The following is a 114,149-nucleotide window of genomic DNA, read 5'->3' on the forward strand; positions in this document are numbered from 1 at the left end:
CGCCGTCGGCGCCCTGAGCCTGGGCCTGGCGGCCAGCGCCCCCCTAGTCCTGCTCTCGGCGGGCGCGCTCGGCGCGGGCCAGGCCGTCATGCAGCCCGCGCTCGCGACGATGATCGTCGAGTGCTCCACGCCGGACACCCGCACGCGCGCGTTCGCCACTCAGTTCTTCCTGCAGAACCTGGGCCTCGGCGTCGGCGGCCTCATCGGCGGCCAGCTGGTCAAGAACGAGCGGCCCAGCGACTTCACGCTGCTCTTCGCCATCGAGACCGTGATCTTCCTGGTGCTCGTCGGCGTCATGCTGACCACGCGCCTGCCCCGCTCGCCCCGGATCGCGGACGCCGCGCCGCAGGCCCGGGGCAGCATGAAGGACGTCTTCCGCAACCCCGTGATGCTCCAGCTGTGCGTCCTGGGCTTCGTGCTGTTCTTCGCCTGCTACGGCCAGTTCGAGTCCGGTCTGTCCGCGTACGGCGTGGAGGCCGCCGGGATCTCGCCGTCGACGCTCGGCATCGCGCTCGCCGCCAACACCGGCGCGATCGTGGTCGCCCAGTTCGCCGTCCTGCGGTTCGTCGAGCGCCGCAGGCGTTCGCAGGTGATCGCGGCCGTGGGCCTCATCTGGGCCGTGGCGTGGATCGCCGCCGGCTACGCGGGCCTCGGCCACGGCAGCCAGGCCATGGCCACCGCCGCCTTCATCTCGACGTACGCGCTCTTCGGGATCGGCGAGACCATGCTCGCTCCGACCGTGGCGCCGCTGGTCGCCGATCTGGCTCCGGAGTCGATGGTCGGCCGGTACAACTCGGCCTTCGCCCTCGTCAAGCAGCTGGCCCTGGCGGTCGGCCCGGCCGTGGGCGGGCCCATGGGCGCCACGCTGCACGCTCCGTACGTCGTGACGTTCCTGCTCTTCTCGCTGGGCATCACGGTGCTCGCGCTGCGGCTCGGCAAGCACCTCACGCCGGCGCAGAACCACCCGTACGCCCAGAAGAGCCGGGTCGTCGCCCAGAGCGCCCCGGAGGCCGTGACCGCCCACTCCTGAGGGGCCGGTCGGGCACATCGTCAGCTACGCGCGCGTGGGCATCGCCCACGCGCGCGTCGTCGTATCGGGGCCTACGCGCGCGGCAGCGCGAACTCGCACCACACGGCCTTGCCGCCGCCGGGCGTCCGGCGCGAGCCCCAGTTCGAGGCGATCGTGGCGACGATCGCGATGCCCCGGCCCGCCTCGTCCGCGGGCTCGGCGCGGCGGCGCCTGGGCAGGTGGTCGTCGCCGTCGGTGACCTCGATGATCAGCCGGCGGTCGGTGCGGCGAAGGCGCAGGCGCATCGGCGGGGTGCCGTGCTGCAGGGAGTTCGCGACGAGCTCGCTGGTGGCCAGGACGCCCAGGTCGAGCAGCTCCGGCGGGAACCGCCAGCTGGCGAGGACGCCGGTGGCGAAGGCACGCGCGCGTGGGGCCGCCTCCACGCCGCCGAGCAGCTCCAGGGCCGCGTTGCGGAACAGCTCCGCGTCGGCGCCGGTGCGGGCGGGCTGCTGGAGGACGAGGACCGCGACGTCGTCGTCGTGGTCGGCGGTGACCCCCAGGGCCCGGATCAGGCGGTCGCAGACCACCTGGGGCGTGCCGGTGGCGCCGCCCAGGGCCCGCTCCAGGGACGCCACGCCCTCGTCGATGTCCTCGCTGCGGCGCTCCACGAGGCCGTCCGTGTACAGCACGGCGGTGGAGCCGGGGCCGAGCGGCACGGAGCCGGAGGCGTGCAGCCAGCCGCCGGTGCCGAGCGGCGGGCCCGTGGGCTCGTCCGCGCGGTGGATCGTGCCGTTCTCGTCGCGGACGAGGATCGGCAGGTGGCCCGCCGACGCGTACGACAGGCTGCCCTCGTTCGGGTCGTGGACGGCGTACACGCACGTGGCGATCTGGCTGGCGTCGATCTCCGCGGCGAGGCCGTCGAGGAGCTGCAGGACCTCGTGCGGCGGCAGGTCCAGGCGGGCGTAGGCGCGCACGGCCGTGCGGAGCTGGCCCATGACGGCCGCCGCGCGGACCCCGCGCCCCATGACGTCGCCGATCACCAGGGCGGTGCGGCCGCCGCCGAGCGTGATCACGTCGTACCAGTCGCCGCCGACGGCGGCCTCGGTGCCGCCGGGCTGGTACGTGGCGGCGATGCGCAGGTCGTCGGGCTGCTCCAACTCCTGGGGCAGCAACGAGCGTTGCAGCGTCACCGCGGTCTCGCGCTGGCTGCGCTCGCTGGCGCGCAGGCGCTCGGCGGCGTCGGCGTGGTCGGTGACGTCGGCGGCGAAGACCAGCACCCCGCCGTCCTGGGCATCCGTGGCGGGCCCGCCCAGGGGCAGCGACACGGGGGTGCACGTGAACGTGTACGAACGGCCGCCGGGCACCTTGCGGGACTTGACCGTGCGCGGCTTGGAGCTGCGCAGCACCTGGTCCAGGAGCGGCAGGAGCCCGACCTCCTCCAGCTCGGGCAGCGCTTCGCGCGCGGGGGCGCCGGTGGGGCGGGGGCCGAACGCCGTGGCGTACGCGTCGTTGACGTACGCGATGCGGTGGTCGGGGCCGTGCACGAGGGCCACGAGGGCCGGGATGCTGTCGAGGACCTCGCGGGCGGGGAGCCCGTCGACGCCTTCGGGGGCGTCGAGGCCTTCGGCGGGGTGCTCCGCGACGCGCTCGGCGCGGGCCGCGGGGACGGAGCTCTCGCCTCGCTGTGCCGGGGAGCCGCCGGTCTCGGTGCGCGCCGCGGCGCGGCGCTGTGTTCCGGGGAGCCGGGCGCTCCAGCGCGTGAAGTTCACTGCGGTAGGCCTCGTGGTGTCGCTTCTGGATCGGGCGGGGGTGTACGGCCGGGCGTTCGGCCGGTGGCGGTGCGGCGTGCGGCGCCGCCTCCCGGGAAGACACAGCATGGCGTGGAGCGGGCCCCTGCTTCTCAGGTGCCCTCTTGCGGGCCCGCTCATGGTCACACGTCCAGTCTGGCCGACCGGACTGACATCCGTCAGACGCCGGTCCTGCTCGGGCAGTTCCGGCCGGAGGTCATCAGGACTCCTTCGGGCGCTCGCCCCCGGCCGCGAGTTCGAATTCCGCGCGCGGGTGTTCCAGTGAGCCCAGGGAGACGATCTCGCGCTTGAACAGGCCGGACAGCGTCCATTCGGCGAGTACGCGGGACTTGCGGTTGACGGTGGGCACCCGGCTGAGGTGGTAGACGCGGTGCATGAACCAGGCAGGGTAGCCCTTCAGCTTGCGTCCGTAGACGTGGGCGACGCCCTTGTGCAGTCCCAGGGAGGCCACGGAGCCCACGTACTTGTGCCGGTACTCCTGGAGGGGCTTCTCGCGCAGTGCGGCGGCGATGTTGTCGCCGAGGACCTTGGCCTGGCGCACGGCGTGCTGGGCGTTGGGCGCGCACTCGGTGCCCGGCTGCTCGGCGGTGACGTCGGGGACGGCGGCCGCGTCGCCCGCTCCCCACGCGTGCGGGGCGCCGTCGACGGACAGCTCGGCGGTGCACTTCAGGCGGCCGCGTTCGGTCAGCGGCAGGTCCGTGGCGGCGAGCAGCGGATGCGGCTTGACGCCCGCTGTCCACACGACCGTACGGGTGGGGAAGCGGGCGCCGTCGCTGAGGACGGCGACGCGGTCCTCGCAGGAGTCGAGCCGGGTCTCCAGGCGTACGTCGATGTTGCGCCGGCGCAGCTCGCGGACCGTGTACTTGCCCATCTCCTCGCCGACCTCGGGCAGGATGCGCCCGGAGGCCTCGACGAGGATCCACTTCATGTCCTCGGCCTTGACGTTGTGGTAGTACCGCGCGGCGTAGCGGGCCATGTCCTCCAGCTCGCCGAGCGCCTCCACGCCCGCGTAGCCGCCGCCCACGAAGACGAACGTCAGGGCGGCGTCGCGGACGGCCGGGTCGCGCGTCGAGGAGGCGATGTCCATCTGCTCAATGACGTGGTTGCGCAGTCCGATGGCCTCTTCGACGGTCTTGAAGCCGATGCCGTAGTCGGCGAGGCCGGGCACGGGCAGGGTGCGCGAGATGGAGCCGGGGGCGAGCACGAGCTCGTCGTACGTGAGGGCGAGGGGGCCGGTGCCCTCCTCACGGGTGGCGAGCGTCGTGAAGGACGCGGTGCGCTTGGCGTGGTCGACCGACGTGACCTCGCCGACGACCACGCGGCACCGGTCGAGGACACGGCGCAGCGGCACGACGACGTGGCGCGGGGAGATCGAGCCGGCCGCGGCTTCGGGCAGGAAGGGCTGGTACGTCATATACGGATCGGGCGAGATCACGACGATCTCCGTCTCGCCCCGCCGCAGCTCCTGCTTGAGTTTCCGCTGGAGGTGCAGCGCGGTGTACATCCCGACGTAGCCACCGCCGACAACGAGAATGCGCACAGGTTCCGTCACCATCCCATGACGCACCCGCACTTCGCGTTTGTCCACAGGCTCAGCAATTTGTATGACTGGAAGCCTTGGTTGGCGGCAGCCGCTCCACTTGGCAGACCGGGTGGAATGTGCGCAGGTCAGAGGGTGGTGGCAGGGTGGTGGTGCAGGGTGCAATCGGGTGGGAAACGGTGCGTACTCCGATCGGGGGGCACCCCGTGCGGAACCCACCCCTTCTGAATTGACTCTGGCTCAACTATGTTCGTGTGACGTCGGGGTGTCGGGGGATGCGCTCGTCGAGTCCGGTTTGCCGGGTTCGTGCGCAGCTCGCTCCTCACACGCCGGTCATCACATGGCGGGGAGTGTCTCCGGGGGGAGACGTCATTACCGGGGGAACACATATGCACATTCAGGACTCTCACTGGACTTCCGCGACAGCGTCGGCACCCGCCGTCGCCTCGGGCGGAAACGGACGGGAAGTGGGGGACGTAGCGCGTACGACGCCGCTGCGCGTGGACGCGCAGCGGAATCTCGAGCACGTCCTGCGCGCGGCGCGCGAAGTCTTCGGCGAGCTGGGGTACGGCGCGCCGATGGAGGACGTGGCACGGCGGGCCCGCGTCGGTGTCGGCACGGTCTACCGCCGCTTCCCGAGCAAGGACGTACTGGTGCGACGGATAGCCGAGGAGGAGACCTCCCGGCTGACCGAGCAGGCCCGCGCGGCACTCGGGCAGGAGGACGAACCGTGGTCGGCGCTCTCGCGCTTCCTGCGCACGTCCGTGGCCTCGGGCGCGGGGCGGCTCCTTCCGCCCCAGGTGCTGCGCGTGAGCGTGGACGAGGGCGAGGGAGCCGACGGCGCGGACGCGGTGGACGGGACCAGGGTGGCGGACGCCGCCGAGGTCCGGGTGCCGCAGCAGCGCCAGGTGCCTCCGGCGCTCTCGCCGGAGCTGCGGCTGGTGGAGCAGCGGTCCGCTCCGGCCCGGGAGAGCGACGACGCGGGTGCCGCGGCGCTGCTCGACGTGGTCGGGCGGCTCGTGGAGCGGGCGCGGGCGGCGGGTGAGCTGCGCGCGGACGTGACCGTGTCCGACGTGCTGCTCGTGATAGCGACGGCGGCGCCTTCGCTGCCGGACGCGGCACAGCAGGCCGCGGCCTCGTCCCGGCTCCTCGACATCCTCCTCGAGGGGCTGCGGTCGCGGCCTTCGTAAACACCCGTTCGGGCCTCCACGGCCTCGGAATGCTCAACTCCACGTACACGCACAGGAGTTGAGCATTCCCCGAATGAGTGAACGGTAGCGCTCGGTTGCGGTAACTCGCCCCGGACGGGTGGTTGCTTGTCGTCCCTATTCGACGGGGCGCGGCCGTGTGGCACTCTTTCCCGGTGTCCGGGTCTGAGTGTGCGTGCGGGGGCTTTCCGCGATGAGTGTTGACGGACGGGACGAGCCCGGCTCCACCGGTGGTGAGTCGGGCGGGCTGCCCTCCCGGCAGGTGCCGAACCAGGGCGGTCCCGGCGGCAGCGGTGGCGGCGGGAGCACGAGCGGCTCCGCGTCCGGCGCCGCCGCCGGTTCCGGCGTGCCCGGCCCCGACCCGAGCGTGCCGCCCCAGCGCGGCGGCGGCTCGTCCTGCACGGAGGCCGGGCTGCCCGGCGCTCGTGGCGGTGACGTTTCGCCACCCCCCGACGCCGATCTGATCGCCCGGATGCGGGCGGGCGAGGACTCCGCGTACGAGGAGCTGTACCGCAGGCACGCCGACGCGGTGCGCCGCTATGCCCGCACCTGCTGCCGGGACGCCCACACCGCGGACGACCTCACCGCCGAGGTGTTCGCGCGAATGCTCCAGGCCGTGCGGTCCGGCTCGGGGCCCGAGCACGCGGTGCGCGCCTATCTGCTGACCACGGTGCGGCGCGTCGCCGCCGGGTGGACGAAGTCGGCGAAGCGGGAGCAGCTCGTCGACGACTTCGCGGTCTTCGCCGCCCAGGCCGCCCGGGGCTCGGAGGTGTCCGACGACGAAACGTTGGACCTGGGCGCCGACGTGCGGGCCATGCACGAGGCCGAGCAGTCGCTCGCCATGCAGGCCTTCCGCAGCCTGCCCGAGCGCTGGCAGGCCGTGCTGTGGCACACGGAGGTCGAGGACGAGTCGCCGAGCGACGTCGCCACGCTCTTCGGCCTGGACGCCAACGGCACGCGCGTGCTCGCGAGCCGCGCCCGCGAAGGCCTGAAGCAGGCCTATCTCCAGGCCCATGTGAGCGCCACGCTCACCGAGAGCGAGGAGTGCGCGCGCTACGCCGACCGGCTCGGCGCCTATGCCCGCGGCGGCCTGCGCACCCGCGCCGAGCGGGGCCTGCGCAAGCACCTGGAGGAGTGCGCCAACTGCCGTCTCGCCGCGGGCCAGATCAAGGAAGTCGCCAGCGGCATCCCCGCCGTCGTGCCGGTGGCCGTCATCGGCTGGTTCGGTGCCGCCGGATACGGCAAGGTGGCCGCCCTCATCGGGGGCGGCGTCGCGGGCGCGGGCGCGGCGGGTGCCGCGGGCGCGGCCGCGGGCAGCGGCTCGGGCGGCGCCGGAGCGGCCGGTGGCGGCGCGGCCGCCGAGGGCCTCGGCACCCCGGCGAAGGTCGGGATCGTGGCGGGTGTCGTCGCGGTCGGGGTGGCCGTGGCGGTCGCGCTCGCCGGGGGCCCGGACAAGAAGGACCCGCCGGCGGCGAAGCCACAGCCGACCTCCGCCCAGCCGCCCGTGATCCCGCGCAATCCGCCGCCCTCGAAGCCGTTGCCGAAGCCGGAGCCGCCGCCCCCGCCGCGGCCGAAGCCCGCGCCGCCCGCGAAGGCCGAGCCCAAGCCGAAGCCGCCGCCGAAGCCCGCTCCCAAGCCGACGCCGAAGCCGCCACCGCCGAAACCCAAGCCGAAGCCGCCACCGCCGCCCGCACCCCGGCCGACGCCGCCCCGGCCCACGCCCACGCCGACCCCCTCGCCGACGCCGCCCCCCGCACCGGTCGTCTACCAGTGGAACGAGCTGGAGTACGGCCTCACCGGCGACGGCACGAAGCCCGAGATGCGGCTCGGCGAGAGCAGCTGGGTGTGGCAGCGCTGGGGCATGTCCATCGGCGACAAGCGCTACGGCCACGGCGTGACCGTGCACGGCTCCTCCTCCGTGACCATCGACCTCAACCGCTCGTGCTCCTCGTACGAGGCCCTCGTCGGCGTCGACGACATGACGATGCGCCTCGGCCAGGTGCGGTTCTCCGTCTACGCGGACGGGGTGCGCCTGTGGCAGTCGCAGCTGGTCAAGGGCGGCGACCCGGCCGTGCCCGTACGTGTCGGTCTGACCGGCCGCAAAACGATCCGTCTTGTCGTCGAGCCGCATGCGCACGGCGACTCGGTGGCCCTCGCGGACTGGGCGCAGTCCCGCCTCCGCTGCACCTGAGCGCTCAGCGCGGCGGGGCCAGCTCCGCCAGGACCTCGTCGACGGTCAGCGCGGCGCCCGCCGCCCGCTCCCGTTCGTAGGCCCCCGGCCCCAGGGCCTGCCTGGCCTCGGTCTCGACCCGCTCGGCCAGGGCCCGCTCCGGCACGGAGCGCTCGTGGCCGCCCCGCCAGCGCGTGGCCCGGGCAAGCAGACGGGTCGCGCGGGCGTGGTCGTGAAGGCGCAGGAACAGCGCGGCGCCCACGTCCACCAGGCTGGCCGTGACCGGCTCCGAGCAGTGGTGGTGCAGGGCGTCGCGCAGCACGTCGGCGAGCAGGGCGAGCCCGGCCTCGGGGCCCGACTCGGCGGCGGTGACCCGGGCCTCCACATTGCCGAGGCCCGCCCCGAACTGCGGCGGCAGCGTGCCGCGCTCGCCCTCCTTGCGGGCCGCGTCGCACAGGGCGCGCGCCCGCACCGCGTCACCGTCGTCGATGGCCAGGGAGGCGCGCATCAGGCAGACGAAGGCGCGGGCGTCCGGGACGCCGAACCGGTCGGCCTCGGCGCTCGCCTCGTCCAGGCCCTTGGCGGCCAGTTCGCGGTCGCCCTCGCGGTAGGCGATCTCGGCGAGGCGGGCGAGCAGGAACGTGGTCTCGGCGTGCGCCCCCACCTCGTGCGCGAGGTGCAGCGCCTCTTCGTACTCCCGGCGCGCGTCCGCGTGGTGGCCGCGGGACATCGCCGCCTCCCCCGCCGCGCTGCTGACCTGCGCGCGCAGCCAGCGGTCGCCCACGCGTCCGCTCAGCGTGCGCAGCTCCCTGAGGTCCTCGTCGACCCCGGCGAGCAGACCGGGCCGGTCGATGACGGTGTGCACCCGGAACATCAGGGTGACCGCGATCTCCCAGTCGCCGCCGAAGCTCCGGCAGTTGGCGACCGCCGTGTCCAGGGACGGCACCACGTTGTGGGGCTCGTCGAGGAAGTACATCGTGAACGGCCAGAGCAGCCCCGGGAAGTGGCCGCTCGCGGGCACGGGCCGGGCCAGGGTGTCCCGGACGCGGCGGATGTACCGCCGGGCGTCGCCGTCGGCGAGCACGCCCGCGGGCCGCGCCTCCACCGTCAGGAACAGGTGCAGCATCCGCAGGGCCATCCGGGGCCAGTACGTCGGGCTGTCCTCGTCGGCGAGGTCGGCGTCGAGCCCGGCGGCTCCGGGGGCGAGCGGAGAGGCGGCGAGGGGCGACGGCTCGGCCGCGGCCTCCGGGGGCTCGGGCCGCGCGATGGCGCTCAGGACGCGGCCGACCCAGTCCGAGCCCTCCGTCGGGTAGTTGCGCAGCCACCAGAACCAGCCCATGCCGAGGGCGAGGGCGGTGGCCCGCTCCTCGTCCCGGCGCTCGACGGCGCGGTGCAGGGCCGCGCGGATGTTGTCGAGCTCGGCCTCCAGGCGGCGGATCCACGGCAGTTGCCCGGCGGAGCGCAGCAGCGGCTCGGCGCGCTCCACGAGGGCGCGCACATACGCGCCGTGGCGGTCCTCGGCGGCGGCGCGCGCGGCGGGGGTCTCGGCGGCGCGCTCGGTCGCGTACTCGTGGATGGTCTCCAGCATGCGGTAGCGCATGTCGGGGTCCTCGGGTCCGGCGCCGGGGGTCGCGACGACGAGGGACTTGTCGACGAGGGCGCCGATGAGGTCGGCGGCAGGGCCGGTGCACACGGCCTCGGCGGCCTCCAGGTCCCAGCCGCCCGCGAAGACGGAGACCTCGCGCAGGACCGTGCGCTCGGCCTCGTCCAGGAGGTCCCAGGACCAGTCGACGACGGCCCGCAGGGTCTGCTGGCGCGGCAGGGCCGTGCGGGAGCCGCTGGTGAGCAGGCGGAAGCGATCGTCGAGGCGGTCGGCGATCTGCCTGGGGGTGAGCAGCCGCAGCCGGGCGGCGGCCAGCTCGATGGCCAGGGGCAGGCCGTCGAGACGGCGGCAGATCTCGTCGACGGCCGCGGCGTCCGCGGTGGCGTCGAAGCCGGGGCTCGCGGCCGCGGCCCGCTCGGTGAACAGGCGGTGCGCCGGGTCGGGCGGCAGCGGCTCCACGGGGCGCACGGACTCGCCCGGCACGCCCAGCGGTTCCCGGCTGGTCGCGAGGATGGTGAGGTCCGGGCAGCGGGTGAGGAGGGTCTCGGCGAGTTCGGCGGCGGCGCCGATGACGTGTTCGCAGTTGTCAAGGAGCAGGAGCAGGCTGCGCGGGGCGCAGTACTCGACGAGCAGGGCGACGGGGTCGTCCTGAGGAGCGGTCAGCTCGCTCGTGATCAGCACGGTCTCGCGCAGGTCGAGCGCGCTGACGACCGCGCCGGGCACCGCCTCCGGCCGGTCGAGCGGGGCGAGCTCGGCCAGCCATGCGCCGGGATGCCCGGCGGCGGCTTCCTCGGCGAGGCGGGTCTTGCCGGAGCCGCCCGGTCCGGTCAGCGTGACCAGTCGGGCCCTCCGCATGTCCGAACGGATGGCGGCGAGTTCGGGTTCCCGGCCGACGAAAGAGGTCAGACGGGGGCGGATGTTCCCCTTCCGCTCAGGGGGCCGGCCGGGGGCCCGCCGGGCAGCGCGCCCGGGAGCGCGCCCGGAGTGGGCAGGCGCCCGCTCGGAGTGGGCAGGCGCCCGCTCGGAGTGGGCAAGTGCCCGCTCGGAGTGGGCAAGTGCCCGCTCGGAGTGAGCCGGTGTCTGTTCAGGGTGGGCAAGTGCCCATTCAGCGCGGTCGGCCCGTGCCCGTACGTCGGCGCCTCCCCCGGCGGCCGCCCGCGAGGCACCGCCCCCTGTCGGAGGCCCGCCCTCCGGTGGCATCGGCTCCGCCAGCAACTCCGCGTGCAGCGCCCGCAGTTCCCGGCCCGGGTCGGCGCCGAGCCCGTCGGCGAGGGTGCGGCGCGCGTGCTCGTACGCGGCGAGCGCGTCCGCGCCCCGGCCCGCGGCGCGCAGCGCCCGGATCAACAGGGCGTGCAGCGCCTCGTCGTAGGGCTGGGTGGCGGTCAGCTCCCGCAGCTCGGGTACGACGTCCGCGGCCCGGCCGAGCAGCAGGTCCGCCTCGATCCGCGCGCGGGCGGCCTCCGCGCGCCGGGCCTCCGGGCGGGTGGCGGCCGTGCGGTCGGGCAGGTCGGCGAGCGCGGGGCCGTGCCACAGGGCGAGGGCCTCGCGCAGGGTGCGGGCGGCCGCGTCGGGTTCGCCCCGGTCCAGGGCGGCGGTCCCCTCGCGGGCCAGGCGTTCGAAGCGGTGGAGGTCGACGTCGTCGGGGGCGGCGGTGAGGCGGTAGCCGCCGGGCTCCGACGCGATGGCGTCCTTGCCGAGGGCCCTGCGGAGGCGCCCCACGAGGGCCTGGAGCGCGGCCGGGGCGTCCGCGGGCGGGGCGTCCGCCCAGACGTCGTCGACGAGGGTGCCGACGGGGGTGGTGCGGCCCGCGCGGGCGGCCAGGGCCGCGAGGAGGGCGCGCAGGCGGGGGCCGCCCACCGGGACGGGGGCTCCCTCATCGTCGTACGCCTCGGTGGCGCCCAGGACTCGATACCGCACGGGGTCATTCTGGCTCGTCGGGGGCGGGGGTGCCGTCGCGTTTCCCGCGTGCCCTCGCGGGGCGCCCCAGACCCGCCCCTTCCCGGACAAGGTGGCTCCCCCCCCTTGGACCCCCGTTTATCGGCGCTCCGCGCCTCGTCCTCAAACGCCGGACGGGCTGGGTGGTGCCGCTGCGGGCCCGTCCCGAACGCCGCCGCACCCGGGGGGCTGGAAGGTCTCTGGTGCGGCCCGCCCCGAACGCCGCCGCTAGTGCGGCAGCGAGTGCGGTGTCCTGGCCGCCCCCAGGGTGCCCTGTTGCGGGACCACCGTCCCCGTGGGGACGGCCCGTTGGCGTGCCGGTGTGCCGGTCCAGCAGGTGCCGCGCCGGGACAGCAGGCGTCGCAGCCACACCTCCGTGGCGACGAGGTCGGCGAGGCCGTCGAGCGGTACCCGCTCGCCTTCGGCCGCGGCGCGCAGCGCCTTGCGGACGACGCGGGCCTCGACGAGGCCCGCCTGCGCGAGCAGGGGCGTGTCGAAGAGGGCGAGCAGGCCGTCCACCGCCGCGCGCAGGCCGGTGCGGGCCGCCGCCGCGTTCGAGGCGTGGGACGGCGCGCCCCAGCCGGGCGGGAGTTCGCTGACCCCGGCGCCTTCGAGGACCGTGCGCAGGATCTGGGCGCGCGCCCCTGGACGTACCCGTACGGACTCCGGGAGCGCCCGGCAGGCGCGGACGACCTGGTTGTCCAGGAAGGGCGCGTGCAGGCGCTGGAAGCGGACCTCCGCGGCCTGCTCCAGGACGCGCAGGTCTGCCGCGTGCCGGAAGAGGGCGGCCCGCGCGCGGAACTCGCCGGGGCGCTGTCCGGGACCGGGCCCGGGGCGGGTCGTCGTCTCCTGAAGGCGAACCGATACTTCTGCGAGGGCCTCACCGGTCAGCCAGCGCGCGGCGGGACCCGGTCTGGCCCACGCGAGGGCGGCCAGCGAGGCCCCCACCGCGCCGCCCGGCTCCTCGAAGCGGCGGTGCAGGAGACGGTCGGCGAGGGTCTCGACGCCCGCGCGGTGCGCCGTGCGGGCGAGGCGGCGCGCGGCGCCGTACACGCGCGCGGGGACCATGACGGAGCCCTCGGCCTTGGCCAGGGCGGTGACCGGCCGCACCAGGTGGCGTCGCTTGCGGTCCATCAGGAGGTCGGCCAGGCGCGCCGGGTGGGCGTCCAGGACCTGCCGGGCGCCGTAGCCGGTGAAGTGGTCCGCGCTGCCCGAGGCGAGGCGGGCGCGGTGGCGCTGGGCGGCGACGAGCACGCCGCTGGGCTCGTCGGTCAGGGGTCCTTCCAGGTCGGCGTACGGGAGGCTCTCCTCGCCCCCGGCGACGACGACGTGGTGCAGCCGGGGGTTGGCGGCGATGGTGCCCGCGCGCTCCAGCTCGGCCTCGCGGCCGCCCGTGGCGAGGTCGTTGAAGGTGACGGCGAGGAGCCGCTCGCCCGCGCCGGTGCCGTGGCCGAGGACCGTGCCGGGCATCCCGGGCAGGCCCGCCGCGAGCAGGGCGAGGGTGCCGGAGGCGGGGCCGCCGGAGAGGTCGGCGCCGATGCCGGGCACCGGCATGCCGCGGGCCGCGCGCCGCTCGGCGGGGCCCATGCCGGGGACGGGGCCGGGGTCGATGTCGGTGCCCGGGACGTGCCGCGGGGCCCGCAGACGCGCGCGTACGGCTTCGACGAGGGCGTCCCGGACGCCCTCCACCGCGCTGGCCTCGTCGGTCGGCGGGGCCGCGACGGCGAGGGACGCGACGGGTTCGTACCCGGCGACTTCGCGCGCGCCCGCGCGGAGGATCAGCGCATGCCCCGGGGGCACGCGCCGCACGCCCTGGTACGGCGTCGAGTCGTGCAGCGCCTCCGGGACGTCGGGGGCGGCGAGCAGCGCCGCGAGGTGGCCGATGTCCAGGTGCGCCTCGATGAGGTCGGCCAGCGGCAGGGCGGCCGTCGCGTACGCCGTGCCGCCCGCCCACGGGGTGTGGAACACGGGCCGGGCGCCCGCCAGGTCGCCCGCGACCATCACGCGGCGGCCGACCTGGACGACCGCGGTGTAGCTGCCGGGCCAGGCGGTCAGGTGCCGCAGCGCGCCGCCGCGGGCGGCGAACAGGCTGGCCCGCAGCTCCTCGTCGCTCGCCCCGCAGATGCCGAGCACGGCGATGCGGGTCTCGTCGTCGGCCTTGACGGTGCGCACCTCGTCGGGGCGCCAGTCACCGACCGCCCACAGGGGGTCGGGGTCGCCCCACAGGAGCTGGGAGCCCACGGGGTGGACGGTCTCGCCGTCGTCCCCGGAGGCGCCCGCCGTGCCGAGGGCGGCCGAAGGCCTCGCGGTGGTACTGCTCCACCCCACCAACCACCGCATCGCCGCCTCCACAGCCTGTGGACAAACCAGTGACCCTCCGGAATCGAGGGACTGGGGACCCATGCTGCCACGAAGGAGGCGTGCGAGAGGGTCTACGACGGCGCTCGTACCGGCGCGAACGCGCCCCGGGGGATCTATGGTTGAGGACGCAACGACGTCAACACCGGGACGTAGGGCGGCCGGAGCGCGGGCAGGCGGGGTCGATTTTCGGCCAATTCAGCCATGGCCGAACACGCCCCCCAGGGCCGGGACGGCCAACGCACAGCCCGGGAGGCGGTGTTCGCCTCCCGGACCGGTCCGCCGCCCGCGGGGATGGAGGCGGCGGTGTCCCCCAGCCCGCTGACTCCAGCGCAGCGGGCCGACCCACGCGTCATCCATGGAAACGCTCTCCCGGTGGCCGTAGAAGAGCGCACACACGGGCGCACGGCCACACACCCGGAGCACGCTCCGACGGTGCCGCACGCCCGTACGGACAACAATCTCGCCATACGGAACTACGCCTCTTAACGCTTGGGATTCACCGAACTACGCTGGGTGTGCTGTTGTTTTCGCGGAGGCATATACCTGGGGGCTCGGCCACGTGCTCTTGCGGCCGGGGATCGGGAAACGGCGCGCGACACGCCGTTCGCACCGGTGACCCCCGGTAGCCGCCCCCGGGGGGAAGGCAGCACGAATGCCGCGCGGTCACGCCACTGCCCGGCAGCCGTCTGTGTCCGAGGGGTGGCGCATGTCCAGGGAGCAACGCGGGCCGAACGAAAAGCTCGGCACCGTTCTCGCCCTCGCGGGAATCAGCAACGCGGGACTCGCGCGCAGGGTCAACGACCTCGGTGCTCAACGCGGGTTGACGCTCAGGTACGACAAGACCTCGGTGGCCCGGTGGGTGTCCAAGGGGATGGTGCCGCAGGGCGCCGCGCCGCACCTCATCGCCGCCGCCATCGGCCAGAAGCTCGGGCGCCCCGTGCCCCTGCACGAGATCGGCCTCGCCGACGCGGACCCGGCGCCCGAAGTGGGCCTCGCCTTCCCGCGCGACGTCGGCGCCGCGGTCAAGTCGGCGACCGAGCTGTACCGCCTCGACCTCGCGGGCCGCCGCGCGGGCGGCGGCGGCATCTGGCAGTCCCTGGCAGGCTCCTTCGCCGTCAGCGCGTACGCCACGCCCGCGTCCCGCTGGCTCATAACCCCGGCCGACAGCTCGGTCGCCCGCGACGTCAGCCGCGACGGGCCGCGCGACGTGGCCAAGGCCGACGAGGGCGGCGCGCCGATGAAGGTCGGCCACAGCGACGTACTGAAACTGCGGGAGGCCGCCGAGGACGCGCGGCGCTGGGACTCCAAGTACGGCGGCGGCGACTGGCGCTCGTCGATGGTCCCGGAGTGCCTGCGCGTCGAGGCGGCGCCGCTGCTCCTCGGCTCGTACTCGGACGAGGTGGGCCGCGCCCTGTTCGGCGCCACCGCCGAGCTGACCCGGCTCGCCGGCTGGATGGCCTTCGACACCGGCCAGCAGGAGGCCGCCCAGCGGTACTACATCCAGGCGCTCCGCCTGGCCCGCGCGGCCGCCGACGTGCCCCTGGGGGGGTACGTCCTGGCGTCGATGTCCCTCCAGGCGACCTACCGGGGCTTCGGCGACGAGGGCGTCGACCTCGCCCAGGCCGCCCTGGAGCGCAACAGGGGGCTCGCGACCGCGAGGACCATGAGCTTCTTCCGGCTCGTCGAGGCGCGCGCGCACGCGCGTGCCCACGACGCCCAGGCCGCGGGCGCGGCCCTGCGGGCCGCCGAGGGCTGGCTGGAGCGGTCCCGCGACGGCGACCACGACCCGTCCTGGCTCGGCTTCTACGGCTACGACCGCTTCGCCGCGGACGCCGCCGAGTGCTACCGCGACCTGAAGGCGCCCCGCCAGGTCCGGCGCTTCACGGAGCAGGCGCTGTCCCGGCCCACCGAGGAGTTCGTCCGCTCCCACGGCCTGCGGCTCGTCGTCTCCGCCGTCGCCGAGCTGGAGTCCGGGAACCTGGACGCGGCCTGCGAGCAGGGCGTGCGGGCGGTGGAGGTCGCCGGACGCATCTCCTCCGCACGCACCACGGAGTACGTGAAGGACCTGCTGCACCGCCTGGAGCCCTACGGGGACGAGCCCCGGGTGGTGGAGCTGCGGGAGCGGGCCCGCCCCCTGCTCGTCGCCCCGGCGTGAGCGGCGACACGGGCCTTCGCGGCCCCGGGTGCCCAGGACCACGTTTAACGGCGTTGTCAGTGGTGCAGGGCACTATCGGGGTGGGAGGTGCAGAGCGATGGGTCGGGGTTCCGTGGCGTATGACTGTGACGTGCTCGTCGTCGGGGGCGGCATCGTCGGGCTTTCGGTCGCGCATGCCCTCACCCGGGCGGCGCCCGGCACCCGGGTGACCGTCCTGGAGAAGGAGGCGGGCCCGGCCCGCCACCAGACCGGGCGGAACAGCGGAGTGATCCACAGCGGGATCTACTACCGCCCGGGCTCCCTGAAGGCGCGCTTCGCCGTGGGCGGCGCCGCCGAGATGGTCAAGTTCTGCGCCGAGTACGGCATCGCGCACCAGGTCACCGGCAAGCTCATCGTCGCCACCGACCGCGCCGAGCTGCCCCGGCTGCACGCCCTCGTCCAGCGCGGCCGGGAGAACGGCATCCCGGTCCGCGAGCTCGGCCCCGCCCAGATAGCGGAGTACGAGCCGGACGTGCGCGGCATCGCCGCCATCCACGTCGGCACCACCGGCATCTGCGACTACGGCGCGGTCGCCGAGCAGCTCGCCCACGCCTCCGGCGCGGAGGTGCGCTACGGCGCCCAGGTCGTCCACGTCGACCGCCGCCCCGACCGCGGCGTCGCCGTGCGCACCGCGCGCGGGGACGTGCTGCGCGCCAAGGTCCTCGTCAACTGCGCGGGGCTGCACTGCGACCGGATCGCCCGCCTGACCGGCGACGAGCCGGACATGCGGATCGTGCCCTTCCGGGGGGAGTACTTCACGCTCGCCCGGCCCGAGCTCGTGCGCGGGCTCGTGTATCCCGTGCCCGACCCGGCCTTCCCCTTCCTCGGCGTGCACCTCACGCGCGGCGTCGACGGCGGCGTCCACGTCGGGCCGAACGCGGTGCCCGCGCTGGCCCGCGAGGGGTACGACTGGTCGGTGGTGCGGCCCCGCGAGCTCGCCGGGACGCTCGCCTGGCCGGGCTCCTGGCAGATCGCCCGGCGCCACTGGCGGTACGGGGCGGGAGAGCTGCGCAGATCCCTGTCCAAGGAGGCGTTCACCCAGGCCGTGCGGCGGCTGCTGCCCGGCGTGCGGGCCGAGGACCTGGTGCCCGCGGCCGCGGGCGTGCGGGCGCAGGCCGTGCTGCGGGACGGCACCCTCGTCGACGACTTCCTGATCCAGGAGGGGGCCCGCGCCGTGCACGTGCTGAACGCGCCCTCGCCCGCGGCCACCGCCTCGCTGCCCATCGGCCGGGAGGTGGCCCGCCGGGTCCTCGCCGCGCTGCGCTGACCCGACCGGCGGCTCGGGGCGCCCCCGTCCGGTCCCGCCGCACTAAAATCGACGGCACTGTGTCTGAGAACTCCCGCCCGAAGGGCGCCCCCCGTTTCCCCGAAGGTCCCGTGCCCGACCCCTCCGGCGGCCGGTTCGAGCGGCGGATCCGCAGCTTCACGCCGCGCCGCAGCCGGGTCACCACCGCGCAGGGCGACGCCCTGCAGCGGCTGTGGCCCAAGTGGGGCTTCGACATCGACGGCGCGAAGGTGCTCGACCTCCAGGAGCTGTTCGGCTCCGAGGCGCCCGTCGTCCTGGAGATCGGCTTCGGCATGGGCGAGGCCACCGCGCAGATGGCGGCCGCGGACCCGGACACGAACATCCTCGCCGTGGACGTGCACACCCCCGGCCAGGGCAACCTGCTGAATCTCGCGGAGCGGAACGGCCTGTCCAACATCCGGGTCGCCAACGGCGACGCCGTGATCCTGCTCCGGGAGATGCTCGCCCCGGAGGGCCTGGACGGCGCCCGCGTGTACTTCCCCGACCCCTGGCCCAAGGCCCGCCACAACAAGCGGCGCCTGATCCAGCCGGACTTCCTGACGCTGCTCGCGCCCCGGCTCAAGCCCGGCGCGGTGCTGCACTGCGCCACGGACTGGGAGCCGTACGCGGAGCACATGCTGGAGGTGCTCGGCGCGCACCCCGACTTCGAGAACACCCAGGCGGACGGCGGGTACGCGCCGCGGCCCGACTTCCGGCCGCAGACCCGCTTCGAGGGCCAGGGCCTGCGGAAGGGACACGTCGTGAACGACCTGCTGTTCCGCCGCGCCGCCACGCTCACCCAGGGCTGAGGCGCTCCGCGGGCCGCCGGGGCCGGACCACCGCCGACTCCGCGGCCCGCCACCGCCGAGACACCGTCGGGTCCGCGGCCCGCCACCGCCGAGACACCGCCGACTCCGCCGCCCGCCGTCGCCGAGGCACCGTCGCGGCCCGCCGCAACCCTCGTTAGGGTCGATCCGTGGCCACCAGCCCCGCACTCCCGAGCCACCCGACGCCGCCCGGCGGGCCCGACGGGTCCGACGCGTCCGCCGGGGCACCCGGGCCCCGGCATCCGCGCTGGTGGCAGCGCGGGGCCATCCGGGCGACGGGCCTCGTCATCCTGCTCGCCCTCTCCGGCCTGGTGATCCTCGCCCTGGTGCGCGAGCAGACCGGCACCGAGGGCTTCCTGGTGGGGCTCGGCCTCGCCACGCTCCCCGTGCCGCTGCTGATCGCCGCGTTCCGCTGGCTGGACCGGGTGGCGCCGGGGCCCTGGCGGAACCTGCTGTTCGCCTTCTCCTGGGGCGCCTGCGCGGCCGCGCTGATAGCGATCATGGCGAACAGCTTCGCGACCCGCTGGATAGCCACCGCGACGGCCGACCCGACCAGCGCGGACACCCTGGGCGCGACCGTCATAGCGCCCGTCGTCGAGGAGACGGCGAAGGCGGCGGCCGTCCTGCTCGTCTTCCTGTTCCGCAGAGCCGACTTCACCGGGGTCGTCGACGGGTTCGTGATAGCGGGCGTCACCGCCACCGGCTTCGCGTTCACCGAGAACATCCTCTACCTCGGCAACGCCTTCGGCACCGACCAGCTCAGCGGCGAGAGCGGCCTCGCCTCGGTGACCGCCGCGACCTTCTTCGTCCGCGTTGTCATGTCACCGTTCGCGCATCCGCTCTTCACCGTGCTCACCGGCATCGGCTTCGGCACCGCCGCCGTGACCGCCGAGCACCACACCGCCCGCCGCAGGCTGCTGCCGTGCGCCGGGCTGCTCCTCGCGATGGGCCTGCACGCCTTCTGGAACGGCTCCGCGGGCTTCGGCGAGTACGGCTTCTTCGTCGTGTACGCGACCTTCATGCTGCCGGTCTTCGGGCTGCTCACCTGGCTGGCCGTCTGGCTGCGCCGGCGCGAGCTGCGCCTCGTGCGCGACGAGCTGCCCGTGTACGTGGCCGCGGGCTGGTTCACCGCGCCCGAGCCCTACGCGCTGGGCTCCCTGCCGGCCCGCACGCTCGCCCGTGACTACGCGGCCTTCCACCTGGGCAAGCCCGCGGGCCGCACCGTCGTCGAGTACGAGACGTGCGCGACGGCCCTCGCGCTCCTGCGCCACCGCGCCCGGCACGGCAGGGGGGGCGCCGACTTCGTCGCGCGGGAGCGGGAGCTCCTCCAGGCCCTGTGGGAGCGCAGGGCCGTGGCCGCGCCCGCGCTCGGGTACGCGGCGCGGGCGACGGCCCCGGTCCTGGTGCCGCTGCCGCACGCCGCGTACGGGCCCGTCGGGGCGTACGGCCCGGTGCTTCCCCCGTGCCACAACCCCTATCGGCCCTGACGTCAGGCGGAGGCCGCCGTGAGGGCCGCGAGCTCGGCCCCGGTCAGCTCCAGGTCGCCCACCGCGAGGAGCGCCGGAAGCTGCTCCAGGGTGCGGGCCGATGCGATCGGCGCCGCCACGGTCGGCTGCGCGGCGAGCCAGGCGAGGGCGACGGTGGCGACCTGCGCGTCGTGGGCCTCGGCCACCTCGTCGAGGGCCGTGAGGACGCGGCGGCCGCGCTCGGTGGCCAGATACTCGCCCGCCTTCTCGGCCCGGGCGCTGTCGACCTCCGTGCCCGGGCGGTACTTGCCGGTCAGGAAGCCCGCGGCGAGGCCGAAGTACGGGACGGCGGCGAGCCCGGAGCGCGAGGCGATCTCCTGGAGCGGGCCCTCGTAGGTGTCGCGCGAGACGAGGTTGTAGTGCGGCTGGAGCGCCACGTACCGCACCAGGCCCTCGCGGTCGGAGAAGTCGAGGGACTCCTGGAGGCGCTCGGGGGTGATGTTCGACGCGGCGATCGCGCGCACCTTGCCGGACCGCACCAGCTCGTCGAGGGCGGTGATGAACTCCTCGACGGGCACGGACGGGTCGTCGTAGTGCGTGTAGTACAGGTCGATGTAGTCGGTGCCGAGGCGGCGCAGCGACTCCTCGGCGGCGGCCTTGATGGTGCTCGCGGACAGGCCCTTGTACTCGGGCAGCGCGCCGACCTTGGTGGCGACCACGACGTCGTCGCGGTTGCCGCGCTCGGCCATCCACCGCCCGAGGACGGTCTCGGACTCGCCGCCCTTGTTGCCGGGCACCCAGAACGTGTAGGCGTCCGCGGTGTCTATGAAGTTGCCGCCCGCGGCGGCGTAGGCGTCGAGGACGGCGAAGGACTGGTCCTGGTCGGCGGTCCAGCCGAAGACGTTGCCGCCGAGGGCGAGCGGGAAGACTTCGAGGTCGGACGATCCCAGAGGGCGAAGAGTGGTCATACCGGCGCCAACATCCTTGCGAAGTCGGGAATTCCGGTGAGGGACGGCGGATTCCAGACAACGGATTCCAGGATGCGGAACCCGGTCGGGGAGGCCGCGGGACGCGGGAACCGGCGGCCCTGGCGTCGGGGGGTCGTCGCCAGGGCCGCCGGAGTCTGAGGACCCTTCGCGGTCAGCCGCCAGCCGTCGGCTCGCGGCCGTCGGGAGTCAGCGGCCGGGGGTCAGCGGCTAGCGGCCGTCGGAGGCCAGCGGCCGGAGGCCAGCCGTCGGCTCGCGGCCGTCGGCGGGGCGCGCGGCCACGGGGCTTCGCGGCGGGCGGGATCAGGGCGTCAGGCCCTTGCCGCGCAGCCAGGACAGCGGGTCGATGGCCGCGCCGCCGCCCGTCCTGACCTCCAGGTGGAGGTGGACCCCGGTGACGTTGCCCGTGCCGCCCATGCGGCCGATGACGTCGCCGGTGCTGACCTTCTGGCCCACGCTGACGGAGAGCGAGGACTGGTGGCAGTACCAGATCTCGGTGCCGTCATCGAGCTTCAGGACCGTGCGGTAGCCGTACGCGCCCGCCCAGCCGGCCTCCGTGATGGTGCCGGAGTGGACGGCCTTGAGCGGGGAGCCGTTGGGGCCCGCGAAGTCCAGGCCGGTGTGCCGCCCGGAGGACCACATGGAGCCGGAGTCGCCGAAGTGGGAGGTGAGGACGTACGAGGAGGCGGGGAGCGTGAAGCTCTTGGCGAGCTTCGCGAGGCGCTCGGCCTCGCGCTTCTTGCGGGCCGCCTCCTCCTTCTTCCGCTTCTCCTCCGCGGCCTTCGCCTTGACCTCGGCCGCCGCCTTGCCCTGCTGGGCCGTGGCGGTCGCGGCGGCCCTGGCCACGGCCGCGTCCTCGGCCTGCCTGCGCTGCGCGTCGTCCGCCTGGTGGTGCTGGTTCTCGGCCTGCTGGAGGATGCGGGCCCGCAGGGCCTCCCCCGCGTCCGTGGTGCCCCGCTCGGCGTCGGCGCCGGTGACGCCCGCGGAGCTGAGGGGCGCCGCGGCCGCGGCGGTGGCCGGGGCGGCGGTGTCGTCGCCGTCGACCAGGGCGCCGACGCCCGGCAGCGAGTCCGCGACGGACGCCAGGTCCGGCAGGGCGATGGAGACGGGCGGCTTGCCGCCCTGCGCGGTGGCGATGCCGCCCGCGCCGACGGCGGCGATGACGCCGACGCCGAGGACGGTGGAGCTGCGGGCGAGGCCGCCGCCGCCCTTCTTGTGGATGCGGTGCTTGCCGCGCACGGGGCGGACGGTCTCCGCGGTGGGGTTCCACTCCTCCCAGGAGGCCGGGGGCTCCTGGGCGGCGTAACCGGCATACCCGGCGGGCGCGGAGGCCTCGGCGTGGTCGGCGTGCCCGGTGTGTCCCCCGGGTCCTTCGCCGCCGTCGGCACCCTCGATGAGGCTGCCGTGGGGTATGTAGAGCGCTTCTGGGGCAGGCCGGTTGGACGCCACGGGGGCGCACTCCTTTCCTTCCTTCTCGCCTACCGGGTTAGCTGACGGGTTCGGAGCAGGAAGGTCTCCTACGGCCGCTGCTCGTGCACGGCGGATACGGGTCCGCGTGCGCGAGAGGCGTCCGATTCACCCCAAGATGGTGGTTCCCCGGCTCCCTTGCGGGATTAGGCGCGTGCGCGCGGAGCCGCCGGGTGTGACGGCTGGGACGACCGCGCTGCGTTATCGAACGTTAATAGACAGCGGGTCGGTATTCCAAGCTGTTCGGGTTGATCGTTAACGCTTACGCCACGAACACAACGGGACATCAAGGCCGGGAATAGGGCGAGTTGAGCGCGTGCCATGACGCTGCGCAGTGGAATCGATCTTCAGGTATGGATGACGGGTCGTCAGTTGCGCTGCGCTGGGGCTCCGTTCAGTCACGGGGTGTGACGGGCCGTCGTACGGCGAGGAGGGCCATGTCGTCGGTGGCGCCGCCGCCGGTGTGGTCGAGGACCTCGGCGACGAGCGTGGACAGGAGCGCGTCGGGGGCGTCCGCGCCCGAGAAGACGCGGCCGCCGAGCCGGGCCGCGGGGTCGTAGAAGACACCCCGCGCGTCCCGGGCCTCGCTGAGCCCGTCGGTGTGCAGCAGCAGCGTGGATCCGGGCGGGAAGTCGGTCTCGTCCGCGCGGTCGGGCCAGACGCCGAGGTCGCCCATGCCGAGCGGCAGCGCGGGTTCGGCGGGCGAGAGCACGCGCAGGCGCCCGTCGGCGCGCAGCAGCAGCGGCTCGGGGTGGCCGCGGTTGACCAGGCGCACGCTGCCGCCGCCGCGCGGGATCTCCGCGAGGACCGCCGTGGTGAACCCTTCGAAGGCGTCGAGCCCGTCGCGCCGCGTGCCCTCGCGCGCCAGGGCACGCTCCAGGCGCTGCGCCACGGCTTCCAGGGTGGCCTCCTGCTCGGCCGCCTCGCGGAAGGCGCCGATGACGACGGCGACGGCGGCCACCGCGCCCATGCCCTTGCCGCGTACGTCGCCGACGATGAGGCGGACGCCGTGCGGGGTGTCCTGCACCGCGTACAGGTCGCCGCCGATGAAGGCGTCGGCCTGCGCGGCCTCGTACCGGGCGGCGACGTCCAGGCCGCCGATGCGCGGGTCCGGCTGCGGCAGGACGGCCCGCTGCGCGGCCTCGGCGATGGAGCGGGCGGAGGCGAGGCGGGCGTCGCCGCGGCGGACGACGCGGTTGATCACGACGGCGAGGGCGCCGACGGTGAGCATGGTGACGAAGGAGGTGACGACCTCGACGTCCACGCCCGCGTGGTTGTCGATGCGCAGGGCGAGCACGGCGGCGCAGGACACGGCGGCCGTCGCCACGGTGGTGCCGAGCGAGAAGAACGGGGCCGCGATCAGGGGCGCGGCGGCGAACAGCGGGGACGCGGTGAACTGGGGCGGCGTGAGCGCGTCGAAGGCGACCCCGACGAGGATCAGGAGCGGGGGCAGCACGCGGGTGAGGGCCCGCTCGCGACGCGGTGCCCGGCCCTCAGCGCCCATGGCGCGCCCCCGGCCCGGCACCGGTACGGAGGTCCCCACCGCCCAAAGCAACCACCGCTCGACTCCCGCCGCAGACCCGCCGCATCGGCCCAAGGCTTCCCGCGTTGGGGCCCGGGGGCGACCCGGCGTGCTCCGAGTGGGTGATCCGGCGGGCAGCGTGCGCCCTGGCGCGGGGCGGTGGCGCGCCGACCCGCGCGGACGGCGTGCGCCCCGCCCGGCGGCGGCCTCTGGCACCGGCCCCTGACGGCGGCCCTGGCGGCGCCCCGTGCTCGCGGCGCTCCGGAGCCCCGGCGCCGCCCCGGGCCACCGGAACGCCGAAGGCCCGGAATCCCTGAGGATTCCGGGCCTTCGGCTCTTGAGTAGCGGGGACAGGATTTGAACCTGCGACCTCTGGGTTATGAGCCCAGCGAGCTACCGAGCTGCTCCACCCCGCGTCGGTGAACCCAACAGTACGCCATCAGGGGCACAGAACGCGAACTGGTACCCGAGGTGCCCTCCGCGCCTCAGGTGTTCTCCGCGTGCGTCAGCGTCTCCCAGGCCACGAACAGGTCGTCGGTGCCTTCCGGGCGCCGCTCCAGGGTGAGCTTCCGGGTGTTCGGCAGGTCCATGCCGAGGCGGCCGCGCAGATGGTTCAGGCCGACCTCCGTGTCGGGCCCGAGGTCGCGCTGGAGCCTGCCGCCGCACAGCCAGCCGGGTGCGGTGGCGCCGAGCTGGTAGCCGGAGTGGAACTCGAAGGCGGCCCGCAGCCGGTCCTTGACCTCGGCGTACAGGTCGACGCCCTGGTGCCAGGCCGTCTCGGCGATGTGGGCGGTGGCGGCCAGGGAGTACCCGGCGTGCTTGAAGTTGCGGCAGGTCTCCTGCGCGAGCCCGTCGGCGAACTTCTTCTGTCCGAACCAGTAGCGGCTCAGCTCTGCCGCCGTGTCGAGGTCGCTGCCCCGGGGCGCCACGGGCAGCGGTCCGTCGGACTTCAGATAGAAGTACGCGGGCACGCGGCCACGGAAGTGGCGCACCGCCTCCTCGAAGGCCGCGTGGTCGTCGAGGAACACCGCCATGCCGATGACGGCGTCGGCCATGACGAGGTCCCAGTTGCCGTTGGACTCGACCGAACCGGCCACGACCTGGGGCAGATAGGCGTTGCGGAGCATCCGCTCGAAGCGCAGCAGGTCGCCGTCGGCCCAGCCGTCGTAGGTGTAGCGCACGGCCTCGGCCGCGCGCGCCCAGGAGCTGGCGGCCCAGGCGGTCTGCAGGCCCGCGTTGGCCTCCGTGTGCCGGGTGACGACCCGGGCCCAGGCGTCCATGATCGCGATGGCCTTCTCGGCGTGGGCGCGGTCGCCGGTGACGTTGTAGAGCAGTGCCTGGGTGTACGCGGCCAGGGCGTCCTCGCGCTCCTCCACGCAGCCCTGGCCCGGCTCGTTGCCGGGCGGGCAGGCGACCACGGCGTACGGCTTCGGGCGGTAGTCGGCGGCCGCGTACTTGCTGGCGCGCAGCTGCTCGTACGCCGTGCGCCAGGGCTGCTCGCGGGCCGCGACGTGGGCGCGCACCCGGTCGAACTGGGCCTTGCTGACGAGGACACCCGGATGGCTGAAGGGCAGGTCGGCGCGGCGGGCGGGGGCGGTGGCCGCGTCGCCGGGCCCGTCGGAGCCGCCGCAGGCCGGGGCGGCGAGGGCGAGGAGCAGGGCGAGGGCCGCCCCGCGGATCCGGCGGCCGCGTATGCCCCCGCGGGGCCCGCGGGACCGGGCCCCTGGTTGTGCCTGAGCCGCCATGCCGCACCTCCGGATCACGTTCCACTGGCAGCGTGCCGCGGCGGCGCCGGGGGCGCAGGATTTGTTGGGCCGGTCGTGGGGCGCCCCGCCGCCGACGCGGGCGGCGAACCCGCGGGCAGGGCGGGCGGCGAACCCGCGGGCGCCGCGGGCCGCGTCCGGCCTGTGACCGTCGTCACCTGGATCTTTCGTCTTCCGTGTCATCCGGACGCGGGTCGGCGGGCGTATGCACGGTGAGACCAAGGAGATCCGGGAGCAATCTGTTGACCGTCGAGGAGTTCGAGGAGTTCTACGCGCACGCGGCCGCACGACTGACGGGGCAGCTGTACGTGATGCTCGGTGACCTGCACGAAGCGCAGGACGTCGTGCAGGAGGCGTTCGTCAAGGGCTGGAGCCGCCGGGGGCGGCTCGACCGCGACGGCCGCCCCGAGGCGTGGATCCGCACCGTCGCCTGGCGGCTCGCGGTGAGCCGCTGGCGCGGCGTGCGCCGCTCGGCGTCGGCCTGGCAGCGCAGCGGCGCCCCGCCGCACACCGAGGGCCCTGGCCCCGAATCGGTCGCCCTGGTCGAGGCGTTGCGCGAACTGCCGCCGCAGCAGCGGCGGACGCTCGCCCTGCACTACATGTGCGACCTCTCCGTCGAGCAGATCGCCGGGGAGACCGGCCTGTCCCCCGGCACGGTCAAGACCCATCTCTCCCGCGGCCGTGCCGCGCTCGCCCTCCGTCTGACAGACCCGCGTACCGAGGAGGCCCCCGGTGTCTGAACCGCACGACCCCCTGCGCTCGCTGTTCCAGGAGGCCGCCGACGCCGGCCGCGTCCGTGCCGGTGTGCCGCCCGTCTCCGTCGTCGTCCGGCGCGGCCGCCGGGCCCACCGGGTCTTCGTCACGGCCGTCGCCGTCGCCGCGACCCTGTTCGTCGCGGGCGCGGGCGCCCTGGCGCTGACGTACAGCTCCGAGCCGACGCCGCCCGCCACCGTCCCTTCGGGCCCCCAGTCGCCGACCGTGCCGCGCTCGCCCTCTCCCTCCCCTTCGCCCTCACCGACCACGGACGACCAGTCGCCGCCCCCGCCGAGCACGAGCTTTCCGCCGCCGGAGACCTCGGGCACGGCGCCGCAGCTCGGCGACCCGGAGAGCAGCGCGCCGCCGCGCACCCCCACGTATCCGCCGGAGAGCGGGGAGGCGCTCGGTACGGCGCTGGGGGCCGCGGGCTCCGACACGGGCTCCGACACGGGCTCCGACACGGGCTCCGACACGGGCTCCGACACGGGCTCCGGCACGGGCTCCGGCACGGGGGCGCCGCGGGGCTGATGCGCGGGGGCTCTTGAGCGCGGGGCCGCGCCTCGGCAGCAGCACCCCGCACCTACCCGCCGCACCGCCGCACGGACGCACGGCACCCCCGCACGCCCCAAAACACCCCAACCCACCCACGGAGGCACCGTCTTGTCCGTTTCCTCCCCGCCCCGGCCCCGGTCGCGGGCGGCCGCCTCCGTCCAGGTCCCCCGACGGCGCGGCGCCCCGCGGCGCGGCCGGTGGCGGCTGCTCGGCAAGGAGGACACGGACGTCCTCTTCCTCTACGTGGTCACGCGCGCGGGCCTGTGGACGACGGCGTACGGCGCCACCTGGCTGTTCCCGCCCGACTCCCGCACCCGCCACGCCGCGTCGCCGCTGTCCGCCTGGCAGCAGTGGGACTGGTGGCACTACCTGCGCATAGCCCAGGAGGGCTACTTCCCCGGTGACCTCCGCCCCGGGATGGAGGGCTGGGACAACCGGGAGGCCTTCTTCCCGGGCTTCCCGTTCACACTGCGCGCCGTCCACGCCGTCGTACCGGACTGGGCGGCGGCGGGGCTGCTCGTCTCCTTCGCCGCCGGGGCGGTGGCGGTCCTGGCCCTCGCCCGCATCGCCCGCGACCACGTGCCCCACCCGGACGCGGGCCGCAGGGCCGTCCTGTTCTTCCTCCTGTCGCCGTGCGCGGTCTTCCTCGCGGCGGGCTACACCGAGGCGCTGTTCCTCGCCTTCGCCCTGCCCGCGTGGCTGGCGGCGCGGCGGCGCGCCTGGCCGCTCGCGGCGGTGCTCGCCGCGCTCGCGACCACGGTCCGGGTGAGCGGCCTGTTCCTGGCCGCCGCGCTCGCGGTCCACTTCCTCACCACGGTCCGCGCCCACCGGGACGGCCGCGCCCTGCCCTGGCTGCTGCTGCCCGCGCTGCCGCCGCTGGCGTACAGCTGGTACCTCAAGTCCCGTACCGGCGACTGGATGGCGTGGAAGCACGCCGAGGAGCGCGGCTGGTACCGCGACTTCCACGCGCCGTGGGAGGCCTGGCGCAACACCTGGGAGGCGGCCTTCGGCCACACCACGTCCACCGGCTACGCCGTGGAGTTCCAGGCCGAGCTCCTCACGATGGTCCTCGGCCTGGCCCTGACCGGCTTCCTCCTGTACCGCCGCCGCTGGCCGGAGGCGACGTACACGGGCCTGGCCCTCGTCGCCCTCGGCACGTCGTACTGGTACATGTCACTGCCGCGCGCCACCCTCCTGTGGTGGCCGCTGTGGGTCTCCCTGGCCGCCTGGAGCCTGCGCGCGCCGCGCATCCGCACGGCCTACGTCTGTCTGGTCGCGCCCCTCATGACCCTCTGCGCCCTCACGTTCCTGACGGGCCGGTGGGCGGGCTAGTTCCCCTGGGAAGCCTGAGAGGATGCGAGCAGCCCGACGGGGCCCGACCAAGGGGGAGCGCATGCTCGTACTGCTCATCGTGGTGCTCGTACTGACGCTCGCCGGCTTCGGCGCGGTCGTCTGGACGGTCCGCGGCAACGCCCCGCGCGGCATCCGCGCCGCGGCCCGCCTGACGTCCGCCGCGGGCGAGGCCGCGAGCCGCTACCAGAAGTCCCAGAAGCACCACCGCGGCGACGACAACCAGGGCCTCCAGTAAGCAGACCGAGGGCCCGGCGGATCTCCTCCACCGGGCCCTCGCCCACACCACCGGGAGCGCCCCTGCGGCCGCTCCCTCCGGTAGACCGTGTGGGACTCGAACCCACAACCAATGGATTAAAAGTCCACTGCTCTGCCAATTGAGCTAACGGTCCTCGCCGACGTGATGTCGGCGCACCCATGAGCATAGCCCGCCGGGCCCCGCAGTCCGATCGGGTATCGGCGGCACGGCCGTGGCGGTTGGTCGAACCGCGGAGCGAACCGCCTGCGGTGGACCGGGGTTGTGCAGGGACGGCGTACGCGTGAAGGCGGGCACATCCGGAGATGTGCCCGCCTTCATCAGTCATCGGCTGTGTGCCGGACCGGCGTGTCAGCCGTTGCGCTTCCAGCGCGGCTTGTCGTCGCGGCGGCCGAAGGAGCCGCCGGAGCGGTGGTCGTCACGGCGGTTGTACGACGGACGGTCGTGGCCGCCGGAGCGGTAGCCGCCGCCGGCCGGGCGGTCGTCGCGGCGGTCGCGGTTGAACGGACGGTCGCTGCCACGGTGGCCGGACGGGCGGTCGTCGCGGCGGAAGCCGCCACGGTCGCCGCGGTCGTCGCGGCGCTCGAAGGGACGGCCACCGCGGTCGTCACGGCGCTGGAAGCCACCGCGGTCGCCGCGGTCGTCACGACGCTGGAAACCGCCACGGTCACCGCGGTCGTCACGACGCGGGAAGCCACCGCGGTCGCCGCGGTCGTCACGACGCTGGAAACCGCCACGGTCACCGCGGTCATCGCGACGCTGGAAACCGCCACGGTCGTCACGACGGTCACGGTCGAAGGAACGGCCGCCCCGGTCGTCACGACGGTCGTCACGGCGCTGGAAGCCACCGCGGTCACCGCGGTCGTCACGGCGCTGGAAGTTGCCACGGTCGTCACGACGGTCACGGTCGAAGGAACGGCCGCCCCGGTCGTCACGACGGTCGTCACGGCGCTGGAAGCCACCGCGGTCACCGCGGTCGAAGCCCTCGGCGCGCTCGGCCTGCGGCTGGTCCGTCTGCTCCGGCACGGCGACCGGCGCGGCCTCGGCCACGGCGGCGTCGGCGGTCTCGGCGGCGGCAGCGGCGATCGCCTCGGCCGGGTCCTCGCCCCGCTCGCGCGCGGCCCGCGCGGTGAGGCGGTCGGCCTCCTCGCGCAGCTCGGCGGCGCGGCGCTGGGCGCGCTCCAGCTCCTTGGTCAGGCCCTGCACATCGCGCTCGGCCTGGCTCGCGGCCTGGCTGGCGGAGTCGGCCTGCACCTCGGTCATGGAGCGGGCGCCGGTGATCTCGGCGACCTCCGGGTCGAAGGCGCCGCCGCCGTTGATGACGTGGCGGGAGGCGTCGACGCCCGCGTCCTCCATGAGGCGGAAGATCTGGCGGCGCTGGTGCGGCAGGGAGAGGGACACGACCGTGCCGGAGCGGCCCGCGCGGGCGGTGCGGCCGGAGCGGTGCAGGTAGTCCTTGTGGTCGCCGGCCGGGTCCACGTTCAGGACCAGGTCGATGCCGTCGACGTGGATGCCGCGGGCGGCGACGTCGGTGGCGACGAGCGCGTTGACGTAGCCGTCCTTGAAGTCCGCGAGGGTCCGCGTACGCGCGCCCTGCGTCATGCCGCCGTGCAGCGCGTCGGCCTTCACACCGGCGTCGCGCAGCTGCTCGGCGATGCGGTCGGCGCCCAGCTGGGTGCGGACGAAGATGATGGTGCGGCCCTTGCGCGCGGCGATCGCGGCGGTGACCGGCGCCTTGTCGCGGGGCTTCACGATCAGGATGTGGTGCGTCATGGTCGTGACGGCGCCCTGGGCGGCGTCGACCTCGTGGCTGACCGGGTTGACCAGGTAGCGCTTGACCAGCGTGGAGATCTCGTTCTCCATCGTGGCCGAGAACAGCATGCGCTGGCCGCCGGCCGGGACCTGGTCGAGCAGCTCGGTGACCTCGGGCAGGAAGCCCAGGTCGGACATCTGGTCGGCCTCGTCGAGGACGGCGACCTCGACGTTCTCCAGGGAGCAGGCGCCGCGGTTGATGATGTCGCGCAGGCGGCCCGGGGTGGCGACGAGGATGTCGACGCCGCGCTCCAGGGCGTAGATCTGGTTGCCCATGGACGTACCGCCGCAGACGACCTTCATCTTCAGGCCGAGGACGTCGCCGTAGGGCTGGAGGGCGTCGGCGACCTGCATCGCCAGCTCGCGGGTCGGGGTCAGGATGACCGCGCGGGGCTTCTTCTTCTCGGTGTGGCCCTCGGCGAGGCGCGCCAGGGTCGGCAGACCGAAGGAGAGGGTCTTGCCGGAGCCGGTGCGGCCGCGGCCGAGGATGTCCTTGCCGGCCAGGGCGTCCGGGATGGTCGCGGCCTGGATCGGGAAGGGGGTGTGCACGCCGTTGCGCGCGAGCTTGCGGACGACACCGTCGGGCAGACCGAGGTCGCCGAAGGTGATCTCGGGCTCGGCGTCGGCGTCAGCCTCGGTGTCGGCGGCCTCAAGGGCCTCGGTGTCGGCGGCCTCAGGGGCCTCGGCCTCGACGACCTGCTCCGCGGGCTCTACGGCCTCGGGCTCCACGGCCTCGACGGTCGCGGCGGCCTCGACGACGGCCTCGGCCATGTCGAGGGCGGACTCGTTCTCGGGCAGGACGGCGTGGTCAGAACTGGAAATGGACATGCGAAATGCGAAACCTTCCGGAGTCTCGGCACGCGCCCGTCAACTCCGTGATTTCGCAATGGACCGCCTCTATGCGGTCAGCCACGGCAAGGGAGAGTACGCGCCACGCGGCGCTCTTCTGTGTCGGCGCCGGGCAAATGGGATCAAACGATCTACCACCATACGCACCTACCACCCACATTGGCAAATGCGCACCACAGGAGCCGGATGTCGAGGGCGACGACGCGGCGGAGAACCAAGCCCGCCGAAGCCCGCCCAGAGCCCGTCCGAAGCCGCCCGAAGCCCGTCCGGCGCTTGAGGACGAGGCCGAAGGCCGATGGCCCGCGCCCCACCCGCCCCCGGGCTACGCCGGGCCCGCCTCCGGCGACGGCTCCCCCTGCTCCTTGACCGGCCCCTCCGCCTCCCCGTGCGCCGACGACGAGGGCTCCGGGGTCGTGGGGTCCGGCGACGGCGTGGGCGGCTCGGGCGTCGGGTCCGGGGTGGGGGTGGTCCGCGTGGGGCGGGGCCCCGGCTTCGTGCGCGTCGGCGTCGGCCGCCCGTTCTTCGTCGGCTCGACCGACGCGGCGGCGGTGCCGGACCCGGCCCGCGACGGCTTGCTGCCCGGCTTGTCGTCGCCGTCGGCCTCCGGCGACGCCTCGCCCTTGTCGCCGCGCTTGCCCTTGCCCTTCTTCCCCTTGCCGTCGCCGCCCCCGCGGCCCCCGTCGTCGTCGCGCCCGCGCTCGTCGCCGGGCAGCACCGTGCCGCCGTCGGGCGCGGCGGCGCCCCCGCGCTCCTTGACCGACTTCCCGGGCACGGGCGCGCCGCTCCCGTCGTCGCCGATGCTCATACAGCCCGCGGTCGCCGCGACGGCCACCACGGTCGCGGCCCACCGGACGGAAACGTAGAACTGGCGCACGGCCGAGCACCTCCGAGGCGCAGGGGGAGAGAGACGACCTGCCCAACTCCCGCGCCCGGCAAGAGGACACGCGCGGCACCGCCCCAAGAAGGACCCGCGCCCGGCCCGGCGACCCGGCCGATCAGGGACGGCAGGGCCCTGCCCGGGGCCGCCGCTCGGCCGATCGGGGACGGCCCGGTCCGGCCGGGGCCGCTCAGCCGTACCCGAGCGCGTGCAGCCGCTCGTCGTCGATCCCGAAGTGGTGCGCCACCTCGTGCACGACGGTGATCTCCGTCTCCGCCACGACGTCCTCGCGCGACGCGCACATCCGCAGCGTCGGCCCCCGGTAGATGGTGATCCGGTCCGGCAGCACCCCGGCGTACCACTCGCCCCGGTCGGTCAGCGGCGTGCCCTCGTAGAGCCCGAGCAGCTCGGGGTCGTCGCTGGGCGGCTCGTCCTCGACGAACACCGCCACGTTGTCCATGAGCCGTGTCAGCTCGGGCGGGATCCGGTCGAGCGCCTCGGCCACCAGTTCCTCGAACTCCTCACGCGTCATCTCCAGCACGGGCCCATTGTCGACCGTCGATCACCGGCAGGCATAGCCACCTCTCCGCGCGGGCATACGCGCCCAATGGGGCGCGACGTCACGGTCGTTCTGCGGTACCTGCGCAGCCTGCGCGGTGCCCCCACCACTCTCGTCGACCGCGTCCGCGCCTTCCGGCGCGGACCCCGCAGCAGCCGCGAATGCGCACGTCAGGGGCGTGCCCTGGCCGAGCTCGGCAGGAGCCCGCGCCCTTTCGCGCGCTCCCTGGGCCTGGTCACCGTCGTGGTGCTCGGCGCCTGGCTCGGCCTGCTGATCGTCGGCAGCGTCCGTACGTCCGTGGGGCCGATGGACACCCGAATGGCGCTGCGGCCCTCGCTCACCGGCGGCACGAAGATCGACGTGTCGCCCCTGGGCTCCCTGGAGCTGCGCTCGCACACCGCGCCGATCCGCCTCGACGTCGACGTGGACCGCCTCGACCCGGTGCGCTCCGAGGCCCTGGTCGACCACCCCGAGCGGATCTCGGGGCTCCAGGAGGAGGTGGCCTCCGACGTGGCGAACGGCACGCTGAACCTCGCGGTGCGCTCCTGCGCCGCGGTCGTCGCCGGGGCGACCGCGCTCGGCCTCGCCGTCTACCGCCGCCCCCGGCGCGCGCTCGCCGCGGGCGGCCTGGCCCTGACCCTGCTCGCCGCGTCCGGCGTGGCCGCGTTCGCCACCTGGAACCCCCGGTCGGTCCTGGAGCCGAGGTTCTCGGGGCTCCTCAGCAGCGCGCCCTCCGTGGTCGGCAACGCCCGCAACATCGTCAGCGAATTCGACGTCTACCAGAACGAGTTGGCGCGCCTGGTGACGAACGTGACCAAGCTGTACGACGTGACGTCGACGCTGCCCGCGTACGAGCCGGACCCCTCCACGATCCGCCTCCTGCACGTCTCCGACATCCACCTCAACCCGGCGAGCTGGAAGATCATCAACTCTCTGGTCGAGCAGTACGACATCGACGTCATCGTCGACTCCGGCGACACCATGGACCACGGGACCTCCGCCGAGAACGCCTTCCTCGACCCCGTGGAGGACCTCGACGCGCCGTACGTGTGGGTGCGCGGCAACCACGACTCCACGACCACGCAGCGCTATCTGAAGCGGCTCAAGAACGCGCACGTCCTGGACGGCGGCAAGCCCGTCGACGTCGCGGGCCTGCGCTTCGCGGGCATCGGCGACCCCCAGTTCACGCCCGACCGGTCCACCAAGGCGGAGGGCGACCCGGCGGAGGAGGTGGCGGGCATCACGCTCGCCTCGTCCCTGCGCGCCCAGGCCGCCGCGCGCACCCCGGTCGACGTGGCGGTCGCGCACAACCCGGTGGCCGCGCGCGAGACCGACGGGACGGTGCCGCTGGTGCTCGCGGGGCATCTGCACCACCAGGACATGGAGGTCATGGACAAGGGCACCCGGCTGCGGACCGAGGGCTCCACCGGGGGCAGCGGGCTGCGCGCCGTCGAGGGCGAACACCCGGACCCCGTGGAGACCTCCGTGCTCTATCTGGACCGCGCGACCAAGCGGCTCCAGGCCTGGGACGAGATCAAGCTCGGCGGGCTCGGCCTCACGAAGGCCGAGGTCAGCCGCCATCTCCCCAAGGAGAACCAGCCCGGGGCCGAGCCCTCGACACCCCCGCCGGGCCCTCCTTCGTAAACCGTTTTGGCGATAGGTCCCCGCATCCCATATGCTTCTCACGTCCCCGACGCGCTGCGAAGCGCCCAGGCGGGTCGATAGCCCTCATCGTCTAGCGGCCTAGGACGCCGCCCTTTCAAGGCGGTAGCACGGGTTCGAATCCCGTTGGGGGCACGCACCACCCTGTGCGAGACTAGTGCTCGCACAACGCAAGGTCCTGTGGAGCAGTTTGGAGTGCTCGCCACCCTGTCAAGGTGGAGGCCGCGGGTTCAAATCCCGTCAGGACCGCTTGCAGATCACCTCGGTGAGCTGCGTGGCTGGGTAGCTCAGTTGGTACGAGCGATCGCCTGAAAAGCGATAGGTCGCCGGTTCGATCCCGGCCCCAGCCACCATCACGAAGCCCCCGTCTCCGGACGGGGGCTTCGTCGTTTCCCGGCTCTACGAGAGGCCCCGTGGAGCCCCCTCCCCCGGCGGAGCTTCCCCCTTCCCGGCGGATGTTTCACGTGAAACACCTTGGGCCGCAGGCCAGTTGGCCTGCGGCCCAAGGCGGGCACGGTCCCGGGCGGGCCCGGGAGCGGGGGCTACTCCGCGTCCGGTGTCGCCCGCGGCTCCGCGCGACGGCCGCGGAGGGCCGCCGCGAGGGCCACCACGGCCGCTACGGCGACCAGGCCGACGAGGACCGCCCAGTCCGGCACCGCGTCGCCGATGCGGCTCGCCTTCTCCTGAACCGTGTACGAGTCGTCCACGTCGAGCAGACCGGGCAGCGCGGCGGCACCGTCATAGGCCAGGAACAGCGCGCCCAGCAGCACGAAGAACAGGCCCGAGAGCAGGGACGTGGTGTGCAGCTCCAGACGGCCGACGCGGAAGGCACGGCCGCGCAGCCACCGCCGCCGCCCCAGGTCGAACCGCTCCCACAGCGCGGCGAGCACGAACAGCGGCACCGCCATCCCCAGCGCGTACACGGCGAGCAGCGCGCCCCCGTACACCGGGCTGCCGCTCACCGCGGCGACCGTGAGGACGCTGCCGAGGATCGGGCCCGCGCAGAACCCCGCGAGCCCGTAGACGGCACCGAGCGCGTACACCGACACCGCCGTGGTGGGCCGGATGCGCCCGGACAGCTCGGCGAGGCGGCGGGAGGCGAAGCCGAACCCCACCACCTGCGCGATCCCGAGCGCGATGATCGTCCAGCCCGCCCAGAACACCAGCTCCTCCCGGTGCCCGAAGAAGAACCGCCCGGCCGTGGACCCGGCGGCCCCGAGCGGCACGAGGGTCGTGGCGAGCCCGGCGTAGAAGATCCCCGTCCGGGCGAGCAGCCGCGACGTGGAGTCGATCGAGTACGCGAAGAACGCCGGAAGCAGCAGGGCGCTGCACGGGCTGACCAGGGCGAGGAGACCGGCGAGGAAGGCGGCGAAGTATCCGACGTCGGCCGTCACTTGCCGGACCCTGCCTTGCCGCCCTTGGCGCGGCTCGCCGCCGCCTTCTCGATCGCCTCCTCGAAGACGGACTGGGGCTGCGCGCCCGCGATGGGCCGCCCGTTGATCAGGAACGACGGCGTGGACGTGGCGCCGAGCTTGTAGCCCTCGTCCTGGTCCTTCTTCACCGCCGCCTTGGCCGCGTCGCTCCCGGCGTCCCGCAGGAAGCGCGGGACGTCCTTGACCCCGGCCTCGCGCGCCAGCTCCTTGAGCCGGCCGTCACCGAAGCCCTTCTCCTTGGCCCCGTCCGCGTAGGCGGCCTCGTGGAACTGCCAGAACCGGCCCTGCTTGCCCGCGGCCCAGGCGCCGCGCGCCGCCCGCTCGGAGTCCTCACCGAAGATCGGGAAGTTGCGCCACTCGATGCGCAGAGTGCCGTTCTCGACGTACTTCTTCACCAGGTCGGGCTCGGTGTCACGGGCGAACTTGCCGCAGAAGCCGCACTTGAAGTCCGCGAACTCGATCATGACGACAGGGGCGTCGGCCTTGCCCTGGGCGAGCGGGTCCTTGGCCTCGCGGCGCGCGAGCCCCTCCAGCTCGGGGAAGACGCCCGCCTCCGGGGCGGCGGAGTCCGAGCCCTTCTTGGCGGACGCGGAGGACCCCGTGGACGCGGAGTCGTCCGGCTTGGTGGCCGTGTAGGAGGCGAGGCCGAGCGCCCCGGCGGCGACGACGACCGCGGCGACGACGGCGATGTTCTTCTTCTTGCGGGCAGTGGACATGGTGATGCGCTTCTCCTGTTGCGTGCGTAGGCGTGCGTAGCTGAAGGGGCCCCTGAGACAGGGGCCTCCTACACGCGCAGGACGGAGAGATCCACCGGTGAGGGCGGCGTGAGCGGCGGCGGCGCGCGCAGCGACGCGACGGCCCGCACGGCCGGCTCGCTTCCCCAGGAGTCGTAGTCGACGACACGGGCCGCGTACGCCGACGGCGGCAGCTCGTACCCGGGGCCCTGCCGCGGCGGCACCGCGGGCCGCTGCCCCAGGTCGGAGGCGTCGCTGCGGCCGCAGCCGGGCACGCCCCGCCCGTCGGCGTCCTGGACGAAGACGTGTGCCGCCCGCTCGACGGGCGGCGCGGGCCGGTCCGCGAAGGCGGGCCCGCAGAACGCCCCGAGCACCACGAGCAGCACCGCCACCAGGGGGCACCACGGCGTACGCACACGGGACAACATGCCCGGAATGGTACGTGCCGCGGCGCGCGCCCCGGGAAATCGGTTGGCCACCTGTGAGCACCGGGTGAGATCCTGGGACGCGTATGTCTACGCAGCCCGCCCTCACCCTCGACGCCCTCGCCCCCCGCCTCTCGGAGCTGTCGCTGCGCGACGCGCACCGCATCGGCCGGCGGCTCGAAGGTGCGCGCCGGATCCGCAAGCCCGAGGCCCGGGCCACCGTCCTCGCCGAGATCGCGACGGACATCGACCAGGCCGCCACCAGGATGGCGGGCCGCGCCGACGGCGTGCCCGCGATCACCTATCCCGAGCAGCTGCCGGTCAGCCAGAAGAAGGACGCGATCCTGGAGGCGATCCGCGACCACCAGGTCGTGATCGTCGCCGGTGAGACGGGCTCCGGCAAGACCACCCAGATCCCGAAGATCTGTCTGGAGCTCGGCCGCGGCGTGCGCGGCCTCATCGGTCATACGCAGCCGCGCCGCATCGCGGCCCGCACGGTCGCCGAGCGCGTCGCCGACGAGCTGAACACACCGCTCGGCGAGGCCGTCGGCTGGAAGGTCCGCTTCACCGACCAGGTCAGCGGCAACACGTACGTGAAGCTGATGACGGACGGCATCCTGCTGGCCGAGATCCAGACGGACCGCGAGCTGCGCGCGTACGACACGATCATCATCGACGAGGCCCACGAGCGCAGCCTCAACATCGACTTCCTGCTCGGCTACCTCGCCCAGCTGCTGCCGAAGCGCCCGGACCTGAAGGTGGTCATCACCTCCGCGACCATCGACCCCGAGCGGTTCTCGCGGCACTTCGGTGACGCCCCGATCGTCGAGGTCAGCGGCCGTACGTATCCGGTGGAGGTCCGTTACCGCCCGCTCCTGGAAGAGGAGGGCGACGACCCGGACCGCGACCAGATCACCGCGATCACGGACGCGGTCGAGGAGCTCCAGGCCGAGGGCAAGGGCGACATCCTGGTCTTCCTCTCCGGCGAGCGCGAGATCCGCGACACGGCGGACGCCCTGGAGAAGAAGAAGTACAAGTTCACCGAGGTGCTGCCGCTGTACGCGCGGCTCTCGCACGCCGAGCAGCACCGCGTGTTCCAGCAGCACACGGGTCGAAGAATCGTCCTGGCGACCAACGTCGCCGAGACGTCCCTGACCGTCCCGGGCATCAAGTACGTCATCGACCCGGGCACGGCCCGCATCTCGCGCTACAGCCACCGCACGAAGGTGCAGCGCCTGCCCATCGAGGCGATCAGCCAGGCCAGCGCCAACCAGCGCAAGGGCCGCTGCGGCCGCACCAGCGACGGCATCTGCATCCGCCTGTACTCCGAGGACGACTTCACCGCCCGGCCGGAGTTCACGGACGCGGAGATCCTCCGGACGAACCTGGCGTCGGTCATCCTCCAGATGACCGCGGCGGGCCTCGGCGACATCGAGAAGTTCCCCTTCATCGACCCGCCGGACCACCGCAACATCCGCGACGGCGTGCAGCTCCTCCAGGAGCTGGGCGCGCTCGACCCGGCGCAGAAGGACCCGCGCAAGCGCCTCACCCAGCAGGGCCGCAAGCTGGCGCAGCTGCCGGTGGACCCGCGGCTGGCCCGCATGGTCCTGGAGGCCGACAAGAACGGCTGCGTCCGCGAGGTCATGGTGATCGCCGCCGCCCTGTCGATCCAGGACCCGCGCGAGCGCCCCGCCGACAAGCAGACGCAGGCCGACCAGCAGCACGCCCGCTTCAAGGACGAGACGTCGGACTTCCTGGCGTACCTCAACCTGTGGCGGTACGTGCGCGAGCAGCAGAAGGAGCTCGGCTCCTCCGCGTTCCGCCGCATGTGCAAGCGGGAGTTCCTGAACTTCCTGCGCATCCGCGAGTGGCAGGACATCTACACGCAGCTGCGCACGGTCGCCAAGCAGATGGGCATCCAGCTGAACGACAGCGACGCCCCCGAGAAGCAGGTGCACATCTCCCTGCTCGCCGGGTTGCTGAGCCACATCGGCATGAAGGACGTCAAGGACGGCGCGAAGAACGAGTACCTGGGGGCGCGGAGCGCGAAGTTCGCGATCTTCCCGGGATCCGCGCTGTTCAAGAAGCCGCCGCGCTTCGTGATGTCCGCCGAGCTCGTCGAAACGTCACGCCTGTGGGCCCGGGTGAACGCGCGCGTCGAGCCGGAGTGGGTCGAGCCGCTCGCCCAGCACCTGCTCAAGCGCACGTACAGCGAGCCGCACTGGGAGAAGGACCAGGCGGCCGTGATGGCGTACGAGAAGGTGACGCTGTACGGCGTCCCGCTCGTCACCGACCGCAAGGTGAACTACGGGCGGATCGACCCCGAGGTCTCGCGCGACCTGTTCATCCGCAACGCGCTCGTCGAGGGCGACTGGCGCACGCACCACAAGTTCTTCGCCGACAACCGCAGGCTGCTCACCGAGGTCGAGGAGCTGGAGCACCGGGCGCGGCGCCGCGACATCCTCGTCGACGACGAGACGCTCTTCGACTTCTACGACCAGCGCGTGCCCGAGGACGTGGTGTCGGGCGCCCACTTCGACTCCTGGTGGAAGAAGAAGCGCCACGACGAGCCGGAGCTGCTCGACTTCGAGCGGTCCATGCTCATCAACGAGCGCGCGGGCGACGTGTCGAAGGACGACTATCCCGACTCGTGGCGCCAGGGGCCGCTGAAGTTCCGGGTGACGTACCAGTTCGAGCCGGGCGCGGACGCGGACGGCGTGACGGTCCACATCCCGCTCCAGGTGCTCAACCAGGTCTCCGCGGAGGGCTTCGACTGGCAGATCCCCGGCCTGCGCGAAGAGGTCGTCACGGAGCTGATCCGCTCCCTGCCGAAGCCGATCCGCCGCAACTACGTCCCGGCGCCCAACTACGCCAAGGAGTTCCTGAAGCGGGCGACGCCCCTCCAGGAGCCGCTGCACCTCACGCTGGCCCGTGAGCTGCAGAAGATGGTGGGCGTGCCGGTGCACGGCGACGACTTCGACCTCGGCCGCGTACCCGACCACCTGAAGATCACCTTCCGGATCACCGACGAACGGCGCCGCAAGCTCGCCGAGGACAAGGACCTGGAGGCGCTCAAGCTCCAGCTCAAGCCGAAGGCCCGCAAGGCCCTGTCGCAGGCGGCGGCCGCCACGGCGGAGCGCACGGGCGGCGCCACCATCGAGCGCACCGGCCTCACGGACTGGACCATCGGGACGCTGAACCGCGTCTTCGAGACCCGCAGGGCGGGCCAGCCGGTGAAGGCCTTCCCGGCCCTGGTCGACGACGGCGACACGGTCTCCGTACGCCTCTTCGACACCGAGGCGGAGCAGGTCCGGGCCATGTGGACGGGAACGCGCCGGCTCATCCTGCGCAACATCCCGGTGAATCCGGCCAAGTTCGCCCAGGACAAGCTGACCAACCAGCAGAAGCTCGCCCTGTCCGCGAACCCGCACGGCTCCATGCCCGCCCTGTTCGCCGACTGCGCGACCGCCGCCGCGGACAAGCTGATCGCGGACTTCGGCGGGCCGGTGTGGGACGAGGAGTCGTACCGCAAGCTCTACGAGAAGGTGCGCGCCGAGATCGTCGACACGACGGTCCGCACGGTCGCGCAGGTCCAACAGGTCCTCGCCGCCTGGCAGGCCTGTGAGCGGCGCCTGAAGTCGACGCGCAGCCCCGCGCTGCTCGCCAACCTCCAGGACGTGCGGGAGCAGCTGGACGGCCTCATCAAGCCCGGCTTCGTCACCGGGACGGGCATCCGCAGGCTCCAGGACCTGATGCGCTACATGGTCGCCGCCGACCGCCGCCTCCAGCAGATGCCGGCGAACGCGCAGCGGGACACCACGCGCATGGAGAAGGTCCGCGAGATGCGCGACGAGTACGCCTGGCTCCTGGAGCAGCTGCCGCAGGGCCGCCCGGTCCCGCAGGAGGTCCTGGACATCCGCTGGATGATCGAGGAGCTGCGCGTCAGCTACTTCGCCCACGCGCTCGGCACGGCCTACCCCGTCTCGGACAAGCGCATCGTGAAGGCCATCGACGCGGCGGCGCCGTAACCGTCCGGGCACGCAGGGTGAGTTCGACCGCTGGCCTGCACTCCTGTACAGTCCTTCTCGCAGCGCAACGCAGTACAGGCGCCGCGAAACCTGGTCCTGTGGAGCAGTTTGGAGTGCTCGCCACCCTGTCAAGGTGGAGGCCGCGGGTTCAAATCCCGTCAGGACCGCAAGTAGAGCGGGCCGCATCCTCTGGATGCGGCCCGCTTTCGCGTGCACGGACGGCGGCGAGCAGGAGCTTCGAGCCCGTCCGGCGTTTGAGGACGAGCCCGTAGGGCGACGATCCGGCCGGTCCGGCGCCCGAGGACGAGCCCGCAGGGCGATGCCCCGCCCAAGGCCCACGGCCCGTTCCCGCACTCGCCTCCTTGACGGCGTCACATTCCGCCGGTACCCCAATCAGCAGGACCCAGGGGCCCAGGGGCGGCCACGCCCCCAGGAGGTGACGCATGACGCCAGTCCCCGCATCCGCTCGCCACGAGACGCGCGCCCTGCTGCGCGCCCATCTCGCCGCGGCGTCGAGCTACCGCCACGTGACCCGGCACTGCCCCATCTGCCACCGGCTGCTCCGTCTCGCCATGGAGCCCGCCGACGACGCCCACGAGGCCACAGAGGCGCCCGAGGCCGGTGAAGGGCGCCCGGAGCAATGCGAGGACGAAAGTCCCCCCAAGGCATGACCAAAGCCGCCGCGAGCGGCACCTCCGCGGTGGGAAGCTGAGAGCCACGGAAGCGGGCGCGTCCGCCCCGTGAGGGGCGGGGGCGTTCGCCCCGTCCGGGCGCTACGCCCCATTAGCGCAAGGGCGGCAGGAGCAACAAGCCACGGCGCGTGTGACGGTAGTCACCGAATGAGTTTCAGAAACCGTTGAACTTACACCCGCCCTACAACAGGTCAATCTAATATGTGCAATTGCACCTACGGGCAGAGCCTCACGATGCGCGCTGTTGAGCGCCTGTGAGCCGCCTTGTTGAAGCCTGGGAGAGCGTGTAGGACGAGCGGCCCCGGCACGGGAGTCCGGGCACAAAAAAGATCGCGCTGGACCCGGCGGAGTCCAGCGCGATCGACGACGCACCCAAGTGGCTCAGGCAGGGGCCCCGTTGGGGCAGGACCCGCGTCGTGTGGAGCTATGGGTCGGACGGTACGGCCGGGTTGGGGGACCCGGCAGCGATGGTGCTCTTCGTCCGATGTGCACTTCTTGCTGCGATAACGCCCTGCGTCAGGCCTCGCTGCGCTGCTGCGGAATGCCCGCGAGCAGTGCGCGGACCTCGGCCTCGCGGTAACGGCGGTGCCCGCCGAGCGTGCGAATCGACGTGAGCTTGCCAGCCTTGGCCCAGCGCGTGACCGTCTTGGGGTCGACGCGGAACATCGTGGCAACCTCAGCCGGGGTCAGCAGCGGCTCGGCATCAGGGGTGCGAGCGGTCATGAGCGGCCTCCTCGGGAGAACCGAACCTTCTCGGTTCATTCCTCTAAATTCTGCACCTTGACCCGCGTTGCCCGAAATGGCGGACGCGAGTCGAGTCGGTTATAGGACGAACGGCTTGTCCTCGGCACTACAACTACACCATCCGTCCAGCCGCGTCGGCCAAACCGATGGAATTGCCCTCCCAGGTGTCCATCAGCGACGGAAGCCGATGGACCATGCCATAGCGGACAGTCACGCCACAGTGACGATCAGTCACAGAGCGATCAGGAGTCAACAGACCCCCCATAGCGCGCAATGCCGAGCATTCCGCCCGCAGTTGGACGGAAGGAGCCCTGTCCGGACTCCTTGTCCTATTTTGGCATGAGGAAGGCTGATCGGCGCAAGGGTCAGTTAAGTGCGGTCCATCACGCTTGAGGCAAAGGCCCGGATCGGGACCTACGTCCCGGCGCCGGGACAGGGGAAAGCCCAGGATGCACTACTTCCAGGGGAAAACCACCGGCTCGGTGTTACGGCTTCGTCAAGAAGACGACGTCAGTTCGAGAACTGCCGCTCCCGGACCGCGCGCCACCGCTCGACGAGCCGCGCGTACGCCTCGCCCGCGCCCACGCCGTCTCCGTCGCGCAGCGCCTCGATGCCCGCGGCCACGTCCGCCGCCGAGTGGTCCTCGTCGAGCGTCTCCGCCGACAGCGTGTGCACCAGGCCGCCGTAGTCCAGCTCCACGAGCGAGCGCGGATGGAACTCCTCGAGCCACCGGCCCACGTCCACCAGGCCGTCGATGAGCGGCCCCTCGTCCATGGCGTTCCGCAGCGCCTTCAGGCCGCGCGCGACCCGGCGCCTCGCCTGCACCATCGGCGTGCGGTAGCGCAGCACGGGCGCCGCCGCCACGGGCGGTTCGCCCCCGTCGGCCGCGTCGGCGTACGCCGTGTCGTAGAAGCGCTCCTCGTCCGCGACGAGCACGAACCAGTTCAGCGGGACGTGCCAGGTCGCCGTGCGGATCCAGGGGCGCGCGTCGGGGTTGCGCGCCAGCCAGGCCTCGTAGTCCGCGGCCGCCTGCCGGCGCACCACCGGCGGGATGACCGCGTCGAGGACCGGCGCGGGCAGCAGCCCGGACAGCTCGTCGAGGGCCTGCCAGCCGCGCAGCCGGGTGCGCCAGGGGCAGACGCACACCACGCCGTCCGCCTCGACCACGAAGGCCTCCCGGCTCTCGTGCACCGGCACCGGGATCGGCGGCGTGGGCGCCAGATCCGCCAGGGAGGCCCGCAGTTCGTCCTGGTAGGAGGGCCGCTCCGGGCGGCGTGCGTAGCGCGCCCAGTGGGTGCGCTCGGGCTCGGGGAAGGCGGCGAGGGGCTCGTACACGCGCAGGTACGACGCATACGGGACGACCACCGAGGACACCTTGGGCACGGCTCCCCCCTCCCCCGCCCACCGGCTGGAAAACACTGCAAATCGTGCCATGGCCGAACACCGCCGTACTCCGTCTCGCAGCCCGGGAGAGTGACCCCCGTGAAGAGGGGACAGAGTCTTGCCGACCTCCGTGCGGCGGCGGGGCCCCGCAAGGCTCTACTCTCATGCCACAACGGGACCCGCCACCCGCACGGGCACCCGTCCAACCGCCGCTATGTATCCGGGAGTCACCACCGTGACCGATGTAACCGACGGCGTCCTGCACACCCTGTTCCAGTCGGACCAGGGGGGTCATGAGCAGGTCGTGCTCTGCCAGGACCGCGCCAGCGGACTGAAGGCCGTCATCGCCATCCACTCCACCGCCCTGGGCCCCGCCCTCGGCGGCACGCGCTTCTACCCCTACGCCACCGAGGAGGCGGCCGTCGCCGACGCGCTGAACCTCGCGCGCGGGATGTCGTACAAGAACGCCATGGCCGGGCTCGACCACGGCGGGGGCAAGGCCGTCATCATCGGCGACCCGGACAAGATCAAGAGCGAGGAGCTGCTCCTCGCCTACGGCCGCTTCGTGGCCTCCCTCGGCGGCCGCTACGTGACGGCCTGCGACGTCGGCACGTACGTGGCGGACATGGACGTCGTGGCGCGCGAGAGCCGCTGGACGACCGGCCGCTCGCCCGAGAACGGCGGCGCGGGCGACTCCTCGGTGCTGACCGCCTTCGGCGTCTTCCAGGGCATGCGGGCGTCCGCCGAGACCCTGTGGGGCCAGCCCACGCTGCGCGGCCGCAAGGTCGGCGTCGCGGGCGTCGGCAAGGTCGGGCACATCCTCGTCGAGCACCTCGTCGAGGACGGCGCCGAGGTCGTGATCACGGACGTGCGCGCGGACTCCGTGCGCCGCATCACGGACAAGTACCCGCAGGTCTCCTCGGTCGCGGACACCGAGGCCCTGATCCGCACGGAGGGCCTCGACGTGTACGCGCCGTGCGCGCTCGGCGGCGCCCTGAACGACGACACCGTGCCGGTCCTCACCGCCCGGGTGGTGTGCGGCGCGGCCAACAACCAGCTCGCGCACCCCGGCGTCGAGAAGGACCTCGCCGACCGCGGCATCCTCTACGCCCCGGACTACGTGGTGAACGCGGGCGGCGTGATCCAGGTCGCCGACGAGCTGCACGGCTTCGACTTCGACCGCTGCAAGGCGAAGGCCTCGAAGATCTACGACACCACGCTCGCCATCTTCGCGCGCGCGAAGGCGGACGGCATACCGCCCGCCGCGGCGGCCGACAGGATCGCCGAGCAGCGCATCGCGGAGGCCCGTCGCGGCTGACGCGTACCGGGCGAAAGGCTGCGGAACGTGTCCGAATGATGGCGGAACGCAGCCCGCCGAAGCCCGGGGACAACTGAATACGGCCTCCAGAACGGCCTGATTGGGCCCTGACAAGGCCCTCCTCGGGGCCCGCCGGCGTCATCGGGAGAGAAGACTCACGCCCGTCGGCGGGTCGCCCGCCAAGAAGAGGTTAAAATCGCAGCTGACCAGCGAGGAAAGGGCTCCTTGCCGGTCGTGCGCCCAGGCGCGTCCTGCGGGCGACGTACCGTATGGCCGCAGGAACAGGTACCGTGGAAGCCCTACGGACCGGTCTCTCCACGGAGAGCCCGTTCCGGATCATGAACGCGTGTCAAGACTCTGGGGCCATGAGCCCCGATACCGAGGGGGTCGAGCCATGGGGCGCGGCCGGGCCAAGGCCAAGCAGACAAAGGTCGCCCGCCAGCTGAAGTACAACAGCGGCGGGACTGACCTGTCGCGTCTGGCCAATGAGCTGGGCGCTTCGACTTCGCAGCAGCCGCCGAATGGCGAGCCGTTCGAGGACGAGGACGACGAAGACCCGTACGCGCAGTACGCGGATCTGTACAACACCGACGACGATGACGACGAGGACGCGGACGAGTCCGGCCCGTCGCAGCAGCGCCGCGGCGCTTGACCTCGTAGTTCGGTTCTTCGCGCGGTAACGTCCGCACCTCTCGCGGACAGCGCGACAACGCACTTCACCCGGTCCGGGCAGCTTGCCGGACCGGGTTTCGTGCTGTGCGGGCGCTGTGCGGGCGGGGATTACTTGGCGTAGTCGCCGATGAGCTCGGCTCCCGCGGCGTGATCGCCGCGGTCGGTGATCTCGCCCGCGACCCAGGACTCGACGCCGCGGTCGGCGAGCGTCGCCAGGGCCACGTCGACCGAGTCCTCGGGCACGACGGCGATCATGCCGACGCCCATGTTCAGGGTCTTCTCCAGCTCCAGGCGCTCGACCTGCCCCGCCTTGCCGACGAGGTCGAAGACGGCGCCCGGCGCCCAGGTGGAGCGGTCGACGGTGGCGTGCAGGCCGTCCGGGATCACCCGGGCCAGGTTCGCCGCGAGGCCGCCGCCGGTGACGTGGCTGAACGCGTGCACGTCGGTGGTGCGGGTCAGCGCCAGACAGTCCAGCGAGTAGATCTTGGTGGGCTCCAGGAGCTCCTCGCCGAGCGTGCGGCCGAACTCCTCGACCTGCTGGTCCAGGGTCATCTTCGCGCGGTCGAAGACCACGTGCCGGACCAGCGAGTACCCGTTGGAGTGAAGCCCGGAGGACGCCATGGCGATGACCGCGTCACCCTTACGGATGCGATCGGGGCCGAGCAGGCGGTCGGCCTCCACGGCGCCCGTGCCCGCGCCCGCGACGTCGAAGTCGTCCGGGCCGAGCAGGCCCGGGTGTTCGGCCGTCTCACCGCCGACGAGCGCACAGCCCGCGAGCACACAGCCCTCGGCGATGCCCTTGACGATGGCGGCGACGCGCTCGGGGTGGACCTTGCCGACGCAGATGTAGTCGGTCATGAACAGCGGCTCGGCGCCGCACACGACGATGTCGTCCATGACCATGGCGACCAGGTCGTGGCCGATGGTGTCGTACACGCCGAGCTGCCGGGCGAGGTCGACCTTGGTGCCGACCCCGTCCGTGGCGGAGGCGAGCAGCGGCCGCTCGAAGCGCTTGAGGGCGGAGGCGTCGAAGAGCCCGGCGAAGCCGCCGAGGCCGCCGAGGCCCGCCACCTCCGGACGCTGGGTCTTCTTGACCCACTCCTTCATGAGCTCGACAGCGCGGTCGCCCGCCTCGATGTCGACGCCCGCCGCGGCGTAGGAGGCACCAGTACCAGCAGTTGTCTCAGACATTGCCTGGGATCTTTCGGGGTTGACGATGGGGCTCAGGGGCGACGGATCGCGTCGGCTGCGGCCGTGGCCGCCGGGCCCGCGGCCAGCTCCGTCTCCAGGAGCTGCTTGCCGAGCAGCTCGGGGTCGGGCAGCTCCATCGGGTACTCGCCGTCGAAGCAGGCGCGGCACAGGTCCGGCTTGTCGATGGTGGTCGCCTCGATCATGCCGTCGATGGAGATGTACGAGAGCGAGTCGGCACCGAGCGACGTGGCGATCTCGTCCACGCTCATGCCGTTGGCGATCAGCTCGGCGCGGGTCGCGAAGTCGATGCCGAAGAAGCAGGGCCACTTCACGGGGGGCGAGGAGATGCGGATGTGCACCTCGGCGGCGCCCGCCTCGCGGAGCATCTTGACCAGCGCGCGCTGGGTGTTGCCGCGGACGATCGAGTCGTCGACGACCACCAGGCGCTTGCCCTTGATGACTTCCTTGAGGGGGTTCAGCTTCAGCCGGATGCCCAGCTGGCGGATGGTCTGGGAGGGCTGGATGAAGGTCCGCCCGACATAGGCGTTCTTGACGAGGCCGGCGCCGAAGGGGATGCCGGAGGCCTCCGCGTAGCCGATCGCGGCGGGGGTGCCGGACTCGGGCGTCGCTATGACCAGGTCCGCGTCGACCGGCGCTTCCTTGGCCAGTTTCCGCCCCATCTCGACGCGCGAGAGGTAGACGTTGCGGCCCGCGATGTCGGTGTCGGGGCGGGCCAGGTAGACATACTCGAAGACACAGCCCTTGGGCTTCGCTTCCGCGAATCGCGAGGTGCGCAGGCCGTTCTCGTCGATGGCGACGAACTCGCCGGGCTCGATCTCGCGGACGAAGCTGGCGCCGCAGATGTCGAGCGCGGCGGACTCCGAGGCGACGACCCAGCCGCGCTCCAGACGGCCGAGGACCAGCGGGCGGATGCCCTGCGGGTCACGGGCGGCGTACAGCGTGTGCTCGTCCATGAAGACGAGGCTGAAGGCGCCCCGCACCTGCGGCAGGACCGCGGCCGCGGCTTCCTCTATGGTCAGCGGCTTGCCGTCGGCGTCGGTCTGGCCCGCGAGCAGCGCGGTGACCAGGTCCGTGTCGTTGGTCGCGGCGACCTGGGTCGCGCGGCCGTTCTCCTTCGGCAGGGCGGCGACCAGCTCGGCGAGCCGGGCCGTGTTGACGAGGTTGCCGTTGTGGCCGAGGGCGATGGAGCCGTGGGCCGTGGCGCGGAACGTGGGCTGGGCGTTCTCCCACACCGAGGCTCCGGTGGTCGAGTAGCGGGCGTGTCCGACCGCGATATGACCTTGGAGGGAGCCGAGGGAAGTTTCGTCGAAGACCTGGGAGACCAGGCCCATGTCCTTGAAGACGAGGATCTGGGAGCCGTTGCTGACCGCGATTCCCGCGGATTCCTGGCCCCGATGCTGGAGGGCGTAGAGCCCGAAGTACGTGAGCTTTGCGACCTCTTCGCCCGGAGCCCAGACACCGAAGACGCCGCAAGCGTCCTGGGGGCCTTTCTCGCCGGGGAGCAGATCGTGATTGAGTCGACCGTCACCACGTGGCACGGCACCGAGTGTAGGCGAGATCGACCACTGGTCCGAATTGGGGATACGGGTCCCGTACGGAGCGTAGGCGGGTGCTTTACGGGGCCTCCGAGGGGCGCGGCCGAATATGTACGTTCCGCCAAGCGGCCCGGGTGAGGATCTCTCCGCGGCCCCCTTGTCGATCTTTGGTCGGCGGGGTTGCTTCAGCCGTGCGAAGGGCTCGTGAACAGGCACGACAGGGCGTTGACAGCCCTCTGTGGACTCCGTGAGGCTCCTCAACCATGCAGCCCTCCGGTGACCCGCTGACGGTCCCGCTCGTGTGGCGCCGCCATGTCGATCTGGCCCGCGTCGCGAGCGCGATCTGTCGTCGCGCCCTCTGAGCCGGACTTCCATTTCGCCCCGTTTCAGGGCGGTTTGACACTCTGGCCCATGGGACGTTTGTCACGCTGAAACGTTCCCTCTTCGGGTCACTTCGGGGTGCTTTCTGCCCCCGCCGGCCGGCTTCCCCCGCGCTCCGGCGCGCTCCCGCCGCCCTGTACGGGCCGCTCCTCCGCCCTCGCGGGCCGCGCCCGCCGCCCGCGCCACGGGGGCATCCGCACGCCCCCGCGCAGGGGGCCCTCCCCGCCCTGGAGTCCTTTGTGTCTTCGTACGAGAGCCCCCGAGCTCCACTGTCCCGGCGCGCCTTCACCGGAGGTGTGGCGGGCGCCGCCACCGCCGTCGGGATCGGTGCGGGCGAGGCCGTCGCCGCGCCCGCCGAGCGGCCCTTCGCCGCCCGCGAGGAGCGCGACCGGCGGGCCGGACGACGGCCCAACATCCTCTTCGTCCTCGGCGACGACCTCGGCTGGGCCGACCTGTCGTCCTACGGCTCCCCGCACATCAGAACCCCGCACCTGGACCGCCTGGCCCGCCAGGGCGTGCGCTTCACCCAGGCCTACTCCGGCTCCGCGACCTGCTCCCCCACCCGCTTCAGCCTGTACACCGGGCGCTTCCCCGGGCGGACGAAGGGCGGGCTCGCCGAGCCCATCGCCGACAGGTCGGTGGGCCTGGAGCCCACCCACCCCACGCTCGCCTCGCTGCTGCGCGGCGCCGGGTACGCGACCGCGCTCATCGGCAAGTGGCACTGCGGCTATCTGCCGGACTACTCGCCCACCAAGTCGGGCTGGGACGAGTTCTTCGGGAACTTCGGCGGGGCCCTGGAGTACTACTCCAAGCTCGGCCTGGGCGGCGAGTACGACCTGTACGAGGGCGACGCGGCCTACAAGGACCTGCGCTACTACACGCGGATCCTGACCGAGCGGGCGAGCGAGTACGTCCGGCGCGACCACGACCGGCCGTGGCTGCTCAACCTCAACTTCACCACCCCGCACTGGCCCTGGATAGCCGACGGCGACACCGAGGTCAGCGCGGAGATCGTGCGGCGCATCAAGGCCGGGGACCGCGGTGCCCTCCAGCACCGGGACGGCGGGTCGATCGCCAAGTACACGGAGATGGTGCAGGACCTGGACCGGTCGATCGGGCACGTGCTGCACGCCCTGAAGACGTCCGGCCAGGAGCGCGACACCCTCGTCTTCTTCGCCTCCGACAACGGCGGCGAGCGCTTCTCCTACAACTGGCCGCTGTCCGGGAACAAGGGCTCGCTGCGGGAGGGCGGCATCCGGGTGCCGACGATCCTGCGCTGGCCCGCCAGGATCGACGGCGGGCAGGTCAGCGACCTGCCCGTGTACACGCCCGACTGGACGGCGACGCTGCTCGAACTCGCCGGGGCGCGGCCCGAGCGGGACCGGCCGCTCGACGGCACGAGCCTCGCCGGGTATCTGCTGCGCGGCACCGAGCCGCGCGAGCGGGACCTGTTCTGGCGGGTGCGCGGCGAGCGGGCGCTGCGGCGCGGGCCGTGGAAGTACTACCGCGGCAAGGGCGGCGCGGACCAGCTCTTCCACCTGGGCCGCGACCAGCGGGAACAGGCGGACCTCGCGCTCCGGGAGCCCGCGCTCCTCGCGGAGCTGCGGACGGCGTGGGAGCGGACGGAGGCGGGCCTGCTGCCGTATCCGACGGCGTGAGGGCTGCCGTCACGAAGGCGCGGGCGCGCGGTGGACCGGCCGTCCGGCGCGGACGCGCGGTGGGTGGACCGGCCGTCCGGCGCGCGCTCGTGCCGGGCTACTTCTTGGCGTTCGCGTCGACGGTCGCGGTCGCGCTCACGACCGTGCCGTCCTTCGCCGTGAGCGTGAGGCCGTCCTTCTTGACCTGGTACTGGGTCTTGCCCTCGAACAGCTTGAGCAGGTCGCGTTCGGTCTTCGCCTTGGCGCCCGTGCACATCATGCGGGTCAGCTTCGGCGTGCCGAAGGCGAGGGTGCCGTCGCGCGACTCGGCCTTGCCGGTGACGTCGTTGCAGCCGAGGTTGCCGCGCACGGTGCCGTCCTTGCCGAAGACCAGCCGGGCCTTGCCCGCCACCTGCTTCGGCAGGGGCCGCGCCGAGTCGCCCTCGCCCACGGAGTCCACGGTCCAGACGGTGCCCTGGAGCGGGGCACCGGGGGCCACCGGCTTGCTGGTCAGGGCGATCCGGTCGCCGTCGGCGTTGGTGAGGGTGAGGCGGTCGTCGTCGACGCTGGCCTTGAGCGTGCCGTCGATGGCGCGGGCGAGGCTGTTCTCGAAGTCGAGCGCCTCGCAGGCCATCTCGGTGTGCACGCCGGGCTTGAAGCGGACGGTGTCGCCCTTCACGGAGACGTCGGCGCCGTAGCCGTTGCAGCCGAAGTTGCCGCCGGTGCCGCCCTTTCCGCCGAGTCGTACGTAGACGTCGTCCGGCGCCTTCTGCTTCTTGCCGTCGACGGTGAGGCTCTCGACGTTCCAGCGCACGCCGGTCAGGGACGCCTGGGATCCGCCGGAGCCGGAGTCCGCCTTGGCGGGTTTTTCGGAGTCGTTCGATCCGGACTCCGAGCCGCAGGCAGCGAGCAGACCTGCGGCGAAGAGGACGGTGAGGGTCTGGGTAACGCGCTGCTTGTACATGTCACTGTGACGGAGCGACGGGCGGACCGGTTCCCCTCGCGCCGACGGTCCTTGAGGCCCGCCGCCCGGCGGCCCCGCGGTCCTCAGGGCCCGCCGCACGACGGGCCCCGCGGTCTTCGAGCCCCGCCGCCCGACGCTCCCGCGGCCCCCTGTCCGCTACGACATGAGCGGCAGGAGCCCGCCCAGATCCGCCCGCTCCCCGCTCGCGCCGACCTTCGCCGCGTCGAGCGCGGCGGCCCAGGTCGTCCGCCCCGTCGCGAGCCGGATCCAGGTCAGCGGGTCGGTCTCGACGACGTTGGGCGGGGTGCCCCGGGTGTGCCGGGGGCCCTCGACGCACTGCACCACGGCGTACGGCGGAATCCGCACCTCCACCGCGCCGCCGGGGGCCTTGAGCGCCAGGGTGTCGGCGAGCAGCCGGGTGCAGGCGGCCAGCGCCTGGCGGTCGTACGGGACGTCGAGGCCGGGCACGGCGTCGTTCAGGTCGTCGGTGTGCACGACGAGTTCGACGGTGCGCGTGACCAGGAAGTCGGCGAGGGTCATGCCGCCGAAGCGCATCTGGACGAGGCGGCTGCCGGGAGCGTCGGGCAGCGCCTTCGCGAGCCGGTCGGCGGCCTGGCCGAACAGGGCGTCGAGGTCCGCGGGGCCGTCCACGAGGGCGCGGACGTCCTCGTCGACCCGGCCCGCCGCCGCCGACGTCTGGAACGCCCAGTTCTGAAGGGTGACCTCGGCCCGGTCCGGCTCGGGCTCGGCCAGGGCGCGCGCGACCGAGCCGAGCGCCATCGTCAGATGCGCGGCCAGTTCGCGCACGCTCCAGTCGCCGAGCCGGGTGGGCCGGGCGAGTTGCTCGTCCGAGAGGCCCGCGACCGCCTCCCGCACGGTCGCGAACTGGGTGAGGACGGCGGTGCGGATCTTCGTCGCGTCGTACGCGCGGGCGCGCTTCTTGGCCGGAGGCATAGCCGGAGCCTAAGCCTTGACCGCGAACCCGCTGAGGCCTTTTTCCAGGAGGTCGAAGGCGGCCCGCGCATGGCGCTCGGTGTCCGCCGCGATCGCGTCGAGCGGCTCCCCGGCCATGCGGCGGCGCATGGCGTCCGAGCAGACCGCGTTGCGTACGCCGATGAGCTGCGCGGCGGCGACCTGGGCGAGCACCGAGTCGACGGTCTCCTCGGCGAGCGCCTCGGCGAGCAGGGTCTGGCCGCGCATGTGGAAGTCGTGCGCCCGCTTGAGCAGGACGGGGGTCTCCAGGATGAGCCGCAGCGTCTCCAGCGAGCGCCGGTCGTCGCTGAGGCCGACGGCCGGGGAGCGCTCCGCGATCGCGCCGAGCAGCTGGCGGCGCACGGCGTCCACGGCGGACTCGCCGGGGGCACGGCCGCGCACCGCGTCGGCGACGTCGGCGACGTGCTCCTCCATCGGCCCGAGGATCAGATCCTCCTTCGTACCGAAGTAGTTGAAGACGGTCATCTTCGATACGTCGGCGGCCTCGGCGATCTCGGCGACGGACACCTTGTCGAAGCCGCGCTCGATGAAGAGGTCCACCGCGGCCCGCCATATGCGCTCGGCGGTCTGTCGCTTCTTGCGCTCGCGCAGCCCGGGCCGACGGGCCTGGGGCGCCTCAGCGGCGGCCAGCGCGTCTCTCTGTGCCATGCTCCGCATTGTATGCGGACGTTTTTTGCCCGGGATCAAAGATGTACTGGGTCAGGGATTCACCGGGCCGGGGATGCGCGGGCCGGGGATTCACCGGGTCAGGGACTTCGGGGAGGCACCGGCCGCGGGCGCCTCCGCCGTGAAGACCTCCCTGTTGGCGGGCACCCCGATCCCGCGCCAGCGGAACGGGACGCCGCGCGCCGTGTCGATGTCGGGGCCGTCCATGAGCTGGAAGTGCACGTGCGGCTCGGTGGAGTTGCCGGAGTTCCCGCACTGCCCGATCACCTGGCCCTCGCGCACCCGGTCCCCGGCGCGCACGGTGAGGGAGCCGCGCCGCACGTGCGCGTACGCGGCGTGGACGTCGTCGCCCAGGTCGAGGACGACGTGGTTGCCGATCACGCGGCGGGGCGGGGCGGCGCCGCGCACCGTGCCCTCGACGAAGAGGAAGTAGAGGAGCCCGAGCAGCGAGTTGCGGCTGAGGTGGTCGCGCTGGCGGTCCTCCGCGTGCACCACGGTCGCGTCGGCCACGGCGAGCAGCGGGGCGCCGAAGGCGGGGAAGGCGCTGCCGCGCCGGACCACGGGCCAGAGCCAGGCGAAGCCGGGCCGCGCGTGCTCGCCCGACGCGTCGCCCTCGGCCGTGATGTCGATGGCGTAGGTCTGGGCGAGGGCGTGCGTGCCGTGGCTCGGCACCTTGTCGGCGGGGCTGTTGAGCGCGGACCAGCGGCCGGTGACCGGGGCCGCCACCTCGACGGGCGCCGGCGGGGCGCTGACCGTTTGCTGCCGCGCCGTGCGCCCCAGCAGCAGGCCGATGCCGATGGCGGCCACGGCCGGGAGCCAGCCCAGCCAGTAGTCGTACGGCAGGTCGACGAAGAACCCCGCGGTCACCTGCGCGAAGAAGACCAGCCACAGGAGGCGGCGGAGCACGGCGGCGGACTTGCGTATGGACATGGTGGTTTCCCCCTGGCGGATGCGGTGCGGTCAGGGCCGGGCGGCCGCGACGAAGACGAGCAGCGGCACCACGCGGTCCGCCGGCACCTGGTAGCGGCCGCGAGCCGTGGTGTGCAGCCAGCCCGCGCCGGTCAGCTGGCGCAGGTGGTGGTAGATCTGGCCGGTCGTGCCGACGCCGTCGAGCGCGGCGAGCTCCGCGACGGTGCGGCGGCCGCCGAGGACCTCGCGCAGCAGCCGCAGCCGCACGGCGTGGCCGAGCGCGGCGAAGGAGTCGGCGGCCTCGGACCAGTCGCCGTCGAGGAGCACCTCGGTGAACTGGCCGGTCTGCCAGTCGTAGCGCTCCCCGGTCGGCAGCCGCACCGCCCCCGTGTACAGCACGCCGCCGTCGGCGGCGCCGTGCTCGGCGAGCTGCGCCTTCAGGCCTTCGAGGGCCCAGAAGTCGCTCTCGCTCACGGCGGGCGCGGCCTTGTCGTGGTCGCGGTCCGCGCTCTCCAGTGCCGCCAAGCGCCGTTCGAGCTCGGCGACGCGTTCCTCAAGCTCCATGATCGTAGATTACGTAATTACGTAACTCCAAACAACTTCAGACCACCGGGGCACGTTCCGGACACGACAGAGCCCCCGCCCGGACCAGGTCCGGGCGGGGGCTCGACGAGCGGTCGCCCCGAGGAGGGGCCGGAGGTCGTCCTAGGCGAAGAGCCCGGGGATCGTCTCCGTGTGGGCCGCGCGCAGCTCGCTCAGGGACAGCGAGAACTGGCCCTGCACCTCGACGGCGTCGCCGTCCACGACACCGACGCGCGTGGCCGGGAGCCCCCGGGCGCCGCACATGTCGGTGAAGCGGAGCTCCTCGCTGCGCGGCACGGACACGACCGCGCGGCCCGCCGACTCCGAGAGGAGGAAGGTGAACGCGTCCCCCGTGGCGGAGCCACTATGGGACAGCGTGTCGGGCACGACGAGCCGCGCGCCGTTGCCACCGCGCAGGCAGGACTCCACGACCGCCTGGATGAGGCCGCCGTCGGACAGGTCGTGGGCGGCGTCGATCATGCCGTCGCGCGAGGCGGAGATCAGGATCTCGGCGAGCAGCCGCTCCCGCTCCAGGTCGACCTTGGGCGGCAGACCGCCCAGGTGGTCGTGGACGACCTGGGACCAGGCCGAGCCGCCGAACTCCTCGCCGGTGTCGCCGAGCAGGTAGAGGAGCTGGCCCTCTTCCTTGAACGCGATCGGCGTGCGGCGCGTGACGTCGTCGATGACGCCGAGCACGGCCACGACGGGCGTCGGGTGGATCGCCGTCTCGCCGGTCTGGTTGTACAGGGAGACGTTGCCGCCGGTGACCGGCGTGCCCAGCGCCAGACAGCCGTCCGCCAGACCGCGCGTGGCCTCGGCGAACTGCCACATCACGGCCGGGTCCTCGGGGGAGCCGAAGTTCAGGCAGTTGGAGATGGCGAGCGGCCGGGCGCCGGAGGCCGCGACGTTGCGGTACGACTCGGCGAGCGCGAGCTGCGCGCCCGCGTACGGGTCGAGCTTCGCGTACCGGCCGTTGCCGTCGGTGGCCATGGCGACGCCGAGGTTGGTCTCCTCGTCGATGCGGACCATGCCCGCGTCCTCGGGCTGGGCGAGCACCGTGTTGCCCTGCACGAAGCGGTCGTACTGGTCGGTGATCCACGCCTTGGAGGCCTGGTTCGGGGACGCCACGACCTTCAGGACCTGGTCCTTGAGCTCCTCGGCGGTCGCCGGGCGCGGCAGCTTGCCCGCGTCGTCGGCCTGGAGGGCGTCCTGCCAGCTGGGGCGCTCGTAGGGGCGGTGGTAGACCGGGCCCTCGTGCGCGACCGTGCGCGGCGGGACGTCCACGATCTGCTCGCCGTGCCAGAAGATCTCCAGGCGCTCGCCGTCCGTCACCTCACCGATGACGGTCGCGATGACGTCCCACTTCTCACAGATCTCCAGGAAGCGGTCGACCTTGCCGGGCTCGACGATCGCGCACATGCGCTCCTGCGACTCGCTCATGAGGATCTCCTCAGGAGACAGCGTCGCGTCGCGCAGGGGCACGGTGTCCAGCTCGACGCGCATGCCGCCCGAACCGGCGGACGCCAGCTCGCTGGTGGCGCAGGAGAGCCCGGCGCCGCCGAGGTCCTGGATGCCGTCGACCAGCTTCTCCCTGAAGATCTCCAAGGTGCACTCGATGAGGAGCTTCTCCTGGAAGGGGTCGCCGACCTGCACGGCCGGGCGCTTGGCGGGGCCGGTGGACTCGAAGGTCTCCGAGGCCAGGACGGACACGCCGCCGATGCCGTCGCCGCCCGTGCGGGCGCCGTACAGGATGACCTTGTTGCCCGCTCCGGACGCCTTCGCCAGGTGGATGTCCTCGTGCTTCATCACGCCGATGCAGCCGGCGTTGACCAGCGGGTTGCCCTGGTAGCAGGCGTCGAAGACGGCCTCGCCGCCGATGTTCGGCAGGCCCAGGCAGTTGCCGTAGCCGCCGATGCCCGCGACCACTCCGGGCAGGACGCGCTTGGTGTCGGGGTGGTCGGCGGCGCCGAAGCGCAGCGGGTCCACGACCGCGACCGGGCGCGCGCCCATCGCGAGGATGTCGCGCACGATGCCGCCGACGCCGGTCGCGGCGCCCTGGTACGGCTCGATGTACGAGGGGTGGTTGTGCGACTCGACCTTGAAGGTGACCGCGTAGCCCTGGCCGACGTCGACGACGCCCGCGTTCTCGCCGATGCCGACGAGCATCGCGTCGTTCTCGGGGACCTTCTCGCCGAACTGCTTCAGATGGACCTTGCTGCTCTTGTACGAGCAGTGCTCGGACCACATGACGGAGTACATGGCGAGCTCGGCACCGGTCGGGCGGCGGCCGAGGATCTCGCGGATGCGCGCGTACTCGTCCTCCTTGAGGCCCAGTTCGGCCCAGGGCAGCGCGGTCTCGGGGGTCTCCCCCGCGTGCTTGACGGTGTCGAGGGTCATCGGGCGTCCACCAGCTTCTTCAGGATCGAGGTGAAGAACCCCAGGCCGTCCGTGCGGCCGGTCCCGATCAGCGGCTCCACCGCGTGCTCGGGGTGCGGCATGAGACCGACGACGTTGCCCGCCTCGTTCGTGATGCCCGCGATGTCGCGCAGCGAGCCGTTCGGGTTCACGTCCAGATAGCGGAAGGCGACGCGGCCCTCGGCCTCCAGCATGTCGAGGGTGCGCTCGTCGGCGACGTAGCGTCCGTCGATGTTCTTCAGCGGGATGGAGATCTCCTGGCCCGCCTCGTAGTCGGCGGTCCAGGCGGTCAGGGCCGACTCGACCCGCAGCTTCTGGTCGCGGCAGATGAAGTGCAGGTGGTTGTTGCGCAGCATCGCGCCGGGGAGCAGGTGCGTCTCGGTCAGGACCTGGAAGCCGTTGCAGATCCCGAGGACCGGCATTCCGGCCCTGGCCTGGTCGATGACCGACTCCATGACGGGCGAGAAACGCGAGATGGCGCCCGCCCGCAGATAGTCGCCGTAACTGAAACCGCCGGGCAGCACCACGGCGTCGACCTGCTTGAGGTCCTTGTCGCGGTGCCACAGCGGCACCGCCTCCGCGCCCGCCACGCGCACGGCGCGCTGCGTGTCACGGTCGTCCAGGGTTCCCGGGAATGTGACGACTCCGATTCGGGCAGTCACTTCTGGGCCCCCGCGGATGCCTCGGTGGCTTCCACCTTTACGACGAAGTCCTCGATCACGGTGTTGGCGAGGAAGGTTTCCGCCATCTCGTGGATACGGGCGAGCGCGGCGTCGTCCACCGGCCCGTCCACTTCGAGTTCGAAGCGCTTTCCCTGACGTACATCGGAGATGCCCTGGAATCCGAGGCGCGGCAGTGCACGCTGCACCGCCTGTCCCTGGGGGTCGAGGATCTCCGGCTTGAGCATGACGTCGACTACGACGCGTGCCACTGGCACTCCCGGTGTGTGGTGCTTGCGTGTGCTGCCAGGCGTGGTGCTGAGCAGGTTCCTTCAGACTACCCGTACAAAAATTCTACCCGCGTAGATTCGTAGCAACATACGTGACGCCAGTCACTTCGACTCATGGACCGGCCGGTCATCCGGGTGTCGCCCCCGGTGCGTGCGCGAAAAATCCCGGAAAAGATCACAGTTCACCATTGCGCCGGACACCGCCCGCCGGACAGTCTGCTGAGGTGCCCCCCGGGGCCGCATTCCGGACGGCCCGCCCCCGGAACACGCGGTGAGATTTAGCCGACTTCCCGCTTCATTGCCCGGCCCTGTACAAAGGAATTGGCAATAGCCGATACTTTGTCCCAAAACTGCCGGACAGTCGGCATCAGCGCATGTCATATGCGGTGCGGCCGCACGAAAGGACCGATATTCGTGGCGCAGCGTGTCGTGGTCACTCTCTATGACGACATCGACGGCTCAGAAGCGGCGGAAACGGTCGCCTTCGGTCTCGACGGAAGGTCGTACGAGATCGACCTCAACGAAACCAATGCCGAGAAACTTCGCAAGGTGCTGGCCCCCTACCTGCAGGCGGCCCGCAAGAAGTCGAAGTCCGGCAAGGTCTACCGGCACACGGCGGTGACGGCCGACCCGGCCGCCGTGCGCGCCTGGGCCCGCTCCCACCAGCTCGACGTGCCGCCCAGGGGCCGCATCCCGAAGAAGGTGTACGAGGCCTTCGAAGCCGCCAACTGAGCTCCGGCCGGGCCCATCGCCGTCCCCGGCCGGATCCGCCTACAGGGGTGCTGTGCAGCCGACTTGCGCGGCACCCCTGGTGATCAGCTAAAGTCTGGAGCACGCCGAGGGGCGAGGCCGAAAGGCCGAATCCCACAGCAGCGTGCGGGTGTAGTTCAGTAGTAGAACATCCCCCTTCCAGGGGGAAGGCGCAGTGTGCGATCCCTGTCACCCGCTCCACATCGGTCACCGACCACCCTTCCGGGTGCGGTAGGCTGGTGCTCGCACCGATCGGTGAAAGCCGGTCGGGAGCAGATGCGAACGTAGCTCAGTTGGTAGAGCGCAACCTTGCCAAGGTTGAGGTCGCGAGTTCGAACCTCGTCGTTCGCTCCACAAGGAGAAGCCCGGTGCCCCAGGTACCGGGCTTCTTGCTGTTCCCCTCTGTTTCCCCTGTTCCGGGGACCGCGGCTTCCGCTCCGGACCGCGCTTCCGTAGACCGCGGCTTCCGCGGACCGCGGCGCCGTGATCTGACATTTGTCATGGGTGCCGATGACAGGCCGCACTGCCGGACCGCCCCCGCCCGCGGAACGCTTGAGCCATGACAGAGCACGTGATCGACGTCACCGACCTGCGGCGGACCTACGCGGGCGGCTTCGAAGCGGTCCGGGGGATCTCGTTCGCCGTGGGACAGGGCGAACTGTTCGCCCTCCTGGGGACGAACGGCGCGGGCAAGACCTCCACCGTCGAACTCCTGGAAGGCCTCACCGAACCGGCCGCGGGCCAGATCCGCGTCCTCGGGCACGATCCCTACCGCGACCGGGCCGCGGTGCGCCCGCGCATCGGCGTGATGCTCCAGGAGGGCGGCTTCCCCTCCGAACTGACCGTCACCGAGACCGCGCGCATGTGGGCCGGGTGCACCAGCGGGGCCCGGCCCGTCGCCGAGGCCCTGGAGGCCGTCGGGCTCGGCAGGCGCGGCGACACCCGCGTGAAGCAGCTCTCCGGCGGCGAGAAGCGCCGGCTCGACCTCGCGATGGCGCTCATGGGCGACCCCGAGGTCCTGTTCCTCGACGAGCCGACCACCGGCCTCGACGCCGAAGGCCGCCGCGAGACCTGGGAGTTGGTGCGCGCCCTGCGGAACAACGGCACCACGGTGCTGCTCACCACGCACTACCTGGAGGAGGCCGAGCAGCTCGCCGACCGCCTCGCGATCATGCACGAGGGCCGCATCGCCGCCTCCGGAAGCGTCGCCGACGTCGTCGCCACCCAGCCCTCACAGATCTCCTTCGACCTGCCCGACGGCTACTTCCCCGGCGACCTGCCGCCGCTCGCCGACCTCGGCGTGAGCGACCACGAACTGCTGGGCCGCACGGTGCGGCTGCGCACCGGCACGCTCCAGCGCTCCGCGACCGAACTGCTCGTCTGGGCCCAGCGGGCGGGCGTCGAACTGCGCGGGCTCGACATCCGCGCCGCCTCCCTCGAAGAGGCCTTCCTGCGGATCGCCCGGGACGCCACGGCCGCCGACACCACGGCCGGGACCAAGAACACGGAGGCAGCGGCATGAGCACCCTGACCACGACGCGCCCCGCGCGGCAGCGCACCGCGCGCACCACCTCCGCCGGGCGCATGCGGGCCCTCGCGCGCGCCGAGCTGACCCTGCTCGGCCGCAGCAAGGGCACGCTGTTCGCGGCGCTCTTCGTGCCGCTCGTCCTGCCGTTCAGCGTGCGCCAGGCCGCCGAGGGGGCGGACCTGGAGGGCACCGGCCTGTCCGTCGGCTCGGTCGTCCTGCCCGGCGCGATCGGCTTCTCCCTGCTCTTCGCCGTCTACTCGGCGCTGGTGAACGTGTACGCGGCCCGGCGCGAGGAGCTCGTCCTCAAGCGGCTGCGCACCGGTGAGGTGCGGGACGCGGAGATCCTCGCGGGCGCCGCGCTCCCGTCCGTGGCCGTCGGCCTCGTCCAGTCGCTGCTCCTGACCGCGGGCTGTCTCGCGCTGCTCGACGTGGGCGCGCCCGAGGCGCCGTACTACGCCGTCCTGGGGCTGCTCCTCGGCCTCGTCCTGTGGCCCCTGCTCGCGGCCGTGACGGCGAGCTTCAGCCGGAGCGTGGAGAGCGCGCAGGTCGCGGCCATGCCCCTGCTGCTCGTGTCGTTCATCGGCTCCGGGGCGATGGTGCCGCTCGAAGTGATGCCGGACGGGCTCGCCGACGTCTGCGCGCTGCTTCCGCTCTCCCCCGTGATCGAGCTGATCCGCGGCGGCTGGACCGGGCAGCTGTCCTTCACCGAGGCGCTCGGCACCCTCGCGACCGCGGTGGCCTGGATCGCGATCGGCGTGTTTGCTGTACGCCGGTGGTTCCGCTGGGAACCGCGCCGCTGAGGAGGGGATGAACGTGGTCGGCCGGATGCGGTTCTGGCAGCGCGGCTGGCACGAGCGCACCAAGATCGAACGGGTGGAGCTGCAGTCCGTGGCGCTCTGGCACGCCATGCCCTGGCTGCTCTGTCTGAGCTGGGGCTCGCTGCCGCTCGGCCTGAGCCTGGAGCCGGACCTCCCGGCGCGGCTGCTCGGCTGGACGATGATCGTGACCGCCGCCGTCCAGTGCGTCCACGTGAACCGCAGCCTGCGGCGGGCGCTCGACCACTACTTGGGGCGCGCCCCGTACCCCGCGCGCGACCTCGCGGTGTCCCGCACGCTGATGGTGGTCATGCTCGTGCTCGCCCTCGCCCTCCAGGCCGTGGGCGGCATCCAGGGCGGCATGATCAGCTTCGCCCTCGCCTTCCTCGTCGTACCGCACTTCGAGGCTCTCGCCTTCGCCCTGCCGCTACGGGACTTCGCCGGGCGCTTCGCGCTCGTCGAGGCGACGACGGTGGGCGGCTTCGCGGCGATAGGAATGCACGACGTGCGCCTGTTCATGATCGCCGTGCTCGTCGCCTTCGGCGCCGGTGTGGCCCTGCTCAGCACGCGCTGCGGGGCCTGGACGCTCTCGGTGATGTGGGAGGCCGACCGGGCCCGCGAGGTCGAGGCCCGGCTGGCCGTCGCCGAGGAGCGGCTGCGCTTCGGCCGCGACCTGCACGACGTGATGGGGCGCAACCTCGCCGTCATCGCCCTCAAGAGCGAGCTGGCCGCGCAGCTGGCCCGGCGCGGGCGGCCCGAGGCCGTGGACCAGATGGTCGAGGTGCAGCGGATCGCACAGCAGTCGCAGCGGGAGATCAGGGAAGTCGTGCGCGGCTACCGCGAGGTCGAGCTCGGCGTGGAACTCGCCGGGGCCCAGGGGGTCCTGGAGGCCGCCGGGATCCCCTGCCGGGTGACCGGGGAACCCGCGGGCCTGCCGGCCGCCGTGCAGTCGGCACTCGGCTGGGTGGTGCGCGAAGGCACCACGAACGTGCTGCGCCACGGCGACGCACAGCACTGCGCCATCACCGTGTCGGTCGCGGAAGGACAGACGACGTTGACCATCGAGAACGACGGGGTGCCCGAGGGCCGCGCGGCCACCGGCGGCACCGGACTCCCGGGCCTGCGCGAACGCCTCGCCGCCGTGGGCGGCACCCTGGAGCACTGTGCCGACGGCGGCCTGTTCCGGCTCACCGCGCGGGTGCCGGTGTCCCCCGGGACGGGCCCGGCCGACGAGACCGGGGACACGCTCCTGGCCGGGGCCCCGGGGGCGAGGGCCTCGTGACCGTGCGCGTGCTGCTCGCCGACGACGAGCATCTGATCCGCGGCGCCCTCGCCGCCCTGCTCAGCCTGGAGGACGACCTCGCCGTCGTCGCGGAGGCCGCGTCCGGGCCCGAGGCGCTCGCCATGGCGCGGGCCCACCGGCCCGACGTGGCCGTGCTCGACCTCCAGATGCCGGGGGCGGACGGTGTGAGCGTGGCCACATCCCTGCGGGACGAACTCCCCGGCTGCCGGGTCATGATCGTGACCAGCCACGGCCGCCCCGGCCACCTCAAGCGGGCGCTCGCGGTCGGCGTGCGCGGGTTCGTGCCGAAGACGGTGAGCGCCCAGCGGCTCGCCGAGATCATCCGCACCGTGCACGACGGACGGCGGTACGTGGACCAGGAGTTGGCGGCCGACGCGATCTCCGCGGGGGACTCCCCGCTGACCGCCCGCGAGGCCGAGGTGCTCGAACTCGCCGCCGACGGCGCGTCCGTCGCGGAGATCGCCGAGCGCGCCTCGCTGTCCCAGGGAACGGTCCGGAACTACCTCTCGTCGGCGGTCACCAAGACCGGTGCCGAGAACCGGCACGCGGCAGTGCGTCTCGCCCGCGAGCGAGGTTGGGTATAGTAGCTATCGCGCTTCGGCGCAGCGCGGACGTAGCTCAGTTGGTAGAGCGCAACCTTGCCAAGGTTGAGGTCGCCAGTTCGAACCTGGTCGTCCGCTCAAGTGAAGCCCCCCGGTTCCTCGAACCGGGGGGCTTCGTCGTGTGCCCGGCTACCAGGCGGTGCCGGTGAGGCGCTCGTACGCCTCGATGTACTTGGCGCGGGTCGCGGCCACCACGTCCTCGGGCAGCGGCGGGGGCGGCAGCTCGCCGTGGCGGTCCCAGCCGGACGCGGCCGACGTCAGCCAGTCGCGGACGAACTGCTTGTCGAAGGACGGCTGGGCACGGCCCGGCTGCCAGGTGTCGGCGGGCCAGAAGCGGGACGAGTCCGGCGTCAGGACCTCGTCGGCGAGGACCAGGGCGTCGCCCTCGAAGCCGAACTCGAACTTCGTGTCAGCGAGGATCACGCCCCGGTCGCGCGCGATGTCCCGGGCCCTGCCGTAGACGGCGAGGGTGGTCTGCCGCAGCTGGGCCGCCGTCTCGGCGCCGACCTGGCGGGCCACCTCCTCGTACGAGACGTTCTCGTCGTGCTCGCCGACCGCCGCCTTCGTGGCGGGCGTGAAGATCGGGGCGGGCAGCTCGGAGCCGTCGGTGAGGCCCTCGGGCAGCGCGAGGCCGCAGACGGTGCGGGTCTCGTTGTACTCCAGCAGGCCCGAACCGGTCAGATAGCCGCGGGCGACGCACTCGACGGGCACCATCTCCAGGCGCTTGCAGATCAGCGTGCGCCCCTCCCAGTCGGCGGGGGCGCCGGGCGGCAGCTCGGTGGAGAGCACGTGGTTCGGGGCGATGTCGGCGAGCTGGTCGAACCACCACAGCGACAGCTGGGTGAGCACCCGGCCCTTGTCGGGGATCTCGGTGGGCAGCACCCAGTCGTAGGCGGACATGCGGTCGCTGGCGACCATCACGAGGTCGCCCGCCTCGTTCTGGTACAGCTCGCGCACCTTGCCGGTGTGCAGATGCACCAGGCCCGGAACCTGGAGCGGCTCGGGCTTTTCGACGAATCCGGACACGGTTCCTCCCCGTGGTTCTGTCCAAGTGCTCCGATTCTCCCGTATGCGGGGAGTGGTCTTGGCCAAGGGTTGGCCGAGTCCCGACGGGGCGGCGGCCCGCCGGGTCGGCGCCGGGGTCAGTCGCGCTTGCAGATCCGGTCGAGGAGGTTGGCGGTGGCGCGCTGCACCCGGGCGTCGATGTGGCCGGGCCGGTCGAGCGCCGGGGACCAGGCGAAGGTGCCCGAGGCGAAGACGAGCGCGCCGGACGGGGCCCGGTACAGGGAGGTCTCCTGGTGGCGGACGGTGCCCTCGCCGTCCTCGTACGGGGAGTGCGCGAGCAGGATGCGGTCCTGGTGCTCGGGCAGCGCCGTGCGCGGGAAGTAGCGGTCGGCCTCGCCCGCGACCAGGCCGTCGATGCCGTCGCCCTCGTGCGCGCCGGTGGCCTCCCACAGCCAGTGGTCGGCGTTGCGGACGATCAGCGGGTGCGGCTCGGGGACCCGGCCCGCGTACTGGATGCCCATCAGCTGCTGCTCGGGGGCGTCGATCTCCCGCCACAGCGCGGCCTTGCCGGGGCCGCGGCGCTTGCGGCAGGTCAGCAGGCGGTCCGGGACGCCGGACGGGGACGGGCCCGACTCCACCTGCCAGTACATGGTGTTGGCGGAGAGGAAGACCAGCGAGGTGCCGTTCTCCCGGGCCAGTTCGGCGGTGCGGCGCATCGCGGCGGACCAGTACTCGTCGTGGCCGGGGAAGACCAGGCCGCGGTAGCGGGTGGGGTCGATGCGGCCCGCGTGCAGGTCGCGGGCGTCGGCGTAGGCGAGGTCGTAGCCGTACCGCTCGGCCCAGCGGATGAAGTCGTAGGCGTGGCCGACGTGCAGGGGCAGGCCCGCGCCCGCGTACGGCCGGTCGAAGGAGACGGTGACGGCGGCCTCGCCCTCGCCGAGGAGCCGCCCGTGCTCGTCCCAGGCGTGGTAGAGGCTGGCGCCGGTGCGGCCGTCCTCCGGGTAGAGGTTGTACGCCTGCCAGGTGATGTCGGGGAGCACGACCAGGAGGTCGGCGGACGGGGCGTGCCCGAGCTCGCCCTGGACGAGGCTGTCGCGCACGGTGAAGGGCACGTGCGAGCGGTAGCCGTCGGCGGTGGTGAGGACGGCGACGTACGCGCCGATGTTCCAGTACGCCGGGATCTGCAGGCGCCAGGAGAGCCACCAGTGGTGGCAGGAGACCGTGCGGTCGGCGGTGAGCGGCGGGGGCTGCACGATGCCCGCGAGGCGGGGGCTCGTGGTGATCTTCGCGGCGCCGTCGCCGCCGTAGTGGCCGATGCGGTAGATGTCCACGCTGAACTGCTGCGGCGGGTCGACCGTGATGTGGAAGTCGAGCGCCTCGCCCGGCGCGGCGGCGCCGGTGCTGGTGAAGCCCTTGATCTGGCGGTGCACGTCGTCGGCGGTGCGGGGGCCGCCGCCGGGGCGCCGGGCCGGGACGTGGCCGGGCCCGGTGGCGCCGGGCGCCGGGGCGTGGTCGACGTACCAGGGGACGACCTGGCCCGTGTCGTCGAAGTAGTGCTCCGCGCCCCGGAGCCAGGGCAGCGGGCCCTGGCCGAAGGGGTCGGTCACGGCGTGGGCGAGGGCGCCCGACTCCCAGCGGCGGATCGGCTCCGGTCCCATGCGTTGTCCCCTCCCTCGCTCCCCCGAGCCTGTTCTCCGCCGCTGCGTGGTCGATGGCTCTGTGCCGGTGCGGAGGCGGAGCCGCCGCGGGCCGCGGCGGTCTTTCCCTTTCGCGGTCCCAGCACATCACATTACGCACGCGGTCCGTCACCGTTCGTCGTGAATTAACGAGACCGGCAATGACCGGAACGTTTCGCTCCGGGCGCGGGCGCGGAAGGCGGGGTGCCGGGGAGGCGGGGCGTCTAGACGAGGCGCAGGGGTTTCTCCGGGCGGACGCCCTGGGCGGTGAGCCAGGCGCGCAGCGGCTCCGGGTCGCCGTCCTCCACGAGGGTGAGCACGCGCGGGGTGAGGTCGGCCGCGCGCTCGCCGCCCATCAGCAGGGAGGGGCCGTCCAGCCAGTCGAGGCCGGGGGCCGCGCCCGCGGTGTCTATGGCCGCGCAGCACACCATCGCCGCCACGTGGTCGGCGAGCAGCTCGCGGCCGGACCGGGGCGGCTGGAGCGGGAACAGGGGCAGCGCGCCGTCGTCCCAGAGCGCGTCGTCCGGGGACTGGCCGGTGGGGGCGGGCCGCGCGGGGGCGGCGGCCTCCTCCCGGGCCAGCTCGGCGCTGAGCCCGGCGGCGAGCTGGCCGCTGCGGCCTTCGTCGGGGTCTTCGCGGTGCGCGGCTTCGCGGTCGTCGGCTTCGCGGTGCGCGGCCTCGCGGTCGGCGGCCTCGCGATCGGCGGCTTCGCGATCCGTATCGCCGCGGTCGGCGGCTTCGCGGTGCGCGGCTTCGCCGTCGGAGGCTTCGCGATCCGTGTAGCCGCGGTGCGGGCCGACGTGATCCGGCTCGACGCCGTCCGTGTCGACGTGATCCGGGTCGACGTGATCCGGGTCGACGTGATCCGGGTCGACGCCGTCCGTGACGGCGTGGCCCGTGTCGACGTGGCCCGTGTCGACGTGGCCCGTGTCGACGTGGCCCGTGTCGACGTGGCCCGTGTCGACGTGGTCCCCGGCTTCGCGGGTGGCGGCTTCGCGGGTGGCGGCTTCGGTGGCCGCCCAGGCTCCCCCCGCACCGGGGATGTCGGCGTCCGGGGTGCCGGAGGCGCGGCGGCGGGCCGCCCGCTCCGGGTCCGTCAGATGGTCGAGGACCCGGCCGAGCGTCGGGCCCTCGGGGTCGGGGGCCTCGGGGTCGAAGGAGCGGCTGACGCCGAGGGAGTCGAGCACGCGGTGCAGCCGGGCCGCGTCCATGCGCCACTTGCGGTCGACTACCTCGTCCGGGTACTCCTGCCAGGCCACCGGGGCCCAGCCGGGGCCGGACTCGGCGGGTCCGCCGTGGAAGAGCCGGGCGGCGAGCAGCGAGGCGGCCTCGTCCACCACGCCGGGCTCCTCCAGGAGGTCGCAGGCGGGGCGCTCGCCGAGCCGGGAGGCGAACCCTTCGGCGAGGCGGTCCCTGCGGGACAGCTCGGTGAGGGCCGAGACCACGCCCGCGTCGAGCCGGGAGGGCCAGCGGCCCATGCGCCAGGCGGGCAGCGCGACCCGGGTCAGGAGCCGGTCCCAGCCCGCGTAGGCGAGGCCGACCTGCTCCTGGGCGACGATCCGCGCGCCGTAGTCCACGGTCTGGGCGCGCTCGGCGGCGGCGGCCGCGACGCCGCGCTCCATCTCCGCCGCGTGCATCCGGCAGCCGCGGAGCAGCAGCCGCGCCACCCAGCCGACGCCGCCGAGGACGGTGCGCGTGATCGGGCCGCGGCCGGGCGAGGAGGCGACGGCGACGGCCGCGTCCAGGCCGCGCAGGAAGCGGCGGGCGGCCGCTATGTCCGGGTGGGCCGAGGGACCCGTGCCCGCGACGACGGGGGCGAGGACCGCGCGCAGCTCGCCGACCCGCATCCACCACAGGAAGGGCGAGCCGATGACGAGCACGGGGGCGGCGGGGGCGCGGCTCTTGGGCGGGCGGCCGCCGCGTATCCCGTTGCCGAGGTCCGGGTCGTCGTCGGCGGCGGCACCGCTCTCGGGGGCCGGGTCCGTCCCTCCGCCCTGCGACGCCTCGGCCTCGCGGCGGCGCGCGCACGCGTCGTGGGCCGGGTGGGTGCGGTCCTCCAGCCAGCTGTCGCAGTCCGGGGTGAGCGCTATCGCGGAGGGTGCGGGGACGTCCAGGCGGTCGGCGAGGTCGCGCACCAGGCGGTACAGATCGGGCGCGGCGGCTTCGCTGATCGGGACCGTGGGGCTCAGGGCGGGCCGGGCGCGGGCGACGACCAGGGCGACGACCGATGCGGCGACGAGGGCGAGCACGGCGAACACCGTGACGACCCAGCGGGCCGCGGCCCAGGCGGCGCCCTCGACGTGGCCCGTGACCGCGGCGGCGAGCAGGACGACGGCCGCGGCCGCGGGCAGCAGGGCGACGGCCAGCGCCCTGCCGCGGATGCGCAGCACGGCGAGAGCCCGGGAGCGCGCGGCCTGCGCGCCCGCCTCCTCACCCATACCTGACACGACCGAAGACACCCCCTGCTGCCTCACAGCTGGGCCGTCGGCCGGAGCCGGCGGCGCACGTCGATGGCGTTGCTCACTCCCCCACTGTGGCACCCGCCACCGACATCGCAATGCCGGTGGGCTGTTTGGCTATGGGTGCCGGAACGCCTGCGCCGCACCCTAGTTGGGGCGCAGGTCAGCGTCAGCCGGATGGGCGAGCGGTCACTCGATGGAATGGCTTTGGGTAAAGCTGTCCGCCAGGTAACGGCGCAGTGAGACGGCCAGGTTTCCGGCGAACGCCCGCTGCCCTTCGGCACCGATGAGGTCGAGGGACAGATAGGGATTGAGGTCCTCCAGCTCGACCAGGAGCAGCCGTCCGTCCGGCGCCCGGCAGGCGTCGACGCGCTGGATGCCGTACGGGAGCGTGTTCCAGTCGACGAACTCGCGCGCGAACTCCAGGTCCCCGTCCGTAGGGGCGTACGGTTCGAGCTCCCAGCGCCGGTCGGGGCGGGGTGCGTACAGCGCGTACTGGAAGGCGTCGTCGATGAAGTAGAAGGACACTTCGTAGCGGAAGTCGATCCGGGGCTGGGCGAGGAGTCCGCCGCCCGCGGCGAAGTCCAGGCCCGCGAGCTCCTCGCGGCCCACGGTCCGCAGGCCGATGGAGTCGGCGCCGAGCTTGGGCTTGACGACGTACGACGCCGCCTCGGGAAGCCGGTGCAGGTCCTCGCCGCGGTCGACGGTCGGGATGACCGGCAGCCCCTCGGCGGTCAGGTCGACGAGGTACTGCTTGCCCGCCATGTCGGCGCGGCCGGTCAGCGGGTTGTACACGCGTACGCCGTCCCGCAGCGCGCGGTCCCGGAAGGCGTCGTACGCCTCCTGGTAGTGGATGACCGGTCCGCTGTTGCGTACGACGACGAGGTCGAAGCCGTCCATCAGGGCGGCCGCGTCCAGCGGGTGGCAGAGCGCGACGTCCATGTCGTCGAGGTGCTCGCGCAGCCGGGCGGACAGCTGGATGTCCTCGTCGCAGTAGCGCCGCCCGCGCGCCTCGTAGGCGAGGTCGGTGACGTACAGGAGGCGGGGGCGCGGACGAGTTGAGGCCATGGCCTTACGTTACGTCACGGCCTGGTCGCCCCCCGGCTACTCCGCGGCGCGCTCCGCGATGTCCGTGCGGTGCTGGGAGCCGTCCAGGCTGATGCGGGACACCGCCGTGTACGCGCGCTCGCGGGCCTGCGTCAGGTCGGCGCCGGTCGCGGTCACGGACAGCACGCGGCCGCCCGCGCTGACGACCGCGTCGCCCTCGCGCCTGGTGCCCGCGTGCAGGACGTACGCGTGCGGGGCGTCGTGCGCCGCGACCGCGTCGAGGCCCACGATGGGGTCGCCCGTGCGCGGGGTGTCCGGGTAGTTGTGCGAGGCGATGACGACGGTGACGGCCGCGTCGTCGCTCCAGCGCAGCGGCGGCAGATCGGCGAGCGTGCCGTTCGCGGCGGCGAGCAGGACGCCCGCGAGCGGGGTCTCCAGGCGGGCGAGGACGACCTGCGTCTCGGGGTCGCCGAAGCGGGCGTTGAACTCGATGACGCGCACGCCCCTGCTGGTGATCGCGAGCCCCGCGTAGAGGAGACCGGCGAACGGGGTGCCGCGCCGCCGCAGCTCGTCGACGGTCGGGCGCAGGACCGTGTCGAGCACCTCGTCGACGAGCTTCGGGTCGGCCCACGGCAGCGGCGAATAGGCGCCCATGCCGCCGGTGTTGGGGCCCTCGTCCCCGTCGAGCGCGCGCTTGAAGTCCTGGGCGGGGCGCAGCGGGACGACCGTCTCGCCGTCGGTGACGGCGAACAGCGACACCTCGGGGCCGTCGAGGAACTCCTCGATCACGACGCGGCCGCAGGCGCGGGCGTGCTCCCTGGCCTGCTCGATGTCGCTGGTGACCACGACGCCCTTGCCCGCGGCGAGGCCGTCGTCCTTGACCACGTACGGGGCGCCGAAGGCGTCGAGGGCCTCGTCGACCTCCGCCGCGGTGGTGCAGACGTACGAACGTGCCGTGGGCACGCCCGCGCCCGCCATCACGTCCTTGGCGAAGGCCTTGGAGCCCTCCAGGAGCGCGGCCTCCTTGGACGGCCCGAAGCACGGGACGCCCGCGTCCCGCACGGCGTCGGCGACTCCGGCGACGAGGGGCGCCTCCGGCCCCACGACGACGAGGTCCGCCCCCAGCTCACGGGCGAGCCCGGCCACGGCGGCGCCGTCCAGGGCGTCCACCGGGTGCAGCTCCGCCGCCTCCGCGATGCCGGCGTTGCCGGGGGCGCAGTGCAGGGCGGTGACCGCCGGGTCGAGGGACAGGGAGCGGCACAGGGCGTGTTCGCGGGCACCGCTGCCGATGACGAGGACCTTCACGGGGTCAGCCTAGCCCGGCGGGGCGGGTGGGTTTGGTCGGGTGTCCTAGGCAGGGGGCGGGGGCGGTTTGTGCGTTCGTACGAGCGCGGGGCCCTGGCCGGGCGCCCGCTACTCGTTCGGGTACTCGTCGACCACCGTCGCGCCCAGCTCGCGCACGATCAGCTCGTGCCCGGACAGGGCGGAGTCGACGAGGTCCGGATCGTCGTCCTCGGGGATGTCGTCCTCCGGGGCGATGTGCTCCGGAGGCGGCGACACGGGCGCGGCCGGCGCCGGAGCCGCGGGCGCCGGGGCGGGCCGGGCGGCGGGCTGCGGTGCCGGGGCCGCGGGCGCCTGCGGGGCGGGGCGGGCGGCGGCGGGGGCGCCGTAGCCGCCGGACGGGGCGCCGTAGCCACCGCCCTGGCCGCCGCCGAAGCCGCTCGCGGCGGGCGGCGGCGCGCTGCCGCCGGACGGGTCGACGATCGCCTCGACCTTCCACTGCACGCCGAACTGCTCGGACAGCGCCTGGCGCAGGACGTCCTCGCTGCCGCTGCTCGCGAAGTTGTCCCGGGCCCCGGAGTTGACGAAGCCGATCTGGAGGGTGGTCCCGTCGAAGCCCGCCACCTGCGCGTTCTGGCTGAGCAGGATCCAGGTGAAGCGGCGGCGGTTCTTGACCGCCTCCAGGATGTTCGGCCAGAGGGAGCGGGGGTCGAGCCCGCCGGTGGGGGCGGGCGCGGCGGCCTGCGGGGCGGGGGCAGGGGCCTGCGGGGCCGCGGGGGGCGCGGACGGCGGGACCGGCGCGGGCGCGGGGGCGCCGCCGCCCGCGGGGGCGGCCGTGGGCCAGCCGCCGGGCCGGGGCGCGCCGGAGGCCGCGGGTGCACCGGAAGCCGCGGGCGCGGCTCCGCCGCCCGGCGCGGAGGCCGTGGGCCAGCTGCCGGGCCTGCTCGCGGCGGGGGCGGACGGCTGGGCGGGCTCGGGGGCCTGCGGGGCCGGGGCCGGAGCCGGGGCGGCGGGCGGCGCGGGAGCCACCGGCGGAGGCGGCGGGGTGGCGCCCTGCGCGGGCCCGGACGGCGCGGGCCCGGACGGCGCGGCGCCCCCGGCGGGAGCCCCTTCGGAAGCCCCCCGCACCGCGGCACGCGCGGCGGCGGGACCGCCGCCGGGCGGAACGGGCGGGCCGGGCGGAGCGACGGGCCCCGGCGGCGGCACGGCGACGCCGGGCTGCTGCACGCCCGCGTGGGCCTCGGGTCCGGGCACGTACCCCATCGGGGGCGCCGAAGCGGGACCCTGCGCCGTGAAGTGCCCGCCCCGCTCCAGGCGGTCGAGCCGGGCCATGACGGCACGCTCGTCGTCGTACGCGGCGGGGAGCAGCACGCGGGCGCAGATCAGCTCCAACTGGAGCCGGGGCGAGGTGGCGCCGCGCATCTCCGTGAGGCCCGTGTTGACCAGGTCGGCGGCGCGGCTGAGCTCGGCGGCGCCGAACACCCCGGCCTGTGCCTGCATGCGCTCGACCACGTCGGCCGGGGCGTCGATGAGCCCCTTCTCGGCGGCGTCGGGAACGGCGGCGAGGATCACGAGGTCCCGCAGCCGCTCCAGCAGGTCGGCGACGAACCGCCGGGGGTCGTTCCCGCCCTCGATGACGCGGTCGACGACCTCGAAGGCGGCGGCGCCGTCCCCGGAGGCGAACGCGTCGACCACGGAGTCGAGGAGCGACCCGTCCGTGTACCCGAGGAGGCCGGTGGCCATGGCGTACGTCACACCGTCCTCGCGGGCGCCCGCGAGGAGCTGGTCCATCACGGACATGGAGTCACGCACGGAACCGGCGCCCGCGCGCACGACGAGGGGCAGCACCCCGTCCGCCACGGGGATGTCCTCGCGCCCGCACACCTCGGAGAGGTAGTCCCGCAGGGTGCCGGGGGGCACGAGCCGGAACGGATAGTGGTGCGTGCGCGACCGGATGGTGCCGATGACCTTCTCGGGCTCGGTCGTGGCGAAGATGAACTTCAGATGCTCCGGGGGCTCCTCGACGACCTTCAGGAGGGCGTTGAACCCCGCCGACGTGACCATGTGGGCCTCGTCGATGATGTAGATCTTGTACCGGCTGCTCGCGGGTCCGAAGAAGGCCTTCTCGCGCAGGTCACGGGCATCGTCCACGCCACCGTGGGAAGCGGCGTCGATCTCGATGACGTCGATCGACCCCGGTCCGTTCCGCGCGAGGTCGCGGCAGGACTGGCACTCGCCGCAGGGGGTCGGGGTGGGACCTTGCTCACAGTTCAGACAGCGGGCGAGGATGCGCGCGCTCGTCGTCTTGCCGCAGCCGCGCGGGCCGCTGAACAGGTACGCGTGATTGACCCGGTTGTTCCGCAGCGCCTGCTGCAGCGGGTCGGTTACATGCTCCTGCCCGATGACCTCGGCGAACGACTCCGGGCGATAGCGGCGGTACAGCGCGAGAGACGACACACCTACGAGGTTAATGGCGCCCACTGACAACACGGACCGCCTTGCGGCAGCACCGGCCACGGAACGCAAAGCGCCCCCCACGCACCCGCCAGAGCCGACCTACCCTTGCTGCCTTCCGGCCCTGGGGGAGTTCAGTCAGATAGCGCCACGTGAGGGGCTGGCCCCCACAGTAGCCGATCCCCACCCCCGGGATCGAGTTCGCGAGCACTCCTCAACGTCTTGTATTGTTTGCCGCGGAGGATTCGCCTAGAGGCCTAGGGCGCACGCTTGGAAAGCGTGTTGGGGGCAACCCCTCACGAGTTCGAATCTCGTATCCTCCGCCAGTGCCTCACCGGGCACGATGTCGAAGGGCCCCGCTGCTTGCAGCGGGGCCCTTCGACGTTGGGCGCTACGCCATCGGTACGGAGCCGACCAGGCCGCCGTCGACCACCAGGTCCTGCCCCGTGACGTACGCGGCGTCGGCCGAGGACAGGAAGGCGACCGCGGCCGCCACCTCCTCGGCGCGGCCGAGGGTGGCGAGGGGGACCTGGGCGGTGACGGCGGACTCGGCGGCGGGGTCCGGGTTGGCCTCGCGGTACATGGGCGTGTCGATGTAGCCGGGGCTGACGGAGTTGACGCGGATGCCCCGGGGGGCGAGGTCGGCGCCCAGGGTGCGGGCCAGGTTGTGGACGGCCGCCTTGGTGGCGGAGTAGACCGACGCCACGGCGAGGCCCCGGTGGAGGGTCCAGGAGGCGTTGAGGACGAGGGAGCCGCCGTCCCGCAGGAGCGGCAGGGCCTTCTGGACCGTGAAGTAGACGCCCTTGAAGTTCACGTTCACCGCGTGGTCGAAGTCCGCCTCGGTGATCTCCGCGCTCGGCTTGAAGACGCCCACGCCCGCGTTGGCGAAGACCGTGTCCAGGCCGCCGCGCCAGTCCTCGATCCCGCTCATCAGCGCGTCCAGGTCGGCCAGGCTGCTCGCGTCCGCCCGCACGGCGAGCACGCGGCCGGGGGCGTCGAGCTCCGCCGCGGCCCTCGCCAGGCGCGCCTCGTCCCGGCCGGTGATGACCACGTGCGCGCCCTCGTCGAGGAGGCGCCGTGCCGTCGCGAGGCCCATGCCGCTGGTGCCGCCGGTGATCAGGGCCGTCTTGTCCGTGAATCGCTGCATGGACCGATCGTCGGGGCCGCGCGGCCGCGGCGGGGAGTGTGAGCTGAGCCTGGGTCCAGCACCACCACCCTGGAGTTCACACCCGCTGGATTTACACGTTCGGGTGATATGCCAAACAGCCATTCCCGTGGGCTCCATGTGGTGCCGGAGACGAGGGGCGGAGCGCCGACGTGCCGTGACGCGCCGCGGGGCGGCGCTTACCGGCCATCGGGCGCGCGGGGCGGACGGGGCGCTCGTTGACCCGGGTGCGCGCCGGTTGTTGGCTCGTCGCGCCTCACCAGGCCTTGCCGGAGCCGGAAGGGACGCGCGATGTCGACAGCAGCGGAGCAGCAGCCGGAGAGCGGTCAAGAGGGCGGACAGGAGGGCGGACGCGCCCAGTTGAGCCTGGGGATCGCCGCCGCGCGGAACCTGACGACGACCACCAAGAGCGTGCCGCAGATGCAGGGCATCAGCTCCCGCTGGGTGCTGCGGTCGCTGCCGTGGGCGGAGGTGAAGGGCGGCACGTACCGGGTCAACCGGCGGCTGACGTACGCCGTGGGCGACGGCCGGGTGTCCTTCGTGCAGGAGGGGGCCGACGTCCGCGTCGTACCGCAGGAGCTGGCCGAACTCGGCCTGCTGCGCGGGTTCGACGAGGCGGAGGCCCTCGGCGCGCTGGCCGCGCGGTTCACGCAGCGCGAGTACGAGCCGGGGCAGGTCGTCGTCGAGGCCGGGCGCCCCGTGGACCAGGTCGTGCTCGTCGCGCACGGGCGCGTGGAACGGATCGGGCACGGCCCGTACGGCGACGAGACCGCGCTGGGCGTCGTCGCCGACGGCGGGTTCTTCGGCGGACGGGCGCTCGCACCGGACGCCGCGGACGCGGGCACGTGGGAGTTCACCGCGCGCGCCGCGACCGCCACCACCGCGCTGGTGCTGTCCCGGCAGGAGTACGAGGCCGTCGCCGGGCGGCACGAGGCGCTGCGGGAGCACGCGCGACGGCGGTTCGCCGAGCGCGACCTGCCGCAGACCAAGCACGGCGAGGCGGCCGTCGACCTGGCGTCGGGGCACTCCGGCGAGCCCCCGCTGCCGGGGACGTTCGTCGACTACGAACTCCGGCCCCGGGAGTACGAACTGAGCGTCGCGCAGACCGTCCTGAAGGTGCACTCGCGCGTCGCCGACCTCTACAACGACCCGATGAACCAGGTCGAGCAGCAGCTCCGCCTGACCATCGAGGCCCTGCGCGAGCGGCAGGAGCACGAGCTGGTCAACAACCGGGAGTTCGGCCTGCTGCACAACGCCGACCACGGGCAGCGCATCCAGACCCACTCGGGGCCGCCGACCCCGGACGACCTCGACGAGCTCCTGAGCATGCGGCGGCAGACGCGGTTCCTGTTCGCACACCCGCGCGCCGTCGCGGCCTTCGGGCGCGAGTGCAACAAGCGGGGCCTGTACTTCGGGCACACCGACCTGGACGGGCGCCGGGTGCCGGCCTGGCGCGGCGTCCCGCTGCTGCCCTGCGGCAAGATCCCCGTCTCCGCCGGGCAGACCTCGTCGATCATCGCCGTGCGCACCGGCGAGGAGGACGCGGGCGTCGTCGGGCTGCGCCAGACCGGGATCCCGGACGAGTACGAGCCGGGGCTCAACGTGCGGTTCATGGGGATCAACGACCAGGCCGTCATCTCCTACCTGGTGAGCACGTACTACTCGGCGGCCGTGCTCGTCCCGGACGCGCTCGGCGTCCTGGAGAACGTCCAGGTCTCCGCCGCCCGCGCGTAGGGGGCCTAGGTACACCCCGGGACACCACCCCGCCCCATGTCGGCACGGCCCGGGACCGGGGAGGGTGGGGACGTCAGCACGGCACGTCCCCACCACGCAGCAGACGAACGCGAGGCCCGCCATGACCACGACCCTCCCCTACGCCGCCCCGGCCGCGCCCGAGCGCGCGCGGCGGCCCGGCTTCTGGCGGGCGCCCGTCTCGGCGGGCACCTTCCGGGAGTTCGGGTACACGCTGACGAACCTGCCCGTCGCGATCGCCGGTTTCGTCTTCGCCGTCACGCTGTTCTCACTCGGCGCGGGCCTCGCCGTCACGCTGCTCGGCATCCCCGTGTACGCGGCCATGCTGGCCGGTGCGCGCGGCCTCGGCGCGGTGGAGCGGCGCCGGGCGCGGGCCCGGCTCGGGCTCGCGGTCGAGGACCCGGCGGCCGCGCGGACGCCGCGCGCGGGCGGGGCCTGGGCCCGGTCGTGGGCGCGGCTCGGGGACGCGGCGGGCTGGCGGGCCCTGCTGTTCCAGGTCGTGATGTTCCCGTGGCGCGTGACGAGCTTCTGCGTGGCGGTGACGCTGTGGGCGACCGGCTGGGCCGTCGCCCTGTTCCCCGCGTACTCCTGGGTCTTCGCGCGCTATCTGGACTGGCCGGGCTACCGCGTCTACGACTTCACCTCGGGCGGCGAGCACCACGCGTACTACATCGAGTCGCCGTGGCAGGTCGCCGGGGTCTCCGCCGTGGGCATCCTGCTCGTGCTGCTGACGCCGCTCGTCATCCGTGCCCTGAACGGCGTGGACCGGGCGGCCGTGCGGTCGCTGCTCGGCCGGTAGCGGGTGAGCCCGACCCCGGCGAGCACCACCGCCATCCCCGCCACGACGCGCACGCTCAGCTCCTCCCCCAGGACGAGGGCCCCGAGCGCGACCGAGACCACCGGCAGCAGATAGCCGACGGTCGCGGCCGCGGTGGGGCCCTCGTCGGCGATGAGGCGGGAGTTGAGGTGGAAGGTGAGGCCGGTGCCGAGGACGCCGAGGACGACGACGGCGACGAGCCCGGTGAGGCTCGGCGCGGCGCCGGGCCCCGCGGTGAAGGGCAGGCCGAGCGCGGTCAGGCCGGTGGCCACCAGGAGCTGGGCGGCGGAGAGGGCGAGCGGTGCGGTGCCGCGGCCGATGAGGTGGCGGGCCATGTACGCGAAGGCGATCGCGTAGCTGACGGCGGCGGCGAGCAGCGCCAGGGCGCCGCCGCTGGCGAGCCCCGCCCCGTGCCAGGGCGCGAAGATCAGCAACGTACCGGCGAAGCCGAGGACGAGCCCGCCGAGCCGGTGCGGGCCGAGCCCCCGGTCCGTGCGCAGGAGCAGGCCGAGGCCCAGGGACCACAGCGGCGTGGTGGCGTTCATGACGCCCGCGACGCCCGAGTCGACGGTCTGCTCGCCGATGCTGAAGAACAGGAACGGCAGCGCGTTGCAGAACAGCGCGGCCACGACCAGATGGCCCCAGGTGCGGCGGTCGCGCGGCAGGCGCTGGCGGGCGGCGCGGGCGAACCCGAGGAGCACGGCGGCGCCGAGCGCGCAGCGCACGACGGTGACGTACAGCGGCCCGAGCCCGCCGTCGAGGGCGAGTTTGATCCACAGGAAGCTCGAACCCCACAGCAGGGCGAGGACGGCGACGCGCACGGCGGGCTCCAGAGTCAGAGAGGGGCTCGGGGGGTACGTCGACGGTGCCCCGACCCGACCCGTAAGACAAGCGAAAAGATATGGAGCCAGAATTAAGCAGGGCTACATTCGGGGCGTACGCTGGGCGCATGCTCGACATGCGGCGCATGTAGATCCTGAGGTCGGTCGTCAGCAGCGGCTCGGTCACCGCGGCGGCCCGGAACCTGGGCTACACGCCCTCGGCGGTCAGCCAGCAGATGGCGGCCCTGGAGAAGGAGGCGGGCGTCGCCCTCCTCGAACGGACCGGGCGCGGCGTGCGGCCCACGGACGCCGGGCGGCTGCTCGCGGACTGCGCGGCGGCACTCGGGCGGCACGTCGCCGAGGCGGAGACCGCGCTCGCCGACCTGCGGTCCGGGCGCACGGGGCGGATCTCGGTGCGGTACTTCGCCACGGCGGGCGCCCGCCTCGTCGCGCCCTCCCTCGCCCTGCTGCGGCGGGAGCACCCGGGCGTGCACACGGAGCTGCGGCTCGACGAGGACCCGCTACCGGAGGTGAAGGCGGGCCGCGTGGACCTGGCGCTCGTGGTGCGGCGCCATGACGCGCCCCCGGTGGACGGCGTCCGCTTCGTCCACCTCCTCGACGACCGCTACCGCGCGGTGCTCCCGGCGGGCCACCGCCTGGCCGGGCGTGCCGTGCTCGACCTCGCCGAGCTCGCGGGGGAGCCCTGGGTGGGCAGCGAGCTGCCGGGCCCCTGTCTGGACGCCGTGCTCGACGCGTGCGCGGCGGCGGGCTTCACCCCGGACTCCGTCGTGGACAGCGGCGACTACGCGACGGCCCGGGGCTTCGCGGCGGCGGGCGTGGGCGTGACCCTGGTGCCGGGCCTCGGCCTGGCCGGGGTCCCGGACGACGCCGGGGACGTCGTCGTACGCGACGTCACCCGCCCCCGGCCGACGCGCTCGATCTGGGCGGCCGTCCGCGCGACGGCCCCGGAGGGCCCGGTCCTCCGGGCGTTCCTCGGGGCCCTGCGCACGACGGCGGCCGACACGACCGGCGCCGCCGCCTAGCCCGGCCTGCGTGCGGGGCCCGGCCGGGGGATGATCGGCCCATGGACAAGGACGTCACCCTGCACCTCGCCCAGGAGGCCGAGGCCGACGCGCTGCTGAGCCGCAGCCCGCTGGCCGCGCTCGTCGGGATGCTCCTGGACCAGCAGGTCCCCATGGAGTGGGCGTTCGCGGGCCCGTACACGATCGCCCGGCGGATGGGCGCGGACGACCTCGACGCGCACGACATCGCCGCGTACGACCCGGAGGCGTTCGCCGCGCTCCTGGCCACGAAGCCGGCCGTGCACCGCTACCCCGGCTCGATGGCGGGGCGCGTGCAGAAGCTGTGCCAGTACCTGGTCGAGCACTACGACGGGGACGCCGCCGGGATCTGGCGGGACGCGGGCAGCGGCAAGGAGCTCCTGGGCCGCCTCACCGACCTGCCCGGCTTCGGCAAGCAGAAGGCCCAGATCTTCCTGGCCCTGCTCGGCAAGCAGCTCGGCGTGCGCCCCACCGGCTGGCGGGCGGCCGCGGGGGCCTACGGCGAGGCCGGGTCCTACCGCTCGGCGGCGGACATCACGGGCCCGGAGACGCTGCACAGGGTCCGCGCCTACAAGCAGGAGCAGAAGGCGGCGGCCAAGCGGGCCGCGTCGACGTAGCCGCCCGGCCGGATCAGCGCCGCCGCCGGGCCGTCCCGAAGACCGAGCGGGAGATCTCCCGGCCCAGCTGCGTGCCCACGGACCGCAGCAGCGACTTGAACATGCCGCTGCCGACCACCTGGTCCACGACCGAGCCCCCGCCACCGCTCCCGCCCTTGCCCTTGGCGGCCTTGGGCGGCTCCGCGGGGGCAGCGGCGGCAGCGGCCGCCGACTCCTCCTGGAGGCGTTCGTACGCGGAGTGGCGGTCCACGGCCTCCGCGTACCGGGAGTAGAGCTGCGAGCCCCGCACCGCCTGCTCCAGGTCCGCGGCCCGCACCGGCCCCATCAGGGACTGCGGCGCCCGCAGCCGCGTCGCCGCGACCGGCGTCGGGGCGCCCTTCTCGCTCAGGACGGTGACCACGGCCTCGCCGGTGCCCATGCCGGTGAGGGTCTCCTCCAGGTCGTACGCCGAGGTGGGGAAGGTCCGCACGGTCGCCTTGAGGGCCTTCTGGTCCTCGGGCGTGAAGGCGCGCAGCGCGTGCTGGACACGGTTGCCGAGCTGGGCGAGCACGTCGGCGGGCACGTCCTTGGGCGTCTGGGTGACGAAGAAGACGCCGACGCCCTTGGAGCGGATGAGCCGCACGGTCTGGGTGATCGACTCCAGGAACGCCTTGGACGCCCCGCTGAACAGCAGATGCGCCTCGTCGAAGAAGAAGACGAGCTTGGGCCGGTCCAGATCACCGACCTCCGGGAGGTCGTGGTACAGGTCCGCGAGCAGCCACATCAGGAACGTCGAGAAGAGCGCGGGCTTGTCCTGGACGGCGGGCAGCTCCAGGACCGACACCAGGCCCTGCCCGTCCCCGGCCACCCGCAGGAACTCGCTCGTGTCGAACTCCGGCTCCCCGAAGAAGTCGCCCATGCCCTGCGCCTCGAACGTGGTGAGCGCCCGCAGGATGACCCCGGCCGTGGCGGTCGACAGGCCGCCGATGGTCTTCAGCTCCGCCTTGCCCTCGGGCGAGGTGAGGAAGGTGACGACCGCCCGCAGGTCCTTGAGGTCGACCAGTTCGAGGCCCTTCTGGTCGGCGTAGTGGAAGATCAGGCCGAGGGACTGCTCCTGGGTCTGGTTGAGCTGGAGGACCTTCGCCATGAGCAGCGGGCCGAAGCTGGTCACGGTGGCCCGCACGGGGATGCCCGTACCGATGCCGCCGAGCGCGTAGAACTCGCTGGTGAAGCCGCGCGGTGCCCACTCCTGGCCGACCTCGCGGGCCCGTGCGGCGACCTTCTCGCCCGGCTCGCCGGGCGCGGAGACGCCCGAGACGTCGCCCTTGACGTCGGCGAGGAAGACCGGCACGCCCTGCGCCGCGAGCTGCTCGGCGACGAGCTGGAGGGTCTTGGTCTTGCCGGTACCGGTGGCCCCGGCGACGAGCCCGTGCCGGTTGAGCATCGCCAGCGGGATGCGCACCTGTGCGTCCGGGTGGCACCGGCCCTCCCACAGGACGGCCCCGAGGTCGAGCGCGGGCCCCTGGAAGGCGTACCCGGCGGCGATCTCCGTGACCTCGGCGACCTCGGCGACCTCGGGTGCCGCGGGGGCTTCGGGGGCTTCGGGTGCCCCGGCAGCCTCGGGAGGCGCTGCGGCCTCGGGGGGCGGCTGCGCGCCCGGGGACACCCCGGGCACGGACTCGTTCGGGCGGTTTCCGCCGTCGGGTGTGGACGGCGTCGGTCGGCTGTCGCTCACTTCGAACCCCGCTCCCGACTGGAGAGTTCCCGCTTTGCCCTGGTTTCGGACGGCATTTCCCAGGGTCGCACTCGGCCGCCATGGCTGCGCCCGGAGAGCCTTGACCGGTAGGCTTTCCGTGTGATCTTCAAGCGCATCGGAAACGGCCGGCCGTACCCCGACCACGGCCGGGAAAGCACCCGGCAGTGGGCGGACGTCGCGCCGCGCCCGGTCCGCCTCGATCAGCTCGTGACGACCAAGGGCCAGCTCGACCTGGAGACCCTGCTCGCCGAGGACTCCACGTTCTACGGCGACCTCTTCGCCCACGTGGTCAAGTGGCAGGGCGACCTGTATCTGGAGGACGGCCTGCACCGCGCGGTCCGCGCCGCGCTCCAGCAGCGCCAGGTCCTCCACGCCCGCGTCCTCGAACTGGGCTGACGCCACCCCCGGAGCGCCCCCGCGCCAGGGCCCAATTCCGCGTTGGCCCTTTCGGGTTGGACTGCGCGTCCGATAATGATCATTTAGTAGGCATCGTGCCCCGTCGGCACTACGCTGCGCCCATGAGCATGCTCACTCCCCCCGGCATGGGCGGCAAGTACCGCATCACGGGGGACAAGTATCCGCGAATGCGCCGCCCGAGCGGCCGCCGCAGGATCGTGCTCGCGGCCGTCGCGGCCCTCGCCGCGTTCGGCCTCATCGGCTGGGGCACCCTGCAGCTCGTCGACGTCTTCACGGGCGGCGACGAGGCGTCCGCCGCGGCCCCCGCCAAGGACTGCGCGGAGAAACAGCCGGAGCGGAAGACCGCGGCGAGGAAGGCCGGGCCGCTGCCCGAGCCCCGCCGCGTCACCGTGAACGTCTTCAACGCCACGCCCCGCGAGGGCCTCGCCAAGAAGACCGCCGACGACCTGAAGAAGCGCGGCTTCACCGTCGCCAAGTTCGCCAACGCCACCAAGGCGTACGACAAGAAGGTCAAGGGCCCCGGGATAGTGCTCGGCCCCCGGTCCGCCCTGGACACCGCGCTGCCGGTGCTCGCCACGCAGCTCACCGGCGCGGAGAAGCGCACCGACGGCCGCAAGGGCGGCACGGTCGACCTGATCCTCGGCGCCGGGTTCAAGGGCCTGGCGAAGGAGAAGGACGCCGCCGAGGCCCTGGCGGCACTCGCCAAGCCCTCACCGGCGCCCTCCGGGCCGTCGTCGGGCGACGGCAAGAACTGCTGAGCGCACACCGCCGCGCGGCGGTACGACGACCTGTTACTCGGCCGTCCCGTACATCCGGTCCCCGGCGTCGCCGAGGCCCGGGACGATGTACCCGCTGTCGTTCAGGTGCTCGTCCACCGCGGCCGTGACCACGGTCACCGGCGTCCCCGCCAGCTCGCGCTCCATGACCTCGACGCCCTCGGGGGCGGCGAGGAGCACCACGGCCGTCACGTCGTCCGCGCCGCGCTTGATGAGCTCCTGGATCGCCGCGACCAGGGTGCCGCCGGTGGCGAGCATCGGGTCGAGGACGTACACCTGGCGGCCGGACAGGTCCTCCGGCATGCGGGTCGCGTACGTGGACGCCTGGAGCGTCTCCTCGTTGCGGATCATGCCGAGGAAGCCGACCTCGGCGGTGGGCAGCAGGCGCACCATGCCGTCGAGCATGCCGAGCCCGGCCCGCAGGATCGGCACCACCAGGGGACGCGGGTACGACAGCTTCACGCCGGTCGTCGCGACGACCGGGGTCTCGATGTCGACCTGCTCGGTGCGCACGTCCCGGGTGGCCTCGTACGCGAGCAGGGTGACCAGCTCGTCGGCCAGGCGCCGGAAGGTCGGGGAGTCGGTGCGCTTGTCGCGCAGCGTGGTGAGTTTGTGCGCCACCAGCGGGTGGTCGACGACGTGGATCCGCATTGTTCAACAGTAACCGGGCGAAGCGCCCCCTCCGTCCCCCGCGGGCCGCACCTGCCCACCGTGGCCCTCCCCGTCCCTCCGTTGGCATCAACCCGGCTCCCCGGGGGAAGGTGGACGTACGGACCGGGGTGGTGTGGCCGATGCCCGACAGGGAAGCGCGCGAGACCGACGCGGAGCGCCGCAGGCGCCGTGCCCAGTTCCTGCACGAACTGGCCGAGGCGCGCGAGCTGCGGGCCCGGGTGACGCCGCGCCGCGCACGGGCGGCCCGGCTGCGACAGGCGATGCGCATGCGCACGTTCCGCTGGTAGCCGCCGGGGGCCACGACGGCGAAACGGCATGTGATTCGCAACGCGACGCGGACACAGCGGCCGGAAGACCTCTCCTGAAGCCGTTGTTTCTGCCACGATTCCGAGTGGGCGGGGCTCGGCACAGCATTTCCCGCCCCCGACGTCCGCCGGGGGGATCCCCAACCGGCGCCTATGAACAGTGGGAGAGTCACGGTGTACTTCGCCGCACTGCTCGCGCGCACCGAAGACGGGTGGGAAGCGAGCGACACGGAGCTCGACGATGTGGAGACCCTGTCGGATCTGACCGACCTGGCCCGTGAGGCCGCCGCCGAGGCGGGCGGCGCCGACGACGAAACAGTGCTCGTCTTCATCGAGCAGGAAGACGCGTGGTTCGGCGTCGTCCGCGTGGACGGCGAGGACGACCCGCGCATCTACGTCTCGGACGCGGCCGCCGCCGCCCGCAGCGCCTACGGCGAGATCCTGCTCACCGACGAGATGCTGGGGCGCGATCCGGACGACGGCGCGGACGACCTGGACGCGCTGGACCTCGACGGCACGGAGGACGGCGAGGACGCGTCCGGCGACGACGAGACCGACGGCGGGGCCGAGGCCGTGCCCGCGGGACCGCTCGGCGACCGGGACATCCTGAGCGACCTCGGCGTATCGGAGAAGGAGCTGCTCGCCCTGGAGAGCGGGGACGCCCTCAACGAGATCGCCGACGTCCTGGGCGCCGCGGAGGTGCTCGAAGCGGTCCGCTGACCACGTCCCGCGCGACCCGCCCCGGGTGATCCGTAAGGTTCGTCGTGTGGCTCCTCGTGTGAACGCTCTCCCCGATCCCGTACGGGACCGCTGGCAGGCGCCGATGCGGCTCGCCCTGGACGAGGCCGCACGGGCCGTCCGGGGCGGTGACGTACCCGTCGGCGCCGTCGTGCTGTCCCCGGACGGCGAGACGGTGCTCGCGCGCGGCCACAACGAACGCGAGGCGGTCGGCGACCCCACCGCGCACGCGGAGGTCCTCGCGCTGCGCCGGGCCGCCGCCGCGCTCGGCTCCTGGCGGCTGCCCGGCTGCACCCTCGTCGTCACCCTGGAGCCGTGCGTGATGTGCGCGGGCGCGCTCGTGCAGTCCCGCGTGGACCGGGTCGTGTACGGCGCCCGCGACGAGAAGGCGGGTGCCGCGGGCTCCCTGTGGGACCTCGTGCGCGACCGGCGGCTCAACCACCGCCCCGAGGTCGTCGAGGGCGTCCTCGCCGACGACTGCGCACAGCTGCTCACCGCCTTCTTCCGGGGGCGGTAGCGGGCCCCTTCCCGGCGCGGACTCCGGGCCGGCCGAGGTCTGGCCGGGAACGGATTTCAGCGCAGGGCCCACCTTGGGCTAGGATCTCTCTCGGTAGCGTGTCCGAGCGGCCGAAGGAGCTCGCCTCGAAAGCGAGTGTGGCGCAAGTCACCGAGGGTTCAAATCCCTCCGCTACCGCTCTTCAGCACGAAGGGCCCCGTCCTTGAGGACGGGGCCCTTCGTCGTTGTTTTGCGCGTTGCTCGCCGTGATGCGCGTTGCTCGCCGCGGTGTGTGCTGTTTGCCGCGGTGTGTGCTGTTCGTCGGGGTCCGCGTTGTTCGCCGGGGTGCACCACCCCGCACGCGCGGAGAAAGGCCGGGGGAAGCGGCACGGGGGGACAGCCGCTCCCCCCGATGAGGTCCGGCTCTCTCAAGTCCGCGCCGCCACCGGGGGAAAGGGCGGCGCGGACCCCGCAGTGGAGGCCGGTCCCGGGCCCGTGGATTCCTGCCAGATCCCGCGGGCTCCCCTCCATCCTCCGCCGGGCACCACCGCGACGCCGCAGGCGAAGGGCCCATGGGCGGGGGGTCATTGGTCCTTAAAAACCCGGTGAGTTAGCGCCGCGTTAGACTCGCCCGGCAACAGGCGGCAGCGGCCAGGACAGAGGGCGACGGGGGCGTGGAATGGGCGGAAACGGGGAGGGCACAGCGTGAAGGACCCAAAGAAGCTCATTCTCTTCGTCCTTGTGGTGTTCGTCCTGTACGTGATCATCACCGATCCGGCCAAGGCCGCCGACTACGTACAGGTCGGCTTCGAGGGCATCTCGGACGCCGCCAAGGCCATCGGCGACTTCATGACATGGGTCGCCAACGGGGGCAAGGACGACTAGGAGCACCTGATGATCCGCCATCTGGTCCTGTTCAAGCTGAACGACGGCGTCGAGCGCGACGACCCGCGCGTCGCCGCGGGCGTGAAGGCCTTCGAGGAGCTCGGCGGCCTCATCCCGGAGCTGGCGTTCTGGGAGTGCGCCTGGAACATCTCCGACCGGCCCATCGCCTACGACTACGCCATCAACTCCGCCGTCGCCGACCCCGACGCGCTCCGGCGCTACCTGGAGCACCCGGCCCACCAGGCGGGCGTCGCGCTCTGGCGCGAGTTCGCGACCTGGGTCATCGCCGACTACGAGTTCTGAGCACGCGCCACCGCCTCTGAGCACGCGCCACCGCGCGCTCCGACAAGCCCCTTCGGGCTTCTGCGCGACCGCCCGGGCGGCCCCGCACCTCAACGGTGCGGGGCCGCTTGCGTTTCCCGGTGCCGCACCCCGCCCCGCCGCCCTCAACACGGAGTTATGGGGTGCTTGCACACAGTGCACATGTCTTGTGATGCTATGACCGCTTTTGACGGATGAGTTGACCAAGCTGATCGAGTCGACCGGTTCGAAGGGGTGGCGTTGACGTTGCCGGCCAGTTCTGCGCCCGAAGCGCCGCCCGCGAAGGGGCCCACGAGCACCCGGGGCGCCGATACGCGGGCCCTCACCCAGGTCCTGTTCGCCCAGCTCAAGGAGCTCGAACCGGGCACCCCCGCGCACGCCCGCGTGCGCGCCGCGCTCATCGAGGCCAACCTGCCGCTCGTGCGGTACGCGGCCGCGCGCTTCCGCAGCCGCAGCGAGCCGATGGAGGACGTCGTCCAGGTCGGCACCATCGGGCTCATCAACGCCATCGACCGGTTCGACCCGGACCGGGGCGTCCAGTTCCCCACGTTCGCCATGCCGACCGTCGTGGGCGAGATCAAGCGCTACTTCCGCGACAACGTACGCACGGTGCACGTGCCGCGGCGCCTGCACGAGCTGTGGGTGCAGGTCACCGGGGCCACGGAGGATCTGACCACGTCCTTCGGGCGCTCCCCGACCACCGCCGAGATCGCCGAGCGGCTGCGGATCGGCGAGGACGAGGTCCTCGCCTGCATCGAGGCCGGGCGCTCGTACCACGCGACGTCCCTGGAGGCCGCGCAGGAGGGCGACGGGCTTCCGGGGCTCCTCGACCGGCTCGGGTACGAGGACCCGGCCCTGGACGGCGTCGAGCACCGCGATCTCGTACGGCATCTGCTCGTGCAGCTGCCCGAGCGCGAGCAGCGCATTCTGCTGCTGCGGTACTACAGTAATCTGACCCAGTCTCAGATCAGTGCCGAATTGGGCGTCTCCCAGATGCATGTGTCAAGACTGTTGGCCAGAAGCTTCGCGCGACTGCGATCCGCAAATCGGATCGAGGCGTAACCTTATCGGGTGGAGCGGTCTTTTCGCCGTTGCCGACGGGGAGTTGGGCGAAATCGGCCGAGACCCTCTCTCTCCTGCAGGTACGTCACCCTCACTTGTCGACAAGTCACTACAGCGTGTTGCCGACATGTGACATTCTGCTGGAACCGCGTTTGCCGCAGCTCCGGCTCCGGTATTCAGGTGGAGGCTGCGTTCCTTCGGTGGGCGCAGGCCGCGACCGTCCGCGACCTCAAGGGGGTGGCATGTCCGCAGACCAGGGCAGCTCGAAGGTGCTCACGCTCACGCTCGAAGGCCGCGAGAGCGCGTCCGCGCCCGACGCGCTTCAGGGTTCCGAGGCCACTCCTGCGGCCGCCCCTCCGACAGCCGTGCCGGAGGCCGCCGTCCCGGCGGCGCCCGAGGCCATTGATACCCGGACCCTGTCCCGCTCCCTCTTCCTGCGGCTCGCCGCGCTCGATCAGGACAGTCCCGAGCGCGCGTACGTCAGAGACACCCTCATCGAGCTCAACCTGCCGCTCGTGCGGTACGCGGCCGCGCGCTTCCGCAGCCGGAACGAGCCGATGGAGGACATCGTCCAGGTCGGCACCATCGGGCTGATCAAGGCCATCGACCGGTTCGACTGCGAGCGCGGGGTTGAGTTCCCCACGTTCGCGATGCCCACCGTGGTCGGGGAGATCAAGCGGTTCTTCCGGGACACGAGTTGGTCGGTGCGGGTGCCCCGGCGGCTCCAGGAGCTGCGGCTCGCGCTCACCAAGGCCAGTGACGACCTCGCGCAGCGGCTCGACCGGTCGCCGACCGTGCCCGAGCTCGCGGCCGTGCTCGGCGTCTCCGAGGAGGACGTCGTCGACGGCCTCGCGGTGGGGAACGCGTACACCGCCTCCTCGCTCGACTCCCCCGCGCCCGAGGACGACGGCGGCGAGGGGTCGCTCGCGGACCGGCTCGGGTATGAGGACACCGCCCTGGAGGGCGTGGAGTACCGGGAGTCGCTGAAGCCGCTGCTTGCGAAGCTGCCGCCGCGGGAGCGGCGGATCATCATGCTCCGGTTCTTTGCCAACATGACGCAGTCGCAGATCGGCGAGGAGGTCGGGATCTCTCAGATGCATGTGTCCCGGCTGCTCACCCGGACCCTTGCACAGCTCCGCGAAGGGCTCATCTCCGACTGAGGGTCGCCCTTGCCGTCGGCTGGTGTTCGTCCTTGCCGTCGGCTGGTGTTCGTCCTTGCCGTCGGCTGGTGTTCGTCCTTGCCGTCGGCTGGTGTTCGTCCTTGCCGTCGGCCGGCGTTGTCCGGCGCCCTGCGCCCGTTGGGCGGCGGGGCCCCGCCGGTATGTCCGTCCTCGCCGTCTTGTGCGCGGGGTGGACTCCCGCGCGGGGCAGTGCCGTTGCTGTGCTCCGGGCGGACATACCGGCGCGTCCCCTCGCGTCTCGTCGGCGGCCGTCCCCCGGTGGGTTCCACTGTTCGGCGATTGGTGCCCGCGGGTTCCTAATTGACGGGGTGTCAGTCACACTTGCGCGATGCGTCGGAGACTCGTGGGTTTTCCGGTTGTTGTGGTGTGTCTGGGGTTCGTCGTCTCGTGTGGGGGTGGGGCGCGGGGCGGATACGTTGCCTCTGGTGCTTCTCCCTCCGCCAAAGCCGTCGCGCCGCGCGGCGGCGTTTCCTTCGAGGCTCTCGATCGGCCTCGGGAGCGTCCTTCGCCGTCCTTCCCGAAGACGCGTTCTTCCGGTGGGTCTTCGGGGAGTTCCTCGCCCTCCCACGGCGAGCGTTCGCCGCGTGTGAAGGACTCGCGTGCGCCTGCGCCTGTTGTGTCCGGTTCGCCGTCCGCGCCCCGGCCTTCCTCCTCCCCCTCCGGAGGAAGCGGGGGCGAGCCCGGGCGGCCCGGGGCCTCTCACGGTTCGCCGGGGCCGGTCAGGCCTGCCCTGCTGAAGGTGGGGGCGCCCGTGCGGGAGGCAGGGGCGCGGCGGTGGTGTGAGGACGTGACGCTGGTGCTGCGGAACACCGGTGGAGCGGCCGTGCGGTCGGGGACCGTGGAGTTCGGGACGCACATCATCGGGGCGCTCGGGGTCGACTGGGGGAGCGTTGAGTCGACGGTGAAGATGCCCGCGCCCATACGGGGCGGGCAGAGCGTCAGGAAGACTTGGCCGGTTTGTGTCGACGCGTGGCGTGTTCCCTGGGGGATGCACGTGGAGACGCGCGACGTGGACGTGGACTGGCGGTAGTTACTTCAGGGCCAGCCAGGCCACGGCCGCGACGATGACGATCGCCGCCACGACGCCGACGATCAGGCCGATGCGCGGGCCCGCGGGCGCCTGCTGCGGGCGGGAGCGGCCCTGCGGGGGCTCGTCGACGAAGGCGCGGAACATCTGCGTGGAGCCTGCGGGGTCGTGCTGGCCCTCGGGACCCTGCGGGGCATGGGGGTTGTGTGCCATGGGGCAGGACCCTAGCGAATCCTGGGTGGTCCGCCCAACCCCCCTCTGACCGGGGACTTTACAGAGGGGGGTACTGGGCTTTGCCAGGGTTTTAGGGGGCTGGGGCCGATTTTGTTTGCCTGTGGCAACCAACTGCTTTTATCGTTGCCCTAAGCAACGAAAGCGAGGGTGCCGTGGCCGCTCAGCGTCAGTACGAGGAGCTGGCCCGCCAACTCAGCGCCATCGGCGCCGTCAAACGCGACCTCGCCCGGATCCTGCCGCACGACTGCCCGGCGGGCTCGGCGGCCGTCCTGACCCTGCTGAGCCGCTACGGCGAGATGCGGATGGGCCGGCTCGCGGAGCTGCTCGCCGTCGACATGTCGGTGACCAGTCGGCACGTGGCGCACGTCGCGGAGCGGGGCTGGATCGACCGCTTCCCCGACCCCGCCGACAAGCGCTCGCGCATCCTGCGCCTCACCCCCGCCGGTGAGCGGCAGCTGGAAGTGCTCTCCGCGTGCACGTCCCGGCTGCTCGCCGAGCGGCTCGGCGACTGGTCCGACGACGAAGTCGGCCTGCTCATCGCGTTGATGGCCCGGCTCCGTGACAGCTTCGGGGACTGCAGGTCCGCCGCGCCGCGCGTCGCGGCACCCACCCGTACACCCGCGTGAGAACCAGGAGAAGGAACCCCATGGCAACATCCACACCGTCCGGTGTGCGGGGCAGCCATGCCAAGCACGGGGGGCATCCGCACGACAGTGCGCCGATGACCCACCGCCAGATCATGGAGGCTCTCTCCGGCCTGCTGCTCGGCATGTTCGTCGCGATCCTGTCGTCGACGATCGTCTCCAACGCCCTGCCCGAGATCATCGGCGACCTCGGTGGCGGGCAGTCCGCCTACACCTGGGTCGTCACCGCCGCCCTGCTGTCCATGACGGCCAGCACCCCCCTGTGGGGCAAGCTGTCCGATCTGTTCAGCAAGAAGGCGCTCGTCCAGATCGCTCTTGTCATTTATGTCCTTGGGTCCGTCGTCGCCGGGCTCTCGCAGAACGCGGGCATGCTCATCGCCTGCCGCGTGGTGCAGGGCATCGGCGTCGGCGGTCTGTCCGCGCTCGCCCAGATCGTCATGGCCGCGATGATCGCCCCGCGCGAGCGCGGGCGCTACTCCGGCTATCTGGGCGCCACCTTCGCCGTCGCCACCGTCGGCGGGCCGCTGCTCGGCGGCGTCATCACCGACACCTCCTGGCTCGGCTGGCGCTGGTGCTTCTACGTGGGCGTGCCGTTCGCCGTCATCGCTCTCGTGGTCCTTCAGAAGACCCTGAAGCTGCCCGTCGTGAAGCGGGACGTGAAGGTCGACTGGGGCGGTGCCCTGCTCATCTCGGGCGCCGTGTCCCTGCTGCTCGTCTGGATCACCTTCGCGGGCAGCGGCGCCGGCAAGAAGTACGAGTGGCTGTCGTGGCAGACGTACACGATGGTCGGCGGCGCGGTCCTGCTCGGGCTGCTGTTCCTGCTCGTGGAGTCGCGGGCCAGCGAGCCGATCATCCCGCTGCGGCTCTTCCGGAACCGGACCATCACGCTCGCCTCGGCGGCCTCGCTGTTCGTGGGTGTCGCGATGTTCACCGGCACCGTGTTCTTCAGCCAGTACTTCCAGCTGGCCCGGGGCGAGTCGCCGACCATGTCGGGCGTGCTGACCATCCCGATGATCGCTGGGCTGTTCGTCTCCTCGACCGTGTCGGGGCAGCTCATCACCAAGACCGGGAAGTGGAAGGCCTGGCTGGTGAGCGGTGGCGTGCTGCTGACCGCCGGGCTCGGCCTCCTCGGCACCATGCGCTACGACACCCCGTACTGGCACATCGCCGTCTACATGGCCCTGATGGGCCTCGGCATCGGCATGATGATGCAGAACCTGGTGCTGTGCACGCAGAACCAGGTGGCCCCGGAGGACATCGGCGCCGCGAGTTCGGTCGTCACGTTCTTCCGCTCGCTCGGCGGGGCCATGGGGGTGTCCGCGCTCGGTGCCGTGATGTCCACGCGGATCACCGACTACGTGAAGGACGGCATCGCCGATCTCGGCCCCCAGGGCGCCGCGTTCGGGCACGGCGGGACCGCCGGTGGCGGGATCCCCGATCTGGACAAGCTGCCCGCGCCGTTCCGCACCGTCATGGAGAGCGCGTACGGGCACGGCATCGCCGACGTCTTCCTGATCGCGGCGCCCATCGCCTTCGTCGCCTTCCTGATCACCCTGTTCATCAAGGAGGTTCCGCTGCGGTCCGCCGCGGCCGCGGCCGTGGAGTCCGCTCCGGCCACTCCGGCCGCCGGTTCCGCTCCGGCCGCCGGTTCCGCTCCGCAGGCTCCGGTCGCCGTCGAGGAGCCCGTGCTCGCCGCCGTCGCCGCTGCCGCGGAGGGCGAGCCCGCCGTCCGGGCCTCCGCCGCCGCGCCGTCGGCCGTTCCCACGGCCGGGGGCGGGATTCCGGTACGCGGCTTCGTGCGCGGCGCCGAGAGCGCGCCCGTGCCCGGCTCCGCGGTCACCCTGATCTCGCTCGGCGGGCAGCAGGTCGGCCGCTCGGTGGCGCGGGCCGACGGCTCGTACGCCGTGGACGCGCCCGGCGCCGGGTCGTACGTGCTCATCGCGGCCGCCGACGGGTTCCAGCCGCAGGCCTCCACCGTCGTGGTCGGCGACGAGCCGCTCGCGTACGACGTGCTCCTGAGCGGGACCAGCGGGCTCAGCGGCGTCGTGCGGACCGCCGAGGGCAAGCAGCCGCTGCCCGGCGCGCTGGTCGTCGTGACCGATGTGCGGGGCGACGTCCTCGCCACCGGGGCCTGTGACGAGCAGGGCGCGTTCGCCTTCGGCGAGCTCGTGCCGGGGACCGTCACCGTCGCCGTGAACGCGCCCGGGCACCGGCCGGTGGCCCTGCCCGTCGAGGTCGCCGCCGTGGGCGTCACCCGGGTCGAGGCCGAACTGCGGCCCGGCGCACGGGTGCTCGGCACCGTGCGGGCCGCCGGAGAGCCGCTCGCCGACGCGCGGGTCACCCTCGTGGACGCGGCGGGCAACGTCGTGGCGAGCGCGACCACCGGGACGGACGGGGCGTACGCCTTCACCGACCTGGACGGCGGCGAGTACACCGTGATCGCCGCCGGATACCCGCCGGTGGCCACCGCCCTCGTCGTCGCCGGGGACGGCGTCGACGGGCACGAGATCGAGCTCGCCCACCCGGGCGAGTGACCGACCCCGGTCCGGGGCGGTGCCGGCACCCAATGGCAGGGGACGGCCAGCCGGCACCGCCCCGGACCGGACCTTCACCTCGAGCAGTGACAGAGCAAACGGGAGTTGTGGGATGGGGATCAGCGCGCGCGTACGCACCCGGGACGGGTGGGCGGTGCCGGGCGCCGTCGTGACCGTCACGGACATGACGGGGGCGCAGCTGCTGCGCGTGGACGCGGACGCGGAGGGCGTGGTGCGGGACGCCACCGCGCTCGCGGCCGGTCCTTACACCGTGATCGTGACCGCCGTCGGGTACGCGCCCGCCGCGGCCACCGCCCTGGTCACCGCGAGCGGCCGCGCCGACGTGGGCGAGGTGGTGCTCGCCCGCGCGGGCGGCGCCGAGCTGCCCCCGGCCGGGCCCTGGACGATCGACCCCGCCCACTCCACCGTGGGCGCGGTCGCCCAGCACCTGGGGATCTCCAGCGTGCACGGGCGGTTCACCGCGTTCTCGGGGCGCGTGGACATCGCCGACGACCTGGCGAAGTCGCGCGTGGAGGCCGTGATCCGGGCCGCCTCCATCGACACGGGCAACGGCCCGCGCGACGAGCACCTGAAGAGCCCGGACTTCCTGGACGTGGCGGCGTACCCGGAGATCACCTACCGGTCCACGGACCTGGAGCCCGCCGGGGCCGACCGCTGGACCGTGCGCGGCGACCTCGCCCTGCGCGGCGTCGTCCGGCCCGTGGACCTCGACCTGACCTATCTCGGCACCGGCCCCGACCCGTGGGGCGGCACCCGCGCCGCCTTCCGCGCCACCGCCGAGCTGCGGCGCGAGGACTTCGCCCTGCACTACAACCAGGTCGTACGGGCCGGGATCGCCGCGATCGGTACGACGCTGCGGGTGGAGCTCGACATCCAGGCGGTGCGCGGCGAGGAGCTGCCGGGCGCCTAGCCGGGGCGCCAGGGGGGCGCCCGGCGTAGGCGCCTGTCAGGGCCGGGGGGCGGTGTCAGGGCCGGGAGAGGAGGCCCTCGATGCCCGCGATCAGGAGGTCGAGCGCGGTCTCGAAGTCCCGCTCCCACATCTCGACGACCGTGGCCTCGGTACGGGAGTTCATCAGCTCCCGGGCGCTGCGGATCGTCTCGTTGCCCGGCATCTCCTCGTTCACCGTGCCGACGGCGTCGCGGAAGTACTCCTCCAGCGTCATCCCGGCCTCGTTGCAGCGCGCGATGAAGTGGCCCTCCATCGTGCCGTAGCCGTACACGAACTGGAACACCGCGGCGATCGCGCCGTTGCGCTGCTGGGGCGCGAGGCCGGTGTTCCGCACGGCCCGCTGTACGGCGAGGGAGTACCGCAGCCAGTTCGGGCCGATGTTCAGGAACTGGCCGACCAGCGGCGACACCCACGGGTGGCGGATCAGCAGCGCCCGGTAGGCCCGCGCGAGGTCGCGCAGCTGCCCGCGCCACGCGGCCGGGGCGGTCGTGGTGTCGGGCAGGCGCACCTCGGCGCAGACCGAGTCGAGGGCGAGTTCGAGCAGGTCGTCCTTGGTGTCCACGTACCAGTACAGGGACATCGCCGTGACCTCGAGCTCCGCGGCGAGGCGGCGCATGGAGAACTTGGCGAGCCCCTCCGCGTCCAGGAGCCGGACCGTGGCCTTGGTGATGCGGTCCCGGTCGAGGCCGGACGGCTGGTCGCCCTTGCGGCCGGAGCCGCGCGGCGCCTTGCTCTCCAGCCAGACACTCGTGCGCGCCGTTCGCTTCGTGCGGTCGGCTGCCTTCACCATGGCGCACCTTCCTGGTCCAGGTCCTGTTCCCGACGGGTACGGGCGGGCGGGCCGCAACGCGCAGGTCCGCCCGGCTTCGATGCTATGCGGACGCCCGGTCCGCAGGGTCATGCGGGCGCCCGGTCCGCGGGGCCATGCGGGCGCCCGGTCCGCGGAGCCATGCGGGCGCCCGGTCCGCGGAGCCATGCGGGCGCCCGGTCCGCTGAGCCATGCGGGCGCTTGGTCCGCACGGCCCCGCGGACACGCGGCCCACCGGGCTACGCGGACGCGCCGTCCACGGCGCCCTGCGCGGGCTGACTCGAGTCTGCCCGCCCGGCCCGCCACAGCAACGCCGCCGCGAGGGCGCCGCCGAGGAAGACCGCGGCCGCGCCGACGAGCTGGCTGGTCTCCAGGCCCGAGGCGAACGCGTCGGAGATGCGCTCCCGCTCGCCCGCCGAGCCCGCCGCGGCCATGGCCGCGGGGAAGGAGGTGGCGGAGACCGCGACGAGCGCCGCGAAGCGGGCGTTGAGTACGGCCCCGAGGACCGCCACGCCGAGGCCGTTGCCGAACTCCGCGAGCGTGCCGTTGACCCCCGCGCCCACACCCGCCTTCTCCGGCGGGATCGCGCTCATGATCGCGTTGGCCATCGCGGGCATGGAGAACGAGATGCCCGCGCCCATCAGGACGAGCCCGGTGAACATGCCCGAGTAGGCGTGGCCGCCGAACACCGCGATCACCACGAGTCCGCCCGCCATCATCGTCATGCCGGTCAGGATCGTGCCGGGCGTGCCCAGCTTGGTGTGCAGGCGCGCGCCGAGGCCCACCGTGTTCAGGACGACCACGGCGACCGCGAGCGGCGCGGTGCGCAGACCGGCCTCGAGGGGTTCGTAGCCGAGGACGAACTGCAGGTGCTGGGTGAGCAGATAGAGCGAGCCGCCCATGCCGAAGGCGACCAGGATCGCCCCGGTCACCGCGCCCACGAACTGCTTGTTCCGGAAGAAGTGCATGTCCAGCATCGGGTACGGGATCCGCAGTTCGTAGACCGTGAACCCGGCCAGGACGCCCACGCCGACACCCGCCGCGACCAGGACGTGCGCCGACGTCCAGCCGTGCTCGGGCCCGGAGATGATCGCGTACACGACCGAGGCCATGCCGATCGTCGAGAGGACCGCGCCGACCAGGTCGGGCCGGTCGCCCTGCGGGTTCTTGGACTCGGGGACCAGGCGGACCACCGCGATGACGCCGAGCAGCGCCACCGGGATGTTGATCAGGAAGATCGAGCCCCACCAGAAGTGGTTCAGCATGAAGCCGCCGAGAAGCGGACCGGCCGCGAAGCCGAGGGAGTTCACGGTCGCCCACAGGCCGATCGCCCGCACCCGCTCGTCCTCGTCGAAGATCTGCACGACGACGGCGAGCGTGGTGGTCATCAGGAGCGCGCCGCCGATGCCCATCCCGGCGCGGGCCGCGATGAGCTGCGTCGAGGACTGCGCGAGGCCCGCCGCGAGCGAGCCGAGGCCGAACAGGACGAGGCCCGCGGTCAGCATCTTCTTGCGGCCGTAGCGGTCCGCCGCGCTGCCCGCCGTGAGCAGCAGGCCGGACTGGACGAGCGAGTACGCGTTGATCATCCACTGGATGTCGGACGACGTGGCGTCGAGCTCGCGGGTGAGCGACGGGATGGCGACGCTCAGGACGGTGTTGTCGAGCAGCACCGTGAGCTGGGCGAGACAGATGACGCCCAGGATCAGCCAGCGCTGCGGGTGCCGGTCCCGGGGCGCGGCGGCCGCCTCGGGGGGCTCGGCGGTGGTCGCCGTCATGGCGGCTCCTTCTCTTCTACGGTGTATGAGGCCGAATGCGTCATACACCGTAGAGGAGCCGTCTTACGCTGTACAAGAAATTTTCGGAGGGGCTCACTCCTTTGGCCGAGTCGGGTGCGGAGGGAGTGGAAGGCGGAAGTTCAAGCCCGTCCGGCGTTTGAGGACGAGCGCGGAGCGCGGCAGTGCCCCGGCCAAGAGCCGGGCCCGGGCCGGGGCCCGGCTGCGCCCCCACTGCCCACGGCGCCCGAGGCGTTACGCCGCAACCGGGGCGGGCTTGATCAGGTAGCCCGCGCCCCGCCGGGTGTGGATCATCGGCTCGCGGCCCGCGTCGATCTTCCGCCGCAGATACGAGATGTACAGCTCGACGACGTTGGCCTGGCCGCCGAAGTCGTAGCTCCACACCCGGTCGAGGATCTGCGCCTTGCTGAGCACGCGCCGCGGGTTGCGCATCAAGTACCGCAGCAGCTCGAACTCGGTGGCGGTGAGGTGGATGGACTGCCCGCCGCGCGTCACCTCGTGGCTGTCCTCGTCGAGGGTGAGGTCACCGACGGCGAGCACGGACTCGCTGCGGCGCCCGGCGCCGGCCCCGGTCCGCCGGATCAGGCCGCGCAGCCGGGCGACGACCTCCTCCAGGCCGAACGGCTTGGTGACGTAGTCGTCGCCGCCCGCCGTGAGCCCGGCGATCCGGTCCTCGACGGCGTCCTTGCCGGTCAGGAACAGCACCGGCACCTCCGGCAGTTCCCGCCGCACCCGCCCGAGCACGGACAGGCCGTCCATGTCGGCCAGCATCAGGTCGAGCACGACGACGTCCGGCCGGAAGCTCCGCGCGGCCCGCACGGCCCCCAGTCCGTCCGTGGCGCTGCGGATCTCCCAGCCCTCGTAGCGCAGGGCCATGGACAGCAGCTCGGTGAGCGACACCTCGTCGTCCACGACGAGCACGCGGACGGGACTCCCGTCCGGCCTGAGCAGTTCGGTACGCCCCTGGGGCGAGGTCGTGGTCATGCCTTCAGCGTGGGCGCGGGGGGTGAGAGGGGGCTTGCGGGTTCCTGTGAATTCCCTAAGAAGGGCGTTTGGGCGCGGCGGGGGGCCGGGCTTCCTGCGCGAACGGGTGGCCGGGGCTCGGGCCGGGGGAGGCCTGGGCTCGGGCCCGGGAGCGGCCGGGCCTCGGGCCGGGAGCGGTCGGGTCTCGGACCGGGGGCGGCCGGGCCTCGGACCGGGAGCGGCCGGGCCTCGGACCGGGAGCGGCCAGGCCTCGGACCGGGGGCGGCCGCCCCGCCCGCGTGGGCCGTCACCCCAGCCCGAACAGCCTCGCCCCGTTCCCGTGGCACACCCCCCTGAGCCACGCGTCACCGAGGCCGAGCCGCTCCAGGGACTCCAGCTGATGCCCGTACCCGTAGGGGATGTTGGGGAAGTCCGTGCCGAGCAGCACCCGGTCGCCGAGGTCCGCGAGCCGCGCCCGCTCCCCGCGCGGGAACGGCGACTCCCGCTCGCTGAAGTCCGTGAACGCCATGGTCGTGTCGAGCCGCACCTCCCCGTACCGCTCGGCCAGGTCGAGGAAGTCCGCGTACTCCGGCATGCCCATGTGCGCCACGACGAGCCGCAGCCGGGGGTGGCGCGCGAGCAGCCGCCCCACCGGCTCGGGTCCGGTGTGCTTGCCGGGCACGGGCCCGGATCCGCAGTGCATCACCACCGGCGTGCCGGTGTCGGCGAGCAGCCCCCACGCCGGGTCCAGCAGCGCGTCGTTCGGGTCGTACGCCCCCACCTGTACGTGCGCCTTGAACACCCGGGCCCCGGCCTCGACCGCCTCCCGCACATAGTCCTCGACGCCGGGCTCCGGGAACAGGGTGGCCGTGTGCAGACAGTCCGGCGTACGGGCCGCGAAGTCCACCGCCCAGCCGTTGAGCCAGCGGGCCATGCCCGGCTTGTGCGGATAGAGCATCGCCGTGAAGGCCCGCACGCCGAACTCCCGCAGCACGGCGAGCCGTCGCTCCTCGTCGTGCCGGTACGCGATGGGCCACTCGCGGTTCGTCAGGGGACCGACTCCGTCGAAGTACGCCCACACCTTGGCGAGGACGCGCTCCGGCATGAAGTGCGTGTGCACGTCGACGAGCCCCGGCAGCCCGAGCCTCCGCCAGAACCCGACCACGGCCTCGACTTCGCCGGGTCCACCCGGCCTTGCCGAGTCCGTGGCCTCCGCCGGCCGAACGGGCTCACCGAGTTCACGAGGCTCACCGAATTCACCGGGCCTACTGGGCTCACCAGGCCCACCGGGCTCACTGGGCTCACTGGGCTCACCAGGCCCACCGAGCTCACTGGGCCTACCAAGCCCACCGGACTCACCAGACTCACTCAACTCACCGGACCGGCTGGGCTCACCAGGCTCACCCAACTCACCGGACCGGCTGGGCTCATCAGGCCCACCAAGCTCACTGGGCCTACCGGACCCACTGGGCTCACCGGGCTCACCGGGCTCGCCCAAAGGCCGCTCCAGGCCCTCCCCGCCGCCTTCCCCCCGGTCGCGCCCCCGCTCCCCCGCCTCACTCGCCACCGTCGGCCACCCCCGCTCCCCGCTCGCGCCCATAACTCCGCTCCACCTTGGCCACGTGCACCACGTACCGCTCGTACCACTCCTCCCGGCCGCGCTTCCGCGCCTCCCGGTGCTCCGAGTCGTCCCGCCACGCCTTGACCGCGTCCAGGTCCCGGAAGTACGCGACGGTGATCCCGAGCCCGCCGGGCGTCCGTGCCGAGTCGGCGCCGAGGAAGCCCGGGACCTGCGCCACCCGCTCGTCCATGCGCTGGGCGGTCTCGCCGTAGCCGTGGTCCCCGTCGGTGCGCAGGGCGGTGAACACGACCGAGTAGTACGGCGGTTCGAAGGGCCCGGCGGGCCCGGACACCTCAGGTATCCCACGGCCGCCGGGCTCGTGCTCCGTCAACTCGTCAGCGGCCAGCTCGTCATCAGTCAACTCGTCAGCAGTCAGCGCGTGATCAGTCATGGCACCCACCGTCACCGGCGGCCGAACCTCCTGTCCACCTCAGCGAGCCCGCCTTGCCGAACGGGCAGCCAGTTTTGACCTTCCGGTCAGCGAACGGGGCTGGGAGACCGCAGGGGCAGGCCGCCGACAGGGCCGGGGCCCCGCAGAGGCAAGCCGTGCAGGGGCAAGCCCCGCAGAAGCAGGCCCCGCAGGGGCAAACCGTGCGCCGAGGCTCAGAACAACCCGCCCTGCACCGCAGGCACCCCCCGAACCGGAACCGTCACCCCCGCGTCCTCCGCCACCGCTTCCAGCCGCCACCCGCTCAACACCCTCCCGTCGACGACCACCACGCCCCCGCGCCCCGCCCCCTCCCGCACCTCCAGATGCAGATCGGGCCCCGCCGCCCCGACCAGCGTGCCCGCGACCACGCCCCCGTCCACGAGCTCGCCGACCACCCCCGTCGCCTGTCCGAGCGCGCGCCCGAACACCTCCGCGTGGTCGACGCACGCGTACGGCAGCGGCTCCAGCGAGTCGGGCCACCCGCCGAGGCCGCTCGCCCTCCGGTGCAGCTCCGCCAGCTCGCGGGCCCGCCCGGCCGGGGACGGCAGCCGCGCCCGCAGGGCCCGCTTGCGCGCGTACGGAACCCGGTCCGGCACGCCGAGCGCGGTGCGCAGCAGCTCCTCGGTGCGGCGGGCGGCCATCAACGGGCCGCGCCCCAGCCAGCTGTACGCCACCGCCCCCTGCTCGAGCAGCCGCGTGCCGCCCCGCTCGACCCGCGTGATGCCGACCTTCACCACGCCGGGGCCGAACCACGCCACGTACACGTGGTACGGCCGTGGATCGTCGGCGAAGGTGTCCGCCGCGACCGAGTGCGCCCGGTCGACGCGGGCGCACTCCTCGCACTGCCCGCGCGTGGCCCGCGCCGCCACCGCCGTGCCCACCGGACACGGGGTCCACCGCCCGCCGCGCCACACCCCGAGGCACCGCCGCCCGCCCCGGGCACGGAAGGCGAGCACGGTCCCGTACTCCGGCGCGCTCTCGCGCGGCTCCCGTCCGGGCGCGTACCAGCCGAGGGCGGGCCTGCCCTCCGCGTGCCACCGCACCCCCGTGCACCACCACGTCATACGACCGAGCATGACGCACACCACTGACAACGGGGCAGGATGGCTCCCTCGCCCCGTCCTCCTTCCCCGCCTCATTCTTGACCTTGAAGTACAAAACATTGTTACGCTGCCCCGCATGGGACGGCCGAGACAGTTCGATCCGGAGACCGCCGTGGACCAGGCGATGGAGGTCTTCTGGCGCAAGGGGTACGCGGGCACGACCCCGCAGGACCTCGTCGACGCCCTCGGCATCGGAAAGGGCAGCCTGTACAACGCCTTCGGCAGCAAGCACGCCCTCTTCGAGCGGGCCCTGCGCCGCTACCGCGACACCCAGGCCCAGCGCCTCATCGCGCTCTTCGAGAGCGAGGGCCCGGTCAAGGAGCGGCTCCGCGCCGCCCTCGAACTCCTGGTGGCCCTGGACTTCGCGGACCCGGACCGCCGCGGCTGCATGGCCGTGAACGCGGCGGCCGAACTGGCGGGCACCGACCCGACCTCGTCCGAACTGGTCCGGGAGATGTTCGCCCGCACCGAGTCCGCCCTCCAGGCCCTGGTCGAGGAGGGCAAGCGCTCGGGCGAGATCGCCCCGAACCGCAACGCCGCGTGCGTCGGCAGCCTGCTCCTGAACACGGTCGTCGGACTGCGCGTGACCGCGCGGGTCGCGGAGGGCCCGGAGGGCACGCACCGCACGATCCGAGCGGTACTGGACCTCCTCTGACCCCGCCCCGCCCTCGGGCCTGACCCCCACCAGCCCCCAGGCCGGACCCCGCCCCGGCCCCCGCACATCCGCCCGCTCCACCACGACAAGGACTAGGACACCCCATGGACCTGCGCCTCACCGGAAAGACCGCCGTCGTCACCGGAGCCAGCCGCGGCGGCAGGCGCCGACCACGCCCGGTTCCTCACGGAGATCCCGCAGAGGTTCGGCATGACATCGGACCGCATCACCGAACCCACCGAGGTCGCGGCCCTGATCACGTTCCTGCTCTCGGACGTGGCGGGCAACATCACGGGCGCGGACCACGTGATCGACGGCGGCACCGTGAAAACCGTCTGCCCCACCCCGCGCGAAACGCCAGAGGCCCCGGATCTCTCCGGGGCCTCTGGTCTGCTGTGCACTCGGCAGGATTCGAACCTGCAACCTTCTGATCCGTAGTCAGATGCTCTATCCGTTAAGCTACGAGTGCTTGTTTTGTTTTTGTCTCGCTCCCGGTCCTTTCGGCCCGCTCGCGGCGACAGGAAGAACATTACATGACTGCCGCCGCCATGTGAAATCCATTGGCCTCACCCCTTGTGACCTGCGAAAACGTTCCCGCGGGTGGGGGCGGGGCCGGCCGGGAGCGGCAGGGGGAAGCGCTCGGGAAGCTCAGGAAGCACTGAAGCCCCGGTCCAGTGGACCGGGGCTTCAGCTCATGTGCGGAGGCGGAGGGATTTGAACCCTCGATCAGGGGGTTACCCCGAAACCGCATTAGCAGTGCGGCGCCATAGACCGGACTAGGCGACGCCTCCAACCTGATGCACCCCCGCGAGCGCGGGTGTGCGTGCAGATGATGACACAGCCAGGGGCCGCGCCACCAATCGCGGCTTCCACGGTACTAGTCGCGCGGGTCGAAGAGCAAAGCGTCCGAGGGCCCCGCAACGCGGCACGGCCGGGGGCGTTAGAGGAGGCGGTAGGCGCCCGCCCCACCGGCGGGCGCGAGCTGGAAACCGCACACCCCGGGAGAGCCTCCGTGAAGACCGTCAGCGAACGCCGCCCCTTCCTCACCGCCGTCGCGACCACCGTCACGACCGTCGCCGCCTCCTTCGCCGCCCTCGCGACGCCGTCCGCCGCCGCGGCCCCCGCCGACCTGATCGCCCGGGATCACCTGGGCCTCGTCACCCGCGACCACCTCGACGTCACGTACTCCGAGAACGACGGAACGCCGAGCACGACGTACGCGCTGGAATGCGGCCCGGCCGCGGGCAGTCACCCGGCGCCCGCCGACGCGTGCGCGCGTCTGGACGGGCTCGCGGCCGAGGGCGCCGACCCCTTCCGCCCGGTGGCGCGCGACGCCATGTGCACCCAGGTGTACGGCGGCGCGCAGACCGCCCACGTGACGGGCACCTGGCAGGGGCGGCCCGTCGACGCCTCCTTCAAGCGGACCGACGGCTGCCAGATCTCGCGGTGGAACACGCTGGTTCCGGTCCTGCCCTCCACCGGCGCGTAACGGTCCGCCACGCGCGCGTGGCGGACCACTTTCCGAAGTTCCGTGAAGTTCCACGAAGTGCCGTGCGGCGCCGTGGTGAAGTGCGCCGCACGCCCCTGCCGTGACCAGGCAGGACCGAAGCCCTCACAGCTTCTGCGTGCAGTCTCCCTCTCACTCCCTCTCATCCGGCGTCGCGCCCGCAACCGCTCCCCGTAGACTTCCCTCCCGTGACATGCCGCGGGCCGCGGGGCAAGATGGCCTGGGCGGTCGGCAAGGTGCGGTAACCAGGGAGGAAGCGTCGTCGTGAGCAGCAGGCCATCCCGAGGCGCTGCTCGCCTCGCAGCCATACTCGACGCGCTCCCGGACGCGCTGGTGCTGGTCAACGCCAACGGGACCGTCGTGAACGCGAACGCCATCGCGCTCGAGGCCTTCGAGGCGCCCGGCACCGCGCTCGTGGGGCGCGGACTGCTCGATCTGCTGCCGGAGTTCGACTCCCGGCTCATTCCCGGCTCCATGCGCCGTCCGGACAGTACGGACGAACGCGGACGGACCAAGCCGAAGCGGATGATCGCCCGCCGAACGGACGGCTACGAGTTCCCGGTCGAGGTCACCAGCTCCAGCCTCGAGGACAGCAGGAACGCCTACGACGAGCGCTACGGCCACGGCGGCTACAGCGGTTACAGCGGCGACGAGATGCTGATGATCGTCGTCCGCGACCTGTCCGGCGCGCTCAACACGGAAGCCGAGCTGGCGCGTTCGCAGCGGCAGACCGAGATGATCCTGCGGGCCGCCGCCGAGGGCGTCGTCGGCACGGACACCGACGGCCGCGTCGTCCTGGTCAACCCCGCCGCCGCCCAGATACTCGGCTTTCGCGCGAGCGACCTCGGCGGGCAGGAACTGCACCCGCTGGTCCTGCACTCGCGCGCCGACGGCGAGCCGTTCCCGTACGACGAGTCCCCGCTCGCCGACACGCTGCGCTCCGGCCGCAAGCACCGCGTGCGCGGCCAGGTCCTGTGGGCCAAGAGCGGCGAGAAGGTCGCGGTCGACCTGACGACGGCGCCCGTGCGCGACGGCGACCAGCTCGTCGGCGCGGTCATGACCTTCACCGACCGGCGGCCGTACGACGCGCTCGCGGAGAAGCACGAGGCGGCCCTCGCCCAGCACGCCGAGGAGCTGCGCGAGGCCGCCGAGCGCCGTGCGGAGGAACTCGCGGCCGAGCAGGAGCGGTACGCGGCGCTCGCCGAGCGCGAGAAGGACCGCTTCGAGGCGTTCGCCGAGCAGGAGCAGGAGCGCTACGACGCCCTCGAAGCCCGGCACCAGCAGCTCGTCGCCGTCCTCGACCGGTCCCTGCGCGGGCCGCTCGACGAGATGCGCCGCGAACTGGCCGCGCTGGCCGCCGACGACGCGGGCCAGCTCTGGCCCGAGGCCAACCAGGTGCTGCACCACCTGTCGGCCGGGTACGCGCGCATGACGACCCTCGTGGACAACGTCCTGGGCTTCCAGCGCCTGGAAGCGGGCGCCGAGGAACTGGTCCGTACGGTCGTGCCGCTGGACGCCGTCGTCGCGGCGGGCGTCGACGGGGCCGTCGAGCTGATCGGGCCCGGCCGCGCCCAGTTCGCCGTGCACGCGCCGCCGGTCGCGGTCCACGTGGACGCGCACCGGCTCGCGACGGCCCTCGCGCACCTGATCGCCGACGTGGCCGGAATCGACGCTACCGGCAACACGCGCGCGGGAGCCGTGGTTTCGGGCGGTCCCGAGGCCGCGGCCGGGTACGTCGACTCGACCGTCGTCGTCGCCGCGGCCCAGCGCGGCGAGGTCGTCCGCATCGAGGTGCGCGGGCCCTACACCGGCGGTGACCCCGTCCACGAGCCCGTCGTACAGGGCATCGTGCGGGCCCACGGCGGCGTGCTCCAGACGCATGAGGTGCCGGGCACGGGCGGCAGCGCGTACGTACTCGAAGTGCCGGTCGGGGACAGCGCCGCGGCCGCGGCCGCTCCGGGGGCGGCCGTCGAGGTGGCACCGCGACCGGCTCCGGCCGTCGCCGCAGGCCCCGCGCAGGGCAGCGACACGGCGGGCGCCGGTGCCCCGGTGCCCGAGCAGGCGGGCGCTCCCGCCGGTGGCGGCCGCAGGCGCGCGCGGCGCTCCTCGGTGGACTCCTTCCTGGACAGCGGCCTTCCCGGTGAGGCGGATTCCGGGGACACCGCGGGTGCGGGGGGCCCTGGGGGCGCCGACTCCGGTGCGGGTGCCGGTGCGGGTGTGCGTAAGAGTGCCGGCCCTGGTACTGGTCCTGGTGTCGCCGGGCCCGCCGCCGAGGCCGGTGCCGGTGGTACCGGACGGCGCAGGCGGCGTGCGGTGGCGCACGGACCGGCGGAAGCCGTCCCGGTCGCGCCCGGCGACACGGGCGCCGGTGCGCCTGGTGCGCCTGGTGCGTTCGGCATGTCCGGTGCGTCCGGTGCGTCCGGTGCGTCCGGTGCGTCCGGTGATACCTCCGGCGGTACGTCGGGAGGCACCGGTCGGCGCCGGGGACGGCCGAGCCCCGCCGAAGGGGCCGTGATGACGGCGGCCGAGCACGCCGCCGGTTCCGCGGCGCTCGGCGAAACCGTGCCCCCTCAGGGAGTGCCGTCCCAGGCAGTGCCGTCCCAGGCAGTGCCGCCGCAGGGAGTGCCGCCGCAGGGCGATGGCGGGCCCTCGGGGCGGCGTGCCCGGCGCGCGGGCGAGTCGCACGCGTTGGCCTTGCCGTCGGGGACCGGGGCCGCTCCGGAGACCGGGGACGGGCAGGGCGATGACCCCGACGCCCCGCGCCCCGGTGGCCGTCGCGCCCGGCGCGCGCTGGCGGCGGCCCGGGAGCGGGCCGCGGCGGAAGAGGCCTCCAACAGCCGGGTGTTCGCGCTGCCTCCGGCCGACGCGGACCGCGAGGAGGGCAGCGGAGCGCTGATCGGCGCCGAGCAGGTCACCGGGCAGGACGCCGGACCGGCCGCCGGGCAGGGCTCCGGACCGGCCGCCGGGCAGGGCTCCGGGCAAGCCTCTGGACAGCCGGTGCAGGGCGGTGCGCGGCAGCTCGCCGGTGCGCGCCCCGCCGGTGCCGGGCAGGACGCGCGCGGCGCGGTCGCCACGGAGGCGGGGCCCGCGCAGGTCGGCGCCTCGGTGAGCGTCCCGGCGGGCGTACAGGCCGGAATGCAGGCCGCCGCGCGCGGCGGAGTGCCCACGCAGGGCCGCGCGCCCGCTCCGGCCCGGGGCGCCGTGGCGCGGGGCGCCATGCCCGCTCCCGCGCCGGGAGGCCTCGCCGCGGGGCCGGGCGACACGAGGCAGGGCGACACGCGGCAGGACGACACGGGGCAGCACGCCGTGGCGCCGCAGGACCCCACCGACGACCACACCCCGCCGCAGCCGCACCCGACGCAGTCCCCGGCGCTGCCCGCCCAGGCGCAGCCGCAGGCACCGACCGGGCGCAGGCGCGCGCGGCAGGCCCCGCCGACGGCCGGCCCCGCGGGCGGTGCGACTCCGCCCCAGGGCATGCCCGGCGCGGGCACCCCGGTGGCAGGCACCCCGGCGGCAGGCGTCCCGGTCGGCGCCATGCCCGCCGAGGGCACCCCCGCGGGCGGCACGCCGTCGACCGTCCTGCCGCCGCAGGCCACCCCGCAGGCCGCGCAGGCCACCCCGCAGGCCCCGCACTCCGTCCCGCACGCCGGAGCGACGCCCGCCCAGGGCGCCGCCCTGCCGCCGGAACGTGACCCACGCGCGCGTGCCGCGCAGCCGCTGCCCGCCGAGGCCGCGCCCATCGACCCGAACTCGACGCAGGGGCGCGCGATCAGCGTGCGCACGCTGGGCCAGGGCGTGCCCTTCGGCCGCCAGCCGCAGCCGCCCGTACAGCCGCAGGCCCAGCCGCCGCACGGCCCCGCGCAGCCCGCGCAGCCCGCGCAGGGAGGTTCGGGGCGCCGCCGCAAGCTGGCGACGCCGCCCGAGCCCGGCGCCGACGAGCGCCCGGAGAGCGCGGCCCGCCCGCACCCGCAGGCGCCGCCGCAGCCCAAGCAGCAGCCGCAGCCCCGGCTCTCGCCGGGCACCGAGGGCACCGGACGCTCGTACGCGATCGGCGCGCCGGACGAGAACGCCGCCGAGGGCCCCGAGCCGCTGGACGGCCCCGGTGGCGCCGTCGAGGTGACGAACCGCCCCCAGCCGCGGCCCATGGACGACGAGTTGCCGCCCGAGCCGCTGGACAACCCGCGCCGGCTGCTCGTCTGGCCCGCGCCCGACGTCACCACGCAGCAGGCGCTGAGCGACCGCGGCTACCGGCCCGTCATCGTGCACTCGCGCGAGGAGGTCGACGCGCAGATCGCCGCGTTCCCCGCGGCCCTCTTCGTGGACCCGCTGACCGGCCCGATCACGCGCACCGCGCTGCAGTCGCTGCGCCAGGCCGCCGTCGCCGCCGAGGTGCCCGTGCTCGTCACGGCCGGGCTCGGCCAGGCCTCCCGCGAGGCGGCGTACGGCGCCGACCCCGCCGTGCTCCTGAAGGCCCTCGCGCCGCGCGACAGCGAGCAGCACCCCCCGCGGGTCCTGCTCATCGAGGAGCACGAGGAGATCGCCCTCGCCCTGACCGCGACCCTGGAGCGGCGCGGCATGCAGGTCGCCCGGGCCGAGAGCGACGCCGACGCGGTGACGCTCGCCGCCCAGACCCGGCCGAACCTGGTGGTCATGGACCTCCACCAGGTACGCCGCCGACGCGCCGGAATCATCGACTGGCTGCGCGCCAACGGCCAGCTGAACCGCACGCCGCTGGTCGTCTACACGGCCGCCGTCGACGAGACCGACCTGCCGAAGCTCGCGGCGGGCGAGACCGTCCTGTTCCTCGCCGAACGTTCCACGAGCAGCGAGGTGCAGACCCGGATCGTCGACCTGCTGGCGAAGATCGGCACGAACTGAGCGGGCGGTAGGGCCCGGAGGCGTAGCAGGGGCGGTAGGGCCCGCAGGGACAGCAGGGGCGGTAGGGGACGGTTCCTCAGACCCGTGTCACGTCCAGCTCTCCGGCCGCGTACTGCCTGCGCAGCACCTTCTTGTCGAACTTGCCGACGCTCGTCTTGGGGACGGCGGCCACGAGCGCCCAGCGCTCGGGGAGCTGCCACTTGGCGACGCGGGTGGCGAGGAAGTCGCGCAGGGCGGCGTAGTCGGCGGTCGCCTCCTCCTTGAGGACGACGGCGGCCAGGGGGCGCTCGCCCCACTTCTCGTCGGGGACGGCGACGACGGCCGCCTCGGCGACTTCAGGGTGGGACATCAGGGCGTTCTCCAGCGCGACGGAGGAGATCCACTCCCCGCCGGACTTGATGACGTCCTTCGCCCGGTCGGTGAGGGTCAGGAAGCCGTCGGCGGAGATGACGCCGACGTCCCCGGTCTTGAGCCAGCCGTCGGCGCTGAACTTGTCCTCGGGCCGGACGACGTCGCCGCCCGCGCCGCCGTAGTAGGAGCCCGCGATCCAGGGGCCGCGGACCTCCAGTTCGCCCGCGGACTCGCCGTCCCAGGGGAGGTGGCTGCCGTCGGGGCCGACGAGACGGCCCTCGACCCCGGCCGGGAAGCGGCCTTGGGTGAGGCGGTAGGCCAACTCCTGGTCGGTGCCCACGGCGTGCGCGGGCGGCCGCGCGACCGTGCCGAGCGGGGAGGTCTCCGTCATGCCCCAGGCGTGGCAGACGCGGACCCCGAGCCGGTCGAAGGCCTCCATCAGGGACGTCGGACACGCCGCGCCGCCGATGGTGACCTGGTGCAGACAGCTCACGTCGCGCGGCTTCGCGGTGAGTTCGGCGAGCAGCCCCTGCCAGATGGTGGGCACGGCCGCGGCGTGCGAGGGGCGCTCGCTCTCGATCATCTCGGCGAGCGGCGCGGGCTGGAGGAAGCGGTCCGGCATCAGCATGCCGACGCCCGTCATGAACGTCGCGTGCGGCAGCCCCCAGGCGTTGACGTGGAACTGCGGTACGACGACGAGGCTGGTGTCGGCGTCCGTGAGGCCCATGGACTGGGCCATGTTGACCTGCATGGAGTGCAGATAGATGGAGCGGTGGGAGTAGACGACGCCCTTGGGGTCGCCGGTGGTGCCGGAGGTGTAGCACATGGCGGCGGCCCGGCGTTCGTCGAGCTCGGGCCAGTCGTAGCCGGTCGGCCTGTCCGCGATCAGCTCCTCGTACTCGTGGACCTGGGCCCGCACGCCGTCGAGGAGGGCGCGGTCGCCGGGGCCGGAGACGACGAGGTGCTCGACGGTCGGCATCCGGTCGAGCAGCGGCGCGATCAGGCCGAGCAGGGAGCCGTTGACGATGATGACGCGGTCCGCCGCATGGCCGACGATCCAGGTGAGCTGCTCGGCGGGCAGCCGCAGATTGAGCGTGTGCAGGACGGCACCCATGCACGGCACGGCGAAGTAGGCCTCGACGTGCTCCGCGTTGTTCCACATGAACGTGCCCAAAACACTTCCCTCGGTTACCCCGAGGTCGTCGCGTAGCGCGTGGGCGAGCTGTGCGGCTCGGTCGCCGATCTCGGCGAATGTACGGCGCTGGGGCTCCGCCTCACCGGTCCACGTGATTACCTTCGAGCTGCTGTGAACCGTACGGCCGTGTTCCAGAATCCGGCTGATCAAGAGGGGAACGTCTTGCATTGTGCTCTGCACGGCATGCCTCCTGGTGGGCGTCGCCATGTCGCGACGGCGTGCAGAGATTCTGCGCACGTACCAGGCGGTATGTCACTACCTCTCGGTAGCTTGATTCCTCGCCCCTCGTTGCGGCGTCGGCCACGGGTCCGGCTCCCACAGAGGGTGGATCTCCACCTTGTGGTTCTCAGTGCCGGGGCCGTTCCTGGTGATCGCCACTCTCCGGATCAGCTTCCGAAGCATCATGTTGCGTTCACGCGTGGCGAGGGTCTTCCACTCCGCGACCGTGCCGACTATCAGCGGTACGAATTCCTTCCGGTCCCGTATCGGCTCGGCTTCCGGGATGCTGTCGAGTAGTGCCTGTGCCGTGGCCCGCTCCTTACGGATCAGGTCGGCGGCCTCTTCGTACTCTCCTGGCCCGAAGTCCTCCGGGTTGGCGGCGCGGTCGGCACGGAGTCGGGCGAGCGCCTGGCGCTGCTTGTCGACCTCGGCCTGTGCGCGGGCGCGTGCTGTGATGTTGTTGGCCTGTTCTGCGGTGCTGTCGTGCTTGGGCGGCTCCGTCTCGGTCGGTGGAGCTGCGTCAATGCCGTCTGCGGCCTTGGTCTTCAACCACTCGAACACCTCCTTCTCGACGTCGAGTCGTTGGATGAGGATTCCGGGGCATGCTGTGGCGCCCGACTTGGCTCGCAAGCTGCACCGGTAGCTGAACCCTGGCACGTTGCCCTCTTCGCGGCGGGCGGTGTTGAGGCTGGTGCCGAGGCGGCATCCGGCGCACTTGACCAGGCCGGTCAGTTCGTAGATGCCTTCGCGGGACCGTGGCGCGGTCGCTGCGACTTCCTTCCTGCGCTGCTGGTAGCTCTGCCAGAGGTCGAAGTCGATCAACTCCTCGTGTGCGCCTTGGATGTAGACGCGGTTTCGGCAGTGCCCGTCTGCCTTGCGGCATCGGCACTCGGGGTTGTGGACTCGCAGTAGGCCAGCGGCGAAACCGCTGTCCATGAATCGGGCCAGGGTTTCGGTCTGCCAGGGACGCCCCTGCGTAGTGCAGTGTCCGGCGCGGTTCAAGGCGCCGCACAGGACGCTGAACCCTGCTCCATCGACGTAGGCGCGGTACAGGTCTGCGACGGTCGGGCCTACGGCGAGGTCGACCTCGTACCACTCCTTTTGCAGGCGGAACCCTTCGGGCTCGGTGGCGTCGGGGACGCGGCGTCGGTGCCATATGTAGCCGAAGCGACGGCGTCCCTGTGCGGGCAAGCCCAGCTTGTACTTGCGGTGCTCGTGGGTCTCGCGCCACTGCTCGCCCGCGCGGTCGGACTCGTAGGCGCCGAATTCGAGGATCATTCCGCGTTGGAAGCGGCCTACTGCTGTGGTGGCGTCGACTGGTTCGGTCGCGGATTCGAGGTCTCCGCCTGCCTTTTCGAGACGTGCTAGCCAGTACTGATTGCCGGTGCGGTCGCGGCCGAAGCGGGAGTAGCGCCACACAGCTACGCCGCGGGCTTCCCCGGCTTCGCTGCGCTCAATGCACTTGGTGATCTTGCGTTTGAAGTGGCGGCCGCTCACGTCGAGGTCTTCGACCCACGCGATGATGCGGCGGCCTGTTCGGCGTGCCCATTGGGAGATCGCTTCGCGTTGAAGCTCGGGCGAGATCTTCTCTTCTTTCCACGTACTGACGCGGATGTAGGCGATCCACGGCTCGCCGTCTTCATCGGGCGGCGAGCCGTGGAAGGTGGCGGGTATGTCGGGTTGGGTCACTGTGCCTTCCGTTCGGGTTGGCCAATGTGGTGCGGGCGCAGTGTGATCACGTTGCCCGCGGCCTGCTCGGCGCGGTGGTTCCGGTTGCCGCCGTGGGGCGGGGTGGGGGCGTCGAGCAGGCCGCGGGCAACGTGATCGAGGGCGCGGGCGTATCCGGCGCGGTCTGCGGCGTCGAGTTGGTCAGCCGTGGCGCGCTGGGAGGTGTGCACAGTGCGGATGATGAGCAGGGGTACGGCGGACAGGAGGAAGAAGAGGCCGACCTGCCACAAGGCGTCGTTGCCGCTGAGCAGTCCGATGCCGCCGGTGAACAGCCCTTTTACGAGCAGGGCGATTGCGAGAGCGGGCGTGTACCGGTGCGTCACTGTTCCTCCGTGCGGTTAGTTCTCGGCGATGTGTCCCTCGCCGTTCTCGGCTCGCTGCTTGCGCAGGGTTTCTGTCATGGAGACGAAAAGTTCGATCTTCTGGGGGTCCGTGATGCCCAGCTCTTCGGCTGCCGCTTCGGGGGTCAGGGGGTCGGTTCGCGGGGTCTGGTGCCGGATGGCGTGCAGTACGTCGCGGCTGAGGATGCCAGCGGCGACCAGTACCTCGGCCAGAGGCACGTGGAGGGTGTCGGCGATGGCTTCGAGGACTCGCGTCTCGGGGATTCCTTGGCCGCGCATTGTGCGGCTGACGGATGCAGCGGCGATGCCTGACTCTTTGGCGAACTTGGTCTGTCCGCCGCCCCTAGGTCGGAGGTCGTAGCCGTTGCGTTCTAGCTGCTCTCGCAACCACGCGGCGAACTCGTCGGGCGTGGCCCTGTCGTTCCCTGATTGGTTCGTTCGTTCCATGGATGGAACATACCGCGCGTGAACCGTGGCGACCACGTGATCGTTTGAAGGTGTCCAGAAAGCGTGGGTAAGCCATAGTCCACCCCCCCGGGTTGCGGCTTTCCATTCGAACTGGTGACCGATTGTTGTCGGGCATATGCCGTCTGTCAATGCAGATACGTGAATGACCCGCTCCGCATGCATATGCCGATCGAACGCTCGTCCGTCGTGTTAGCGTTCCTTTCATGGAAGGAACGAACCTTCCACGGAAGGACGATGCCCGTATGTACGACCGCGCCGCCCTGGTCTCCGCCGCCCGCAAAGCGGGGGACCGCACTCCGTCAGACACGGCTCGCCGGTTGAAAGTTGCACGTAACACCGCATGGCGTTTGTGGCACGGACACACCGCGCCAAGTGCCCTTGTTGCTGCGGCAGTTGAGCAGCACTACGGCGTTTCCGCTGGTCAGCTAGTGCAGCGAGCCGCCGCATGAGCGGGCTGGTCATCCCCCGCGAGCAGGCATTCGCCGCTGCCCGCCGGGTCCTCGACGCCGCCCGCCGCCGCCGCGACACCGACCGCGCCGCGGGGCGCCTCGCCCCCGAGGTCGAACTCATCTTGCGGCGCCTCGAACGGCAGCAGCGTGCCGAGCAGGCGCCCGCCGTCGAGCACCGCACCGCCGCCTGAAAACGCCGAGGGCCGCCCGGATGCGACCCGGACGGCCCTCTCGACCGCACCCCGAGAGGTACCGATCGTGAACACCCCTCAGCGTACCGACAGACCGGCCGCCACCGAGGCCGAGAGGCACCGCACCCGCACGGACGTCATCGCGCGGCAGCTCGAACAGATCGCCCCGGGCGCCGCGCTCGTGCGGACCGCCCCCGTGACGACCGACCGCGACGGCGAGCAGCGCGTCTCGACGTGGGTCTCCCTCGACGACGCCCTCGGCGGACCGATCGCCGCCGACCGCGATGCCCACCGCGCCGCCCACGGCCTGTTGCGCCGCATGTTCCCCGCCGCCGACTGGACCCGTCCGCAGGTATACGACGCGATCACGGGCGTACTCGCCGTCGACGAGCCGACCATGCCCGAGGAGCTGCACACGTGATCCGCCCCCAACTCTCCGCCGACGGCCTCGCCGTCCGCCTGCCGCTCGCCGAGCACGTCGACCCGGTGCTCGACGACCTCGCCCTCGCCTACGCCCAGGACCCCGAGGCCGTTGGCCGCCTGCTCGCCGCGCACGCCGCAAGCGTCGTCGCCCTCGACGTCGCGATGTGCAGCGAGGACGCCACCGACTACGGACGCGCCGTGCGCGCCGCCGAGGCCGACGCCACCCGCGAGGCCCTGCTCGACGACTGCCCGGCCGCCGTCGCCCTCGACCCCCTGCTCGCCCCCGACGACGCGATCACCCTCGCCGGACGCATCACCCGGGCCGCCGCCCACATCCGCCACCGCACCGCCCCGGAAGGAACCACCCGCCCGTGACCGTGACCACCCTGCCCACCGCCCACGCGCCGACCGCCGTCGCCCCGGCCCGCGGGGGTGCCCTGTCCCTCTCCCACATGAGCCCGTACGAGGCGTGGCAGTTCTGCGAGTCCCTTGCCAACACCCCTCTCTTGCCGGACGCCTACCGCAAGCAGCCCGCGAGCGTGTTGTGGGCGATGGAGTACGGGCGCGCGCTCGGCCTCGACGTCGTCACCACGATCACGACCATTCACGTGATCAAGGGCAAGCCGTGCCAGTCCGCCGACCTCATGCTCGGCCGTACCCGGTCCGCCGGGCACCGCGTGCGCATCACGTCCGAGCGCACCCGGTGCGAGGTGCGCATCATGCGGCACGACGACCCCGACGACGAGACCGTCATCGAGTGGGTACTCGACGACGCCGTTACGGCGGGTCTGTGCACGCTGGTCGACGGCCGCCCGCGCGCCCGCGACCAGAAGGGACAGCCGCAGCCGTGGGAGAAGTTCCCGCGCGCCATGCTGCGGGCCCGTGCCATCGCCGAGGCCGTGCGCATCGCGTGCCCCGAAGTGCTGCACGGCGCGATCTACACGCCCGAGGAACTCGGCGCCGTCGTCGACCAGGAAGGTAACCCGGTCGTCGTCGAGCGGGCCGACGCTCCGCCCGTGCAAGAGGGCGTGACCGTTGTCCAGTCGACGCCGAACGGCCCGCCGCCGCGCGACTTTCTCGCCGAGGCCGCCGCCACCGCCGACGCCGAGCAGCTCGCCGCGATCCTCGCCGACGCCGAAGCCAACGGCGCTCCCACGGAATACATGACGTGCCTCGCCGAGATCCGCGACGCACACGCCGCCGAGTCGGTCGGCCCGGTGCGTGCTCTGCACACCGCGGCCAAGGAGCGAGGAGCGCACCCCGACCACCTCGCCCGCCTCGCCGCCATCGGCGCCACCAAGCCGGGCGCCAAACAGCCGGACACCGGGGACGAGAAGCACACGGCGCGCGACGAGCAGGGCACCCCGGCCGGACCCGCTCCGCACTCGGTGTCCGACGCCGTCGCCGCCGAGGCCGCCATACCCGGCAGCGTGGTCACCGCGGAGCAGGCCGCCGCCGAGGCCGAGAACGCGCTCCGCCTCGCCGCGAGCCGCGCCCAACTCACCGACCTCGACGCCGCGTTCGAGCGCGCGCACGGCCTGCCGATCGAGCAGGCCCCGGCCGCCACCCTCGACGCGTTCCGCGTCCTGATCGAGAACGGGGCCGCCCGGTGACCGCGCAGACCGACCCCCAGCAGGCCGAGGACGAGACCACCGCGCCCGAGCCGCTCGCCGTCCGCGACGCCGTGACCCGACAGGCCGTTCTCGGCGCTCTGCTCGACGAGGTCAAGACCGCCTACAAAGACGCCAAGAAGGCCGCCGACGACCTGCTCGACCGCGCGTACCGGGCGGGCGGCACCACCAAGACCGACGCGACGCTTCCCGACGGCACACGGATCGGTTCCGTCTCCCGGCAGGGCGGCGAGCGCGAGGCGCAGGTCGTCGACGAGGAGGCGTTCCGCGCGTGGGTGCGGGACCACTACCCGACCGAGCACGTCGTCGAGTTCGTGCCCGCCCAGGTGGTGACCGCCGTACGCCCCGGGTTCGCGGGCAAGATCCTCGCCGAGGCGACCGCCGCCGGTACGGCGAAGTACGTCGACCCCTCTACGGCCGAGGTACACGCCCTGCCCGGTGTCGAGTTGAGGCCGTCGAGGGCCGCCTCGCACCGGCTCACCTACACCCGAGGCAGCAAGGCCCAGCCGACCGACGGGCGCGGCCTGGTCGCCGCCGCCTGGCGGGCGGGCGCCCTGCTCGACCACCTGCCCGCCCTCGCTCCCGCGACCCCCGCCGAGGCCGAGCAGTGACCGCCCCGCGGGCCGAGGACAAGCCGCCGCCGTCGTGCGAGTACGGCCGTCCCCGGTGCCACGCCCAGCCCGCCCGCCTCTACCCGTGCGGTTGGCGATGCGAGGAGCACCAGCCCGCCCGGACGCGCCCGGACGTCCGCGCCGC

The 114,149-nt window shown here is 73.1% G+C and carries 93 protein-coding genes, 13 tRNA genes, 1 other RNA gene, 2 pseudogenes and 1 riboswitch (1 of these 110 cut by a window edge); of the genes and pseudogenes, 57 read left to right on the top strand and 52 right to left on the bottom strand.

The window, feature by feature from the left end; all coding sequences use genetic code 11:
- Positions 1–1,030 carry the 3' portion of an MFS transporter gene (locus C9F11_RS19570; RefSeq protein WP_138966733.1) on the top strand. 236 nt of this gene lie to the left of the window's left edge, so the window shows 1,030 of its 1,266 coding nt (coding positions 237–1,266); the start codon falls outside the window, past its left edge; its stop codon occupies positions 1,028–1,030.
- A 71-nt stretch (positions 1,031–1,101) separates the two neighbouring features.
- Here the strand turns inward: C9F11_RS19570 and C9F11_RS19575 are convergent, their stop codons facing one another.
- Together C9F11_RS19575 and C9F11_RS19580 are read right to left on the bottom strand one after the other, a co-directional pair.
- Entirely contained in the window at positions 1,102–2,778 is a 1,677-nt protein-coding gene (locus C9F11_RS19575; protein WP_138960505.1) for a SpoIIE family protein phosphatase, read from the bottom strand.
- Between the two features lie 238 nt (positions 2,779–3,016).
- Positions 3,017–4,372 carry an NAD(P)/FAD-dependent oxidoreductase gene (locus tag C9F11_RS19580; RefSeq protein WP_138960506.1) on the bottom strand — a complete coding sequence of 452 codons (1,356 nt, stop codon included), beginning with the start codon at positions 4,370–4,372 and terminating at the stop codon, positions 3,017–3,019.
- Between the two features lie 374 nt (positions 4,373–4,746).
- On the opposite strand from C9F11_RS19580, the gene C9F11_RS19585 reads away from it, so the two are divergent.
- Together C9F11_RS19585 and C9F11_RS19590 are read left to right on the top strand one after the other, a co-directional pair.
- The gene (locus C9F11_RS19585) at positions 4,747–5,547 is read left to right on the top strand and encodes a TetR/AcrR family transcriptional regulator (RefSeq protein ID WP_138960507.1); all 801 of its coding nucleotides are present in this window, start codon (positions 4,747–4,749) and stop codon (positions 5,545–5,547) included.
- A 211-nt stretch (positions 5,548–5,758) separates the two neighbouring features.
- Positions 5,759–7,756 carry a sigma-70 family RNA polymerase sigma factor gene (locus C9F11_RS19590; protein WP_138960508.1) on the top strand — a complete coding sequence of 666 codons (1,998 nt, stop codon included), beginning with the start codon at positions 5,759–5,761 and terminating at the stop codon, positions 7,754–7,756.
- Between the two features lie 4 nt (positions 7,757–7,760).
- Here C9F11_RS19590 and C9F11_RS19595 read toward each other — a convergent pair whose 3' ends face one another.
- Together C9F11_RS19595 and C9F11_RS19600 are read right to left on the bottom strand one after the other, a co-directional pair.
- Positions 7,761–11,255, bottom strand: coding sequence for a BTAD domain-containing putative transcriptional regulator (locus C9F11_RS19595; protein WP_138960509.1), 3,495 nt, complete (start codon positions 11,253–11,255; stop codon positions 7,761–7,763).
- A gap of 246 nt (positions 11,256–11,501) precedes the next feature.
- Positions 11,502–13,613: an asparagine synthase-related protein gene (locus C9F11_RS19600; protein WP_138960510.1), complete on the bottom strand. Its 2,112-nt coding sequence runs from the start codon at positions 13,611–13,613 to the stop codon at positions 11,502–11,504.
- Positions 13,614–14,340: 727 nt separating this feature from the next.
- Here C9F11_RS19600 and C9F11_RS19605 point away from each other — a divergent pair.
- The 4 genes from C9F11_RS19605 (at position 14,341) to C9F11_RS19620 (ending at position 19,427) form a co-directional block, all read left to right on the top strand.
- Positions 14,341–15,789, top strand: coding sequence for an MFS transporter (locus C9F11_RS19605; RefSeq protein WP_138960511.1), 1,449 nt, complete (start codon positions 14,341–14,343; stop codon positions 15,787–15,789).
- Between the two features lie 97 nt (positions 15,790–15,886).
- Positions 15,887–17,095, top strand: a complete 1,209-nt coding sequence (gene lhgO / locus C9F11_RS19610; RefSeq protein WP_138960512.1) for an L-2-hydroxyglutarate oxidase — start codon at positions 15,887–15,889, stop codon at positions 17,093–17,095.
- A 47-nt stretch (positions 17,096–17,142) separates the two neighbouring features.
- Positions 17,143–17,922 (top strand): tRNA (guanosine(46)-N7)-methyltransferase TrmB, encoded by a 780-nt coding sequence (trmB, locus tag C9F11_RS19615; RefSeq protein WP_249402200.1) that lies wholly within the window; start codon positions 17,143–17,145, stop codon positions 17,920–17,922.
- Between the two features lie 167 nt (positions 17,923–18,089).
- Entirely contained in the window at positions 18,090–19,427 is a 1,338-nt protein-coding gene (locus tag C9F11_RS19620) for a PrsW family intramembrane metalloprotease (protein ID WP_171075796.1), read from the top strand.
- A gap of 2 nt (positions 19,428–19,429) precedes the next feature.
- Here the strand turns inward: C9F11_RS19620 and C9F11_RS19625 are convergent, their stop codons facing one another.
- The 5 genes from C9F11_RS19625 to C9F11_RS19645 all read right to left on the bottom strand — a co-directional run bounded on the left by C9F11_RS19625 (position 19,430) and on the right by C9F11_RS19645 (position 25,126).
- On the bottom strand, positions 19,430–20,374 hold the full coding sequence (locus C9F11_RS19625) for an aldo/keto reductase (RefSeq protein ID WP_138960514.1): 945 nt from the start codon (positions 20,372–20,374) through the stop codon (positions 19,430–19,432).
- Positions 20,375–20,695: 321 nt separating this feature from the next.
- Positions 20,696–21,841: a M23 family metallopeptidase gene (locus C9F11_RS19630; protein ID WP_138960515.1), complete on the bottom strand. Its 1,146-nt coding sequence runs from the start codon at positions 21,839–21,841 to the stop codon at positions 20,696–20,698.
- An 11-nt stretch (positions 21,842–21,852) separates the two neighbouring features.
- Positions 21,853–22,022: riboswitch (cyclic di-AMP (ydaO/yuaA leader) on the bottom strand.
- Between the two features lie 231 nt (positions 22,023–22,253).
- Complete coding sequence (locus C9F11_RS19635) at positions 22,254–23,363, bottom strand: PP2C family protein-serine/threonine phosphatase (RefSeq protein ID WP_138966737.1); 1,110 nt, start codon at positions 23,361–23,363, stop codon at positions 22,254–22,256.
- A gap of 360 nt (positions 23,364–23,723) precedes the next feature.
- Positions 23,724–23,797: transfer RNA gene (locus tag C9F11_RS19640), tRNA-Met, on the bottom strand.
- A gap of 69 nt (positions 23,798–23,866) precedes the next feature.
- Positions 23,867–25,126: an alginate lyase family protein gene (locus C9F11_RS19645; protein WP_138960516.1), complete on the bottom strand. Its 1,260-nt coding sequence runs from the start codon at positions 25,124–25,126 to the stop codon at positions 23,867–23,869.
- 260 nt (positions 25,127–25,386) lie between these two features.
- On the opposite strand from C9F11_RS19645, the gene C9F11_RS19650 reads away from it, so the two are divergent.
- The 4 genes from C9F11_RS19650 (at position 25,387) to C9F11_RS19665 (ending at position 28,040) form a co-directional block, all read left to right on the top strand.
- The gene (locus C9F11_RS19650; protein ID WP_138960517.1) at positions 25,387–25,884 is read left to right on the top strand and encodes a SigE family RNA polymerase sigma factor; all 498 of its coding nucleotides are present in this window, start codon (positions 25,387–25,389) and stop codon (positions 25,882–25,884) included.
- A complete protein-coding gene (locus C9F11_RS19655; RefSeq protein WP_138960518.1) occupies positions 25,877–26,428 on the top strand; it encodes a hypothetical protein in 552 nt (183 codons plus the stop codon). The genes C9F11_RS19650 and C9F11_RS19655 overlap by 8 nt, the downstream gene beginning before the upstream one ends.
- A gap of 228 nt (positions 26,429–26,656) precedes the next feature.
- Entirely contained in the window at positions 26,657–27,784 is a 1,128-nt protein-coding gene (locus C9F11_RS19660; protein ID WP_249402201.1) for a mannosyltransferase family protein, read from the top strand.
- 61 nt (positions 27,785–27,845) lie between these two features.
- Positions 27,846–28,040 carry a hypothetical protein gene (locus tag C9F11_RS19665; RefSeq protein ID WP_138960520.1) on the top strand — a complete coding sequence of 65 codons (195 nt, stop codon included), beginning with the start codon at positions 27,846–27,848 and terminating at the stop codon, positions 28,038–28,040.
- 81 nt (positions 28,041–28,121) lie between these two features.
- Here the strand turns inward: C9F11_RS19665 and C9F11_RS19670 are convergent.
- The 4 genes from C9F11_RS19670 to C9F11_RS19685 all read right to left on the bottom strand — a co-directional run bounded on the left by C9F11_RS19670 (position 28,122) and on the right by C9F11_RS19685 (position 32,137).
- Positions 28,122–28,194: transfer RNA gene (locus C9F11_RS19670), tRNA-Lys, on the bottom strand.
- Between the two features lie 215 nt (positions 28,195–28,409).
- Positions 28,410–30,698 carry a DEAD/DEAH box helicase gene (locus C9F11_RS19675; RefSeq protein ID WP_138960521.1) on the bottom strand — a complete coding sequence of 763 codons (2,289 nt, stop codon included), beginning with the start codon at positions 30,696–30,698 and terminating at the stop codon, positions 28,410–28,412.
- Positions 30,699–31,041: 343 nt separating this feature from the next.
- Positions 31,042–31,593: a hypothetical protein gene (locus C9F11_RS19680; protein WP_138960522.1), complete on the bottom strand. Its 552-nt coding sequence runs from the start codon at positions 31,591–31,593 to the stop codon at positions 31,042–31,044.
- Between the two features lie 193 nt (positions 31,594–31,786).
- Positions 31,787–32,137 carry a metallopeptidase family protein gene (locus C9F11_RS19685; RefSeq protein ID WP_192918148.1) on the bottom strand — a complete coding sequence of 117 codons (351 nt, stop codon included), beginning with the start codon at positions 32,135–32,137 and terminating at the stop codon, positions 31,787–31,789.
- A 66-nt stretch (positions 32,138–32,203) separates the two neighbouring features.
- On the opposite strand from C9F11_RS19685, the gene C9F11_RS19690 reads away from it, so the two are divergent.
- The 4 genes from C9F11_RS19690 (at position 32,204) to C9F11_RS19705 (ending at position 34,170) form a co-directional block, all read left to right on the top strand.
- Entirely contained in the window at positions 32,204–33,799 is a 1,596-nt protein-coding gene (locus C9F11_RS19690; RefSeq protein WP_138960523.1) for a metallophosphoesterase, read from the top strand.
- A gap of 80 nt (positions 33,800–33,879) precedes the next feature.
- Positions 33,880–33,952, top strand: a tRNA-Glu gene (locus C9F11_RS19695).
- Between the two features lie 39 nt (positions 33,953–33,991).
- Positions 33,992–34,066: transfer RNA gene (locus C9F11_RS19700), tRNA-Asp, on the top strand.
- 27 nt (positions 34,067–34,093) lie between these two features.
- Positions 34,094–34,170, top strand: a tRNA-Phe gene (locus tag C9F11_RS19705).
- A 189-nt stretch (positions 34,171–34,359) separates the two neighbouring features.
- On the opposite strand, the gene C9F11_RS19710 is transcribed toward C9F11_RS19705, so the two are convergent.
- The 3 genes from C9F11_RS19710 to C9F11_RS19720 all read right to left on the bottom strand — a co-directional run bounded on the left by C9F11_RS19710 (position 34,360) and on the right by C9F11_RS19720 (position 36,412).
- Positions 34,360–35,211, bottom strand: coding sequence for a cytochrome c biogenesis CcdA family protein (locus C9F11_RS19710; protein WP_138960524.1), 852 nt, complete (start codon positions 35,209–35,211; stop codon positions 34,360–34,362).
- Positions 35,208–35,966 (bottom strand): thioredoxin domain-containing protein, encoded by a 759-nt coding sequence (locus C9F11_RS19715; RefSeq protein ID WP_138960525.1) that lies wholly within the window; start codon positions 35,964–35,966, stop codon positions 35,208–35,210. The genes C9F11_RS19710 and C9F11_RS19715 overlap by 4 nt, the downstream gene beginning before the upstream one ends.
- Positions 35,967–36,034: 68 nt before the next feature.
- Entirely contained in the window at positions 36,035–36,412 is a 378-nt protein-coding gene (locus C9F11_RS19720; RefSeq protein WP_138960526.1) for a hypothetical protein, read from the bottom strand.
- Between the two features lie 83 nt (positions 36,413–36,495).
- Here C9F11_RS19720 and hrpA point away from each other — a divergent pair, with 83 nt between their 5' ends.
- From hrpA to C9F11_RS19735, 3 genes are all read left to right on the top strand, one after another.
- On the top strand, positions 36,496–40,437 hold the full coding sequence (gene hrpA, locus C9F11_RS19725; protein WP_138960527.1) for an ATP-dependent RNA helicase HrpA: 3,942 nt from the start codon (positions 36,496–36,498) through the stop codon (positions 40,435–40,437).
- A gap of 92 nt (positions 40,438–40,529) precedes the next feature.
- Positions 40,530–40,604: transfer RNA gene (locus C9F11_RS19730), tRNA-Asp, on the top strand.
- Positions 40,605–40,880: 276 nt separating this feature from the next.
- Complete coding sequence (locus C9F11_RS19735; protein ID WP_138960528.1) at positions 40,881–41,108, top strand: DUF6274 family protein; 228 nt, start codon at positions 40,881–40,883, stop codon at positions 41,106–41,108.
- 537 nt (positions 41,109–41,645) lie between these two features.
- Here C9F11_RS19735 and bldC read toward each other — a convergent pair.
- Both bldC and C9F11_RS19745 read right to left on the bottom strand, forming a co-directional pair.
- A complete protein-coding gene (gene bldC / locus C9F11_RS19740; RefSeq protein WP_003949541.1) occupies positions 41,646–41,852 on the bottom strand; it encodes a developmental transcriptional regulator BldC in 207 nt (68 codons plus the stop codon).
- 531 nt (positions 41,853–42,383) lie between these two features.
- The gene (locus C9F11_RS19745; protein WP_138960529.1) at positions 42,384–43,256 is read right to left on the bottom strand and encodes a hypothetical protein; all 873 of its coding nucleotides are present in this window, start codon (positions 43,254–43,256) and stop codon (positions 42,384–42,386) included.
- A gap of 235 nt (positions 43,257–43,491) precedes the next feature.
- Here C9F11_RS19745 and C9F11_RS19750 point away from each other — a divergent pair, with 235 nt between their 5' ends.
- Both C9F11_RS19750 and C9F11_RS19755 read left to right on the top strand, forming a co-directional pair.
- Complete coding sequence (locus C9F11_RS19750; protein ID WP_138960530.1) at positions 43,492–44,574, top strand: Glu/Leu/Phe/Val dehydrogenase dimerization domain-containing protein; 1,083 nt, start codon at positions 43,492–43,494, stop codon at positions 44,572–44,574.
- 394 nt (positions 44,575–44,968) lie between these two features.
- Positions 44,969–45,226 (top strand): DUF3073 domain-containing protein, encoded by a 258-nt coding sequence (locus C9F11_RS19755; protein ID WP_138960531.1) that lies wholly within the window; start codon positions 44,969–44,971, stop codon positions 45,224–45,226.
- Between the two features lie 128 nt (positions 45,227–45,354).
- Here C9F11_RS19755 and purM read toward each other — a convergent pair whose 3' ends face one another.
- Entirely contained in the window at positions 45,355–46,437 is a 1,083-nt protein-coding gene (gene purM / locus C9F11_RS19760; protein ID WP_138960532.1) for a phosphoribosylformylglycinamidine cyclo-ligase, read from the bottom strand.
- A 32-nt stretch (positions 46,438–46,469) separates the two neighbouring features.
- A complete protein-coding gene (gene purF / locus C9F11_RS19765) occupies positions 46,470–47,996 on the bottom strand; it encodes an amidophosphoribosyltransferase (RefSeq protein ID WP_138960533.1) in 1,527 nt (508 codons plus the stop codon).
- Between the two features lie 617 nt (positions 47,997–48,613).
- Between purF and C9F11_RS19770 the strand changes: the two genes are divergently transcribed.
- On the top strand, positions 48,614–50,032 hold the full coding sequence (locus C9F11_RS19770) for a sulfatase-like hydrolase/transferase (RefSeq protein WP_249401796.1): 1,419 nt from the start codon (positions 48,614–48,616) through the stop codon (positions 50,030–50,032).
- A gap of 97 nt (positions 50,033–50,129) precedes the next feature.
- Here C9F11_RS19770 and C9F11_RS19775 read toward each other — a convergent pair whose 3' ends face one another.
- From C9F11_RS19775 to purS, 8 genes are all read right to left on the bottom strand, one after another.
- Positions 50,130–50,975, bottom strand: a complete 846-nt coding sequence (locus C9F11_RS19775; RefSeq protein ID WP_138960535.1) for an META domain-containing protein — start codon at positions 50,973–50,975, stop codon at positions 50,130–50,132.
- Positions 50,976–51,131: 156 nt separating this feature from the next.
- The gene (locus tag C9F11_RS19780) at positions 51,132–51,929 is read right to left on the bottom strand and encodes a maleylpyruvate isomerase family mycothiol-dependent enzyme (RefSeq protein WP_138960536.1); all 798 of its coding nucleotides are present in this window, start codon (positions 51,927–51,929) and stop codon (positions 51,132–51,134) included.
- Positions 51,930–51,938: 9 nt separating this feature from the next.
- Complete coding sequence (locus C9F11_RS19785) at positions 51,939–52,616, bottom strand: TetR/AcrR family transcriptional regulator (protein WP_138960537.1); 678 nt, start codon at positions 52,614–52,616, stop codon at positions 51,939–51,941.
- Positions 52,617–52,706: 90 nt separating this feature from the next.
- On the bottom strand, positions 52,707–53,564 hold the full coding sequence (locus C9F11_RS19790; RefSeq protein ID WP_138960538.1) for a M23 family metallopeptidase: 858 nt from the start codon (positions 53,562–53,564) through the stop codon (positions 52,707–52,709).
- Positions 53,565–53,594: 30 nt separating this feature from the next.
- Positions 53,595–54,107, bottom strand: a complete 513-nt coding sequence (locus C9F11_RS19795; RefSeq protein WP_138960539.1) for a helix-turn-helix domain-containing protein — start codon at positions 54,105–54,107, stop codon at positions 53,595–53,597.
- A 141-nt stretch (positions 54,108–54,248) separates the two neighbouring features.
- Positions 54,249–56,522, bottom strand: a complete 2,274-nt coding sequence (gene purL / locus C9F11_RS19800) for a phosphoribosylformylglycinamidine synthase subunit PurL (protein WP_138960540.1) — start codon at positions 56,520–56,522, stop codon at positions 54,249–54,251.
- Positions 56,519–57,202 (bottom strand): phosphoribosylformylglycinamidine synthase subunit PurQ, encoded by a 684-nt coding sequence (purQ, locus tag C9F11_RS19805; protein WP_138960541.1) that lies wholly within the window; start codon positions 57,200–57,202, stop codon positions 56,519–56,521. The genes purL and purQ overlap by 4 nt, the downstream gene beginning before the upstream one ends.
- Entirely contained in the window at positions 57,199–57,471 is a 273-nt protein-coding gene (gene purS, locus C9F11_RS19810) for a phosphoribosylformylglycinamidine synthase subunit PurS (RefSeq protein WP_138960542.1), read from the bottom strand. Before purS ends, purQ begins: the two co-directional genes overlap by 4 nt.
- A 432-nt stretch (positions 57,472–57,903) precedes the next feature.
- On the opposite strand from purS, the gene C9F11_RS19815 reads away from it, so the two are divergent.
- The 8 genes from C9F11_RS19815 (at position 57,904) to C9F11_RS19850 (ending at position 62,565) form a co-directional block, all read left to right on the top strand.
- Positions 57,904–58,221 carry an Lsr2 family protein gene (locus tag C9F11_RS19815; RefSeq protein WP_030685668.1) on the top strand — a complete coding sequence of 106 codons (318 nt, stop codon included), beginning with the start codon at positions 57,904–57,906 and terminating at the stop codon, positions 58,219–58,221.
- A 144-nt stretch (positions 58,222–58,365) separates the two neighbouring features.
- A tRNA-Gly gene (locus tag C9F11_RS19820) sits at positions 58,366–58,440 on the top strand.
- A gap of 77 nt (positions 58,441–58,517) precedes the next feature.
- Positions 58,518–58,593, top strand: a tRNA-Gly gene (locus C9F11_RS19825).
- A gap of 205 nt (positions 58,594–58,798) precedes the next feature.
- Complete coding sequence (locus tag C9F11_RS19830; protein ID WP_138960543.1) at positions 58,799–59,761, top strand: ABC transporter ATP-binding protein; 963 nt, start codon at positions 58,799–58,801, stop codon at positions 59,759–59,761.
- Positions 59,758–60,567, top strand: a complete 810-nt coding sequence (locus C9F11_RS19835; protein ID WP_138960544.1) for an ABC transporter permease — start codon at positions 59,758–59,760, stop codon at positions 60,565–60,567. Before C9F11_RS19830 ends, C9F11_RS19835 begins: the two co-directional genes overlap by 4 nt.
- 7 nt (positions 60,568–60,574) lie before the next feature.
- Positions 60,575–61,864 carry a sensor histidine kinase gene (locus tag C9F11_RS19840; protein ID WP_138960545.1) on the top strand — a complete coding sequence of 430 codons (1,290 nt, stop codon included), beginning with the start codon at positions 60,575–60,577 and terminating at the stop codon, positions 61,862–61,864.
- Positions 61,861–62,469, top strand: coding sequence for a response regulator transcription factor (locus C9F11_RS19845; RefSeq protein WP_138960546.1), 609 nt, complete (start codon positions 61,861–61,863; stop codon positions 62,467–62,469). Before C9F11_RS19840 ends, C9F11_RS19845 begins: the two co-directional genes overlap by 4 nt.
- Positions 62,470–62,492: 23 nt before the next feature.
- A tRNA-Gly gene (locus C9F11_RS19850) sits at positions 62,493–62,565 on the top strand.
- A gap of 51 nt (positions 62,566–62,616) precedes the next feature.
- Here C9F11_RS19850 and C9F11_RS19855 read toward each other — a convergent pair.
- The 7 genes from C9F11_RS19855 to ffs all read right to left on the bottom strand — a co-directional run bounded on the left by C9F11_RS19855 (position 62,617) and on the right by ffs (position 72,574).
- Complete coding sequence (locus tag C9F11_RS19855; protein ID WP_138960547.1) at positions 62,617–63,513, bottom strand: phosphoribosylaminoimidazolesuccinocarboxamide synthase; 897 nt, start codon at positions 63,511–63,513, stop codon at positions 62,617–62,619.
- A 116-nt stretch (positions 63,514–63,629) separates the two neighbouring features.
- Positions 63,630–65,150: a N,N-dimethylformamidase beta subunit family domain-containing protein gene (locus C9F11_RS19860; protein ID WP_138960548.1), complete on the bottom strand. Its 1,521-nt coding sequence runs from the start codon at positions 65,148–65,150 to the stop codon at positions 63,630–63,632.
- Between the two features lie 242 nt (positions 65,151–65,392).
- On the bottom strand, positions 65,393–67,606 hold the full coding sequence (locus C9F11_RS19865) for a hypothetical protein (RefSeq protein ID WP_138966741.1): 2,214 nt from the start codon (positions 67,604–67,606) through the stop codon (positions 65,393–65,395).
- 210 nt (positions 67,607–67,816) lie between these two features.
- Positions 67,817–68,695 carry a hypothetical protein gene (locus C9F11_RS19870; RefSeq protein WP_138960549.1) on the bottom strand — a complete coding sequence of 293 codons (879 nt, stop codon included), beginning with the start codon at positions 68,693–68,695 and terminating at the stop codon, positions 67,817–67,819.
- Between the two features lie 36 nt (positions 68,696–68,731).
- A complete protein-coding gene (purD, locus tag C9F11_RS19875) occupies positions 68,732–69,979 on the bottom strand; it encodes a phosphoribosylamine--glycine ligase (protein ID WP_138960550.1) in 1,248 nt (415 codons plus the stop codon).
- Between the two features lie 108 nt (positions 69,980–70,087).
- The gene (locus C9F11_RS19880; protein ID WP_138960551.1) at positions 70,088–72,412 is read right to left on the bottom strand and encodes a DNA polymerase III subunit gamma and tau; all 2,325 of its coding nucleotides are present in this window, start codon (positions 72,410–72,412) and stop codon (positions 70,088–70,090) included.
- Between the two features lie 63 nt (positions 72,413–72,475).
- Positions 72,476–72,574, bottom strand: an RNA gene (ffs, locus tag C9F11_RS19885) — signal recognition particle sRNA small type.
- A gap of 73 nt (positions 72,575–72,647) precedes the next feature.
- Between ffs and C9F11_RS19890 the strand changes: the two genes are divergently transcribed.
- A tRNA-Ser gene (locus C9F11_RS19890) sits at positions 72,648–72,735 on the top strand.
- Positions 72,736–72,800: 65 nt separating this feature from the next.
- Here the strand turns inward: C9F11_RS19890 and C9F11_RS19895 are convergent.
- Complete coding sequence (locus C9F11_RS19895) at positions 72,801–73,556, bottom strand: SDR family oxidoreductase (protein WP_138960552.1); 756 nt, start codon at positions 73,554–73,556, stop codon at positions 72,801–72,803.
- A 309-nt stretch (positions 73,557–73,865) separates the two neighbouring features.
- Between C9F11_RS19895 and C9F11_RS19900 the strand changes: the two genes are divergently transcribed.
- Both C9F11_RS19900 and C9F11_RS48670 read left to right on the top strand, forming a co-directional pair.
- Entirely contained in the window at positions 73,866–75,308 is a 1,443-nt protein-coding gene (locus C9F11_RS19900) for a family 2B encapsulin nanocompartment shell protein (protein WP_138960553.1), read from the top strand.
- A gap of 121 nt (positions 75,309–75,429) precedes the next feature.
- Positions 75,430–76,056 (top strand): annotated as a pseudogene (locus C9F11_RS48670) (sensor domain-containing protein); the annotation flags it as partial.
- On the opposite strand, the gene C9F11_RS19910 reads toward C9F11_RS48670, so the two are convergent.
- The gene (locus C9F11_RS19910; RefSeq protein ID WP_138960555.1) at positions 75,993–76,964 is read right to left on the bottom strand and encodes a DMT family transporter; all 972 of its coding nucleotides are present in this window, start codon (positions 76,962–76,964) and stop codon (positions 75,993–75,995) included. The pseudogene C9F11_RS48670 and the gene C9F11_RS19910 overlap by 64 nt on opposite strands.
- 152 nt (positions 76,965–77,116) lie before the next feature.
- Here C9F11_RS19910 and C9F11_RS19915 point away from each other — a divergent pair, with 152 nt between their 5' ends.
- Both C9F11_RS19915 and C9F11_RS19920 read left to right on the top strand, forming a co-directional pair.
- On the top strand, positions 77,117–78,007 hold the full coding sequence (locus C9F11_RS19915; RefSeq protein WP_138960556.1) for a LysR family transcriptional regulator: 891 nt from the start codon (positions 77,117–77,119) through the stop codon (positions 78,005–78,007).
- 41 nt (positions 78,008–78,048) lie between these two features.
- Positions 78,049–78,642: an HhH-GPD-type base excision DNA repair protein gene (locus C9F11_RS19920; protein WP_138960557.1), complete on the top strand. Its 594-nt coding sequence runs from the start codon at positions 78,049–78,051 to the stop codon at positions 78,640–78,642.
- A gap of 13 nt (positions 78,643–78,655) precedes the next feature.
- On the opposite strand, the gene C9F11_RS19925 is transcribed toward C9F11_RS19920, so the two are convergent.
- Entirely contained in the window at positions 78,656–80,167 is a 1,512-nt protein-coding gene (locus tag C9F11_RS19925; RefSeq protein ID WP_249402202.1) for a helicase HerA-like domain-containing protein, read from the bottom strand.
- 309 nt (positions 80,168–80,476) lie between these two features.
- On the opposite strand from C9F11_RS19925, the gene C9F11_RS19930 reads away from it, so the two are divergent.
- Together C9F11_RS19930 and C9F11_RS19935 are read left to right on the top strand one after the other, a co-directional pair.
- Complete coding sequence (locus tag C9F11_RS19930; protein WP_003955420.1) at positions 80,477–80,773, top strand: type II toxin-antitoxin system VapB family antitoxin; 297 nt, start codon at positions 80,477–80,479, stop codon at positions 80,771–80,773.
- 122 nt (positions 80,774–80,895) lie between these two features.
- Positions 80,896–81,552 (top strand): LytR C-terminal domain-containing protein, encoded by a 657-nt coding sequence (locus C9F11_RS19935; RefSeq protein ID WP_138960558.1) that lies wholly within the window; start codon positions 80,896–80,898, stop codon positions 81,550–81,552.
- Between the two features lie 33 nt (positions 81,553–81,585).
- On the opposite strand, the gene upp is transcribed toward C9F11_RS19935, so the two are convergent.
- Positions 81,586–82,221: a uracil phosphoribosyltransferase gene (gene upp / locus C9F11_RS19940; RefSeq protein ID WP_138960559.1), complete on the bottom strand. Its 636-nt coding sequence runs from the start codon at positions 82,219–82,221 to the stop codon at positions 81,586–81,588.
- A 140-nt stretch (positions 82,222–82,361) separates the two neighbouring features.
- On the opposite strand from upp, the gene C9F11_RS47430 reads away from it, so the two are divergent.
- The 9 genes from C9F11_RS47430 (at position 82,362) to C9F11_RS48675 (ending at position 88,260) form a co-directional block, all read left to right on the top strand.
- Positions 82,362–82,529 (top strand): hypothetical protein, encoded by a 168-nt coding sequence (locus C9F11_RS47430; RefSeq protein ID WP_171075797.1) that lies wholly within the window; start codon positions 82,362–82,364, stop codon positions 82,527–82,529.
- A 192-nt stretch (positions 82,530–82,721) separates the two neighbouring features.
- Positions 82,722–83,267 carry a hypothetical protein gene (locus tag C9F11_RS19945; RefSeq protein ID WP_138966745.1) on the top strand — a complete coding sequence of 182 codons (546 nt, stop codon included), beginning with the start codon at positions 82,722–82,724 and terminating at the stop codon, positions 83,265–83,267.
- A gap of 103 nt (positions 83,268–83,370) precedes the next feature.
- Positions 83,371–83,802 (top strand): tRNA adenosine(34) deaminase TadA, encoded by a 432-nt coding sequence (gene tadA, locus C9F11_RS19950; protein WP_138966747.1) that lies wholly within the window; start codon positions 83,371–83,373, stop codon positions 83,800–83,802.
- Between the two features lie 92 nt (positions 83,803–83,894).
- Positions 83,895–83,979 (top strand) — tRNA-Ser (locus C9F11_RS19955).
- A 507-nt stretch (positions 83,980–84,486) separates the two neighbouring features.
- Positions 84,487–84,666: a hypothetical protein gene (locus tag C9F11_RS19960; RefSeq protein ID WP_030677182.1), complete on the top strand. Its 180-nt coding sequence runs from the start codon at positions 84,487–84,489 to the stop codon at positions 84,664–84,666.
- Between the two features lie 9 nt (positions 84,667–84,675).
- Positions 84,676–84,969 carry a Dabb family protein gene (locus C9F11_RS19965; RefSeq protein WP_138960560.1) on the top strand — a complete coding sequence of 98 codons (294 nt, stop codon included), beginning with the start codon at positions 84,676–84,678 and terminating at the stop codon, positions 84,967–84,969.
- 252 nt (positions 84,970–85,221) lie between these two features.
- Positions 85,222–86,049 (top strand): RNA polymerase sigma factor SigF, encoded by an 828-nt coding sequence (locus tag C9F11_RS19970; RefSeq protein WP_138960561.1) that lies wholly within the window; start codon positions 85,222–85,224, stop codon positions 86,047–86,049.
- A 242-nt stretch (positions 86,050–86,291) separates the two neighbouring features.
- Positions 86,292–87,209, top strand: a complete 918-nt coding sequence (locus tag C9F11_RS19975) for an RNA polymerase sigma factor SigF (protein WP_138960562.1) — start codon at positions 86,292–86,294, stop codon at positions 87,207–87,209.
- Between the two features lie 808 nt (positions 87,210–88,017).
- Positions 88,018–88,260 carry a hypothetical protein gene (locus C9F11_RS48675; RefSeq protein WP_249401797.1) on the top strand — a complete coding sequence of 81 codons (243 nt, stop codon included), beginning with the start codon at positions 88,018–88,020 and terminating at the stop codon, positions 88,258–88,260.
- Here C9F11_RS48675 and C9F11_RS19985 read toward each other — a convergent pair whose 3' ends face one another.
- Complete coding sequence (locus C9F11_RS19985) at positions 88,261–88,470, bottom strand: hypothetical protein (protein ID WP_030677166.1); 210 nt, start codon at positions 88,468–88,470, stop codon at positions 88,261–88,263.
- Between the two features lie 173 nt (positions 88,471–88,643).
- Here C9F11_RS19985 and C9F11_RS19990 point away from each other — a divergent pair, with 173 nt between their 5' ends.
- The 3 genes from C9F11_RS19990 to C9F11_RS20000 all read left to right on the top strand — a co-directional run bounded on the left by C9F11_RS19990 (position 88,644) and on the right by C9F11_RS20000 (position 92,600).
- Positions 88,644–89,117 (top strand): MarR family transcriptional regulator, encoded by a 474-nt coding sequence (locus C9F11_RS19990; protein WP_138960564.1) that lies wholly within the window; start codon positions 88,644–88,646, stop codon positions 89,115–89,117.
- A gap of 20 nt (positions 89,118–89,137) precedes the next feature.
- Entirely contained in the window at positions 89,138–91,669 is a 2,532-nt protein-coding gene (locus C9F11_RS19995) for an MFS transporter (protein WP_138960565.1), read from the top strand.
- Positions 91,670–91,781: 112 nt separating this feature from the next.
- Positions 91,782–92,600 carry a YceI family protein gene (locus C9F11_RS20000; protein WP_138960566.1) on the top strand — a complete coding sequence of 273 codons (819 nt, stop codon included), beginning with the start codon at positions 91,782–91,784 and terminating at the stop codon, positions 92,598–92,600.
- Positions 92,601–92,655: 55 nt separating this feature from the next.
- Here the strand turns inward: C9F11_RS20000 and C9F11_RS20005 are convergent, their stop codons facing one another.
- The 6 genes from C9F11_RS20005 to C9F11_RS20035 form a co-directional block, all read right to left on the bottom strand.
- Complete coding sequence (locus C9F11_RS20005; protein ID WP_138960567.1) at positions 92,656–93,429, bottom strand: TetR/AcrR family transcriptional regulator; 774 nt, start codon at positions 93,427–93,429, stop codon at positions 92,656–92,658.
- A gap of 257 nt (positions 93,430–93,686) precedes the next feature.
- A complete protein-coding gene (locus C9F11_RS20010) occupies positions 93,687–95,222 on the bottom strand; it encodes an MFS transporter (RefSeq protein ID WP_138960568.1) in 1,536 nt (511 codons plus the stop codon).
- A 252-nt stretch (positions 95,223–95,474) separates the two neighbouring features.
- Entirely contained in the window at positions 95,475–96,224 is a 750-nt protein-coding gene (locus C9F11_RS20015; RefSeq protein ID WP_138960569.1) for a response regulator transcription factor, read from the bottom strand.
- Between the two features lie 286 nt (positions 96,225–96,510).
- The gene (locus C9F11_RS20020; protein WP_138960570.1) at positions 96,511–97,368 is read right to left on the bottom strand and encodes an amidohydrolase family protein; all 858 of its coding nucleotides are present in this window, start codon (positions 97,366–97,368) and stop codon (positions 96,511–96,513) included.
- Positions 97,369–97,759: 391 nt separating this feature from the next.
- On the bottom strand, positions 97,760–98,215 hold the full coding sequence (locus C9F11_RS20030; protein WP_138960571.1) for an antibiotic biosynthesis monooxygenase: 456 nt from the start codon (positions 98,213–98,215) through the stop codon (positions 97,760–97,762).
- A gap of 212 nt (positions 98,216–98,427) precedes the next feature.
- Positions 98,428–99,318 (bottom strand): DUF2797 domain-containing protein, encoded by an 891-nt coding sequence (locus tag C9F11_RS20035; protein WP_138966749.1) that lies wholly within the window; start codon positions 99,316–99,318, stop codon positions 98,428–98,430.
- Between the two features lie 115 nt (positions 99,319–99,433).
- Here C9F11_RS20035 and C9F11_RS20040 point away from each other — a divergent pair, with 115 nt between their 5' ends.
- Together C9F11_RS20040 and C9F11_RS48685 are read left to right on the top strand one after the other, a co-directional pair.
- On the top strand, positions 99,434–100,012 hold the full coding sequence (locus tag C9F11_RS20040) for a TetR/AcrR family transcriptional regulator (protein ID WP_138960572.1): 579 nt from the start codon (positions 99,434–99,436) through the stop codon (positions 100,010–100,012).
- Positions 100,013–100,156: 144 nt separating this feature from the next.
- Positions 100,157–100,348 (top strand): annotated as a pseudogene (locus tag C9F11_RS48685) (SDR family oxidoreductase); the annotation flags it as partial.
- 60 nt (positions 100,349–100,408) lie between these two features.
- Here C9F11_RS48685 and C9F11_RS20050 read toward each other — a convergent pair.
- Both C9F11_RS20050 and C9F11_RS20055 read right to left on the bottom strand, forming a co-directional pair.
- Positions 100,409–100,481, bottom strand: a tRNA-Arg gene (locus C9F11_RS20050).
- Between the two features lie 230 nt (positions 100,482–100,711).
- Positions 100,712–100,803: transfer RNA gene (locus tag C9F11_RS20055), tRNA-Ser, on the bottom strand.
- A gap of 221 nt (positions 100,804–101,024) precedes the next feature.
- Between C9F11_RS20055 and C9F11_RS20060 the strand changes: the two genes are divergently transcribed.
- Both C9F11_RS20060 and C9F11_RS20065 read left to right on the top strand, forming a co-directional pair.
- The gene (locus C9F11_RS20060) at positions 101,025–101,501 is read left to right on the top strand and encodes an SSI family serine proteinase inhibitor (protein WP_249401798.1); all 477 of its coding nucleotides are present in this window, start codon (positions 101,025–101,027) and stop codon (positions 101,499–101,501) included.
- A 282-nt stretch (positions 101,502–101,783) separates the two neighbouring features.
- Positions 101,784–106,397 carry a PAS domain-containing protein gene (locus C9F11_RS20065; RefSeq protein ID WP_138960573.1) on the top strand — a complete coding sequence of 1,538 codons (4,614 nt, stop codon included), beginning with the start codon at positions 101,784–101,786 and terminating at the stop codon, positions 106,395–106,397.
- Positions 106,398–106,473: 76 nt separating this feature from the next.
- Here the strand turns inward: C9F11_RS20065 and C9F11_RS20070 are convergent, their stop codons facing one another.
- The 4 genes from C9F11_RS20070 to C9F11_RS20085 all read right to left on the bottom strand — a co-directional run bounded on the left by C9F11_RS20070 (position 106,474) and on the right by C9F11_RS20085 (position 110,678).
- Positions 106,474–108,123, bottom strand: coding sequence for a long-chain fatty acid--CoA ligase (locus C9F11_RS20070; RefSeq protein ID WP_138960574.1), 1,650 nt, complete (start codon positions 108,121–108,123; stop codon positions 106,474–106,476).
- 75 nt (positions 108,124–108,198) lie between these two features.
- Positions 108,199–109,851, bottom strand: a complete 1,653-nt coding sequence (locus C9F11_RS20075; protein WP_138960575.1) for a recombinase family protein — start codon at positions 109,849–109,851, stop codon at positions 108,199–108,201.
- A complete protein-coding gene (locus tag C9F11_RS20080; protein WP_138960576.1) occupies positions 109,848–110,213 on the bottom strand; it encodes a hypothetical protein in 366 nt (121 codons plus the stop codon). The genes C9F11_RS20075 and C9F11_RS20080 overlap by 4 nt, the downstream gene beginning before the upstream one ends.
- Before the next feature lie 15 nt (positions 110,214–110,228).
- Entirely contained in the window at positions 110,229–110,678 is a 450-nt protein-coding gene (locus C9F11_RS20085; protein WP_138960577.1) for a helix-turn-helix domain-containing protein, read from the bottom strand.
- A 466-nt stretch (positions 110,679–111,144) separates the two neighbouring features.
- Here C9F11_RS20085 and C9F11_RS20090 point away from each other — a divergent pair, with 466 nt between their 5' ends.
- The 5 genes from C9F11_RS20090 (at position 111,145) to C9F11_RS20110 (ending at position 114,004) form a co-directional block, all read left to right on the top strand.
- On the top strand, positions 111,145–111,339 hold the full coding sequence (locus C9F11_RS20090) for a hypothetical protein (RefSeq protein WP_138960578.1): 195 nt from the start codon (positions 111,145–111,147) through the stop codon (positions 111,337–111,339).
- 67 nt (positions 111,340–111,406) lie between these two features.
- Positions 111,407–111,760 carry a hypothetical protein gene (locus tag C9F11_RS20095; RefSeq protein WP_249401799.1) on the top strand — a complete coding sequence of 118 codons (354 nt, stop codon included), beginning with the start codon at positions 111,407–111,409 and terminating at the stop codon, positions 111,758–111,760.
- Entirely contained in the window at positions 111,757–112,137 is a 381-nt protein-coding gene (locus C9F11_RS20100) for a hypothetical protein (protein ID WP_138960579.1), read from the top strand. Before C9F11_RS20095 ends, C9F11_RS20100 begins: the two co-directional genes overlap by 4 nt.
- Positions 112,134–113,375, top strand: coding sequence for a recombinase RecT (locus C9F11_RS20105; RefSeq protein WP_138960580.1), 1,242 nt, complete (start codon positions 112,134–112,136; stop codon positions 113,373–113,375). The genes C9F11_RS20100 and C9F11_RS20105 overlap by 4 nt, the downstream gene beginning before the upstream one ends.
- On the top strand, positions 113,372–114,004 hold the full coding sequence (locus C9F11_RS20110) for a hypothetical protein (protein ID WP_138960581.1): 633 nt from the start codon (positions 113,372–113,374) through the stop codon (positions 114,002–114,004). Before C9F11_RS20105 ends, C9F11_RS20110 begins: the two co-directional genes overlap by 4 nt.
- Positions 114,005–114,149: the final 145 nt, after the last annotated feature.

Origin of the sequence: Streptomyces sp. YIM 121038 (assembly GCF_006088715.1) — a bacterium.
Classification (GTDB): Bacteria; Actinomycetota; Actinomycetes; order Streptomycetales; family Streptomycetaceae; genus Streptomyces.

Coding starts and splice junctions, on each gene's coding strand:
- C9F11_RS19715 (WP_138960525.1), bottom strand. CDS start 35,966: ATGTCCACTGCCCGCAAGAAGAAGAACATCGCCGTCGTCGCCGCGGTC.
- purL (WP_138960540.1), bottom strand. CDS start 56,522: ATGACCCTCGACACCGTCAAGCACGCGGGGGAGACCCCCGAGACCGCG.
- C9F11_RS19785 (WP_138960537.1), bottom strand. CDS start 52,616: ATGGCACAGAGAGACGCGCTGGCCGCCGCTGAGGCGCCCCAGGCCCGT.
- C9F11_RS19775 (WP_138960535.1), bottom strand. CDS start 50,975: ATGTACAAGCAGCGCGTTACCCAGACCCTCACCGTCCTCTTCGCCGCA.
- C9F11_RS20035 (WP_138966749.1), bottom strand. CDS start 99,318: ATGACGTGGTGGTGCACGGGGGTGCGGTGGCACGCGGAGGGCAGGCCC.
- C9F11_RS19635 (WP_138966737.1), bottom strand. CDS start 23,363: ATGGGCGCTGAGGGCCGGGCACCGCGTCGCGAGCGGGCCCTCACCCGC.
- C9F11_RS19580 (WP_138960506.1), bottom strand. CDS start 4,372: ATGGTGACGGAACCTGTGCGCATTCTCGTTGTCGGCGGTGGCTACGTC.
- C9F11_RS19790 (WP_138960538.1), bottom strand. CDS start 53,564: ATGTCCATACGCAAGTCCGCCGCCGTGCTCCGCCGCCTCCTGTGGCTG.
- C9F11_RS20015 (WP_138960569.1), bottom strand. CDS start 96,224: ATGACCACGACCTCGCCCCAGGGGCGTACCGAACTGCTCAGGCCGGAC.
- C9F11_RS19995 (WP_138960565.1), top strand. CDS start 89,138: ATGGCAACATCCACACCGTCCGGTGTGCGGGGCAGCCATGCCAAGCAC.
- C9F11_RS20090 (WP_138960578.1), top strand. CDS start 111,145: ATGAGCGGGCTGGTCATCCCCCGCGAGCAGGCATTCGCCGCTGCCCGC.
- C9F11_RS19625 (WP_138960514.1), bottom strand. CDS start 20,374: ATGACCACTCTTCGCCCTCTGGGATCGTCCGACCTCGAAGTCTTCCCG.
- C9F11_RS19830 (WP_138960543.1), top strand. CDS start 58,799: ATGACAGAGCACGTGATCGACGTCACCGACCTGCGGCGGACCTACGCG.
- C9F11_RS19590 (WP_138960508.1), top strand. CDS start 5,759: ATGAGTGTTGACGGACGGGACGAGCCCGGCTCCACCGGTGGTGAGTCG.
- C9F11_RS20010 (WP_138960568.1), bottom strand. CDS start 95,222: ATGACGGCGACCACCGCCGAGCCCCCCGAGGCGGCCGCCGCGCCCCGG.
- C9F11_RS19675 (WP_138960521.1), bottom strand. CDS start 30,698: ATGTCCATTTCCAGTTCTGACCACGCCGTCCTGCCCGAGAACGAGTCC.
- C9F11_RS19870 (WP_138960549.1), bottom strand. CDS start 68,695: ATGGCCTCAACTCGTCCGCGCCCCCGCCTCCTGTACGTCACCGACCTC.
- C9F11_RS19920 (WP_138960557.1), top strand. CDS start 78,049: ATGGACAAGGACGTCACCCTGCACCTCGCCCAGGAGGCCGAGGCCGAC.
- C9F11_RS19755 (WP_138960531.1), top strand. CDS start 44,969: ATGGGGCGCGGCCGGGCCAAGGCCAAGCAGACAAAGGTCGCCCGCCAG.
- upp (WP_138960559.1), bottom strand. CDS start 82,221: ATGCGGATCCACGTCGTCGACCACCCGCTGGTGGCGCACAAACTCACC.
- C9F11_RS47430 (WP_171075797.1), top strand. CDS start 82,362: ATGCCCGACAGGGAAGCGCGCGAGACCGACGCGGAGCGCCGCAGGCGC.
- lhgO (WP_138960512.1), top strand. CDS start 15,887: ATGGGTCGGGGTTCCGTGGCGTATGACTGTGACGTGCTCGTCGTCGGG.
- C9F11_RS19985 (WP_030677166.1), bottom strand. CDS start 88,470: ATGGCACACAACCCCCATGCCCCGCAGGGTCCCGAGGGCCAGCACGAC.
- C9F11_RS20000 (WP_138960566.1), top strand. CDS start 91,782: ATGGGGATCAGCGCGCGCGTACGCACCCGGGACGGGTGGGCGGTGCCG.
- hrpA (WP_138960527.1), top strand. CDS start 36,496: ATGTCTACGCAGCCCGCCCTCACCCTCGACGCCCTCGCCCCCCGCCTC.
- C9F11_RS19835 (WP_138960544.1), top strand. CDS start 59,758: ATGAGCACCCTGACCACGACGCGCCCCGCGCGGCAGCGCACCGCGCGC.
- C9F11_RS20005 (WP_138960567.1), bottom strand. CDS start 93,429: ATGGTGAAGGCAGCCGACCGCACGAAGCGAACGGCGCGCACGAGTGTC.
- C9F11_RS19585 (WP_138960507.1), top strand. CDS start 4,747: ATGCACATTCAGGACTCTCACTGGACTTCCGCGACAGCGTCGGCACCC.
- C9F11_RS20030 (WP_138960571.1), bottom strand. CDS start 98,215: ATGACTGATCACGCGCTGACTGCTGACGAGTTGACTGATGACGAGCTG.
- C9F11_RS20040 (WP_138960572.1), top strand. CDS start 99,434: ATGGGACGGCCGAGACAGTTCGATCCGGAGACCGCCGTGGACCAGGCG.
- C9F11_RS19690 (WP_138960523.1), top strand. CDS start 32,204: ATGGGGCGCGACGTCACGGTCGTTCTGCGGTACCTGCGCAGCCTGCGC.
- C9F11_RS19720 (WP_138960526.1), bottom strand. CDS start 36,412: ATGTTGTCCCGTGTGCGTACGCCGTGGTGCCCCCTGGTGGCGGTGCTG.
- C9F11_RS19865 (WP_138966741.1), bottom strand. CDS start 67,606: ATGGGTGAGGAGGCGGGCGCGCAGGCCGCGCGCTCCCGGGCTCTCGCC.
- C9F11_RS19900 (WP_138960553.1), top strand. CDS start 73,866: ATGTCGACAGCAGCGGAGCAGCAGCCGGAGAGCGGTCAAGAGGGCGGA.
- tadA (WP_138966747.1), top strand. CDS start 83,371: ATGCGGCTCGCCCTGGACGAGGCCGCACGGGCCGTCCGGGGCGGTGAC.
- C9F11_RS19795 (WP_138960539.1), bottom strand. CDS start 54,107: ATGGAGCTTGAGGAACGCGTCGCCGAGCTCGAACGGCGCTTGGCGGCA.
- C9F11_RS19600 (WP_138960510.1), bottom strand. CDS start 13,613: ATGCGGTGGTTGGTGGGGTGGAGCAGTACCACCGCGAGGCCTTCGGCC.
- purM (WP_138960532.1), bottom strand. CDS start 46,437: ATGTCTGAGACAACTGCTGGTACTGGTGCCTCCTACGCCGCGGCGGGC.
- C9F11_RS19735 (WP_138960528.1), top strand. CDS start 40,881: ATGACGCCAGTCCCCGCATCCGCTCGCCACGAGACGCGCGCCCTGCTG.
- C9F11_RS19965 (WP_138960560.1), top strand. CDS start 84,676: ATGATCCGCCATCTGGTCCTGTTCAAGCTGAACGACGGCGTCGAGCGC.
- C9F11_RS20085 (WP_138960577.1), bottom strand. CDS start 110,678: ATGGAACGAACGAACCAATCAGGGAACGACAGGGCCACGCCCGACGAG.
- C9F11_RS19665 (WP_138960520.1), top strand. CDS start 27,846: ATGCTCGTACTGCTCATCGTGGTGCTCGTACTGACGCTCGCCGGCTTC.
- bldC (WP_003949541.1), bottom strand. CDS start 41,852: ATGACCGCTCGCACCCCTGATGCCGAGCCGCTGCTGACCCCGGCTGAG.
- C9F11_RS19975 (WP_138960562.1), top strand. CDS start 86,292: ATGTCCGCAGACCAGGGCAGCTCGAAGGTGCTCACGCTCACGCTCGAA.
- C9F11_RS19840 (WP_138960545.1), top strand. CDS start 60,575: ATGAACGTGGTCGGCCGGATGCGGTTCTGGCAGCGCGGCTGGCACGAG.
- C9F11_RS19935 (WP_138960558.1), top strand. CDS start 80,896: ATGAGCATGCTCACTCCCCCCGGCATGGGCGGCAAGTACCGCATCACG.
- C9F11_RS19895 (WP_138960552.1), bottom strand. CDS start 73,556: ATGCAGCGATTCACGGACAAGACGGCCCTGATCACCGGCGGCACCAGC.
- C9F11_RS19780 (WP_138960536.1), bottom strand. CDS start 51,929: ATGCCTCCGGCCAAGAAGCGCGCCCGCGCGTACGACGCGACGAAGATC.
- C9F11_RS19860 (WP_138960548.1), bottom strand. CDS start 65,150: ATGGGACCGGAGCCGATCCGCCGCTGGGAGTCGGGCGCCCTCGCCCAC.
- C9F11_RS19645 (WP_138960516.1), bottom strand. CDS start 25,126: ATGGCGGCTCAGGCACAACCAGGGGCCCGGTCCCGCGGGCCCCGCGGG.
- C9F11_RS19605 (WP_138960511.1), top strand. CDS start 14,341: ATGTCCAGGGAGCAACGCGGGCCGAACGAAAAGCTCGGCACCGTTCTC.